General features: G+C 71.6%; 108 protein-coding genes, 3 rRNA genes and 1 pseudogene (1 of these 112 only partly in view). 26 read left to right on the forward strand and 86 right to left on the reverse strand.

Annotation, left to right across the window (positions count from 1 at the left end; all coding sequences use genetic code 11):
- From rrf to tyrS, 5 genes are all read right to left on the reverse strand, one after another.
- Window positions 1-115: ribosomal RNA gene (gene rrf / locus QMG39_RS00005) — 5S ribosomal RNA — on the reverse strand; the annotation flags it as partial.
- A 176-nt stretch (window positions 116-291) separates the two neighbouring features.
- A 23S ribosomal RNA gene (locus tag QMG39_RS00010) occupies window positions 292-3396 on the reverse strand.
- A gap of 447 nt (window positions 3397-3843) precedes the next feature.
- Window positions 3844-5369, reverse strand: a 16S ribosomal RNA gene (locus tag QMG39_RS00015).
- 187 nt (window positions 5370-5556) lie between these two features.
- Window positions 5557-7191, reverse strand: a complete 1635-nt coding sequence (locus tag QMG39_RS00020) for a CoA transferase (RefSeq protein WP_281881719.1) — start codon at window positions 7189-7191, stop codon at window positions 5557-5559.
- Window positions 7192-7228: 37 nt separating this feature from the next.
- Window positions 7229-8530 (reverse strand): tyrosine--tRNA ligase, encoded by a 1302-nt coding sequence (tyrS, locus tag QMG39_RS00025; protein WP_281881721.1) that lies wholly within the window; start codon window positions 8528-8530, stop codon window positions 7229-7231.
- Between the two features lie 127 nt (window positions 8531-8657).
- On the opposite strand from tyrS, the gene QMG39_RS00030 reads away from it, so the two are divergent.
- Both QMG39_RS00030 and QMG39_RS00035 read left to right on the forward strand, forming a co-directional pair.
- On the forward strand, window positions 8658-9287 hold the full coding sequence (locus tag QMG39_RS00030) for a DNA-binding protein (RefSeq protein WP_281881722.1): 630 nt from the start codon (window positions 8658-8660) through the stop codon (window positions 9285-9287).
- The gene (locus QMG39_RS00035; protein WP_281881723.1) at window positions 9287-9898 is read left to right on the forward strand and encodes a hypothetical protein; all 612 of its coding nucleotides are present in this window, start codon (window positions 9287-9289) and stop codon (window positions 9896-9898) included. The genes QMG39_RS00030 and QMG39_RS00035 overlap by 1 nt, the downstream gene beginning before the upstream one ends.
- Here the strand turns inward: QMG39_RS00035 and QMG39_RS00040 are convergent.
- From QMG39_RS00040 to infC, 19 genes are all read right to left on the reverse strand, one after another.
- Entirely contained in the window at window positions 9888-10319 is a 432-nt protein-coding gene (locus QMG39_RS00040; RefSeq protein WP_281881725.1) for a cupin domain-containing protein, read from the reverse strand. The two genes, QMG39_RS00035 and QMG39_RS00040, sit on opposite strands and share 11 nt — an antisense overlap.
- Window positions 10320-10375: 56 nt before the next feature.
- A complete protein-coding gene (locus tag QMG39_RS00045) occupies window positions 10376-10984 on the reverse strand; it encodes a DNA-3-methyladenine glycosylase (protein ID WP_281887093.1) in 609 nt (202 codons plus the stop codon).
- Window positions 10981-12447 carry an argininosuccinate lyase gene (gene argH, locus QMG39_RS00050; protein ID WP_281881726.1) on the reverse strand — a complete coding sequence of 489 codons (1467 nt, stop codon included), beginning with the start codon at window positions 12445-12447 and terminating at the stop codon, window positions 10981-10983. Before argH ends, QMG39_RS00045 begins: the two co-directional genes overlap by 4 nt.
- The gene (argF, locus tag QMG39_RS00055) at window positions 12447-13394 is read right to left on the reverse strand and encodes an ornithine carbamoyltransferase (protein ID WP_281881728.1); all 948 of its coding nucleotides are present in this window, start codon (window positions 13392-13394) and stop codon (window positions 12447-12449) included. Before argF ends, argH begins: the two co-directional genes overlap by 1 nt.
- A gap of 18 nt (window positions 13395-13412) precedes the next feature.
- Complete coding sequence (locus tag QMG39_RS00060; RefSeq protein ID WP_373878280.1) at window positions 13413-14588, reverse strand: acetylornithine transaminase; 1176 nt, start codon at window positions 14586-14588, stop codon at window positions 13413-13415.
- The gene (gene argB / locus QMG39_RS00065; RefSeq protein ID WP_281881730.1) at window positions 14585-15490 is read right to left on the reverse strand and encodes an acetylglutamate kinase; all 906 of its coding nucleotides are present in this window, start codon (window positions 15488-15490) and stop codon (window positions 14585-14587) included. The genes QMG39_RS00060 and argB overlap by 4 nt, the downstream gene beginning before the upstream one ends.
- Before the next feature lie 2 nt (window positions 15491-15492).
- On the reverse strand, window positions 15493-16644 hold the full coding sequence (gene argJ, locus QMG39_RS00070) for a bifunctional glutamate N-acetyltransferase/amino-acid acetyltransferase ArgJ (protein WP_281881731.1): 1152 nt from the start codon (window positions 16642-16644) through the stop codon (window positions 15493-15495).
- Entirely contained in the window at window positions 16641-17684 is a 1044-nt protein-coding gene (gene argC / locus QMG39_RS00075) for an N-acetyl-gamma-glutamyl-phosphate reductase (protein ID WP_281881732.1), read from the reverse strand. The genes argJ and argC overlap by 4 nt, the downstream gene beginning before the upstream one ends.
- A gap of 229 nt (window positions 17685-17913) precedes the next feature.
- Window positions 17914-18324: a DUF1801 domain-containing protein gene (locus tag QMG39_RS00080; protein ID WP_281881733.1), complete on the reverse strand. Its 411-nt coding sequence runs from the start codon at window positions 18322-18324 to the stop codon at window positions 17914-17916.
- Window positions 18325-18334: 10 nt separating this feature from the next.
- A complete protein-coding gene (gene pheT, locus QMG39_RS00085) occupies window positions 18335-20854 on the reverse strand; it encodes a phenylalanine--tRNA ligase subunit beta (RefSeq protein WP_281881734.1) in 2520 nt (839 codons plus the stop codon).
- Window positions 20854-21894, reverse strand: coding sequence for a phenylalanine--tRNA ligase subunit alpha (gene pheS / locus QMG39_RS00090; protein ID WP_281881735.1), 1041 nt, complete (start codon window positions 21892-21894; stop codon window positions 20854-20856). The genes pheT and pheS overlap by 1 nt, the downstream gene beginning before the upstream one ends.
- 93 nt (window positions 21895-21987) lie before the next feature.
- Window positions 21988-22941 (reverse strand): amino acid ABC transporter permease, encoded by a 954-nt coding sequence (locus tag QMG39_RS00095; protein WP_281881736.1) that lies wholly within the window; start codon window positions 22939-22941, stop codon window positions 21988-21990.
- A complete protein-coding gene (locus QMG39_RS00100; RefSeq protein ID WP_281881738.1) occupies window positions 22938-23585 on the reverse strand; it encodes an amino acid ABC transporter permease in 648 nt (215 codons plus the stop codon). Before QMG39_RS00100 ends, QMG39_RS00095 begins: the two co-directional genes overlap by 4 nt.
- A gap of 71 nt (window positions 23586-23656) precedes the next feature.
- Window positions 23657-24520: a glutamate ABC transporter substrate-binding protein gene (locus QMG39_RS00105; RefSeq protein WP_281881740.1), complete on the reverse strand. Its 864-nt coding sequence runs from the start codon at window positions 24518-24520 to the stop codon at window positions 23657-23659.
- Window positions 24521-24575: 55 nt separating this feature from the next.
- Entirely contained in the window at window positions 24576-25364 is a 789-nt protein-coding gene (locus QMG39_RS00110) for an amino acid ABC transporter ATP-binding protein (RefSeq protein ID WP_281881741.1), read from the reverse strand.
- A 116-nt stretch (window positions 25365-25480) separates the two neighbouring features.
- Complete coding sequence (locus QMG39_RS00115; RefSeq protein WP_281881743.1) at window positions 25481-26281, reverse strand: TrmH family RNA methyltransferase; 801 nt, start codon at window positions 26279-26281, stop codon at window positions 25481-25483.
- Window positions 26282-26371: 90 nt separating this feature from the next.
- Entirely contained in the window at window positions 26372-26764 is a 393-nt protein-coding gene (gene rplT / locus QMG39_RS00120) for a 50S ribosomal protein L20 (protein WP_281881745.1), read from the reverse strand.
- A gap of 29 nt (window positions 26765-26793) precedes the next feature.
- The gene (gene rpmI, locus QMG39_RS00125; RefSeq protein WP_281881746.1) at window positions 26794-26988 is read right to left on the reverse strand and encodes a 50S ribosomal protein L35; all 195 of its coding nucleotides are present in this window, start codon (window positions 26986-26988) and stop codon (window positions 26794-26796) included.
- Window positions 26989-27067: 79 nt separating this feature from the next.
- A complete protein-coding gene (gene infC, locus QMG39_RS00130) occupies window positions 27068-27655 on the reverse strand; it encodes a translation initiation factor IF-3 (protein WP_281887097.1) in 588 nt (195 codons plus the stop codon).
- A 227-nt stretch (window positions 27656-27882) separates the two neighbouring features.
- Here infC and QMG39_RS00135 point away from each other — a divergent pair, with 227 nt between their 5' ends.
- Complete coding sequence (locus QMG39_RS00135) at window positions 27883-28272, forward strand: DUF1844 domain-containing protein (RefSeq protein WP_373878281.1); 390 nt, start codon at window positions 27883-27885, stop codon at window positions 28270-28272.
- Between the two features lie 47 nt (window positions 28273-28319).
- Here QMG39_RS00135 and QMG39_RS00140 read toward each other — a convergent pair whose 3' ends face one another.
- From QMG39_RS00140 to QMG39_RS00180, 9 genes are all read right to left on the reverse strand, one after another.
- On the reverse strand, window positions 28320-29096 hold the full coding sequence (locus tag QMG39_RS00140) for a DNA-formamidopyrimidine glycosylase family protein (RefSeq protein WP_281881750.1): 777 nt from the start codon (window positions 29094-29096) through the stop codon (window positions 28320-28322).
- A gap of 42 nt (window positions 29097-29138) precedes the next feature.
- A complete protein-coding gene (locus QMG39_RS00145; RefSeq protein WP_281881752.1) occupies window positions 29139-33692 on the reverse strand; it encodes an ATP-dependent helicase in 4554 nt (1517 codons plus the stop codon).
- Between the two features lie 44 nt (window positions 33693-33736).
- The gene (locus tag QMG39_RS00150) at window positions 33737-35128 is read right to left on the reverse strand and encodes a pyridoxal phosphate-dependent decarboxylase family protein (protein WP_281881754.1); all 1392 of its coding nucleotides are present in this window, start codon (window positions 35126-35128) and stop codon (window positions 33737-33739) included.
- An 80-nt stretch (window positions 35129-35208) separates the two neighbouring features.
- Window positions 35209-36033, reverse strand: coding sequence for an SseB family protein (locus QMG39_RS00155; protein WP_281881755.1), 825 nt, complete (start codon window positions 36031-36033; stop codon window positions 35209-35211).
- A complete protein-coding gene (gene priA / locus QMG39_RS00160; RefSeq protein ID WP_281881757.1) occupies window positions 36017-36763 on the reverse strand; it encodes a bifunctional 1-(5-phosphoribosyl)-5-((5-phosphoribosylamino)methylideneamino)imidazole-4-carboxamide isomerase/phosphoribosylanthranilate isomerase PriA in 747 nt (248 codons plus the stop codon). The genes QMG39_RS00155 and priA overlap by 17 nt, the downstream gene beginning before the upstream one ends.
- Window positions 36764-36875: 112 nt before the next feature.
- Complete coding sequence (hisH, locus tag QMG39_RS00165) at window positions 36876-37511, reverse strand: imidazole glycerol phosphate synthase subunit HisH (protein ID WP_281881758.1); 636 nt, start codon at window positions 37509-37511, stop codon at window positions 36876-36878.
- Window positions 37508-38116: an imidazoleglycerol-phosphate dehydratase HisB gene (hisB, locus tag QMG39_RS00170; protein ID WP_281881760.1), complete on the reverse strand. Its 609-nt coding sequence runs from the start codon at window positions 38114-38116 to the stop codon at window positions 37508-37510. The genes hisH and hisB overlap by 4 nt, the downstream gene beginning before the upstream one ends.
- Window positions 38117-38181: 65 nt before the next feature.
- Window positions 38182-39258, reverse strand: coding sequence for a histidinol-phosphate transaminase (locus tag QMG39_RS00175; RefSeq protein ID WP_281881761.1), 1077 nt, complete (start codon window positions 39256-39258; stop codon window positions 38182-38184).
- 64 nt (window positions 39259-39322) lie between these two features.
- A complete protein-coding gene (locus QMG39_RS00180) occupies window positions 39323-39721 on the reverse strand; it encodes a LysM peptidoglycan-binding domain-containing protein (protein WP_281881762.1) in 399 nt (132 codons plus the stop codon).
- A 266-nt stretch (window positions 39722-39987) separates the two neighbouring features.
- Here QMG39_RS00180 and lexA point away from each other — a divergent pair, with 266 nt between their 5' ends.
- Window positions 39988-40689 carry a transcriptional repressor LexA gene (gene lexA, locus QMG39_RS00185; RefSeq protein WP_281881764.1) on the forward strand — a complete coding sequence of 234 codons (702 nt, stop codon included), beginning with the start codon at window positions 39988-39990 and terminating at the stop codon, window positions 40687-40689.
- Between the two features lie 114 nt (window positions 40690-40803).
- On the opposite strand, the pseudogene metE reads toward lexA, so the two are convergent.
- The 3 genes and pseudogenes from metE to hflX form a co-directional block, all read right to left on the reverse strand.
- Window positions 40804-43139 (reverse strand): annotated as a pseudogene (gene metE / locus QMG39_RS00190) (5-methyltetrahydropteroyltriglutamate--homocysteine S-methyltransferase).
- On the reverse strand, window positions 43136-44131 hold the full coding sequence (locus QMG39_RS00195) for a methylenetetrahydrofolate reductase (protein WP_281881765.1): 996 nt from the start codon (window positions 44129-44131) through the stop codon (window positions 43136-43138). The pseudogene metE and the gene QMG39_RS00195 overlap by 4 nt, the downstream one beginning before the upstream one ends.
- 221 nt (window positions 44132-44352) lie before the next feature.
- Window positions 44353-45903 carry a GTPase HflX gene (hflX, locus tag QMG39_RS00200; RefSeq protein ID WP_281881766.1) on the reverse strand — a complete coding sequence of 517 codons (1551 nt, stop codon included), beginning with the start codon at window positions 45901-45903 and terminating at the stop codon, window positions 44353-44355.
- A 41-nt stretch (window positions 45904-45944) separates the two neighbouring features.
- On the opposite strand from hflX, the gene QMG39_RS00205 reads away from it, so the two are divergent.
- Complete coding sequence (locus QMG39_RS00205; RefSeq protein WP_281881767.1) at window positions 45945-46556, forward strand: class I SAM-dependent methyltransferase; 612 nt, start codon at window positions 45945-45947, stop codon at window positions 46554-46556.
- A gap of 22 nt (window positions 46557-46578) precedes the next feature.
- Here QMG39_RS00205 and dapF read toward each other — a convergent pair whose 3' ends face one another.
- From dapF to QMG39_RS00295, 18 genes are all read right to left on the reverse strand, one after another.
- On the reverse strand, window positions 46579-47460 hold the full coding sequence (dapF, locus tag QMG39_RS00210) for a diaminopimelate epimerase (RefSeq protein ID WP_281881768.1): 882 nt from the start codon (window positions 47458-47460) through the stop codon (window positions 46579-46581).
- A 5-nt stretch (window positions 47461-47465) separates the two neighbouring features.
- Window positions 47466-48386, reverse strand: a complete 921-nt coding sequence (gene miaA, locus QMG39_RS00215; protein WP_281881769.1) for a tRNA (adenosine(37)-N6)-dimethylallyltransferase MiaA — start codon at window positions 48384-48386, stop codon at window positions 47466-47468.
- The gene (gene miaB / locus QMG39_RS00220; RefSeq protein WP_281881770.1) at window positions 48383-49942 is read right to left on the reverse strand and encodes a tRNA (N6-isopentenyl adenosine(37)-C2)-methylthiotransferase MiaB; all 1560 of its coding nucleotides are present in this window, start codon (window positions 49940-49942) and stop codon (window positions 48383-48385) included. The genes miaA and miaB overlap by 4 nt, the downstream gene beginning before the upstream one ends.
- A 37-nt stretch (window positions 49943-49979) precedes the next feature.
- On the reverse strand, window positions 49980-50858 hold the full coding sequence (locus QMG39_RS00225) for an ABC transporter permease (protein WP_281881771.1): 879 nt from the start codon (window positions 50856-50858) through the stop codon (window positions 49980-49982).
- Window positions 50855-51772, reverse strand: coding sequence for an ABC transporter ATP-binding protein (locus QMG39_RS00230; protein WP_281881772.1), 918 nt, complete (start codon window positions 51770-51772; stop codon window positions 50855-50857). Before QMG39_RS00230 ends, QMG39_RS00225 begins: the two co-directional genes overlap by 4 nt.
- Window positions 51773-51868: 96 nt before the next feature.
- Window positions 51869-52555 (reverse strand): regulatory protein RecX, encoded by a 687-nt coding sequence (locus QMG39_RS00235; RefSeq protein WP_281881773.1) that lies wholly within the window; start codon window positions 52553-52555, stop codon window positions 51869-51871.
- Window positions 52552-53625, reverse strand: a complete 1074-nt coding sequence (gene recA / locus QMG39_RS00240; RefSeq protein WP_281881774.1) for a recombinase RecA — start codon at window positions 53623-53625, stop codon at window positions 52552-52554. Before recA ends, QMG39_RS00235 begins: the two co-directional genes overlap by 4 nt.
- Window positions 53626-53896: 271 nt before the next feature.
- Window positions 53897-54121, reverse strand: a complete 225-nt coding sequence (locus tag QMG39_RS00245) for a DUF3046 domain-containing protein (RefSeq protein WP_281881775.1) — start codon at window positions 54119-54121, stop codon at window positions 53897-53899.
- Window positions 54122-54191: 70 nt separating this feature from the next.
- On the reverse strand, window positions 54192-54500 hold the full coding sequence (locus QMG39_RS00250) for a helix-turn-helix domain-containing protein (protein ID WP_281881776.1): 309 nt from the start codon (window positions 54498-54500) through the stop codon (window positions 54192-54194).
- Window positions 54501-54636: 136 nt separating this feature from the next.
- Window positions 54637-55131, reverse strand: coding sequence for a CinA family protein (locus QMG39_RS00255; RefSeq protein WP_281881779.1), 495 nt, complete (start codon window positions 55129-55131; stop codon window positions 54637-54639).
- Complete coding sequence (gene pgsA / locus QMG39_RS00260) at window positions 55124-55720, reverse strand: CDP-diacylglycerol--glycerol-3-phosphate 3-phosphatidyltransferase (protein ID WP_281881780.1); 597 nt, start codon at window positions 55718-55720, stop codon at window positions 55124-55126. Before pgsA ends, QMG39_RS00255 begins: the two co-directional genes overlap by 8 nt.
- Window positions 55721-55740: 20 nt before the next feature.
- Window positions 55741-58566, reverse strand: a complete 2826-nt coding sequence (locus QMG39_RS00265) for an FtsK/SpoIIIE family DNA translocase (protein WP_281881782.1) — start codon at window positions 58564-58566, stop codon at window positions 55741-55743.
- 95 nt (window positions 58567-58661) lie between these two features.
- A complete protein-coding gene (locus QMG39_RS00270) occupies window positions 58662-59156 on the reverse strand; it encodes a GNAT family N-acetyltransferase (protein WP_281881783.1) in 495 nt (164 codons plus the stop codon).
- Between the two features lie 78 nt (window positions 59157-59234).
- Complete coding sequence (locus tag QMG39_RS00275) at window positions 59235-60911, reverse strand: ribonuclease J (protein WP_281881784.1); 1677 nt, start codon at window positions 60909-60911, stop codon at window positions 59235-59237.
- Window positions 60912-60971: 60 nt separating this feature from the next.
- Window positions 60972-61949, reverse strand: a complete 978-nt coding sequence (dapA, locus tag QMG39_RS00280; protein ID WP_281881785.1) for a 4-hydroxy-tetrahydrodipicolinate synthase — start codon at window positions 61947-61949, stop codon at window positions 60972-60974.
- A 96-nt stretch (window positions 61950-62045) separates the two neighbouring features.
- Window positions 62046-62915, reverse strand: a complete 870-nt coding sequence (locus QMG39_RS00285; RefSeq protein ID WP_281881787.1) for a type IV toxin-antitoxin system AbiEi family antitoxin domain-containing protein — start codon at window positions 62913-62915, stop codon at window positions 62046-62048.
- 334 nt (window positions 62916-63249) lie between these two features.
- On the reverse strand, window positions 63250-63840 hold the full coding sequence (locus tag QMG39_RS00290) for a dihydrofolate reductase (RefSeq protein WP_281881788.1): 591 nt from the start codon (window positions 63838-63840) through the stop codon (window positions 63250-63252).
- Window positions 63837-64646: a thymidylate synthase gene (locus QMG39_RS00295; protein WP_281881790.1), complete on the reverse strand. Its 810-nt coding sequence runs from the start codon at window positions 64644-64646 to the stop codon at window positions 63837-63839. The genes QMG39_RS00290 and QMG39_RS00295 overlap by 4 nt, the downstream gene beginning before the upstream one ends.
- A gap of 108 nt (window positions 64647-64754) precedes the next feature.
- Here QMG39_RS00295 and QMG39_RS00300 point away from each other — a divergent pair, with 108 nt between their 5' ends.
- The 4 genes from QMG39_RS00300 (at window position 64755) to QMG39_RS00315 (ending at window position 67049) form a co-directional block, all read left to right on the forward strand.
- Entirely contained in the window at window positions 64755-65201 is a 447-nt protein-coding gene (locus QMG39_RS00300; RefSeq protein ID WP_281881791.1) for a thioredoxin family protein, read from the forward strand.
- The gene (locus QMG39_RS00305; RefSeq protein ID WP_281881792.1) at window positions 65188-65640 is read left to right on the forward strand and encodes a DUF4395 domain-containing protein; all 453 of its coding nucleotides are present in this window, start codon (window positions 65188-65190) and stop codon (window positions 65638-65640) included. Before QMG39_RS00300 ends, QMG39_RS00305 begins: the two co-directional genes overlap by 14 nt.
- A 67-nt stretch (window positions 65641-65707) precedes the next feature.
- The gene (locus QMG39_RS00310) at window positions 65708-66133 is read left to right on the forward strand and encodes an OsmC family peroxiredoxin (protein WP_281881793.1); all 426 of its coding nucleotides are present in this window, start codon (window positions 65708-65710) and stop codon (window positions 66131-66133) included.
- Window positions 66134-66137: 4 nt separating this feature from the next.
- Window positions 66138-67049, forward strand: a complete 912-nt coding sequence (locus QMG39_RS00315; protein ID WP_281881795.1) for a TIGR01777 family oxidoreductase — start codon at window positions 66138-66140, stop codon at window positions 67047-67049.
- Here the strand turns inward: QMG39_RS00315 and QMG39_RS00320 are convergent.
- Together QMG39_RS00320 and dapB are read right to left on the reverse strand one after the other, a co-directional pair.
- Entirely contained in the window at window positions 67018-67434 is a 417-nt protein-coding gene (locus QMG39_RS00320) for a hypothetical protein (RefSeq protein WP_281887099.1), read from the reverse strand. The genes QMG39_RS00315 and QMG39_RS00320 overlap by 32 nt on opposite strands.
- 35 nt (window positions 67435-67469) lie before the next feature.
- Complete coding sequence (gene dapB, locus QMG39_RS00325) at window positions 67470-68216, reverse strand: 4-hydroxy-tetrahydrodipicolinate reductase (RefSeq protein WP_281881797.1); 747 nt, start codon at window positions 68214-68216, stop codon at window positions 67470-67472.
- Between the two features lie 59 nt (window positions 68217-68275).
- On the opposite strand from dapB, the gene QMG39_RS00330 reads away from it, so the two are divergent.
- Complete coding sequence (locus QMG39_RS00330) at window positions 68276-68749, forward strand: GNAT family N-acetyltransferase (protein ID WP_281881798.1); 474 nt, start codon at window positions 68276-68278, stop codon at window positions 68747-68749.
- A gap of 141 nt (window positions 68750-68890) precedes the next feature.
- Window positions 68891-69259, forward strand: a complete 369-nt coding sequence (locus QMG39_RS00335; protein ID WP_281881799.1) for a hypothetical protein — start codon at window positions 68891-68893, stop codon at window positions 69257-69259.
- Window positions 69260-69276: 17 nt separating this feature from the next.
- Here QMG39_RS00335 and QMG39_RS00340 read toward each other — a convergent pair whose 3' ends face one another.
- From QMG39_RS00340 to QMG39_RS00350, 3 genes are read right to left on the reverse strand one after another with little or no spacing between them, the layout of a single operon-like run.
- Window positions 69277-69879, reverse strand: a complete 603-nt coding sequence (locus tag QMG39_RS00340; RefSeq protein ID WP_281881802.1) for a histidine phosphatase family protein — start codon at window positions 69877-69879, stop codon at window positions 69277-69279.
- Window positions 69880-69908: 29 nt separating this feature from the next.
- Entirely contained in the window at window positions 69909-71303 is a 1395-nt protein-coding gene (locus QMG39_RS00345) for a M16 family metallopeptidase (protein ID WP_281881804.1), read from the reverse strand.
- Between the two features lie 59 nt (window positions 71304-71362).
- Window positions 71363-72574, reverse strand: a complete 1212-nt coding sequence (locus QMG39_RS00350; RefSeq protein WP_281881805.1) for an aldo/keto reductase — start codon at window positions 72572-72574, stop codon at window positions 71363-71365.
- A gap of 157 nt (window positions 72575-72731) precedes the next feature.
- Between QMG39_RS00350 and QMG39_RS00355 the strand changes: the two genes are divergently transcribed.
- The 3 genes from QMG39_RS00355 to QMG39_RS00365 are packed head-to-tail and all read left to right on the forward strand — an operon-like array spanning window position 72732 to window position 75156.
- The gene (locus tag QMG39_RS00355; RefSeq protein ID WP_281881807.1) at window positions 72732-73394 is read left to right on the forward strand and encodes a TetR/AcrR family transcriptional regulator; all 663 of its coding nucleotides are present in this window, start codon (window positions 72732-72734) and stop codon (window positions 73392-73394) included.
- Window positions 73391-74359 carry an ABC transporter ATP-binding protein gene (locus QMG39_RS00360; protein ID WP_281881809.1) on the forward strand — a complete coding sequence of 323 codons (969 nt, stop codon included), beginning with the start codon at window positions 73391-73393 and terminating at the stop codon, window positions 74357-74359. Before QMG39_RS00355 ends, QMG39_RS00360 begins: the two co-directional genes overlap by 4 nt.
- Window positions 74356-75156 carry an ABC transporter permease subunit gene (locus QMG39_RS00365; RefSeq protein WP_281881810.1) on the forward strand — a complete coding sequence of 267 codons (801 nt, stop codon included), beginning with the start codon at window positions 74356-74358 and terminating at the stop codon, window positions 75154-75156. Before QMG39_RS00360 ends, QMG39_RS00365 begins: the two co-directional genes overlap by 4 nt.
- A gap of 34 nt (window positions 75157-75190) precedes the next feature.
- On the opposite strand, the gene QMG39_RS00370 is transcribed toward QMG39_RS00365, so the two are convergent.
- The 6 genes from QMG39_RS00370 to QMG39_RS00395 all read right to left on the reverse strand — a co-directional run bounded on the left by QMG39_RS00370 (window position 75191) and on the right by QMG39_RS00395 (window position 82281).
- Window positions 75191-76000, reverse strand: coding sequence for an HpcH/HpaI aldolase/citrate lyase family protein (locus QMG39_RS00370; protein ID WP_281881812.1), 810 nt, complete (start codon window positions 75998-76000; stop codon window positions 75191-75193).
- Entirely contained in the window at window positions 75997-76524 is a 528-nt protein-coding gene (locus tag QMG39_RS00375; RefSeq protein ID WP_281881813.1) for a MaoC family dehydratase, read from the reverse strand. Before QMG39_RS00375 ends, QMG39_RS00370 begins: the two co-directional genes overlap by 4 nt.
- 13 nt (window positions 76525-76537) lie before the next feature.
- Window positions 76538-77704 carry an acyl-CoA dehydrogenase family protein gene (locus QMG39_RS00380; RefSeq protein ID WP_281881814.1) on the reverse strand — a complete coding sequence of 389 codons (1167 nt, stop codon included), beginning with the start codon at window positions 77702-77704 and terminating at the stop codon, window positions 76538-76540.
- 14 nt (window positions 77705-77718) lie between these two features.
- Window positions 77719-79947 (reverse strand): ATP-binding protein, encoded by a 2229-nt coding sequence (locus tag QMG39_RS00385; RefSeq protein ID WP_281881815.1) that lies wholly within the window; start codon window positions 79945-79947, stop codon window positions 77719-77721.
- 5 nt (window positions 79948-79952) lie between these two features.
- Window positions 79953-81560 (reverse strand): carboxyl transferase domain-containing protein, encoded by a 1608-nt coding sequence (locus tag QMG39_RS00390; protein WP_281881817.1) that lies wholly within the window; start codon window positions 81558-81560, stop codon window positions 79953-79955.
- A gap of 148 nt (window positions 81561-81708) precedes the next feature.
- On the reverse strand, window positions 81709-82281 hold the full coding sequence (locus QMG39_RS00395) for a TetR/AcrR family transcriptional regulator (protein WP_281881819.1): 573 nt from the start codon (window positions 82279-82281) through the stop codon (window positions 81709-81711).
- A gap of 61 nt (window positions 82282-82342) precedes the next feature.
- Here QMG39_RS00395 and QMG39_RS00400 point away from each other — a divergent pair, with 61 nt between their 5' ends.
- From QMG39_RS00400 to QMG39_RS00410, 3 genes are all read left to right on the forward strand, one after another.
- Window positions 82343-83065, forward strand: coding sequence for an MBL fold metallo-hydrolase (locus QMG39_RS00400; RefSeq protein WP_281881820.1), 723 nt, complete (start codon window positions 82343-82345; stop codon window positions 83063-83065).
- A 64-nt stretch (window positions 83066-83129) separates the two neighbouring features.
- Entirely contained in the window at window positions 83130-83726 is a 597-nt protein-coding gene (locus QMG39_RS00405) for an SACE_7040 family transcriptional regulator (RefSeq protein ID WP_281881822.1), read from the forward strand.
- Window positions 83705-84118 carry a GNAT family N-acetyltransferase gene (locus QMG39_RS00410; protein WP_281881824.1) on the forward strand — a complete coding sequence of 138 codons (414 nt, stop codon included), beginning with the start codon at window positions 83705-83707 and terminating at the stop codon, window positions 84116-84118. Before QMG39_RS00405 ends, QMG39_RS00410 begins: the two co-directional genes overlap by 22 nt.
- Before the next feature lie 14 nt (window positions 84119-84132).
- Here the strand turns inward: QMG39_RS00410 and QMG39_RS00415 are convergent, their stop codons facing one another.
- The 4 genes from QMG39_RS00415 to pdhA form a co-directional block, all read right to left on the reverse strand.
- On the reverse strand, window positions 84133-84441 hold the full coding sequence (locus QMG39_RS00415; RefSeq protein WP_281881825.1) for a 4a-hydroxytetrahydrobiopterin dehydratase: 309 nt from the start codon (window positions 84439-84441) through the stop codon (window positions 84133-84135).
- A 61-nt stretch (window positions 84442-84502) separates the two neighbouring features.
- Window positions 84503-85873: a dihydrolipoamide acetyltransferase family protein gene (locus tag QMG39_RS00420; RefSeq protein ID WP_281881826.1), complete on the reverse strand. Its 1371-nt coding sequence runs from the start codon at window positions 85871-85873 to the stop codon at window positions 84503-84505.
- Window positions 85870-86880, reverse strand: a complete 1011-nt coding sequence (locus tag QMG39_RS00425) for an alpha-ketoacid dehydrogenase subunit beta (RefSeq protein ID WP_281881827.1) — start codon at window positions 86878-86880, stop codon at window positions 85870-85872. The genes QMG39_RS00420 and QMG39_RS00425 overlap by 4 nt, the downstream gene beginning before the upstream one ends.
- Window positions 86877-88037 carry a pyruvate dehydrogenase (acetyl-transferring) E1 component subunit alpha gene (pdhA, locus tag QMG39_RS00430; RefSeq protein WP_281881829.1) on the reverse strand — a complete coding sequence of 387 codons (1161 nt, stop codon included), beginning with the start codon at window positions 88035-88037 and terminating at the stop codon, window positions 86877-86879. The genes QMG39_RS00425 and pdhA overlap by 4 nt, the downstream gene beginning before the upstream one ends.
- Window positions 88038-88215: 178 nt before the next feature.
- On the opposite strand from pdhA, the gene QMG39_RS00435 reads away from it, so the two are divergent.
- The gene (locus QMG39_RS00435; protein WP_281881831.1) at window positions 88216-88680 is read left to right on the forward strand and encodes an Lrp/AsnC family transcriptional regulator; all 465 of its coding nucleotides are present in this window, start codon (window positions 88216-88218) and stop codon (window positions 88678-88680) included.
- 78 nt (window positions 88681-88758) lie between these two features.
- Here QMG39_RS00435 and QMG39_RS00440 read toward each other — a convergent pair whose 3' ends face one another.
- Window positions 88759-91032: a polyribonucleotide nucleotidyltransferase gene (locus QMG39_RS00440; RefSeq protein WP_281881832.1), complete on the reverse strand. Its 2274-nt coding sequence runs from the start codon at window positions 91030-91032 to the stop codon at window positions 88759-88761.
- A gap of 307 nt (window positions 91033-91339) precedes the next feature.
- Window positions 91340-91822 (reverse strand): hypothetical protein, encoded by a 483-nt coding sequence (locus QMG39_RS00445; RefSeq protein ID WP_281881833.1) that lies wholly within the window; start codon window positions 91820-91822, stop codon window positions 91340-91342.
- Between the two features lie 244 nt (window positions 91823-92066).
- Between QMG39_RS00445 and QMG39_RS00450 the strand changes: the two genes are divergently transcribed.
- The 3 genes from QMG39_RS00450 to QMG39_RS00460 all read left to right on the forward strand — a co-directional run bounded on the left by QMG39_RS00450 (window position 92067) and on the right by QMG39_RS00460 (window position 94322).
- On the forward strand, window positions 92067-92255 hold the full coding sequence (locus tag QMG39_RS00450; RefSeq protein WP_281881834.1) for a DUF5302 domain-containing protein: 189 nt from the start codon (window positions 92067-92069) through the stop codon (window positions 92253-92255).
- 60 nt (window positions 92256-92315) lie between these two features.
- Entirely contained in the window at window positions 92316-92951 is a 636-nt protein-coding gene (locus QMG39_RS00455; RefSeq protein WP_281881835.1) for a DedA family protein, read from the forward strand.
- A 162-nt stretch (window positions 92952-93113) separates the two neighbouring features.
- Window positions 93114-94322, forward strand: a complete 1209-nt coding sequence (locus QMG39_RS00460) for an oxygenase MpaB family protein (protein WP_281881837.1) — start codon at window positions 93114-93116, stop codon at window positions 94320-94322.
- A 52-nt stretch (window positions 94323-94374) separates the two neighbouring features.
- Here QMG39_RS00460 and QMG39_RS00465 read toward each other — a convergent pair whose 3' ends face one another.
- The 4 genes from QMG39_RS00465 to QMG39_RS00480 all read right to left on the reverse strand — a co-directional run bounded on the left by QMG39_RS00465 (window position 94375) and on the right by QMG39_RS00480 (window position 98018).
- Complete coding sequence (locus tag QMG39_RS00465; RefSeq protein ID WP_281881838.1) at window positions 94375-94998, reverse strand: FMN reductase; 624 nt, start codon at window positions 94996-94998, stop codon at window positions 94375-94377.
- Window positions 94995-96209 carry an LLM class flavin-dependent oxidoreductase gene (locus tag QMG39_RS00470; RefSeq protein WP_281881839.1) on the reverse strand — a complete coding sequence of 405 codons (1215 nt, stop codon included), beginning with the start codon at window positions 96207-96209 and terminating at the stop codon, window positions 94995-94997. The genes QMG39_RS00465 and QMG39_RS00470 overlap by 4 nt, the downstream gene beginning before the upstream one ends.
- 101 nt (window positions 96210-96310) lie before the next feature.
- Window positions 96311-97237, reverse strand: coding sequence for an NADP-dependent oxidoreductase (locus QMG39_RS00475; protein WP_281881840.1), 927 nt, complete (start codon window positions 97235-97237; stop codon window positions 96311-96313).
- A 10-nt stretch (window positions 97238-97247) separates the two neighbouring features.
- The gene (locus QMG39_RS00480; protein WP_281881842.1) at window positions 97248-98018 is read right to left on the reverse strand and encodes a fructosamine kinase family protein; all 771 of its coding nucleotides are present in this window, start codon (window positions 98016-98018) and stop codon (window positions 97248-97250) included.
- 73 nt (window positions 98019-98091) lie between these two features.
- Between QMG39_RS00480 and QMG39_RS00485 the strand changes: the two genes are divergently transcribed.
- Window positions 98092-98493, forward strand: a complete 402-nt coding sequence (locus tag QMG39_RS00485) for a thioredoxin family protein (protein ID WP_281881844.1) — start codon at window positions 98092-98094, stop codon at window positions 98491-98493.
- Here the strand turns inward: QMG39_RS00485 and QMG39_RS00490 are convergent, their stop codons facing one another.
- The 6 genes from QMG39_RS00490 to QMG39_RS00515 all read right to left on the reverse strand — a co-directional run bounded on the left by QMG39_RS00490 (window position 98494) and on the right by QMG39_RS00515 (window position 104670).
- A complete protein-coding gene (locus QMG39_RS00490) occupies window positions 98494-99108 on the reverse strand; it encodes a hypothetical protein (protein WP_281881845.1) in 615 nt (204 codons plus the stop codon).
- On the reverse strand, window positions 99105-101177 hold the full coding sequence (locus tag QMG39_RS00495) for a S9 family peptidase (RefSeq protein ID WP_281881846.1): 2073 nt from the start codon (window positions 101175-101177) through the stop codon (window positions 99105-99107). Before QMG39_RS00495 ends, QMG39_RS00490 begins: the two co-directional genes overlap by 4 nt.
- A gap of 31 nt (window positions 101178-101208) precedes the next feature.
- Window positions 101209-102126 carry an LLM class flavin-dependent oxidoreductase gene (locus tag QMG39_RS00500; RefSeq protein WP_281881848.1) on the reverse strand — a complete coding sequence of 306 codons (918 nt, stop codon included), beginning with the start codon at window positions 102124-102126 and terminating at the stop codon, window positions 101209-101211.
- 11 nt (window positions 102127-102137) lie between these two features.
- A complete protein-coding gene (locus tag QMG39_RS00505; protein ID WP_281881849.1) occupies window positions 102138-103130 on the reverse strand; it encodes an EamA family transporter in 993 nt (330 codons plus the stop codon).
- A gap of 105 nt (window positions 103131-103235) precedes the next feature.
- On the reverse strand, window positions 103236-103505 hold the full coding sequence (gene rpsO / locus QMG39_RS00510; protein WP_281881850.1) for a 30S ribosomal protein S15: 270 nt from the start codon (window positions 103503-103505) through the stop codon (window positions 103236-103238).
- A gap of 148 nt (window positions 103506-103653) precedes the next feature.
- Window positions 103654-104670: an NADPH:quinone reductase gene (locus QMG39_RS00515; RefSeq protein ID WP_281887101.1), complete on the reverse strand. Its 1017-nt coding sequence runs from the start codon at window positions 104668-104670 to the stop codon at window positions 103654-103656.
- Between the two features lie 218 nt (window positions 104671-104888).
- On the opposite strand from QMG39_RS00515, the gene QMG39_RS00520 reads away from it, so the two are divergent.
- A complete protein-coding gene (locus tag QMG39_RS00520; RefSeq protein WP_281881852.1) occupies window positions 104889-106301 on the forward strand; it encodes an HNH endonuclease signature motif containing protein in 1413 nt (470 codons plus the stop codon).
- Window positions 106302-106338: 37 nt separating this feature from the next.
- Window positions 106339-107496, forward strand: coding sequence for a hypothetical protein (locus QMG39_RS00525; protein ID WP_281881854.1), 1158 nt, complete (start codon window positions 106339-106341; stop codon window positions 107494-107496).
- A gap of 9 nt (window positions 107497-107505) precedes the next feature.
- Here QMG39_RS00525 and QMG39_RS00530 read toward each other — a convergent pair whose 3' ends face one another.
- The 3 genes from QMG39_RS00530 to QMG39_RS00540 are packed head-to-tail and all read right to left on the reverse strand — an operon-like array spanning window position 107506 to window position 109820.
- Window positions 107506-108456 carry a PstS family phosphate ABC transporter substrate-binding protein gene (locus QMG39_RS00530; RefSeq protein WP_281881855.1) on the reverse strand — a complete coding sequence of 317 codons (951 nt, stop codon included), beginning with the start codon at window positions 108454-108456 and terminating at the stop codon, window positions 107506-107508.
- A 9-nt stretch (window positions 108457-108465) separates the two neighbouring features.
- A complete protein-coding gene (locus QMG39_RS00535; protein WP_281881856.1) occupies window positions 108466-108879 on the reverse strand; it encodes an arsenate reductase ArsC in 414 nt (137 codons plus the stop codon).
- Window positions 108880-108923: 44 nt separating this feature from the next.
- Complete coding sequence (locus tag QMG39_RS00540) at window positions 108924-109820, reverse strand: metalloregulator ArsR/SmtB family transcription factor (protein ID WP_281881857.1); 897 nt, start codon at window positions 109818-109820, stop codon at window positions 108924-108926.
- 105 nt (window positions 109821-109925) lie between these two features.
- Between QMG39_RS00540 and QMG39_RS00545 the strand changes: the two genes are divergently transcribed.
- Window positions 109926-110273 carry a DUF488 domain-containing protein gene (locus QMG39_RS00545; protein ID WP_281881858.1) on the forward strand — a complete coding sequence of 116 codons (348 nt, stop codon included), beginning with the start codon at window positions 109926-109928 and terminating at the stop codon, window positions 110271-110273.
- Window positions 110274-110288: 15 nt separating this feature from the next.
- Here QMG39_RS00545 and QMG39_RS00550 read toward each other — a convergent pair whose 3' ends face one another.
- Window positions 110289-111131, reverse strand: a complete 843-nt coding sequence (locus tag QMG39_RS00550) for a CPBP family intramembrane glutamic endopeptidase (protein WP_281881859.1) — start codon at window positions 111129-111131, stop codon at window positions 110289-110291.
- A gap of 88 nt (window positions 111132-111219) precedes the next feature.
- On the opposite strand from QMG39_RS00550, the gene QMG39_RS00555 reads away from it, so the two are divergent.
- On the forward strand, window positions 111220-112296 hold the full coding sequence (locus QMG39_RS00555; protein WP_281881860.1) for a M4 family metallopeptidase: 1077 nt from the start codon (window positions 111220-111222) through the stop codon (window positions 112294-112296).
- A gap of 11 nt (window positions 112297-112307) precedes the next feature.
- Here QMG39_RS00555 and QMG39_RS00560 read toward each other — a convergent pair whose 3' ends face one another.
- Window positions 112308-112314: the end of an anti-sigma factor gene (locus tag QMG39_RS00560; RefSeq protein ID WP_281881861.1), read on the reverse strand. It continues 785 nt past the right edge of the window; 7 of the gene's 792 nt are visible here — the last part of the coding sequence; its start codon lies beyond the right edge, outside the window — the gene reads right to left on this strand; it ends in the stop codon at window positions 112308-112310.

The raw sequence follows: 112314 nt of genomic DNA on the forward strand, positions 1-112314 counted from the left end.
CCGGCGGTGTCCTACTCTCCCACAGGGTGGCCCCTGCAGTACCATCGGCGCTGCGAGTCTTAGCTTCCGGGTTCGGAATGGGTCCGGGCGTTTCCCTCGCGCTATGGCCGCCGAAACTCTAGCCACACCCGCACTGGGGTGTGTGGTCTCGGGTCCCACCCCGGGATCACCACGCATGGTGGTGACGGGTGGGTGTTGAGTTATGAAGTTCGTGTGGTGGGAACCACAGAGTGGACGCGAGTCATCTACAGGCCACACACCATGCCTTTTCAACGAGGGTGTGTGTAGTGAAGTTTCAAGTTATCGGCGTATTAGTACCAGTCAGCTGCACCCGTTACCGGGCTTCCACATCTGGCCTATCAACCCAGTCGTCTGGCTGGGCGCCTCTCCCCACAAAGTGGGATGGAAATCTCATCTCGAGGCCGGCTTCCCGCTTAGATGCTTTCAGCGGTTATCCATCCCGAACGTAGCTAATCAGCGGTGCTCCTGGCGGAACAACTGACACACCAGAGGTTCGTCCAACCCGGTCCTCTCGTACTAGGGTCAGATCCTCTCAAATTTCCTGCGCGCGCAGCGGATAGGGACCGAACTGTCTCACGACGTTCTAAACCCAGCTCGCGTACCGCTTTAATGGGCGAACAGCCCAACCCTTGGGACCTACTCCAGCCCCAGGATGCGACGAGCCGACATCGAGGTGCCAAACCATGCCGTCGATATGGACTCTTGGGCAAGATCAGCCTGTTATCCCCGAGGTACCTTTTATCCGTTGAGCGACAGCGCTTCCACAAGCCACTGCCGGATCACTAGTCCCGACTTTCGTCCCTGCTCGACCTGTCAGTCTCGCAGTCAAGCTCCCTTGTGCACTTACACTCGCCACCTGATTGCCAACCAGGTTGAGGGAACCTTTGGGCGCCTCCGTTACTCTTTGGGAGGCAACCGCCCCAGTTAAACTACCCACCAGGCACTGTCCCTGAACCGGATTACGGTCCGAAGTTAGATATCCAGAGTGACCAGAGTGGTATTTCAACAATGACTCCACGAACACTGGCGTGCCCGCTTCAAAGTCTCCCACCTATCCTACACAAGCCACACCGAACACCAATACCAAGCTGTAGTAAAGGTCACGGGGTCTTTCCGTCCTGCTGCGCGTAACGAGCATCTTTACTCGTAATGCAATTTCGCCGAGTTCGCGGTTGAGACAGCTGGGAAGTCGTTACGCCATTCGTGCAGGTCGGAACTTACCCGACAAGGAATTTCGCTACCTTAGGATGGTTATAGTTACCACCGCCGTTTACTGGGGCTTAACTTCTCAGCTTCGCTCCGAAGAGCTAACCGTTCCGCTTAACCTTCCAGCACCGGGCAGGCGTCAGTCCGTATACATCGTCTTGCGACTTGGCACGGACCTGTGTTTTTAGTAAACAGTCGCTTCCCACTGGTCTCTGCGGCCTTCAACGCTCCAGGAGCAAGTCCCTTCACGAATCCGGCCCCCCTTCTCCCGAAGTTACGGGGGCATTTTGCCGAGTTCCTTAACCACGATTCTCTCGATCTCCTCGGTATTCTCTACCTGACCACCTGAGTCGGTTTGGGGTACGGGCGGCTGGAACCTCGCGTCGATGCTTTTCTCGGCAGCATAGGATCACCGACTTTTCATCCCCATCGCGTCTCAGCCTTCATGAACGGCGGATTTACCTACCATTCGGCCTACACGCTTGGACCGGGACAACCATCGCCCGGCTCGGCTACCTTCCTGCGTCACACCTGTTAATACGCTCACCGCACCAGACTCGGGTCCCACGCTCCCCACCCCGGTGCCCCCGAAGGGACGATGGGATGGTTCGGATGGTTAGCATTGCTGGATTAGTGTGGGCGGTTCTTCGCCGGTACGGGAATATCAACCCGTTGTCCATCGACTACGCCTGTCGGCCTCGCCTTAGGTCCCGACTTACCCAGGGAAGATTAGCTTGACCCTGGAACCCTTGGTCTTCCGGAGGACGGGTTTCTCACCCGTCTTTCGCTACTCATGCCTGCATTCTCACTCGTGTGCCATCCACGGCTGGATCACTCCGCCGCTTCACCCGGCACACGACGCTCTCCTACCGATCCGCACGACTGGACCACGAAGGCCTGTCTAATATGCGAATCCCACGACTTCGGTGACGTGCTTGAGCCCCGTTACATTGTCGGCGCGGAATCACTTGACCAGTGAGCTATTACGCACTCTTTCAAGGGTGGCTGCTTCTAAGCCAACCTCCTGGTTGTCTGTGCAACTCCACATCCTTTCCCACTTAGCACGCGCTTAGGGACCTTAGTCGGTGGTCTGGGTTGTTTCCCTCTCGACGATGAAGCTTATCCCCCACCGTCTCACTGCTGCGCTCTCACTTACCGGCATTCGGAGTTTGGCTGACGTCAGTAACCTGTTGGGGCCCATCGGCCATCCAGTAGCTCTACCTCCGGCAAGAAACACGCAACGCTGCACCTAAATGCATTTCGGAGAGAACCAGCTATCACGAAGTTTGATTGGCCTTTCACCCCTATCCACAGCTCATCCCCTCCATTTTCAACTGAAGTGGGTTCGGTCCTCCACGACGTCTTACCGTCGCTTCAACCTGGCCATGGATAGATCACTTCGCTTCGGGTCTAGGACATGCGACTGAATCGCCCTATTCAGACTCGCTTTCGCTACGGCTACCCCACACGGGTTAACCTCGCCACATATCACTAACTCGCAGGCTCATTCTTCAAAAGGCACGCTGTCACCCCAACAAGGAGGCTCCAACGGTTTGTAAGCAAACGGTTTCAGGTACTATTTCACTCCCCTCCCGGGGTACTTTTCACCTTTCCCTCACGGTACTTGTCCGCTATCGGTCATCTGGGAGTATTTAGGCTTATCAGGTGGTCCTGACAGATTCACACGGGATTTCTCGGGCCCCGTGCTACTTGGGATACTCTTCCGGCCGGCCAGGCATTTCGACTACGGGACTCACACCCACTCCGGTCCGCCTTTCAATGCGGTTCGTCTATACCCGACGCGTCACCGTGACTGCCCGGCAGAACAGTCCGAAAAGTCCCACAACCCCGACCATGCAACCCCTGCCGGGTATCACACATGGCTCGGTTTAGCCTCATCCGCGTTCGCTCGCCACTACTGACGGAATCACTGTTGTTTTCTCTTCCTGTGGGTACTGAGATGTTTCACTTCCCCACGTTCCCTCTACCCGCCCTATACATTCAGGCGGGAGTCACCAGGTCACCCGAAGGGCCTGGCGGGGTTTCCCCATTCGGAAATCCTCGGATCACAGCTCGTTTATCAACTCCCCGAGGCTTATCGCAGATTACGACGTCCTTCTTCGGCTCCAGATGCCAAGGCATCCACCGTTTGCTCTTAGAAACTTGAAATCACATGAGTATGAATCGATCGCACACACCCGAAGGCGTGCGAGATTGACCAATGATCAGTCGGACACACCCCCAAAAGGGGCATGCCTTACTTGATCTTGTGAACGACCCGCAAGGCGGGTCGATCTAAGATGCTCGCGTCCACTATGTAGTTCTCAACACACGAACGGTACCCACACCACCACCAGCCCATAGCTGATGCCGAATGCGGGTCCGTGCAAGGTTCGAAGCCCCGAAAGGCCCGGTCCCTCAGGACCCAATAGCGTGCATGTGCCGGCCACCACCCGACCAACCCGTTCCCACCCCGCCGAAGCGAAGCGTACTGAGGCCGACCAGACTCGGACCGGCACCTATGTCAACGTTCCACCCATGAGCAACCAGCAGAACACATTCGGTCCTGATCTGGTGTGCCTGGAAGACCCCAAGAGGTCTCCAGATGCTCCTTAGAAAGGAGGTGATCCAGCCGCACCTTCCGGTACGGCTACCTTGTTACGACTTAGTCCTAATCACCGATCCCACCTTCGACAGCTCCCTCCACAAGGGTTGGGCCACCGGCTTCGGGTGTTACCGACTTTCATGACTTGACGGGCGGTGTGTACAAGGCCCGGGAACGTATTCACCGCAGCGTTGCTGATCTGCGATTACTAGCGACTCCGACTTCATGAGGTCGAGTTGCAGACCTCAATCCGAACTGAGACCGGCTTTTTGGGATTCGCTCCGCCTTACGACATCGCAGCCCTTTGTACCGGCCATTGTAGCATGCGTGAAGCCCAAGACATAAGGGGCATGATGATTTGACGTCATCCCCACCTTCCTCCGAGTTGACCCCGGCAGTTTCCCCTGAGTTCCCACCATGACGTGCTGGCAACAGAGGACGAGGGTTGCGCTCGTTGCGGGACTTAACCCAACATCTCACGACACGAGCTGACGACAACCATGCACCACCTGTATACGAGTGTCCAAAGAGTTCCTCATTTCTGAGGCGTTCTCGTATATGTCAAGCCTTGGTAAGGTTCTTCGCGTTGCATCGAATTAATCCGCATGCTCCGCCGCTTGTGCGGGCCCCCGTCAATTCCTTTGAGTTTTAGCCTTGCGGCCGTACTCCCCAGGCGGGGCGCTTAATGCGTTAGCTACGACACGGAAACCGTGGAAAGGTCCCCACATCTAGCGCCCAACGTTTACGGCGTGGACTACCAGGGTATCTAATCCTGTTCGCTCCCCACGCTTTCGCTCCTCAGCGTCAGTTACGGCCCAGAGACCTGCCTTCGCCATCGGTGTTCCTCCTGATATCTGCGCATTCCACCGCTACACCAGGAATTCCAGTCTCCCCTACCGCACTCGAGTCTGCCCGTACCCACTGCAGGCGCGAGGTTGAGCCTCGCGTTTTCACAGCAGACGCGACAAACCGCCTACGAGCTCTTTACGCCCAATAATTCCGGACAACGCTTGCACCCTACGTATTACCGCGGCTGCTGGCACGTAGTTAGCCGGTGCTTTTTCTGCAGGTACCGTCAAGCCGAAGCCCTTCTTCCCTACTAAAAGAGGTTTACAACCCGAAGGCCGTCATCCCTCACGCGGCGTTGCTGCATCAGGCTTGCGCCCATTGTGCAATATTCCCCACTGCTGCCTCCCGTAGGAGTCTGGGCCGTGTCTCAGTCCCAGTGTGGCCGGTCACCCTCTCAGGCCGGCTACCCGTCGACGCCTTGGTGAGCCATTACCTCACCAACAAGCTGATAGGCCGCGAGTCCATCCCAAACCGAAAAAACTTTCCACCCCACACCATGCGGTGCGAAGTCCTATCCGGTATTAGCTCCGATTTCTCGGGGTTATCCCAGAGTCCAGGGCAGGTTACTCACGTGTTACTCACCCGTTCGCCACTAATCCCCGGTGCAAGCACCGGTTCATCGTTCGACTTGCATGTGTTAAGCACGCCGCCAGCGTTCGTCCTGAGCCAGGATCAAACTCTCCAAAAAAAAATGGCGCCAACCCCACAACAGGGCCGACAAATCTGATCTCTGACCAAAGAACAACCAAAACTGGCTGTCCATCAATCCAAAGGAATCCCAACCAGTCCAAAGACCGGATCGGGGTTCAAAAAATGGCATTGAACATAGTGCACGCTATTGAGTTCTCAAGAAACGGACGCTCACGTTTCACGACTCATCCGAGTCGATCAGCCCGAGGCCTTCGTTCTTCCCGCCGGCCTCGTCTTGCGACTCGTCCGGAGGCTTCAAGCACAGCCCGAAGAACTTGCTTCGATCTGGCTTGGGAGTGTCCCGCTTGAGGTGGAAGGCCGGGCCGCTCAGGACCCTCTCGCTCTTCCGCACCTTTGGGGTGACAAGGGAATACATTACGTGCATCCCGGGGTCCCCGCAAATCACTCCCGCATCCCGGGCGTGTCGCGCGGAACCACGCGGATCCGGGTCCTCTGTCGGTCCACTCGGGCAGGTCGCTCCCCCACGCGCGCGGCGCGCTCGGCCACCCCTCTGGCAGCCCCTCGAACTCGGCCGCCGGCAGCACCGTGCGCACGCGCGGCGGCCCGGTGAACTCGACCTCCTGCCGCGCACGGGCCTCCGCGGAGAGCGGCTGCGGCGGTGACGGTTCCGCCGTACGCTGCGCCTGCAGCAGTTCAGCCGCGGTGCGTCGGAGCGATCCGCGCACCGACCAGGAGCCTCCGCCGGCTCGCTGGCGCTGGAGGGCGGTGACGGCGCCGGCAGCCAGCAGGTACCCCGTCGCGTGGTCGAGCACCTGGGCGGGAAGCGCCCCGGGACGCTCGCCGCCCTCGATCCGGCTGATGCCGCTCGCCGCCTGCACGATCGAGTCGAATCCGCGTCGCGCACGGTCGACGGGTTCGAATCCCCAGGCCGCGAGCTGCACGACCACGAGACCCGGATGCCGCGCGGCGACGTCGTCGGCATCGAGGCCCAGCCCCGCGATCGCGTCGGGCCGGTAGCCGGTGACGAGCACGTCGGCGTCGGCGAGCAGCCGCTCGAGCGTCGCACGGCCCGCGGGCGTCTGCGCATCGACCAGCGCCGAGCGCTTGCCGGCACCGGAGTCGAGGTGCTGCCACTCGGGCTCCGGAAGCCGCGGCGAGTCGATCCGCAGCACGTCTGCGCCGAACAGTGCGAGCGTGCGCGTGCAGATCGGCCCCGCGATCACGCGCGTGAGGTCGAGCACGCGTACCCCCGCGAGCGGCGCACCCGCAGCCCCGGGCAGCGGCCCGCGAGGCGCGGCATCCCCCAACCGACGCACCTCCACGAGCGGGGTCGCCGCGAGCGCGGCGTCCACGGACGGCTGTTCGGGCGCGACCGCGACGCACAAGCCGCCCGCGGCGGTCACGCGCTGCGAGGCATCCGCCGCATCGGTCTGCGCCAGCACCTCGGCGAGGTCGTCGGCCGTGGCATCCGCCCCCAACCCCAGCGCACGACGGAGCGCAGCGGCGTGATGCGGGTAGTTGCCGTGCGTGCGCACCCACCCGTCACGCGCGCGGAAGAAACCCGACATCGGCGCCCAGACGTCCGGTGGGTCGCCGTCGAGACGGAACGACTTCTCGCTCGAGACCGCGGCGGCGATGCGCGGGCCCGAGAGACGCACGCGCGGCGCGGGTCGGTCGGTGCCGGTGACGGATGCCACGGCGCCGGCCAGCGACGCGGCCGCGACCGATTCCGTGGCCAGCGCTGCGGTCGACAGGCGCGACGGCAGCGCCGGCACCGGCAGCGGGTCGACCAGGTCGAGTTCGCCGACGGGTCGCCCGAGGTCGGCCCACGCGCGGCGCAGGAACCGCAGCTCCGACATCGCACCGCCTCCCCCGCGGCGCGTCCCCGGCCCAGGCTCAGGCCAGGAACACTCCCGCCATGGTCTTCTTGCCGCGTCGCAGCACGGCCATGCCGCCGGGCAGCGTCTGCCCGTCGATGGTCGCGTGCTCGTCCTCGACGCGGGCGTTGTTGAGCGAGACCCCGCCCTGCTTGATCGCGCGTCGCGCGTCGCTCAGGCTCCCCACGAGCCCGGTGTCGACGAGGAGCTGCGCCACCGGGGCATCCGCCGCCGTCGTCGCATGCGGCAGCTCGCGCAGCGCCGCCTCGAGGGTCGCCCCGTCGAGCGCGGCGAGGTCGCCCTGCCCGAACAGCGCCTGCGATGCGGCGATCACGGCCTCCGTGGCATCCGCCCCGTGCACCAGTGTCGTGACCTCGCTCGCGAGCCGCTTCTGCGCCTCGCGGCGGAAGGGCGCGTCGGCGACGGCCTCCTCGTACTCCGCGATCTCGTCGCGAGACAGGAACGTGAAGACCTTCAGCCGCGAGACCACGTCGGCGTCGTCGGTGTTGAGCCAGAACTGGTAGAAGCGGTACGGGCTGCAGAGCGCCTGGTCGAGCCAGATGGCGTTGCCCTCGCTCTTGCCGAACTTCGTGCCGTCGGAGTTCGTGACGAGCGGCGTGCCGATCGCATGCACGCTCGCGCCCTCGGCGCGATGGATGAGGTCGGTGCCACTGGTGAGGTTGCCCCACTGGTCGCTGCCGCCGGTCTGCAGCACGCAGCCGTAGGTGCGGTAGAGCTCCAGGAAGTCCATGCCCTGCAGGATCTGGTAGCTGAACTCGGTGTAGCTGATGCCCTCGTTCGACTCGAGGCGGGCGGCGACCGCGTCCTTCTTCAGCATGGTTCCGACGCGGTAGTGCTTGCCGACCTCGCGCAGGAAGTCGATGGCCGACATCGGCGCGGTCCAGTCGAGGTTGTTGACCAGCCGCATCGCGTTCTCGCCCTCGGTCGAGAGGAAGCGCGAGACCTGGGCCTGCAGGTAGCCCACCCACTCGGCGACCGTCTCCCTGGTGTTGAGCGTGCGCTCGGCGGTCGGCCGCGGGTCGCCGATGAGGCCGGTCGAGCCGCCGACGAGCCCGAGCGGGCGATGTCCGGCGAGCTGGAGGCGGCGCATGACGATGAGCTGCACGAGGTTGCCCAGGTGCAGGCTCGGCGCGGTCGGGTCGAAGCCGCAGTAGTACGTGATCGGGTCGCCGGCGAGCAGTTCCTTCAGGGCGGCCTCGTCGGTGGAGACGTGCACGTGGCCGCGCCAGACGAGCTCCTCCCAGATGTCGTCGAAGGAGTCGTCGATGCGCTGCGAAGCGAGGATCACGGGGTCTGGCACGCAGCAAGGGTAGCAGCGGGGCCGTGGGCGACCGGTCGCCAACTCAAGCCTCCATGCTTGATCATGCTTGATCAAGCCCACAGGCTGAAGTACGCTGGATTCAGCCCGCAGACTGCAGGGAGCACGCATGTTCGTGATCACCGCCGACCAGGTCGGCAGCCGCACCCGCGACGACATCGTCGACGAGACCCGCCAGCGTATCGACGCCGCCCACGGCGACGCGCTCGCGCTGCCGGTCGGGCGCAATGCCGGCGACGAGCTGCAAGCCCTCACGGGCGACGCGGCGACCGCGCTCGCCCTGGTGCTCGAGCTCACCCGGGACGAGCGCTGGAGCGTGGGCCTGGGTACGGGAGCGGTGCGGATGCCCCTGCCCGACGACGTGCGCGAGGCGAGCGGCCCCGCATTCTACGCCGCGCGCGACGCGGTCGATCGGGCGAAGCGTCGCTGGCCGAAGGTCGCGGTCACGAGCGGGGCGGATGCCGCGGAGACGGCCGCGTCCGACGCCGAGGCGCTGCTCTCGGTCGTCGTCGCGCTGCGCGAGAAGCGGAGCGATGCGGGGTGGGAGCTGGCGGAGCTGCTCGACACGGGGATGCTGCAGGCCGACGCGGCAGAGCGCCTCGACATCTCCCCCGCCGCCGTCTCGGCCAGGGCCCGCGCCGGCGCGCTGCGACCCGACCTCGAGGCGCGGCCCGCACTCACTAGGCTGCTGCAGGAGCTCGACCGCACGGCGAGCGGTGACGACGAGGAGACCACCTGATGCTGCCCTTCCCGCTCCCGTTCGAGGTCGACCGGGTGCTGGCCGTGCTCGGCTGGTACGCGCTGCTGGCCGCGCTGGTCGTGGCCGCCGTGTTCGCGGTGCTCGCCTTCACGCGCGAGCGGCCGCGCCTGATCTGGTGGTCGGCGGTGGCGGTGGGCGTGGCGCTCATCCCGGCGGCGGCACTGCCCGGGCAGCCGGCGCTCGCGGCCTCCGTGCTGATCGTGCTGCTGGGCGGCGGCATCGCCGTGGTCGGCGGCAGCTCCGCGGCAGTGCTCGCGCTCGACACCGCGATGGGCGGGGCGGTCGAGCCCGGGCTGCACGGCGGCATCATGGTCGCACCGAAGGGTGCGCGCGGCGAGGGGCTGGTGGCGGAGCGCACCGAGGTGCTGCGCGGCGGCATCACGATCGGCGTGCTCGAGCGCGTCGGCGCGGCGGGCACGATCATCGCCGGGTTCCCCGAGGGCCTCGCCGTCGTCGTGGCCGTGAAGGGCATCGGCCGCTTCAGCGAGCTCGAGTCGAGCGAGGCGCGCGAGCGGTTCATCATCGGCACGCTCGCGAGCCTCGTCTGGGCGTGCGCGTGCGCGCTCGTCGTGCACCTCGTCATCCGCTGAGCGGGGGCTGATTCGAGGCATCCGCCCCACGGTCACCCGGGTCTCGTGACCGAGCCCGGTAGTCGGTGCTCCACGGGCCGGTCGCGGTGCCGATGAGCACGGTGTCAACGTCGGCGCCGTCGAAGTGGATCGCGTGCGCGGGCACGAACAGGAACGAGCCCTCGGGGAAGCGCTCGGTCAGCGACTGTTCGAGGACCGTGCCGTAGCCGAGTCGCAGTGCACCGGATGCCACGTGCAGGTGCGCATCCGCCGCGTGCGAGTGGGGCGCGTCGAACACGCCCGCCGGGATGAAGAACGCGTAGGTGAACATGCGGCCCGGCCCGCGATCGCCGACGAGGGTTGCCGACTTCGTGCCGTCGTCGTGAACGGTCTCCCACGGGATTCGGCCGGGATCGAAGGATCGCGCCTGCAGCTCGGGCATGGCCGGAGCGTATCCGTGGGGCGCGTGCGCGCACCGGCGGGATTCGGTCGTCGCGCCTAGTCGTGCGACTTCGGATGCCGCCGGTACGCCGACACCGTCGGGTCGTCGGGCACGCGGAACCGCCACGGGAAGCGCGCGCCGCCACCGGCGCCGGAGACACCGACGCGCAGGCCAGCGAGGTGCGCGACCGGCGCGTCGGGCAGGCGCAGCGCGAACGGCGGCGCCAGCAGGTCGGCGCCGTTCGCCGCGAGCGGCACGCCCAGGGCGGACGCCAGACGCGCCGGGCCGCGGGCCAGGTCGCGGTCGGTGCGGGCGGAGCTCCGCCGCATCCGTGCCGTCTCGAGCCCGTCGACCACCTCGCCGGCGCGCAGCAGCACCGCGGAAGCGACGCCCGGGGCGCCGCAGACGACGTTGATGCAGACGTGCATGCCGTAGGTGAAGTACGCGTAGAGGTGGCCGGCGTCGCCGAACATGACGGCGTTGCGCGGGGTGCGGCCGCGGAACGCGTGCGAGCCCGGATCGGCCTCGCCGCGGTACGCCTCGACCTCGGTCAGGCGCACCGTCACGGCGCCCTCGGGAGTCGTGTGGCTCAGCTCCGCGCCGAGCAGCAGCGGTGCGAGCTCGAGCGCGTCGACCGCGAGCGCGGCGCGGGTGGCAGGGGTCAGAGCCGCGCCTCCGGGAGGCCCGCCGCGAGCGTACGCACGCGCTCGGTGAGCGCCGTGAACTGCTTCGCGACCGACGACGGCGCGGTGCCGGCGACGCCGTCGCGGCTCGCGACCGACCCCTCGATCGTGAGCACCTCGCGCACCTCGGGCACCAGGTGCGGCGAGATGCCGGCGAGCGCGTCGTCGGGCACCTCGTGCAGGTCGAGCCCGTGCTCCTCGGCGTAGCGCACCAGGGCGCCGGTGATCTCGTGCGCGTCGCGGAACGGCACGTGCCGCTTCACGAGCCACTCGGCGACGTCGGTCGCGAGCGAGAAGCCCTGCGGCGCGAGCTCGGCCATTCGGGCGGTATCGAAGCGCAGGGTGGCGACCATGCCGGTGAACGCCGGCAGCAGCACCTCGAGCGTCTCGACCGAGTCGAACACCGGCTCCTTGTCCTCTTGCAGGTCGCGGTTGTACGCGAGCGGGAGTGCCTTGAGGGTGGCGAGGAGGCCCGTGAGGTTGCCGATGAGGCGGCCCGACTTGCCGCGCGCGAGCTCGGCGATGTCGGGGTTCTTCTTCTGCGGCATGATCGACGACCCGGTCGAGTAGCCGTCGTCGAGCGTGACGAAGCCGAACTCGCGCGTGTTCCAGAGGATGATCTCCTCAGACAGGCGCGACAGGTCGATGCCGATCATCGCGGCGATGAACGCGAACTCGGCGACGACGTCGCGGCTCGCGGTGCCGTCGATCGAGTTCTCCGAGATGCCGGCGAGACCCAGGTCCTGGGCGACGGATGCCGCGTCGAGACCGAGCGTCGATCCGGCGAGGGCGCCCGAGCCGTACGGCGAGACGTCGGCGCGCCCGTCCCAGTCGACGAGCCGGTCGAGATCGCGCGTGAGCGCCCAGGCATGGGCGAGCAGGTGGTGCGCGAGCAGCACGGGCTGGGCGTGCTGGAGGTGCGTGCGGCCGGGCATGATCGCGTCGCCGTGCGCCTCGGCCTGCGCGGCGAGCGCGTCGATGAGGTGCACGAGCTCGGTCGCGATCGCGGCGGCGTGGTCGCGCAGGTACATGCGCACGAGCGTCGCGATCTGGTCGTTGCGACTGCGGCCGGCGCGGAGCTTGCCGCCCAGCTCGGGCCCGACGATCTCGATCAGCGCGGCCTCGAGCGCGCCGTGCACGTCCTCGTCCGTCTCGGCGGCGACGACCTCGCCCGACTCGACGTCGGCCTCGAGGCGGTTCAGCCCGTCGATCATGGCCTCGAGCTCGGCCGCAGAGAGGTAGCCGGCCGCGTGCAGGGCGCGGGCGTGCGCGCGGGAGCCTGCGATGTCATAGGGCGCGAGCTGCCAGTCGAAGTGGGTCGACTTCGACAGCTTCGCGAGCTCGGGCGACGGGCCCGACGCGAACCGGCCGCCCCAGAGCGAGCCCTCGTTGGTGCCGTGCGAGTCCTCTGTGCCGTGCGAACCCTCAGTGCCGTGCCCGGCCATCACGCCGCCTCCCCGTCCACGCGGGCGTTCTGCGCGAGCAGCCACACCAGCAGCGCCTTCTGCGCGTGTAGGCGGTTCTCCGCCTCGTCCCAGATGATGCTCTGCGGGCCGTCGATCACGTCGGCGGTCACCTCGTAGCCGCGGTCGGCGGGCAGGCAATGCAGGAACACGGCGTCGGGCGCGGCGAGCGCCATGAGCTCGGCGTCGACCCGGTAGGCGCCGAAGGTCGCCACGCGGTGCGCCTTCTCCTCCTCCTTGCCCATCGACACCCAGGTGTCGGTGACCACGACGTCGGCACCCGCGGTCGCCTCGGCCGGGTCGGTGAACAGCGTGACCGATCCCCCGGTGTCGGCCGCGATCGCGTCGGCGTCGGCGACGACGGATGCCTCGGGCGAGAACTCCACCGGCGACGCGACGCGCACGTGCATGCCGGCCATCACGCACGCCAGCACGTACGACTGCGCCATGTTGCTCGCGCCGTCGCCCAGGAACGTCACCGTGAGCCCGTCGAGCGAGCCCTTGTGCTCGCGGATCGTGAGCAGGTCGGCGAGCAGCTGGCACGGGTGGAAGTCGTCGCTCAGCGCGTTCACGACCGGCACGCGCGTGCCGGCGGCCATCTCCTCGAGCCCGGCCTGCCCGTAGGTGCGCCAGACGATCGCCGAGACCATGCGCTCGAGCACGCGGGCGGTGTCGCTCGGGGTCTCCTTGCCGCCGAGCTGGCTCGACGCGGTGGAGATGATGAGCGGCGACCCGCCGAGGTCGGCGATGCCGACGGCGAACGAGACCCGGGTGCGGGTCGACGACTTGTCGAAGATGACCGCGACGGTCTGCGGGCCCTCGAGCGGCCGGTCGCGCCAGCGGTCGGCCTTCAGTTCGACGGCGAGGTCGAGGATCGCGGCCTGCTCCGCGGGGGTGATGTCGTCGTCGCGCAGGAAGTGGCGGGTCATGTCGTCCTTTCGGGAAGGTCAGAGTGCGGCGAGCGCGCGCGAGAACCGGTCGATGAACTCGTCGATCTCGGCGTCGCCGATGATGAGGGGCGGCGCGAGGCGGATGCTCGAGTCGTTCGCCGCGTTGATGATGAGGCCCTCGCGCATGGCCGCCGTCGCGAGCGCACCCGCGTGCGGCTCGGCGAGGCCGATGCCGAGCAGCAGGCCCCGGCCACGCACTTCGGTGACCAGCGGCGAGCCGATCGCGAGGATGCGCTCGGCGAGCTGCGCACCGCGCACGCGGGCGTTGCCGACGAGGTCGGCCCGCTCGATCTCGCCGAGCACGGCGTTGGCCGTCGCCGTGGCGAGCGGGTTGCCGCCGAAGGTCGAGCCGTGCATGCCGCGGGTGAACAGGTCGGATGCCTCGCCGAACGTCACGAGCGCCCCGATCGGGAACCCACCGCCGATGCCCTTCGCGACCGTGATGGCGTCGGGGGTGACGCCGTCGTGCTGGTAGCCGAACCACTCGCCGGTGCGCGCGGCGCCGGTCTGGATCTCGTCGACGACGAGCAGCGCGCCGTGTCGCGCGGTGAGCTCGCGGGCGGCGGCGAGGAACCCGTCGGGCAGGGGCAGCACGCCGGCCTCGCCCTTGATCGGCTCGACGAAGAGCGCCGCGACGGTCTCGTCGATGGACGCCTCGAGCGCGGCGATCGTCGTGTCGATGTGCTCGACGCCGCCGGGCATGGGCTCGAACGGCGCACGCATGTGCGGCTTGCCGGTCAGCGCGAGCGCGCCCATGGTGCGGCCGTGGAACGCGTCGTGCAGCGCGAGGATCTTCGTGCGACCCTGCTGCCGGTGGTTCAGGCGCGCGAGCTTGAACGCGGCCTCCATCGCCTCGGCGCCCGAGTTGCCGAACCAGACACGGCCCGACTCCACTGCACCGGCGAGGCGCACGAGCCGGTCGGCCAGTTCGAGCTCCGCCGGCGTGGAGAAGTAGTTCGACACGTGCGCGAGCGTCGCCGCCTGACGCGAGACGGCGTCGACGAACACCGGGTGGGCGTGGCCGAGCGAGTTGACCGCGATGCCCGCGAGGAAGTCGAGGTACCAGGTGCCGTCGGCGTCGCGCACGCGGCATCCGTCGCCCTCGACCAGGTGCGCGAGCGGCGTGCCGAGCGAGCGCATCATGCGCTGGTCGAAGATCTCGAGATGACTCACGACGCCACCTCCGCGGGCACGACCTCGGTGCCCACCCCGGTCTGGGTGAACACCTCGAGCAGGATCGAGTGCGGCACGCGACCGTCGATGATCGCCGCCTTCGCGACGCCGCCCTCGACGGCCTCGAGGCACGCCGTCATCTTCGGGATCATGCCCGACTCGAGCGACGGCAGCAGGTCGACGAGCTGCGGCACGTCGATGACCGACACGAGCGAGTCGCGGTCGGGCCAGTCGCGGTAGAGCCCGGCGACATCGGTGAGGATGACGAGCTTCGCCGCGCCCAGCGCGACGGCGAGCGACGCGGCGGCCGAGTCGGCGTTCACGTTGAGTGACTGGCCGGGCTCGTCGAGGTCGGGAGCGATCGACGAGACCACGGGGATGCGGCCGGCGTCGAGCTGCGCGTGCACCGACGCGGGGTCGACCGACACGACGTCGCCGACGAGCCCGAGGTCGACCTCGACGCCGTCGACCACCGCTCCCCGGCGGCGGCCGCGGAACAGCCCCGCGTCCTCCCCCGAGATGCCGGCCGCGAGCGGCCCGTGCTCGTTGATGAGCGACACGAGCTCGCGGTTCACCTGGCCGGTGAGCACCATGCGCACGACATCCATCGCCTCGGGGGTCGTGACGCGGTATCCGCCGCGGAACTCGCTGGCGATACCGAGCCGGTCGAGCATCGCCGAGATCTGCGGCCCGCCGCCGTGCACCACGACCGGGCGGATGCCTGCGTAGCGCAGGTACACCATGTCCTCGGCGAACGCGCGCTGGAGTTCGGGGCTGACCATGGCGTTGCCGCCGAACTTCACGACGATGACCTGGTCGTGGAAGCGCTGCAGCCAGGGCAGCGACTCGATCAGGGTGCGGGCCTTCTCAGCGGCATCCGCTGCGGTGTTCTCAGGATTCATGCTCAACTCGAGTAGGCGCTGTTCTCGTGGACGTAGTCGTGGGTGAGGTCGTTGGTCCAGACCGTGGCGGACGCCGGGCCCGCGTGCAACTCGACCAGCACGTGCGTGGCGCGCGGGGTGAGGTCGACGTCCTCGCGCGGAGCGTCGGGGCCGCCCGCGTGGCAGACGCGCACCCCGTTCATCGACACGTCGACGAGGTACGGGTCGAACGGGGCATCCGTCGTGCCGATCGCCGCGAGCACGCGGCCCCAGTTCGGGTCGTTGCCGAAGATCGCGGCCTTGAACAGGTTGTTGCGCGCGACCGAGCGGGCGACCGTGACCGCGTCGTCCTCGGTGACCGCGCCGCGCACCTCGATCGCGATCTCGTGGCTCGCGCCCTCGGCGTCGGCGAGCAGCTGCATCGCCAGGTCGAGGCAGACCTCGGTGAGGGCCTCGGTGAAGGCGGATGCCTCGGGCACGACGCCCGACGAGCCCGACGCCATGAGCGTGACCTGGTCGTTGGTCGACATGCAGCCGTCGGAGTCGAGCCGGTCGAAGCTCACCCGGGTGGCGGCCCGCAGGGCCTGGTCGAGGTCGGATGCCGGCAGGTCGGCGTCGGTCGTGATCACGACGAGCATCGTGGCGAGGCCCGGCGCGAGCATTCCGGCGCCCTTCGCCATGCCGCCGATCGTCCACCCGTCGCCCGTGCGCACCGCGGTCTTCGGCACGGAGTCGGTCGTCATGATCGCGCGGGCCGCGTTGTCGCCGCCGTCGGTGGTGAGGCGCGCGACCGCGGAGACGACGCCCTCCTCGAGCACCTCGCCGTCGAGCTGCTCGCCGATCAGGCCGGTCGAACAGACGAGCACGTCGCCCGCACCGATGTCGAGCGCCGACGCGACGGCCTCGGCGGTGCGGTGCGTGACCTGGAAGCCCTGGTGCCCGGTGAAGCAGTTCGCCCCGCCCGAGTTCAGCACGATCGCCCGCACCCGGCCGTCGGCGACGACCTGCTGCGACCAGATGATGGGGTTCGCCTTCGCGCGGTTGCTCGTGAAGACCGCGGCGGCCGCGGCCGACGGCCCGCGGTTGAGGATGAGCGCGAGGTCGAGCGCGCCCGTGCGCTTGATGCCGGCGGCGATGCCCGCCGCCTCGAAGCCGGCTGCTGCGGTGACGGTCACGGTGCGACTCCGTTCACGGGGAGGGCGGTGGCCTCGGCGAGGCCGAGAGCGAGGTTGGCCGACTGGATCGCGGCGCCCGCGGTGCCCTTGACGAGGTTGTCGACCGCGGCGACGACCACGACGCGGCGCGCCGCCTCGTCGACCGCGAGGCCCATCAGGGCCGTGTTGGCGCCGAGCACGTCGGCGGTGCGCGGGAACTGGCCCTCGGGCAGCAGCTGCACGAAGGTCTCCCCCGCGTAGGCGTCCTCCCAGGCCTCACGCACGCTCGAGGCGTCCGCGTCGTCGGCGAGCCGTGCCGTCGAGGTGGCGAGGATGCCGCGGGACATCGGCACGATCACCGGCGTGAAGCTGATCGTCGGGTCGGCTGCGCCCGCCCAGCGGAGCGCCTGCTGGATCTCGGGGATGTGCCGGTGCGTGCCGCCGACCGCATAGGGGTTCGCGGAGCCGAGGATCTCGCTGCCGAGCAGGTGCGTCTTCAGCGCCTTGCCGGCGCCGGACGGACCGACGGCGAGCACCGACACGATGTCGTGCGCGTCGATGACGCCGGCGCGCACGCCGGGCACGAGCGAGAGCGCGACGGTGCTCGCGTTGCACCCGGGCGCGGCGATGCGGCGCGTCTGCGCGAGGCGCTCGCGCTGCGTGCCCTGCAGGCGGGGCAGCTCGGGCACGCCGTAGGTCCACGCGCCGTGGAACTCGCCGCCGTAGAACGCGGCCCAGTCGCCCTCCTGCTCGAGGCGGTGGTCTGCGCCGCAGTCGACGACGATCGACGCGTCGCCGAGCTCGGCGGCGATCGCGCCCGACGCGCCGTGCGGCAGCGCGAGGAAGACGAGGTCGTGGCCGGCGAGCGTGTCGGCGTTGGTCTCTGCGAGCGTGAGGTGCGTGTACGCGCGCAGGTGCGGCTGCACGGCGGTGAGCGCCTGGCCGGCGTTCTGGTGCGCGGTGACGGTGCGCACCTCGAGCTCCGGATGATCTGCGATGAGCCGCAGGATCTCTCCCCCGGCGTATCCGGACGCGCCTGCCACGGCGACGGAGTACGTCATGGTCCTACCTTATGGTCTCGGCGAAATGGCCCGATGGCTGGGCCGACTGGGCTGAGCGACGGCGACCGCACGGCAGCGCTGGGCTGCGGGTGGGGTCGCCTAGCCTCGGCGGAGACCGCGGCGCCGGCGCGCGACGAGCACCCGCGATGCGCGGGTCGTGGCGGCGAGGCGAGCGGTGGACACGGATGCGACCCTACCGGTCGCGCGGGCGCTGCGGCAAACGGATGCCTCAGCCCAGCGCGCCGCCGCGCCGCCATGCCTCGGCGAAGAGCCGCTCGAGCACGTCGAGGTCGAGCTTGGCGAACCGGCCGACCCACACGCATCCGGCACCCCGCTTCGCCGGGCCCAGCTCGTCGAGCAGCTCGTCGGCACCCTCGTACTGGATGCCGTAGAGCGACATGGAGGCCGTGCGCGGCGAGAACCCGATCACGGGCATGTCGCCCTCGCGCCCGGTCGCGTAGCGGTAGTGGTACGTGCCGTACCCGACGATCGACGGCCCCCACATGACCGGCGCCTCGCCGGTCACGCGGTCGAGCATCTCGCGGAGCACCGCGGCATCCTCGCGCCGGCCCGCGGGGTGCGCGTTCGCGAGGAACTCGTCCACCGAGGCATCCGTCGGCTTCGTCACGTTCTCGGCCATGCCCGGCGCCCTACTCGCGGATCATGGCGCCGAAGCGCTCGCCCGCGAGCGCCGAGCCGGCGAGCTTCGCGACGGTCGCCTCGGCGGCGGTGAGGGTGCGGTCGGATGCCCGGAAGCGGAGCGCGAACGTGAGCGACTTGCGCCCCTCGGCCACGCCGGTGCCGCGGTAGTCGTCGACCAGGTCGAGGTGCTCGAGCAGGTCGCCCGCGCCCTCGCGCACGGCGGCGCCCACCTCGCCGGCCGGCGTCGCCACGTCGACGACGAGCGAGAGGTCCTGCGTCGCGGCCGGGTACGTCGAGAGCCCGCGGGCCTCGATCACGCCCTCGGAACTCGCGATCAGCGCGTCGAGGTCGACCTCGGCGACGCCCACCACGCGGGGCAGGTCGTATTCGAGGGCGAGCTCGGGCAGCAGCTCGCCGGCGTGGCCGACGACCTCGCCGCCCGCGAGGAGCTCCGCGGTGCGGCCGGGGTGCATGGCCTGGTGAGCGCCCTGGCGCACCTCGAGCTCGGCGCCGACCGCGTTCGCGATCGCGTGCGCGGCCTCGAGCGCGTCGGCGATGCCCGACGCGACCGGCGCGACGCCCGGCTGCTTGGCCGTGCGGTCGCCCGTGAGCAGCACGCCGACGCGACGCGGCTGCGGCGGGATGCTCGCGGCCAGGTCATCGAGGTCGCCGTCACCGGGCAGCACGCCGCCGAGCGGGATGGTCGCGGTGCCGTACTCGCGGCCGAGCTCGGGGCGGAACACCGAGCCGGTCTCGAACAGGGCGAGGTCGGTGAAGCCGCGCGAGCGGTTGCGGCGCGCGACCTCGATGAGGCCCGGCAGCAGTGACGTGCGCAGGTACGGCACGCTCGCGTCGAGCGCGTTGGCGAGCTTGACCTGGCCGATCCGGGCGCCGTCGGGCGAGCCGAAGCGCTGGTTCACCGCCTCGGTGAAGAACGGGTACGCCATGACCTCGGTGAAGCCCGACGCGGCCAGCGCGTTCGACGCGTTGCGGCGCAGGTGCTGGGCGCGCGTGAGGCCGCGCTGCGGCGGCGCGACCGGCAGCACCGACGGGATGCGGTCGTACCCGTCGATGCGGGCGACCTCCTCGGCGAGGGTCCACGTGTCGGTGAGGTCGGGGCGCCAGCTCGGCGGCGTGACGGTCCAGCCGTCGGCCGCGTCCTCGACGCTCGCGCCGATCAGCTCGAGCGCGCCGCGGATCTGCGACGGCTCGTAGTCGACGCCGATGAGGCCAGCCGTGAAGCCGGCGGGCAGGGCGATCGGCTCGGCCGAGGCATCCGCCACCAGATCGGAGCCCAGCGTGTCGGCGGTGCCGCCCGCCAGCTGCACCATGAGCTGCACCACGCGGTTGGCCGCGGCGACCGCGACGGCCGGGTCGACGCCGCGCTCGAAGCGCTTGGACGCCTCGCTCGGCAGCTTGTGCCGGCGCGCGGTGCGCGCAATCGACACCGGGTCGAAGGTTGCCGCCTCGATGAGCACGTTGGTCGTCTCGAGGCTCATCTCGGTCGTGCCGCCGCCCATGACGCCCGCAAGGCCGATCGCGCCGGACTCGTCGGTGATCAGCAGGTCCTCGGTCGAGAGCTTCCGCACCTGGCCGTCGAGCGTCTCGAGCGTCTCGCCGCCGGTCGCGCGGCGCACCGTGATGCCGCCGGCGAGCCGGTCGAGGTCGTAGCCGTGGATCGGCTGGCCGAGCTCGAACATGACGTAGTTCGTGATGTCGACGAGCAGCGAGATCGATCGGACGCCCGCGAGCGCGAGGCGCGCGCGCATCCAGGGCGGGGTCGGCAGCGTGGCATCCACCCCGCGCACCGAGCGCGTGACGAAGCCGCGCGCGCCGACGCGACCGCGGATCGGCTCGGCGTCGTCGATCACGACCGGGAAGCCGGACGCCTCGACGGGCGGCACGAGCGACGCGGGGTCGGTGAACGGCTGGCCGGTCGCGTGCGAGTACTCGCGCGCGATGCCGCGGATCGAGAACGCGTAGCCGCGGTCGGGCGTGACGTTCACCTCGACCGCCGAGTCGTCGAGCCCGAGCAGCGCGATCGCGTCGGTGCCGACCTCGGGGTCGAGACCCATGGTCACCAGGCGCAGGATGCCGTCGTGCTCGTCGCCGAGTGCGAGCTCCTTCACCGAGGCGATCATGCCGTCGGAGACGTGACCGTAGGTCTTGCGCGCGGCGATCTCGAAGTCGCCGGGCAGCACCGAACCGGGCAGGGTCACGACGACCTTGTCGCCGAGCTCGAAGTTGCGGGCGCCGCAGACGATGCCGCGCACGTCGGGGCCGCCGTCGGCCGCCTCCGAACCCTCGGGCGCGACGCGCACCTGGCACCAGCGGATGGTCTTGCCGTTCTTCTGCGGCTCCTCGACGAACTCGAGCACCTCGCCGACGACGACCGGCCCGGAGACCTCGAAGTCGTGCAGGTCCTCCTCCTCGAGGCCCACGCGCACGAGCGCGGCGTGCACGTCGTCGAGCGTCGATCCCTCGACGAGCGGGGTGAACTCGTCGATCCAGCTGAGCGGCGCGCGCATCAGACCACCATCCCGAACTGCTCGCTGAAGCGGATGTCGCCCTCGATCATGTCGCGCATGTCCTTCACGTCGTTGCGGAACATCAGGGTGCGCTCGAAGCCCATGCCGAACGCGAAGCCCGAGTACACCTCCGGGTCGATGCCGGCCGAACGCAGCACGTTCGGGTTGACCATGCCGCACCCGCCCCACTCGATCCAGCGCGCGCCGCCCTTGAAGGTCGGGTGCCAGATGTCGAACTCGGCGCTCGGCTCGGTGAACGGGAAGTAGTTCGGGCGCAGGCGGATCTTCGTGCCCTCGCCGAACATGATGCGCGCGACGTGCTCGAGCGTGCCGCGCAGGTGGGCCATCGTGATGCCCTTGTCGATCACCAGGCCCTCGAACTGGCTGAACACCGGGGTATGCGTCGCGTCGAGCTCGTCGGTGCGGTACGTGCGGCCCGGGGCGAGCACGTAGATCGGCACCTCGCGGTCGAGCATCGAGCGGATCTGCACCGGGCTCGTGTGCGTGCGCAGCACGAGGTGGCGCTCGACCGGCTCGACGAAGAACGTGTCCTGCATCGCGCGCGCCGGGTGGTCCTCGTCGAAGTTCAGCGCGTCGAAGTTGTACCACTCGTGCTCGATCTCGGGGCCCTCGGCGATCTCCCACCCCATGCCGACGAACACGTCGGCGATCTGCTCCTGCAGCAGGCTGAGCGGATGCCGCGCGCCGGGCGTGCGGCGTGCGGCGATCGCCGTCACGTCGACGGCCTCCGCCTCGAGCTGCGCGGCGGCCTCGGCCTCGACGATCTCGCCCTCACGGGCGGCGAACGCCTGGTTGACGCGGCCTCGCGCGCCGCCGACGAGCTTGCCGACGACGGCCTTCTGCTCGTTCGGCACGGAGCGCATGAGCGCGTTCAGCTTCGCGAGCGCCGACTTCTCGCCGGTGTGCTCGGTGCGGACGGCCTTCAGCGCGGCGGAGTCGTTCGCGCCGGCGATGGCCGCGAGCGCGGCATCGACCGCCTCGGCGACCGCGGATTCGGTGATCTCGGTGGGTTCGGACACGAGAGGAGAGTCTACCGGTGGGCGCGCGTGCCCACGGGAGGTGGGGCACCCGTCCGATCGCCGTTGACCGGGCGGGCACGTGTGGGGGAACTGCTACGTGCTGCCCTGTCCGACCTGCCGGGACTCGGCTCCACGCATGGCGGCATCCATCGCCGGGTTCTCCATGCTCGGGAGCACGGGTCCCCCGCGTGCGCCGCGCTTCATGAAGTTGAACCCGCCGCCGCCGCTCTCGGTGCGGCGCGACAGCCAGCGCGCGAACCACGACAGTGCGAGGTTCATGGCCAGGTAGATGACCCACGTGATGATGAACAGCGAGAACAGGTAGCGGTTGCCGAAGAAGCTGCCGAGGTTGTTGAGCGTCGTGCGGAGCAGCTCGTTGTAGCCGACGATGTACCCGAGCGAGGTGTCCTTCAGCAGCACCACGAGCTGGGCGACGATGATCGGCAGCATCTGGCGGAACGCCTGCGGGAACTCCACGAGCAGCTTCGACTGCAGCTGGCGCATGCCGAGGCTGAGGCCCGCCTCGCGCTGGCCCTTGGGCAGCGCCGCGAGACCGGCCCGGAGCGCCTCGCCGATGAGCGCGCCGTTGTAGAGCGCGAGCGCCCAGACGACGGCCCAGAACTGCCCGGTCATCGCCGCGAGCAGGATGAACAGCATCATGAGCAGCACGGGCATGCCGCGGAAGAACTCGATGAACACGGCCGTCGGAATGCGGATCCAGCGGCTCTGGGCACTGCGGAGCAGGGAGAGGACGACACCGAACACCAGGGCGAGGGCGGCGGCGACGGCCGCGGCCTGGAGCGTGGCGAGCGTGCCCTCGCCGATGAACAGCCAGACCTCGGGGTCGGAGTAGATGTCCCAGCGCGTCGGCGCGAACATTCCAGGCAGTTCGAGGCCGCCGGGACCCTCACGCGGGGCGGCGAGCACCGCGATGATCCAGCCGAGGCCGATCACGATGAGCACGCCCGCGATGAGCGAGACGAGCAGCGACGTGCGCCGGGCGCGGGGCCCGGGTGCGTCGAACAGGACTGCGGCGCCGCGGCTCATCGCTGCACCACCCACTTCCGCTCGAGCTGGGTGGCGGCGAGCCCCAGCGGCACCGTGATCAGCAGGTAGAACGTGGCGACGCCGAGCAGCACCGCGATGACCGCGTCACCCCGTGCGTTCGCGAGCTCCTTGCCGATCGTGAAGAGCTCGGCGACGAAGAACCCACCCGCGACCGACGTGTTCTTCGTCAGCGCGATGAAGACGTTGATGAGCGGCGGCACCGTCATGCGGAACGCCTGCGGCAGGATGACCAGCGTCACGGTCTGGCCGAACCCGAGGCCGACGCTGCGCGCCGCCTCCGCCTGGCCCACCGCGACGCCGTTGATGCCCGACCGCAGGGCCTCCGCGACGAACGGCGACGTGTAGACCGAGAGGCCGATCATGGCAGCGACGACGTACGGGAGCGTGGAGCCGAGGTACGGCAGCACGATCGCGCAGAAGAACAGGACGAGCGTGAGCGGGGTGTTGCGCACGATCTCGGTGTAGACCGTCGCGAACCCGCGCAGCGACGCCACCGGCGAGATGCGCATGGCCGCGATGACCGTGCCGAGCACGAGCGCGAACACGCTCGACACGGCGAGCAGCAGCAGCGTCACGCTGAACCCGTCGAGGTATCTCGGCAGGTTGTCGAAGACGGCGTCCACGCGGCTCCTCTCGTCGTGTCAGGCGGGTGTGACCCGGGCCGGGAGTTCGCCCGGCCCGGGTCACCGTCGGGTCAGTACCGGTCGACTGCCGGCGGCTCGATGAACGGCAGGATGGTGCCCGCCGTGGCGTTCCACGCCTCTTCGTAGCTGCCGTCCGCGTACGACTCCTCGAGCACGTCGTTGATCCACATGCGGAAGTCGGTGTCGTCGATCGCGAGGCCGATGCCGTAGGGCTCGTCGGTGAACGGCTCGCCCACGACCTTGAACTCGCCCTCGTTCTGGGCGGCGAGGCCCGCGAGGATCACGTTGTCGGTCGAGACCGCGACGACCTGGCCCTGGCGCAGCGGCTCGAGGCAGTTCGTGTAGGTGTCGGTGAGCACCGTCTCGGCGCCGAGCTCGTCGAGGTACTCCGCCGGGGTCGAACCGGTCACCGAGCAGACGGGCTGCCCGATGAGGTCGTCCTCGCCGGTGATGTCGTCGTTGTCGGCGTTCACGAGGATCGACTGGCCCGCCATGTAGTACGGACCGGCGAAGGAGATGACCTCCTTGCGGGCGTCGTTGATCGTGTAGGTCGCCACGACGATGTCGACCTGCCCGTTCTCGATGAACGGCTCGCGGTTCGCGGAGACCGTCTCGACCCACTCGATCGAGCCCTCGTCGATGCCGAGCTGGCCGGCGATGATCTTGCCGATCTCGACGTCGAAGCCCTCCGGGTCACCGCTCGGGCCGACGAGGCCGAACAGCGGCTGGTCGAACTTGGTGCCGATCGTGATGGTGCCGGCCTCGGAGAGCTCGGCCATCGTGGTGCCCTCCTCGAACTCGACGGTGCCGCTCGAGTCCGTGGTCTCCCCGTCGCCGCCGTCGCTCGAACAGCCGGCGAGCGCGAGTGCCGCGACCCCCGCTGCGGCGATGAGTGCGAGTCTGCTGCGCTTCATGTCCTCTTCTCCTCCTGTGTGCGTATCTCCCCCGCCGCGCGAAGGCGGCCGAGCCTCAGTGTTCCAAGATCTTCGAGAGGAAGTCCTTGGCACGGTCCGACTGCGGGTTGTCGAAGAAGTCACTCGGCGTGGCCTCCTCGACGATCTTCCCGTCGGCCATGAAGAGCACCCGGTCGGCGGCGCGCCGGGCGAATCCCATCTCGTGCGTCACGACGATCATCGTCATGCCGTCCTTCGCGAGGCCGACCATGACGTCGAGCACCTCGTTGATCATCTCGGGGTCGAGCGCGCTCGTCGGCTCGTCCATGAGCATGAGCTTCGGGCTCATCGCCAGCGAGCGGGCGATGGCCACACGCTGCTGCTGGCCACCCGAGAGCTGCGAGGGCATCTTGGATGCCTGGTTCGCGACGCCGACGCGGTCGAGGAGCTCCATGGCGCGCGCCTCGGCCTCCTTCTTCGACTTCTTCTTGACCCGGATCGGCGCGAGCGTGACGTTCTCGAGCACCGTCTTGTGGGCGAAGAGGTTGAACGACTGGAAGACCATGCCGACGTCGGCGCGCAGCTTCGCGAGCGCCGCACCCTCCTCGGGCAGCACGTCGCCGTCGATCGTGATGGTGCCCGAGTCGATGGTCTCGAGGCGGTTGATGGCACGGCAGAGCGTCGACTTGCCAGACCCGGACGGGCCGATGACGACGACGACCTCGCCGCGGTTGACCTCCGTGTTGATGTCGTTCAGCACGTGGAGGTCGCCGAAGTGCTTGTTCACCTGCTCGATCACGACGAGCGGCTCTCCGCGACCGACCTGGATGTTGGACGTCGTCGGAGTCGGCGTGGTGGGCTCCATACCCCCAACGTAGGGGACGCGCTCACGAGCGGTCTGTAGCGGCAGCGCATCGGTTACCGTTTCGTAACTCGCCGATGCGGCGTTCGACACACGCTCAGGAATGTCGCGAGGAACGCTCAGGAACGGTGGGCGAACGCGCTCTCGTACAGGCAGACGGATGCCGCGGTGGCGAGGTTCATCGACTCGGCCTGCCCGTAGATCGGCACCGTGATCGCGCGATCCGCGGCGTCGCGGTGCTCGTCGGAGAGCCCGCGCGCCTCGTTGCCGAACAGCCACGCCGTCGGCGCGTCGAGCACGCCCGCGGAGCGCGCCGCGAGCAGGTCCTCGCCGTCGATGTCGGCCGCGAGCACCTGCAGGCCCGCCCCGCGGGCACGCTGCAGCACGTCCTCGAGGTGGGCGCCGACCGCGACCGGGAGGTGGAAGATCGACCCGGTCGACGAGCGCACGACCTTGGGGTTGTAGAGGTCGACCGTGCGGCCTGAGAAGACGACGGCGTCGGCTCCCGCCGCATCCGCCGCCCTGATGATGGTGCCCGCGTTGCCGGGGTCGCGCACCTCCTCGAGGATCGCGACGAGCTTCGGCTCCGCGGCGAACACGTCCTTCGCGGCCGTCGGGAACTGGTGGCACACGGCGACGAACCCCTGCGGGGTCACCGTGTCGGCCATCGATTCGAGCACCTCCTCGGTGACGAACTCGACGTCGACGCCGGCGTCGACCGCGGTCTGGCCGATGTCGGTGTAGCGCTCCAGCGCCGTCGGGGTCGCGTAGAGCTCCACGAGCAGCTGCGGGCGGTACGTGAGGGCCTCGGCGACGGCCTGGGGCCCTTCGAGCAGGAACAGCCCCGACTCCTGGCGGGCGGGCTTCTTGGCGAGCTTCGCGACGGCGCGCACGCGCGGCGAGCGCGGGTTCTCGAGCATGCGGCCAGTCTAGGGAGCCTCTGGCGCAGACGGCGAACGGCCCGCCCCGGACGATTCCGGGACGGGCCGTTGAACTGCGTGACGCGGTGCCTACGCGGCCGAGTCGGCCTTGGGGGCCGAGGTGTCGGCGGGCAGCGCGGCCTTGGCGGCCTCGACGAGGCCGGCGAAGGTCTCCGGCTCGTGCACGGCGAGGTCGGCCAGGATGCGACGGTCCACCTCGATGCCCGCGAGGCCGAGGCCCTGGATGAAGCGGTTGTAGGTCAGGCCGTTCTGGCGCGACGCGGCGTTGATGCGCTGGATCCACAGGCGGCGGAAGTCGCCCTTGCGCGCACGGCGGTCGTTGTACGAGTAGACCAGCGAGTGCGTGACCTGCTCCTTGGCCTTGCGGTACAGGCGCGAACGCTGCCCGCGGTAGCCCTCGGCGCGCTCGAGGATGACCCGGCGCTTCTTGTGGGCGTTGACGGCCCTCTTGACTCTTGCCATTGCTCTAGTTCCTTACGGGTCTCTTCGGCTCAGCGGCCGAGCAGCTTGTTGATGACCTTGGTGTCGGCCTTGGAGGCCACCTTGTCCTGGTTCAGGCGGCGGGTGCGCACGGAGGACTTGCCCTCGAGGTTGTGGCGCATCCCGGCCTGCTGCTTCTTGATCTTGCCGCTGCCGGTGACCTTGAAGCGCTTCTTCGACCCGGAGTGGGTCTTCTGCTTGGGCATTCGTTTCTCCTTCGGTTCCCGCCCCGCGAGGGGGCGGAATGGTTCTGGCTCGCACCGGTGGGCGCGAACCGCCTGCGACCTACTCGCCCGCGTCCTCCGACGCGGGACGCTGCTTGGCCGCAGCACGCTGTGCGTTCGCCTCGGCCTTGGCCTCGGACTTGTTCTTCACGGGAGCGATGACCATGGTCATGTTGCGCCCGTCGATCGTGGGGGTGTGCTCGACGGTGCCGAACTCGGCGACGTCCTCCGCGAAGCGCTGCAGCAGGCGGACGCCCATCTCGGGACGCGACTGCTCGCGCCCGCGGAACAGGATCATCGCCTTGACCTTGTCGCCGGCCTTCAGGAAGCCGACGGCGCGCTTCATCTTGGTCTCGTAGTCGTGCTTGTCGATCTTGAGGCGGAACCGGACCTCCTTGAGGATCGTGTTCGCCTGGTTGCGCCGGGCCTCCTTGGCCTTCTGCGCAGCCTCGTACTTGAACTTGCCGTAGTCCATGATCTTGGCCACGGGCGGCTTCGAGTTCGGAGCGACCTCGACGAGGTCGAGGTCTGCTTCCTGCGCGAGTCGCAGGGCAACCTCGATCTTGACGACGCCGACCTGCTCTCCGCTGGGCCCCACGAGGCGGACCTCGGGAACGCGGATACGGTCGTTGGTACGGGGATCGCTGATGCGTGTACTCCTCTGTTTCGAGCATTTCCTGCTGCGCCAGGGAGCGGATGCCGCCTGGCGACGAAGGCGGAAATCCACGCACCGCCGCCCGTGTACTTCCACGTGCGGCACCTACGGCACCCTGTCTACTTCCCGGCCCTGAGGCCGGCAAGCGGAGTGCGATCTACCCGGTAACCTAGTGAGGCGGTCAAGCGCGGGTGGGAGAATCTCCACTTTCGTACCGGGGAATGGCCCCGGAGCCCGCAGAAGTCTACCAGAGGTTCCACGTGTCTCAGAATCCCCCGTCGGATGCCACCGTCGACGCCACCCGCGACATCGCCGAGGTGCCCGCGGTCGAGGTGATCACCACCACCGCCGTCCACCTCATGAGCGCCGCCGCCGTGAAGTGCGGGCTGGCCGACGACCCCGACGCGGAGGTCGACCTCGACGAGGCGCGCAAGCTCATCAACGCCCTCGCGGGGCTCATCACGGCAGGCGCCCCGGAGATCAGCGACATGCACGCTCGGAGCCTGCGCGACGGACTGCGCTCGCTGCAGCTGGCGTTCCGCGAGGCATCCGTCATTCCCGACCCGATCGGGCAGGGCCCCGGCGAGAAGTGGACCGGCCCGGTCAACTGACCCCGGCTGTGAGCGGGCGGATGCCGCGCAGCTGACGCCCGCCCGCGTCACGTCTGGCAGCTCGGGCACCACCAGGTCTCGCGCAGCTCGAGCTCGGTGCGCCCGTGGCGCGCGTGCCGGATCGTCGTGCCGCAGCGCCGGCACGGCTGGCCGCCGCGGCCATGCACCCAGAGGCGCATGCCGCGCCGGGTGTCGCCCGTGGTGGTGCGCGCGACGCGGTCGCGGTTGGCGCGGATCAGTCGCTCGGCGAGCGCGACGGCGGGTGCGAGGTCGACCTGGGCCACCGGGCGCCCGGGCGCGAGCCCGCGCAGGAAGCAGAGCTCGTTGACGTACTCGTTGCCGAGCCCGGCGAGGTTGCGCTGGTCGGCGAGCGCGACGATGATCTCCTGCTCGGGGTGCGACGCGAGGCGCCTGACGGCCTCGGCGGCGTCCCAGTCGTCGCCGAGCAGGTCGGGCCCGAGGTAGTCGAGCCGATCGGCCTCCTCGTCGGCCGGGAACACCTCGACGATGCCGAGGTCGAACCCGATCGCGACGGCCTCGGGCGTCGTGATGACGATTCGCGCACGGTGCGCGGGGTGCGGCCAGCGCTGCCCCGGCCGGAGCACGCGCCACTCCCCCTCCATCTTCAGGTGCGTGTGCACGACCCGGTCGCCGATGCGCATGAGCAGGTGCTTGCCGCGCGAGGCGACGCCGTGCACGGTCTCGCCGGCGAGGTCGACGGTCGCGTAGCGCGGCACGCGCACGTCGGACGAGACGACGGATGCCCCCGCCAACGTCTCGTCGAGCCGGCGCGCCGCCCGCCAGACGGTGTCACCCTCGGGCACGGCGCTCCCCCCGGGCCGCCGGATCAGCCCCGCGCACTGAACTCACCCACGAGCACTGATCCGCAGTCCCCTCGGCGTCGTGCGGAAGCCCGCCTCCTGCAGTGCGTCGCCCGCGGGCGTGCCGAGCACGTACACACCGTTCACGGTCTCGACGCGGAGTCGATCCACGGCACTGCGCTGCACGACCGCGGCCAGCGCCGTCGCGGCCCCGCGCAGCACCTCGGCGTCGTCGGTGAAGGCGATGATCGTCTTGCCGCCGCGCTCGACGTAGGCGACGAGCGCGCCGTCGACGAGGATCACCATGGCGCCGGCCTTCCGCCCGGGCCGGTGCCCGTCGACGGGCAGCTCCGGCCACGGCAGGGCCGCACCGTAGGGGTTGGCGGGGTCGGTCGCCGCGAGAACGAGGGTCGGCGCCTCGGGCGCGGTGCGGAGGCGGTCGACGGCGCCCGCGCTGCCGAACTGGGCGGCGCCGAGCCCGTCGATGAAGTACCCGCGGCGCACGCGGCCCGACTCCTCGAACCCGGCGAGGGTGCGATAGGCCAGCGCGAAGCCTCCGACGATGCCCTCGGCGACCACCGCGCCGCGCGTCACCACGCCGTGCCGGTCGAGGAGCGTCTCGCCGAGCGCATGCGCGCGTCGCGTCGCCGAGTCGTCGGCGACCGGGAGGATCGACCAGCGCCCGGCGACGTTCGGCGGGCCCGTGCGCAGCGGGCTGGCCGGCCGGCCGCTCACCCGGCCACGGCCTGCGTACGCACGCGATCGAGGGGTAGGGCGGGTCGGCGCGTGGCTCGTGCGCCCGCCCGCAAGCATCGCCCGCACGGGCGAGAAGGTGTCGTTGGTCACGAGCCCTGCCCAGGCGAGGTTCCAGATCGCCTCGGCGAGCGCCTGGTCGTCGGTGCTGCCGACCGCGTCGGCGAGCTGGCGGAAGAAGTACGCACCTCCCGTGCCGAGCGTGGCGAGCACCTCCTGCTCGAGCGCCGACGGCTCGGTGTCGACCGGCAGGGGCAGCGAGAGCGGCGCGGTGTCGGCCAGGTGCAGGGTGATCCAGCCGTCGTTGCCGGGCATGGCGCCCGCCCCGGCCCAGAGCACCTCGCCGGCCGCGGTCAGCTCGTCGAGCATGGCCGGGCTGTAGTCGGCCACCCGGCCGGGCAGCACGAGCGACTCCCACGCCGAGGCGGGCAGGCGCGCGCCCTCGAGCTGCTCGACGACCTGCAGCACGCCGTCGACGCCGCGCAGCCGGCCGCCGACGTGCTGCCAGTCGGGCAGGAACCGGGCGTAGGCGCGCTGGTCGACGGGCTCGACCTCCTTGCGCAGCGCGGCGAGCGACCGGCGCCGCAGCCGGCGCAGCACCTCGGCGTCGCACCACTCGGTGCCGGTGCCGTGCGGGCGGAACTCCCCCTCGACCACGCGCCGGTCGGCCGCGAGGCGCCGGAGCGCGGCGGTCGCGACGGCCGAGCCGATGCCGAGGCGCTCGGCCACCGACTGTGCGGTGAACGGGCCGTGGGTGCGAGCGTAGCGGCTGACCAGGTCGCCGACCGGGTCGGCCACGGCCTCGGCGAACGCGTCGGGCACGCCGGGCGGGATGGGCACCCCGAGCGCGTCGCGCAGGCGGCTCGCGTCCTCGACGACGGCCCAGCGCTCGGCACCAGCGAAGGCGACCTCTGCCACGCGCCGCGCGGCGGCGAGCGCGGCGAGCGCCTCGGGGGCATCCGTCTCGTCGTCGACCCTGGCGGCCACCTCGTCGGCCGACAGCGGCCCGAGCTCGCGGAGCAGGTCGGCGACGCCCTCGGCGCCGCGAGCCCGCCGCTCGGGGTCGAGGCGCTGCAGCTCGGCCTCGGCCTGCGCGATGACCTCGGGATCGAGCAGCTCGCGCAGCTCGACGGTGCCGAGGAGCTCGGCGAGCATGCCGGTGTCGAGCGAGAGCGCGGCCGCGCGCCGCTCGGCGAGCGGCGAGTCGCCCTCGTACATGAACGCGCCGACGTAGCCGAAGAGCAGGCTCGCGGCGAACGGGCTGGCGGTCTCGGTCTCGGTCTCGGCCACGCGGATGCGGCGGGCGGCGATGTCCTCGCTCACGGTGCGCAACGACGGGAGGTCGTAGACGTCCTGCAGGCACTCACGCACGGTCTCGAGGATGATCGGGAAGTCGCCGTAGTCGCGCGCCACCTCGAGCAGTTGCGAGGCGCGCTGACGCTGCTGCCAGAGCGGCGAGCGCCGGCCGGGGTTCAGGCGGGGCAGGAGCAGCGCGCGGGCCGCGCACTCGCGGAACCGGGAGGCGAACAGCGCCGAGCCGCCGACCTCCTCGGTCACGAGCTCGACCAGCTCGTCGGTCTCGAACACGAACAGGTCGGCCGCGGGCGGGTCGCCGCCCGTGTCGGGCATGCGGATGACGATGCCGTCGTCGCTCGCGACCGCATTGGCGTCGACGCCGTACCGCTCGCGGATGCGGGCGCCCACGGCGAGCGCCCACGGCGCGTGCACGGGCGTCCCGAACGGGGCGTGCATGACGACCCGCCAGTCGCCCAGCTCGTCGCGGAAGCGCTCGACGACGATCGTGCGGTCGGTCGGCAGGTGCCGGGTGGCGCGGCGCTGCTCGTCGAGGAACGCGACGAGGTTCGTCGTGGCGCGCGCGTCGAGCCCTGCGGCGGCGGCGCGCGCCGAGGCATCCGCCGGGCTCGCATCGGACACCTCGCGCACGAACGCGCCGATCGCCCGACCGAGCTCGGCGGGGCGCCCCAGGCCGTCGCCCTTCCAGAACGGCAGCCGGCCGGGCTGCCCGAACGCGGGGGTGACGACCACGCGGTCGTGCGTGATGTCCTGGATGCGCCAGCTCGTCGCGCCGAGCGCGAACACGTCGCCGACGCGCGACTCGTAGACCATCTCCTCGTCGAGCTCGCCGACGCGGCGGTTGGTGCCTTCCTCCCCCGCCATGAACACGCCGAACATGCCGCGGTCGGGAATGGTGCCGCCGCTCGTGACGGCGAGGCGCTGCGCGCCGGGGCGGCCGTTCAGGGTGCCGGCGTCGCGGTCCCAGACGATGCGCGGTCGCAGCTCGGCGAACCGGTCGGACGGGTAGCGGCCCGCGAGCAGGTCGAGCGTGGCCTCGTACGCCGAGCGCGGCAGCCCGGCGAACGGCGCGGAACGGCGCACGGTGTCGTACCAGTCGTCGACGTCGAGCGGGTCGAGTGCGCACGCGGCGATGGTCTGCTGGGCGAGGATGTCGAGCGGGTTCGCCGGGATCGCGAGTTCCTCGATCGCGCCGGCGACCATGCGCTCGGTCGCGACCGCGGTGTGCACGAGGTCGGCGCGGTGCTTCGGGTACAGCACGCCGCGCGAGACCTCGCCGACCTGGTGGCCGGCGCGACCCACGCGCTGCAGGCCGCTCGCGACCGACGGCGGCGACTCGACCTGCACCACCAGGTCGACCGCGCCCATGTCGATGCCGAGCTCGAGGCTCGACGTGGCGACCACGCAGCGGAGGCGGCCGGACTTCAGGTCGTCCTCGATGCCGGCGCGCTCCTCCTTGCTCACCGAGCCGTGGTGGGCGCGCGCGAGCAGCGGCTCGGCGCCCGAAGTCGCGCCCGAGGCGGCGATCATCTCGGCGGGCGGGCGGGTCGGCGGGGGCACGAAGCCGTCGGATGCCGCTGGGTCGGCCGCTCCCGCCGTCACCAGCGCCGCGCGCTCGGCGTGGATCTCGTTGAGCCTCGCGGTGAGCCGCTCGGCGAGCCGGCGCGAGTTCGCGAACACGATCGAGGAGCGGTGCGCCATCACGTCGTCGACGATCGCCTCCTCGACGTGCGGCCAGATCGTGCCCTGCTCGGCGGCGAGGTCGCCCATGTCCTCGAGCGGCACGACGACCCGCAGGTCGAACCGCTTGCCCGACGGCGGCGCGACGACGCGCACGGGCGCGGTGCCCGCGAGGAAGCGCGCGACCTCGTCGTGCGGGCGCACCGTCGCCGACAGGCCGATGCGCTGCGCCGGGCGCGCGAGCAGCGCGTCGAGCCGCTCGAGGCTCACCGCGAGGTGCGCGCCGCGCTTGGTGCCCGCCATCGCGTGGATCTCGTCGACGATCACGGTGTCGACGTCGCGCAGCGACTCGCGGGCGTTCGAGGTGAGCAGCAGGAACAGCGACTCGGGCGTCGTGATGAGGATCTCGGGCGGGGTGCGCACGAGCAGGCGCCGCTCGGCGGGGGTCGTGTCGCCCGAGCGCACGCCGACCGTGATGTCGGGCGCGGCGACGCCGAGGCGCTCCGAGGTGCGGGCGATGCCCACGAGCGGGGCGCGCAGGTTGCGCTCGACGTCGACGCCGAGCGCCTTGAGCGGGGAGATGTAGAGCACGCGGGTGCCGCGGGGCGCCGACTCAGGGGCATCCGCCTCGCCCTCGCCCTCCGGGGCCTCGCCGTGGCCGCGGACCAGCCGGTCGATCGCCCAGAGGAAGGCCGCGAGGGTCTTTCCCGAGCCGGTCGGCGCGACGATGAGCGAGTGCTCGCCCTGCGAGATCGCGTCCCACGCGCCGGCCTGGGCGTCGGTGGGCGCGCGGAAGGACTCGGTGAACCACGCGCGCGTGGCTTCCGAGAACCGATCGAGCACGGAGCCCACGCCTCCATTCAAGCCGATGCCGCCGACACCGGGCCGGGCAGCACTCACCCCGCCTCGGACGCCGCCCGTCGCACCGCCTCGATCGTCCGGTCGATCTCGGCCTCCCCCGTCGTCCAGTTGCTCACCGAGAACCGGATGACGTGCCGCCCGCGCCACACCGACGGGAACACGAACGCCTCCCCGCTCGCCATGACGTGCGCATAGGCGGCATCCGTCGCGGCGTCGTCCTCGAGCGCGACGCACACCTGCGTGTACTCGAGGTCGTTCAGCACCTGGACGCCGGGGATGGCCTCCAGGCCGGCCGCAAGCCGCGACGCACCCGCGATGAGCCGGTCCACGAGCGCCGCGACGCCGTCCCGGCCGAGCGCGGCCAGCGCGGCGTAGACCGGCACCCCGCGGGCGCGCCGGGACATCTCGGGCGCGGTGTCCATCGGATCTGGCGTCGCACCCGGGGGCGGAAGGTAGCTCGCGCGGGTGCCGAGCGAGCGCTGCATCAGGCCCGGCCGGGTGCAGAAGACGATCCCGCAGTCGTACGGCGCGTTCAGCGTCTTGTGCGCGTCGGTGCTCGCGGAGTCGACGCCCGCCAGCCCCGCGGTCAGATGGCGGGCCGACGGCGACGCCGCCGCCCACAGCCCGAACGCGCCGTCCACGTGCACCCAGGCGCCCGCCTCGTGGGCGACGGCGACGGCGCCCGCGAAGTCGTCGAACGCCCCGGAGTGGAGGTCGCCCGCCTGGAGGCACACCAGCGTCGGCGCGTCCGAGGCGGCCAGTTCGCGCTCGAGCGCCGCCACGTCGATGCGGCCCTGGTCGTCGGCCCCGACCACGACCGGCGCCCCGAGGCCGAGATAGCGCAGCGCCAGGAGCACCGAGGCGTGGCACGCGGCCCCGACCACGACCCGGACCGGTGGCGCTCCGGCGAGTCCGTCGACGGACACGTCCCAGCCGGCATCGGCGAGCACGGTGTCGCGACCGACCAGCAGGCCGGAGAAGTTCGCCATCGTCGCGCCGGTCACGAAGCCGACCTCGGTGCTGGCCGGGAATCCGAGCAGGTCGGCCACCCACTCGCCCGCGAGCTCCTCGGCGGCCGTCGTGCCGGGCATCCACGAGCGCGACAGGGCGTCCTGGTCCCACGCACCCACGAGCCAGTCCGCCGCGAGCGCCGCCGGGAGCGTGCCGCCGAACACCCAGCCGAAGAATCGGCCGGACTGGCTGAGCAGCAGCGCAGGCTCGACCGTCTCTGCCAGGTGCTCGATCACGTCGGAGGCGGCGCGGCCGTCGGCGGGCAGGTCGCGGCCGAGGGCGTCCTTCACCGCCTCGACGTCGGCCGGAGCGGCGAACGGACGGTCCTGCAGGCCGGTCAGCCATCGTCGCGCCGCACGGGAGGCCGCGTCCAGCGGCGCGTCGTACTCGATCGGGTGCTCGATGCCGTCCGCCATGCGGCCTCCTCGGGTTGACCTGCCCGAAGTCTGCCGTCTCCGCTCGACCAGCGGTAGAGGGCGCGAACGCGGCGCGACCGTCAGTCGGCGGTGACGAGCCGCACGGTCAGGCTGTCGACGCGCGTCGCGATGTCGTCGTCCGCGGCCCACCGCTGCGCGAGCCGCTGCAGCACGGCGTCGAGCTCGGCGCGCTCGAGCCCGGCGAGGAGTTCGAGGCGCACGACCACCTCGGGGCCCGCCAGGCGCGCCCCCGGGTCGCCCGGTTCGAGCGTCGTGGCGACGGCCGCCAACTCGCTCGCGATCGAGCGCGCGAAGGCGTCGGTCACGGCGTCGTCCTCGAACGCGGGACGCCACGGCTGCGACTGCGCGACCGACCACAGCGCGGGCCGACGCAGCACGAACTCGCCCGCGCTGCCGGGGTCGAGCACGACGAGCTCGGTGTCCTCGCTCGCGGCGGCGAGCGCGACCCGCACGCCGTCGGCGGGCACCGGGCGCGCCTGCGGGTTCCACGCCAACATCGCGGCGACCGAGCCGAACACGGGCAGCACGTTGCGGCCGTCGGGCCCGGCGACCGTCACGATCGCGAGCTCCTGGCTCTTCTCGATCGCCAGGCCGTGCGCGCCGACCTCCGTGCCGCCGTCGCCCAGCTGCGCCACGAGCGGGATCAGCAGGCGCGCGTCGCGGAAGGCGTCGACGACCTCGGCCTGGCCGACCTCGCCCGCACGGAAGCGGCGGATCGCCTCGGCGAGGCGTTCGGGCATCGTGCCGTCGTCGGCCGCGTGCGCGTTCGGGGTGAACGAGCGGCCGGCCCACGGCTGTCCCGCCGAATCGGCGAGGTGTCCGGGATGCACCGGCTCAGCGGCATCCGCCGCCTCGCCCCCGCCGGGCTCAGTGGCCGGCGACATCCAGCGCCTCGGCGAGCGTGAACGCGCGCGAGTAGAGCGCCTTGCCCACGATCGCGCCCTCGAGCCCGAGCGGCACGAGTTCGCGCAGTGCGGCGAGGTCGTCCAGGCTCGAGATGCCGCCCGACGCGATGACGGGGCGGCGGGTGCGCTCCATGACCTGGCGCAGCAGGTCGACGTTCGGGCCCTGCAGCGTGCCGTCCTTGGTGACGTCGGTGACGACGTAGCGTGCGCAGCCGGCCTCCTCGAGGCGGTCCATGACCTGCCAGAGATCGCCGCCCTCCTTGGTCCAGCCGCGTGCCGCGAGCGTCGTGCCGCGCACGTCCAGCCCGACCGCGACGGCCTCGCCGTACTGCGCGATGACCGACGCCGCCCACTCGGGGTTCTCGAGCGCCGCGGTGCCGAGGTTGATGCGCTTCGCGCCGATCTCGAGCGCCTTCTCGAGCGACGCGTCGTCGCGGATGCCGCCCGACAGCTCGATGTTCACGCCGCGCACCTGGCGGATGACCTTCTTCAGGATCCCGGTGTTGCTGCCGCGTCCGAAGGCCGCGTCCAGGTCGACCAGGTGGATCCACTCGGCCCCCTGCTTGGCCCAGTCCTCGGCCGCGTCGATCGGGTCGCCGTAGTTGGTCTCGGAACCCGCCTCGCCCTGCGTCAGGCGTACCGCCTTGCCGCCGGCGACGTCCACCGCCGGAAGCAGCACAAGACGCGGGGTCCTGTTGAACTCGCTCATCACTGTCCTCGTATCGTGGCCTCGCTGGAACGGGAGACCGGCACAGTCACAGCATCCTACTCGCGTGCGACGGGCCGATCGCACACGCCGTCCCCGCGCGGATCCCGGCCGCTCAGCGCAGCGTGCCGAGCCAGTTCGACAGCAGGCGGATGCCCGCGTCGGCCGACTTCTCCGGGTGGAACTGCGTCGCCGTGAGCGGTCCGTTCTCGACCGCCGCGAGGAACGGTGCGCCGTGCTCCGACCAGGTCACGCGGGGCTGCGGGAACGGCGGCTGCACGTCGAGCGTCCACTCCATCGCCGCGTACGAGTGCACGAAGTAGAACCGCTCGTCGTGGAGCCCCTCGAAGAGCACCGAGTCGTCGGGCGCGTCGATCGTGTTCCAGCCCATGTGCGGCAGCACGGATGCCGGGAGCTCGGTGACCGTACCCGGCCACTCGCCGAGCCCCTCGGTGTCGACCCCGCGCTCGATGCCGTGCTCGAACAGCACCTGCATGCCCACGCAGATGCCCATGACGGGGCGGCCGCCCGCGAGCCGGCGGTCGACGATCTCGTCGCCGCGCACGCCCTTCAGCGCCGCCATGACCGCGCTGAACGCGCCGACGCCGGGCACGAGCAGGCCGTCGGCCTCCATCGCGGCGGAGCGGTCCGCCGTGAGTTCGACGTCGGCGCCGGCGCGCTCGAGCGCCTTGACCGCCGAGTGCACGTTGCCGGTGCCGTAGTCGAGCACGACCACGCTCGGTCGGGTCACAGCGCGCCCTTCGTCGACGGGATGCCGGACACGAGCGGGTCGAGCGCCTTGGCCTGGCGGAACGCGCGCGCGAACGCCTTGAACTCGGCCTCGGCGATGTGGTGCGGGTCGCGGCCCGCGCGCACGTCGACGTGCACGGTCATCGCGGAGTGGAAGGTGATCGCCTCGAAGACGTGGCGCACCATCGACCCCGTGAAGTGGCCCCCGATGAGGTGCAGTTCGAAGCCGGCGGGCTCGCCGGTGTGCACGAGGTACGGACGCCCGGAGATGTCGACGACGGCCTGCGCGAGCGCCTCGTCGAGCGGCACGAGCGCGTCGCCGTAGCGCGAGATGCCGCGCTTGTCGCCGAGCGCCTGCTTGATGGCCGTGCCGAGCACGATGCCGACGTCCTCCACGGTGTGGTGCACGTCGATCTCGATGTCGCCGCTCGCGCGCACGCGCAGGTCGGTCAGCGAGTGCTTCGCGAACGCCGTGAGCAGGTGGTCGTAGAACGGCACCGAGGTCTCGATGTCGCTCTCCCCGGTGCCGTCGAGGTCGAGCGAGAGGTCGATGCTCGACTCGCTCGTCTCGCGCTGCACGCGGGCGGTCCGTGCGGGGGTGCTCATGCGGCCATCCTATTGCGGGTGTTGCGGGCGGTTCTCCGGGGTGCAGGCGGGCGGATGCCCCGGGCTCAGCGCCCGACGGCGGCGATCGCCTCGAGGAACGCCGTGGTCTCGGTCTCCGTGCCGGCGCTCACCCGCAGCGTGCCGGGGATGCCGACATCGCGCACGAGCACGCCGCGATCGCGCAGCGCCGCCCAGGTCGCCTGCGGATCGTCGACGCCCGCGAAGAGCACGAAGTTGCTCCACGAGCGGTACGGGCGGTAGCCGAGCCCGGCGAGCTCGGCGGAGATGCGGTCGCGCTGGCCACGGATGTCGTCGACCATCGCGAGCATCTGGGGCGCGTGCTCGACCGCGCCGATCGCCGCCGCCTGGGTGAGCGCGGAGAGGTGGTACGGCAGGCGCACGAGGCGGATCGCGTCGATCACGGCGGGGTCGGCGGCGAGGTAGCCCACGCGGGCGCCGGCGAAGGCGAACGCCTTGCTCATGGTGCGGGACACGATCAGGCGCGGCCGGCCCTCGAGCAGCGACAGCGCGCTGGGCGAGCCGGGGGGCGCGAACTCGGCGTAGGCCTCGTCGACCACCACGATGCCGCGCGCTGCGTCGGCGACGGCCCGCACGGTCTCGAGTGGGACCGGGGTGCCGGTCGGATTGTTCGGCGAGCAGAGGATCACGATGTCGGGGTCGTGTTCCTCGACCGCGCGCACGGCGGTCTCGGGCGAGAGCTCGAAGTCGGCGTCGCGGTCGGCACCGATCCACTCGACGCCCACGCCCGACGAGAGCAGCGGGTACATCGAGTACGTGGGCGTGAAGCCGAGCGCGGTGCGCCCGAACCCGCCGAACGCCTGCAGCACCTGCTGGAGCACCTCGTTCGAGCCGTTCGCCGCCCAGATGCGGTCTGGCGACAGCCCGTGGCCGAGGTAGCCCGCGAGCGCCTCGCGGAGCGCGGTGAACTCGCGGTCGGGATACCGGTTGAGGCTCAGCAGTGCCTGCGCGATGCGGGCGATGATGTCGTGCGCGACGTCCTCCGGAATGGGGTGCGTGTTCTCGTTGACGTTCAGCGCGACGGGCACGTGCAACTGCGGTGCGCCGTAGGGGATCTTGCCGCGCAGGTCGTCTCGGATCGGCAGGTCGTCGAGGGTCGTCACGCACTCATGCTACTGAGCACGCCGGTGGTGTTTCGGCGGCGCGGACCGCCGCGCTGCCGAGGGCTCAGCGGCCGGCCGGCAGCGCGAGCTGCTGCCCCGGCACGAGCTCGGCCGACTCCAGCCCGTTCAGGCTCAGGATGTCGGCGATGACCTCGCGGGGGTCGGCCTGCGGGGCGATCGACTCCGCGATCGCCCAGAGGGACTGCCCGTGCTCGACCGTGATGACCTCGAGCGGCTCGGCGGCCTCGTCGCCCGCCACCGCCGGGGATGCGGCGAGCGGGAGCAGCAGGGCGAACGCCAGCACCACGAGCACGCCGAGCGTGCCGAACACGAGTCGGCCCCGTCGCGTGAGGCGCAGGCGCGTGCGCACCCGGCTCCCGCCCGCGGGGGCATCCGTCGACTGCCCTGACGTCGTTGTGCGCGGCGAACCGAAGACCGTGCCGCTGTGGATTGCCATCGTCATCTCGCACCTCCCTGGTCGAGCTCCGCGTCGGCCTTCGGCCGGGAAGGCCGGCGCGAAGCTCTGTTCCGAATATACCTTCGATGTTTCGAACACTCAACCCTCGATCCGAGGCGATTCGCCCGGAATTCCGCGCGACACGCTCGAACATATGTTTGCCCGCACCCGACACGCCGGATACAGTTTCGAGTGTCTGGCGACAGTCGATCAGCACCCACCGACATTCGATCGACCGGCCCCGGCAGACGGACCTGTGGAGGGCGAGACACGTGGACACCGAGAACGGAACAGAGCGCAGGGCGACCCGGCGACGCAAGAGCCTCAGCGCCAAGCAGCTGCAGATCCTCGACGTGATCCAGCGGTCGGTGTCGACCCGCGGGTACCCGCCGAGCATGCGCGAGATCGGCGACGCGGTCGGGCTCTCGTCGCTGTCGAGCGTCGCCCACCAGCTCAGCCAGCTCGAGCTGAGCGGCTACCTTCGCCGCGACCCGAACCGCCCCCGCGCGCTCGAGGTGCTGATCGAGACGCCCTCGCAGACCGAGTCCGCCGACGAGACCGGCTCGGCGGGCGCATCGGGCGCACCGGCCCCGGTCGGCGACGCGGCGATGGTGCCGCTCGTCGGGCGCATCGCCGCGGGCGTGCCGATCACCGCCGACCAGCAGATCGAGGAGGTGTTCCCGCTCCCCCGCCAGCTCGTGGGCAAGGGCGAGCTGTTCATCCTCAAGGTCGTCGGCGACTCCATGATCGACGCGGCCATCTGCGACGGCGACTGGGTCGTCGTGCGTCGCCAGCAGGAGGCCGAGAACGGCGAGATCGTCGCCGCGATGCTCGACGGCGAGGCCACGGTGAAGGTCTTCCGCCAGCGCGACGGCCACACCTGGCTGCTCCCCCGCAACAGCGCCTTCGAGCCGATCATCGGCGACTACGCCGAGGTGCTCGGCAAGGTCGTCGCCGTGCTCCGCACCGTCTGAACACCGCGAGCCTGCACGTTTCGTCGTTCTCAGCGCTCGGAACGACGAAACATGCAGGCTCGCGGAGGCAGGGCGACGGATGCCCCGGGGCGGCGTGCGCCCCGGGGCATCCGATCAGGCCTGCACCGCCTGGCGGGCGCGCACCTCGCGGGTCGCGTCGATGATGTTGCGCAGCGACGCCACGGTCTCGTCGTAGCCGCGGGTCTTCAGGCCGCAGTCGGGGTTCACCCAGACCTGGCGGAGCGGCAGCGCACCGGCGGCACGCTCGAGCAGCTGGGTGACCTCGGCGACGCTCGGCACGCGCGGCGAGTGGATGTCGTAGACGCCCGGGCCGACGCCGTGGTCGAACCCGCTCGTCCGCAGGTCGTCGACGACCTCCATGCGGCTGCGCGCCGCCTCGATGCTCGTCACGTCGGCGTCGAGCGCGCGGATCGCGTCGATCACCACGCCGAACTCCGAGTAGCAGAGGTGCGTGTGCACCTGCGTGGCCGTCGCCGCGCCGCCGGTCGCGAGGCGGAACGCCCCCACCGACCAGTCGAGGTACGCGGGCTGGTCGGCGCGCTTCAGCGGCAGCAGCTCGCGCAGCGCCGGCTCGTCGACCTGGATGATGCGGATGCCCGCCTGCTCGAGGTCGGCGATCTCGTCGCGCAGTGCGAGGGCGACCTGGTTCGCGGTGTCGCCGAGCGGCTGGTCGTCGCGCACGAACGACCAGGCGAGGATCGTCACCGGGCCCGTCAGCATGCCCTTGACGGGCTTGTCGGAGAGCGACTGCGCGTACCGCGACCACGCGACGGTCATCGGCTCGGGCCGCGACACGTCGCCCCAGAGGATGGACGGGCGCGTGCAGCGGCTGCCGTACGACTGCACCCAGCCGTTCTCGGTGACCGCGAAGCCGTCGAGCAGCTCGGCGAAGTACTGCACCATGTCGTTGCGCTCGGGCTCGCCGTGCACGAGCACGTCGAGGCCGATCTCCTCCTGCAGGCGGATGACGCGCTCGATCTCCTCGCGCATGAGCGACTCGTAGCCGGCGTCGTCGAGCTCGCCGCGCGCGTGACGGGCGCGTGCGCGGCGGATGTCGCCGGTCTGCGGGAACGAGCCGATCGTCGTCGTCGGCAGTACCGGGAGGTCGAGCTCGGCCTGCGCGGCGACGCGCTCGTCGTAGTCGGCGCGGTCGGTCGCGCCGGCGCCGAGGCCCGCGAGGCGGTCGCGCACCGCGCCGTCGCGCACGCCCGGCGCACCGAGGCGGTCGGCCAGCGCGTGGGTCGCGGCCGCGAGCTCGTCGGCGACGGCGTCCGCTCCCCGGCGAGGCCGCGCGCGAGCACGGCGACCTGGGCGACCTTCTGGTCGGCGAACGCGAGCCAGGAGCGCAGCCGCGCGTCGAGCGAGGGCTCGTCGTCGACGTCGTGCGGCACGTGCAGCAGCGAGGTCGAGGTCGACACGGCGAGGTCGGCGCCGAGGCCGCGCAGGCCCTCGGCCGCGGCCAGCGCGCCGGCGAGGTCGCCGCGCCACACGTTGTGGCCGTCGACCACGCCCGCGACGAGGGTCTTGGTCGCGAGGCCGGCGAGGGTGGCCTCGTCGAGGCCGACGGGCGCCGAGCCGCGCACGAGGTCGAGGCCGATCGCCTCGACCGGGCTCGCGGCGAGCACCGGGAGTGCCGCGTCGAGCGCGCCGTAGGGCGCCGCGACGAAGATCGAGGGGCGAGCGGATGCCCCGCCGAGCGCGTCGTACGCCGTCGCGAGCGCCGCCCGCGCATCGGCCGGGTCGACGTCGATGCTCTCCGACACGAGCGCCGGCTCGTCGAACTGCACCCACTCGGCACCCGCGTCGGCCAGCCGGGCGAGGAGCTCGACGTACACGGGAAGCAGGTCGCCGAGGCGGTCGAGCGGCCGGAAGGAGGCATCCGACCCGTCCGCCGCCTTGCTGAGCAGCAGCAGCGTCACGGGGCCGACCACGACCGGCCGCGTGACGAGGCCGTTCTCGCGCGCCTCGGCGACCTCGCGCACGAGGCGGTCGTCGGCGAGACGGAAGGCGGTGTCGGCCGCGATCTCGGGCACCAGGTAGTGGTAGTTCGAGTCGAACCACTTGGTCATCTCGAGGGGCGCCTTCTCGCCCTCGCCGCGCGCGATCGTGAAGTAGGCGTCGAGGCCCACGCGGCCCGAGTCGTCCACGAGGTCCGCGAAGCGCTCGGGGATCGCGCCGACCGCGACCGCGGCGTCGAGCACCTGGTCGTAGTACGAGAACGACTCGGGGATCGACGAGTCGTCGGCGCCGAGGCCGAGCTCCTGGAGGCGCGCACGGGTCGCGGCGCGCAGCTCGGCGGCGGTGCGCTCGAGCTCGGCCTCGTCGATGCGGCCCGCCCAGAAGGACTCCACCGCGCGCTTGAGCTCGCGGCGGCGCCCGATGCGCGGGTAGCCGAGGATGGTGCCGGACGGGAAGGTCGTGCGGGTCATGCGTGCTCCGTGAGTGACGTGGGCCGGGCGGCCCGGGGTGGGTAGAGGCCGAGCTCGGCGAGCACGCCCAGCACGGCCTCGTGGCGGTTGAAGGTGTAGAGGTGGAGGCCGGGCGCGCCGCCGTCGATCACGGCGCGGGCGAGGCCTGCGGCGAACCGCATGCCGATCTCGCGCTGCGCCGCCTCGTCGGGCTCGACCTCGAGCGCGATCGCGAGGTCGTCGGGCGCCGGCACGCCGGTCAGCTCGGTGAGCCGCGCGAGCCGCCTCGGCGAGACGACCGGCATGATGCCGGGCAGGATCGGGATGGTCACGCCGCCCTCGCGTGCGAGCTCGACGAACCCGAGGTAGTCGTCGGCGTGCCAGAAGAGCTGGGTGATCGCGAGGTTCGCGCCCGCGACCTCCTTCGCGAGGAGGGCGTCGACGTCCTGCCGGCGATTGGCCGAGCGCGGATGCCCCGTGGGGAACGTGGCGACCGCGACGCGCTCGGGGCGCGGGCGGTCCTCGATGCGCCGCGCCCTGGGCGCACCCGGCACGCCGAGCTGCGCGAACGGCTCGCGCTCCTGCTGCACCCGGTGGATGAGCTGCACGAGCTCGGCCGACGACCCGAGGTCGCCGAGCCCGTCGCCCTCCTCCGCGCCCGCCGGCGGGTCGCCGCGCAGCGCGAGGAAGCTCGTGATGCCCGCGTCGAGGAATTCGCGCACCAGCCGGTTCGCCTCGGCGTGCGAGGAACCTACGCAGGTGAGGTGCGCCATGGGCTCGACCGTGGTCTGGTCGAGGATGTACCGCAGCACCGTGAGGGAGCGGTCGCGCGACGAGCCGCCCGCGCCGAACGTCACCGAGATGAACGCGGGGTCGGCCTCGGCGAGCTTGTCGATGGTGCGGCCGAGGGCGATGGCCGCCGCATCCGACCGGGGCGGGAACAGCTCGAACGACACGGGCACGCGCCGCACGGCGGCGCCGTCGTGCGTGCGCATTCGGCCGGTCTCGGACATCGGGCACCCATCGTCTCGGGGCGACGGGGCGCACGGCAGGCCGCGGACCCGACGCGTGGTCGGTGTCGCGGGCGGGTGCCGGGCTCGGCGGTCGCTCCACGCGGCGGGCTCGGCCCGTCGCAAACGATCGGGCATGACGATACGCCCGAATCCGGCGCCTGTCTGCCCCCGTGACCGAATATGACGACGGGACTCAGCGCCGGTGGGTCGGGGTTCCGGTGCTACTCGGCGACGGATGCCGCGGGGCGCACCGCGTACTGCGCGAGCTGCGCGGCGAGCTCGGGGTTGGCCAGCGCACGCACGTGCGTGCCCTCGTCGCGGTAGTCGACCTCGAGCACGCGACCGGCCTCGTGCAGCGTCGAGACGATGTCGCCGCGGTCGTACGGCACGAGCAGGTCGACCTCGACCGACGGGTCGGGGATGCGGTCGGCGATGGCCTGCAGCAGCTCGGGGATGCCCGCGCCGGTGCGCGCCGAGGCGAAGACCGCGTCGGGCTCGAGGCCGCGGAGCACGAGGCGCTCCTCGTCGTCGATCAGGTCGGACTTGTTGAAGACCACGAGCTCGGGGATCTCGCGGGCGCCGAGCTCGCCGATGACGTCGCGCACCGTGGCGAGCTGGCTCGCCGGGTCGGGGTGCGACGCGTCGACGACGTGCACGATCAGGTCGGAGTCGCCGACCTCCTCGAGCGTCGAGCGGAACGCCTCGACGAGCTGGTGCGGCAGGTTGCGCACGAAGCCGACCGTGTCGGCGATCGTGTAGAGCCGGCCGTCGGGGGTCTGGTTACGGCGCACGGTCGCGTCGAGGGTCGCGAACAGGGCGTTCTCGACGAGCACGCCCGCGCCCGTGATGCGGTTGACGAGGCTCGACTTGCCGGCGTTCGTGTACCCGGCGATCGCGACCGACGGCACCGCGTTGCGGCGGCGGTTCGCGCGCTTGGCCTCGCGGGCGGGCTTCATCGCCGCGATCTGCTTGCGCAGGCGGGACATGCGAGTGTGGATGCGACGACGGTCGAGCTCGATCTTCGTCTCACCGGGTCCGCGGGAGCCCATGCCGGCGCCCGCGCCGCCCACCTGGCCACCGGCCTGGCGGGACATGGACTCACCCCAGCCGCGCAGTCGCGGAAGGAGGTACTCGAGCTGCGCGAGCTCGACCTGCGCCTTGCCCTCGCGGCTCTTCGCGTGCTGGCTGAAGATGTCGAGGATCACGGCGGTGCGGTCGATGACCTTGACCTTCACCACGTCCTCCAGCGCACGACGCTGGCTCGGGGCGAGCTCGGTGTCGGCGATGACCGTGTCGGCACCGAGGGACTGCACGATCATGCGCAGCTCCTCGGCCTTTCCGCGGCCCAGGTAGGTGGAGGGATCGGGATGCGGCCGCCGCTGGAGCAGCCCGTCGAGCACTCGGGCGCCGGCCGTCTCGGCGAGTGCCGAGAGCTCGCGCAGCGAGTTCTCCGCGTCGCGCAGCCCGCCCTGCGGGTGCACGCCGATGAGCACCACGTTCTCGAGGCGCAGCTGCCGGTACTCGACCTCGGTGACGTCCTCGAGTTCGGTCGACAGGCCCACCACGCGCCGGAGCGCTGCGCGGTCCTCACGGTCGAACTGGTCGCCGTCGTAGGCGTCGCCGCCCGGGGCATCCGTCGCCGTCTCATGCGCCTGGAGCGCCCCGGCGCGACCGTCGAACAGGCTGAATCCGCGCGCGTGCGCATCGCCGTGGGCGAGCACTCGCTCCACGGCGTCGTCTTCGGCGGTCAGCCGTTCCTCGGTACGATCCATCCCGTTAACCCTAGTTCCTCGCTCTGCGCTACGTTCCCTCTATGGCGTCGGACCACTACTTCTCGTCGCAGCCCGCCAGCTCCGGCGCCCTCCGGCCCCTGCAGGTGCGACTCGCCGGTCGCGATGTCACGCTGACCACCGCATCCGGCATCTTCAGCCCCGACCGCATCGACCAGGGCACCCGGGTGCTGCTGGCCAACGCACCCGAGCCGCCCCCCGGCGGTGCGCTGCTCGACATCGGCTGCGGCTGGGGGCCGATCGCGCTGACGCTCGGCCTCGAGTCGCCGCACGCCGACGTCTGGGCGGTCGACGTGAACGAGCGGGCCCTCGACCTCGTGCGCCGCAACGCCGCCGCGCTCGGCCTGCCTCAGGTCAACGCGTCGCTGCCCGACGATGTTCCCGAGGGGCTGCAGTTCCGCAGCATCTGGTCGAACCCGCCCATCCGCATCGGCAAGCAGGAGCTGCACGCGCTCCTGCTGCGCTGGCTGCCGCGTCTCGAGCCGGGCGGCGACGCCTGGCTCGTCGTGCAGCGCAACCTCGGCTCGGACTCACTGCAACGCTGGTTGCAGGGGGAACTCCCCGACGACTTCGACGTGACGCGCGAGGCGATCAGCAAGGGATTCCGAGTGCTGCGGGTGCGCCGAGCGGGCTGAGCCCGACCGGGAGCGCCGCGCGCTACTCGACCGTCAGCACGCCGTCGAACACCAGCTCGGCCGGGCCCGCGAGCGCCACGTGCTCGCCGTCCTCGGCCGGGAACATGCGCACGCCGAGGATGCCGCCGGGCACCTGCACGCGCCACTCGTTCGGCGCGCCCTCGCCCGCCCAGTGGCGCACCGCGAGCGCCGCGGCGACCGCGCCCGTGCCGCAGGAGAGCGTCTCCCCCGACCCGCGCTCGTGCACGCGCATGCGGATGCGCCCGACGCCGTCGACCACGAGCGGCTCCCCCGGCACGACGAACTCGACGTTCGCGCCCGCCTCGGGCGCGGGCTCCAGCACCGGCACGAACGACAGGTCGATCGACTCGAGCTCCTCGTCGTCGGCGACCGCGACGACCACGTGCGGGTTGCCCACGTCGACGCCGAGGCCGGGGCGCGCGACCGGCAGCTCCTTGGCGCGCACGAGCGGCTCGCCGCCCTCGAGGCGCCAGCGGCCGAGGTCGGCCTGGAACCCGGTGGCGCTCGCCATCACGTCGTGCACGCCGGTGCGCGTGCCGATCGGCAGCGTGCTGCCGGGCTCGAGCACCGCGAGGCCCTGCTCGAGCAGGTAGCGGGCGAAGACGCGGATGCCGTTGCCGCACATCTCGGCGATCGAGCCGTCGGCGTTGCGGTAGTCCATGAACCACTCTGCGTCGGGCTCCTCCGCGAGCGCGGCGGCGCCCTCGTCGATCGCGCGCGACCGCACCGCGCGGATGACGCCGTCGCCGCCGACGCCGAACCGGCGTTCGCACATCGCGCGCACGCGCTCGGGCGTGAGGTCGAGCTCCCCATCGGGATCGGAGACGAGCACGAAGTCGTTGCCCGTGCCCTGGCCCTTGGTGAACGGCAGATCGAACGGCATGCCGATCAGTCTAGGGTCGCGAGGCGGCGCACCTGCGCGGCCCTGGCGTCGGCGTCGGTCGCGTCGATCACGGTCGCGTCGGCGTACCTGCGGAACCAGCCGACCTGGCGGCGGGCGTAGCGCCGCGTGAGCGCCTGGGTCTCGGCGATGGCGTCGGCCCGGGGCATCCGCTCGTGCACTTCTGCGATCGCCTGCGCGTAGCCGATCGCTCGGCTCGCGGTGACCCCGCGCTCGATGCCCCGCGGGATGAGCCCGCGCACCTCGTCGACGATCCCGTCGCGCCACATGCGCTCGACGCGCGCGTCGAGCCGGGGCACGAGCGCGTCTCGGTCGACGTGGAGGCGCACGGTCTCGTGCTGCGTCCACGGAACGGGCTCGTCGGGCAGCCGGGCGGCGGCGGGCTCGCCGGTCACCTCGATCACCTCGAGCGCGCGCACGATGCGGCGGGCGTTGTGCGGGCCCACCGCCTCGGCCGTGGGCGCGTCGAGCTCGCGCAGGCGGCGGTGCAGGGCGCCCCGGCCGTCGCGCTCGAGCTCGGCCTCGAGCCGCGCACGCACCTCGGCGTCGGTGCCGGGGAACTCGAACTCGTAGAGCACGGCCGACACGTACAGTCCGGAGCCGCCCACGAGCAGCGGCACGGCTCCGCGCTCGCGGATCGCGGAGATCGCGGCGCGCGCCTCGAGCTGGTAGGCGGCGACGGATGCCTCGTCGGTGACGTCGAGCACGTCGAGCAGGTGGTGCGGCACGCCGCGGCGCTCGTCGACCGTGAGCTTCGCGGTGCCGATGTCCATGCCGCGGTACAGCTGCATGGCGTCGGCGTTGACGATCTCGGCGGTGCCGCCGCGCGCGGCGATCGCGTCTGCGACGTCGAGCGCGAACTCGCTCTTGCCGGTGCCGGTCGCGCCGACGACCGCGATCAGGGTCACGTCGTGCGGGTCTCGTCCACCACGCGCACGGTCGGCAGGCCGAGCGAGACGGCGCCGCCGGATGCCGCGCCGGGGGCGGCCGGGACGCCGCAGCTCTCGGCCTGCGCGCGGTCCCACGCGTCGCCGGCGCGCGTGCGACGGATGCGCAGCGGCGCACCGTCGGGCGAGTCGGCGATGAGGTGGAACGGCGCGGCGTGCGTGACCGTGACGGTGACGACGTCGCCGGGGCGCGGGAGCTCGGAACCGTCCGGCACCTCGAAGTGCACGAGCCGGCTGTCTTCCGCGCGACCCGACATGCGGCGGGTCTCGGCGTCCTTCTTGCCCTCGCCGGTGGCGACGAGCAGCTCGACCTCGCGGCCGACGACTGCCTGGTTCTCCTCGAGGCTGATGCGCTCCTGCAGGGCGATGAGGCGGTCGTAGCGGTCCTGCACGACCTCCTTCGGCACCTGGTCGTCCATGGTCGCGGCGGGCGTGCCGGGACGGATGGAGTACTGGAACGTGAACGCCGACGCGAACCGCGCCGCCTCGACCACGCGCAGGGTCTCCTGGAAGTCCTCCTCGGTCTCGCCGGGGAAGCCGACGATGATGTCGGTGCTGATCGCCGCGTGCGGGATGCGCTCGCGCACCTTGTCGAGGATGCCGAGGAACCGCTCGCTGCGGTACGACCGGCGCATGGCCTTGAGGATGCGGTCGGAACCCGACTGCAGCGGCATGTGCAGCTGCGGCATGACGTTGGGCGTCTCCGCCATCGCGTCGATCACGTCGTCGGTGAACGCGGCCGGGTGGGGGCTCGTGAAGCGGATGCGCTCCAGGCCGTCGATGCGCCCGGCGGCGCGCAGCAGCTTGCCGAACGCCTGCCGGTCGCCGAACTCGACGCCGTAGGAGTTCACGTTCTGGCCGAGCAGCGTGACCTCGATGGCCCCGTCGTCGACGAGCGCCTGCACCTCGGCGAGGATGTCGCCGGGCCGGCGGTCCTTCTCCTTGCCGCGCAGCGACGGCACGATGCAGAAGGTGCAGGTGTTGTTGCAGCCGACCGAGATCGACACCCAGCCGCTGTAGCTCGAGTCGCGCTTCGTCGGCAGCGTCGACGGGAACGTCTCGAGCGCGTCGAGGATCTCGAGCTGCGCCTCGTCGTTGTGCCGGGCGCGCTCGAGCAGGCGCGGCAGCGCGCCCATGTTGTGGGTGCCGAACACCACGTCGACCCACGGCGCCTTCTCGAGGATGGTGCTCGTGTCCTTCTGGGCGAGGCAGCCGCCGACGGCGATCTGCATGCCCTCGTGCCGGCGCTTGACGCCGGCGAGGTGGCCGAGGTTGCCGTAGAGCTTGTTGTCGGCGTTCTCGCGCACCGCGCAGGTGTTGATGACGACGACGTCGGGCTCGGCGCCGTCGGCGGGTACGTAGCCGGCGGCCTCGAGCGAGCCGCTCAGGCGCTCGGAGTCGTGCACGTTCATCTGGCAGCCGAAGGTGCGCACCTCGTACGTGCGCGCGCGACCGGCGTCGTCACGTGCGGCCGGGGATGGCGCGACGAGCGTCGGCGCGGAGGACGGGGCGGTCATGATGGTCCATTGTACGAGGGGGCCCGCCGCCCACGGATCATCGGATGCGGCCCCGGATCCGCACGGCGGACAGCGCGGTGCACGCCACGGCGATGGCCACCATCACTGCCACGACGAACCCGACGGGCACCGCCCAGTCCCCGACGACCAGGTCGAGCCCGAAGAAGAGCCGTAGCGGCTCCGCCGCACCCGGGGCTCCCGCGGTCATCACCTCGAGGGTCTCGTCGGAGAACTCGCGACGCAGGAGCATGCCGGCCTGGGCGAACGGCATCGCCGAGAGGATCGACGCGACGCCCGGGGGCAGAAGGCCCATCGGCAGGTAGGCGCCCGCCACGAAGCCGAGCACCGTGCCGACGATCGTCGCCAGTGCGGAGAACGCCCCGCTCGTGTGCACGAAGCTCACGATCAGCGCCGAGAACGAGGTGAATGCGATGCAGGAGAGCACGATCACGCCGACGCTGCGCAGGAGCGCGTCCGGGGGCAGCCACGCGCCCCTGAGGAAGCCGAGGTACAGCAGCGAGATCACGAAGACGACGCCCGAGAGCACCAGGGAGATGAGCACCGCCGCGATGAGGTAGCCGAGCACGAGCTGGCCACGCTGCAGCGGCGCGACGAGGAAGTCGCGGAAGCGCCCCGACTGCCCGTCGTCGACGAGGGAGACCAGCGCGCCCAGGCCGGTGGTCACCGTGGTGATCAGCACGATGCCGGCGAACATCCAGCTGTCGACGAAGGCCTGCACCTCCTGGGTGGTCGCACCCGGGAGGTCGTCGGCCAGGTTGCCGGTCTGGAGGTTGCTGAGGAACAACGTGTAGAGGCCGAACAGGATGATCGCGCCCAGCAGCGAGAAGAACACGTTCAGCCGGTCGCGGAAGAACAGCCTGAGGTTGCGCGCGACGAGCGCGCGGACCACGTTCACCGCACCCCCGCCGTCGCTTCGCGCCCGGTGAGGGCGAGGAAGACGTCGTCCATGCTGCCGTGGCGGAACTCGAAGTCGCGCACGTGGTCGCCGTGGCGCCGCAGCAGGTCGAGCGCGACGTCGGCTCCCGAGACGCCGATCTCGACCCGGCCGACTTCGAGCGCGGGCTCCGCGCCGACGGATCGCGCGAGGCTGACGAGCAGGTCGACGTCGTCGGTCTCGACGGTGAGGATGCTGCGGCTGTGCGCCGCACGCAGCCGCTCGGGGGTGTCCTCCGCGACGATGCGACCGTCGTCGACGATGCAGACGCGATCGGCCTCCTCGGTCTCCTCGAGGTAGTGGGTGGTGAGGAAGATGGTGAAGCTCCCCCGTTCTCGAAGCTCGTGGAGCGTGTCCCAGACGATCGCGCGACTGCCGGGATCGAGGCCGGCGGTCGGCTCGTCGAGAAAGAGGATCTCCGGTTCGTGGAGGAGGGCGCGGGCGATGTCGGCGCGGCGTCGCTGGCCGCCCGACAGCTTGCCGTACCGGCGGTCGAGGAAGCTCCCGAGCCCGATGAGTGCCGCGACGTCGTCGATGCGCGCGTCGACCTCGCGCTGCGGCACCCGGGACAGCACGGCGCGAAGTCTGAGGTTCTCCCTCGTGGTCAGCAGCGGGTCCTGCAGCGAGTCCTGGAAGACCACGCCGATCGACTCGCGGACGCGCTCGCCCGACGTGACCACGTCATGGCCGAGCACGGAGACCTCGCCCTCGTCGAACGGCAGCACGGTCGTGACGCAGCCGATGGTGGTCGACTTCCCGGCGCCGTTGGTGCCGACGAACGCGAACACGCTCCCGTCGTCGACCGAGAACGAGATGTCGTCGACGGCGACGACACCGCGGTACCGCTTCGTGAGGTTCGCCACGTGGATCGACACGGTCGCCTCCGCCCTCTTCGATTCGCCACGGTATTGCGCGGACGCGCCGCGGCACAAGACCGGGCGGCGGAGTCCGTCGGGCGGAGCGCGGTCAGATCAGACGTGCGCGCCGTCGAGCGCGGCGTCCACCGCCTCGCGGACGACGTCGCCCGAGTAGCCGCGGCGCTGCAGGTAGCCGGAGAGCCGGCGCACCGCGGTCATGCGGTCGAGCGACCCCATGCGGCGGGCACGCTCTGCCGCCAGCTCGATCGCCCGCGACCGCTCGTCGTCGCCGTCGAGCGCGTCGACGGTCTCGCGCGCGAGCCCCGGCTCGATGCCTCGGCGCTGCAGCTCGGCGAGGACCGCCCCCGCGCCGTATCCCTTGCGCTCGACGAGCGACGCCGCGAGCTGGTCGGCGAACGAGCGGTCGTCGAGGTAGCCGAGCCGCTCGTAGCGATCGATCCAGGCGTCGACGTCCTCGGCCGGGACGTCCTGCTCGCGGAGCAGTCGGCGCACCTCGGCCACGCTGAGCGACGACCGCCGCAGCCGGGCGAGCACGACGCGGTCGACCCGATCGTCGTCCATCGCCGGAGTCGCCGCGAGTCGCTCCTCGACGCGCTCGCAGTCCGACATCTCCGAACCGGGAACCGCGCCCCACAGCTCGCTCCGCGACCCGGACGCAGGGACCTGCGAGGGCTCGGCGGGCGCCGCTTCCTGCCCCGGCCGCACCCACGGCAGGTAGGCGACCGGGGCGATCGCGTCGTCGTCGCGATCGCTCCGGCCGGATCTCGTCGAGCGGGTCATGCGCCCTTCTTGGCGCCGAGCTTGCCCTGGATGGACTCGACGTTGCCGACGCCGTCGCCCATCGGGATGCCCTTGGCACCGATGCCGAGCTTGCCGAGGATCTTCTGCTCGATCTCCTCGGCGATGTCGGGGTTCTTGATGAGGAAGTTGCGGGCGTTCTCCTTGCCCTGCCCGAGCTGGTCGCCGTCGTACGTGTACCAGGCGCCCGACTTCTTGACGATGGCCTGGTCCACGCCGTAGTCGATGAGGCTGCCCTCGCGGGAGATGCCGACGCCGTAGAGGATGTCGAACTCGGCCTGCTTGAACGGCGGGGCCATCTTGTTCTTCACGACCTTCACGCGGGTGCGGTTGCCGACCGCGTCGCCGCCGTCCTTCAGGGTCTCGATGCGGCGAATGTCGAGGCGGACCGACGCGTAGAACTTCAGCGCCTTGCCGCCCGCGGTCGTCTCGGGGCTGCCGAAGAACACGCCGATCTTCTCGCGGAGCTGGTTGATGAAGATGGCCGTGGTCTTGGTCTGGTTGAGGCCACCGGTGATCTTGCGGAGCGCCTGCGACATGAGCCGCGCCTGGAGGCCGACGTGCGAGTCGCCCATCTCGCCCTCGATCTCAGCGCGGGGCACGAGCGCGGCCACCGAGTCGATGACGACCAGGTCGATCGAGCCCGAGCGGATGAGCATGTCGGCGATCTCCAGCGCCTGCTCACCGGTGTCGGGCTGCGAGACGAGCAGCGAGTCGATGTCGACGCCGAGCTTCTTGGCGTAGTCGGGGTCGAGCGCGTGCTCGGCGTCGATGAACGCCGCGATGCCGCCGGCGCGCTGCACGTTCGCGATGGCGTGCAGCGTGAGGGTCGTCTTACCCGACGACTCCGGGCCGTAGATCTCGATGATGCGGCCGCGCGGGAGGCCGCCCACGCCGAGCGCGACGTCGAGTGCGATCGAGCCGGTGGGGATGATCTCGACGGGAGCGCGCTCTTCGCTGCCGAGGCGCATCACCGAGCCCTTCCCGAACTGGCGGTCGATCTGCGCGAGGGCCGTCTCGAGGGCCTTCTCGCGGTCTGCGGGTGAGGGCATGTGCTGTCTCCTTCGTCTCGGTGCTGCTGCCTGTAGGCTGTCGCTCCGCGCCCGGGCCGTGACCCGGGACACCTCGTCGACAAGGCGGTGCGGTGTGATCCGACGCCGTTCACGCTACGCACCACCCCCGACATCCGCCGGTTGCAGCGCCGTGGAGTTCCCGACGCGCGGGGCTCACCCGCCTGTTGAGGAGACTACGCCAGCGAACCGAACACGTGTTCGAGCGACACGCCGCGTGTCATGGGTGGTTCATCGAACATCCGCACACTGGTCACCGGTCGTGATCGAGTCGCCCGACGCCGTACCGACGCTGCCCCGGGACGTCCGTCGCGTCGCACAGCGCATCCCACACCACGCGCGCCGGCACGCCGTCGGACAGCGCCTGCTCGGCAGTGCGTCCGGCGAGCGTGGGCAGCACGAGGTCGGCGACGACGACGCGGCCGTAGCCGGCGCCGAACTCGTCGTCGACGGCGATGCGGAACTCGCTGAGCTTCACGGACCCTCCTGCCGGGAAACGAGAACGACCGGCCCGCGGGCCGGTCGTTCCGTACGTCGATGTGTCGTGGTCAGCGCACCATCATGTCGGCGTCGAAGCCGGCCACGAACTCGTCGGGGACCGTGTCGGGGATCGGGTCGATGCCCTCGATCACTGCCAGACGGTCGCCGACCTCGCGCATGATAGTCGAGATCGGGGTCTCGAGCGCCTCCGCCACCGAGGCGAGGATCTCGCTCGAGGCCTCCTTCTGGCCGCGCTCCACCTCGCTCAGGTAGCCGAGGGCCACGCTGGCCTTGCTCGCGACCTGACGGAGCGTCCGACCCTTCTGCAGGCGGAAGTCCCTCAGCACATCGCCGATTTCCTGACGAACCAGAACCATCGGGAACCTCCTTCTCTCTGCCCATCGGCCCGGGCGGCCGATCCGGGAACCGGTCGGCGGGCGACTGGTTCCCTTCCTACGACATTAGCGTCGCACACTGGGCTTTGCGTGTGAATGCCGTACATGTAACGGCCTGTTAACGCCGTCTATTCCGTACTTCCGCAACCGCTTCCGCGATCGCCGCATCCACCGTCGCGGTGCGGATCGCGGCCCGGTCGCCGGTCAGCGCGAGCTCGACGGCCCGCGATCCGGCGTCGGTTGCGACCCCCACGAACACTGTCCCCGGCGGCATCCCGCCCTGCGGGTCCGGCCCCGCGACTCCGGTCGTCGCCACCCCGAGGTCCGCCTCGCGGCCGTCGACCGCACACGCGCGCCGCACGCCCTCGGCGAGTCGCCGGGCCACCTCTGCGTCCACCGGTCCGCGCTCCACGAGCAGCGTGGCATCCACCCCGAGCAGGTCGTGCTTCAGCTTGGTCGCGTACGCCACGACGCCTCCGACGAAGACGGCGGATGCCCCGGGCACGTCGACGATCCGCGCGGCGAGCATGCCGCCGGTGAGCGACTCCGCGACCGCGAGCGTCATGCCCCGCGCGGCGAGCGCCTCGACGAGCGAGCGCGCGTCGTCAGGCATCCGCCCCGGTGCGCCGCAGCCTCGCCGCGTGGACCAGGTACACCGCGCCCGACCAGACCGTGAGCACGAGTGCGACGCCCATCGCGAACCAGTTCACCCAGAAGACCCAGTCGCCGAGGAGCAGCCACGTCGGCGTGAGCGCGAGCGAGATCGCGACCGCCTGCACGACGGTCTTCAGCTTGCCGCCGCTCGATGCCGGCACGACGTTGCCGCGGCGCAGCTCGACGAGGCGCCACACGGTGATGCCGACCTCGCGGACGATGATCAGCGCGGTGACCCACCACCACAGCTCGCCGAGGATCGACAGGCAGACCAGCGCGCCGCTCGTGAGGAGCTTGTCGGCGATCGGGTCGAGGATCTTGCCGAGGTCGGTGACGAGCCCGCGACTGCGCGCGATGTGGCCGTCGAGCCCGTCGGTCGAGATCGCGATGATGAAGAATGCGGCGGCGATCCAGCGGAGCGGTCCGTCGTCACCGGCATCCGCCAGCAGCATCCAGAAGAAGAACGGCGCCATCAGGATGCGCACCACGGTGATGGCGTTCGGGAGGTTCCAGTTCGCCGATCGGGTCGGGCTGTCGGCGTCGCTCATGGGGAAAGACTACCGCCCGCTCAGTCGCGGCCGGTGAGTCCCCAGGCGTCCTCGTCCGACCCGCCGTCGACCTCCTCACGACCTGCCGACATGCGCGCGACCGGGTCGCCCTCGTAGGGCTCTGCGGGGGCGGCGGATGCCGCGGGGCGATGCTCGGCCGGCTCCTCGCCGCGCAGCCTGGCCAGCACGCCCGGCAGCTGCTCGGCGGTGACGAGCACGTCGCGCGCCTTCGAGCCCTCGGACGGCCCGACGATCTCGCGCGACTCGAGCAGGTCCATGAGCCGGCCCGCCTTGGCGAAGCCCACGCGGAGCTTGCGCTGCAGCATCGACGTCGAACCGAACTGCGTGGACACCACGAGCTCGGCCGCCGCGAGCAGCACCTCGAGGTCGTCGCCGATGTCGGAGTCGATCTCTTTCTTCTCGACCGCCGCCTCGACGTCCTTGCGGTACTCGGGCCGCGCCTGGCGGGTGACGTGCTTGACGACCTTCTCGATCTCGGTCTCGCTCACCCACGCGCCCTGCACGCGCATCGACTTCGACGCGCCCATGGGCAGGAAGAGGCCGTCGCCCTGGCCGATGAGCTTGTCGGCGCCCGGCTGGTCGAGGATGACGCGCGAGTCGGTCACGCTCGTCACAGCGAACGCGAGCCGCGACGGCACGTTCGCCTTGATGAGGCCGGTGACGACGTCGACCGACGGGCGCTGCGTCGCGAGCACCAGGTGGATGCCCGACGCGCGCGCGAGCTGCGTGATGCGCACGATCGAGTCCTCGACGTCGCGCGGGGCGACCATCATGAGGTCGGCGAGCTCGTCGACGACGACCAGCAGGTACGGGTACGGCTTGAGCGTCCGCTCGCTGCCCTCGGGCAGCACGATCTGGTCGTTCACGACAGCCTTGTTGAAGTCGTCGATGTGGCGGAACCCGAACGACGCCAGGTCGTCGTACCGCATGTCCATCTCCTTCACGACCCACTGCAGCGCCTCGGCGGCCTTCTTCGGGTTCGTGATGATGGGCGTGATCAGGTGCGGCACGCCCGCGTACGGCGCGAGCTCGACGCGCTTGGGGTCGATCAGCACCATGCGCACGTCGGCGGGCTTCGCGCGCATCAGCAGGCTCGTGATCATCGAGTTCACGAAGCTCGACTTGCCCGAGCCGGTGGAGCCCGCGACCAGCAGGTGGGGCATCTTGGCGAGGTTCGCGACCACGTAGCCGCCGCCGACGTCCTTGCCCACGCCGATGGTCATCGGGTGGGTGCTGCCGGATGCGGTGGACGAGCGCAGCACGTCGCCGAGCGTGACGATCTCGCGGTCGGAGTTCGGGATCTCGACGCCGATCGCGCTCTTGCCCGGGATCGGCGAGAGGATGCGCACCTCGTTCGACGCGACCGCGTACGACAGGTTCTTCGACAGCGCGGTCACGCGCTCGACCTTGACGCCCGGCCCGAGCTCGATCTCGTACTGGGTCACGGTCGGTCCGCGCGAGAACCCGGTGACCTTCGCATCGACGCCGAACTGGTCGAGCACGTGCGTGATCGCGCGCACGACGTCGTCGTTCGCCGACGAGCGCGACTTCGCCGGGGCACCGGCAGCGAGCGTGGAGGCCGCCGGCAGGTGGTACGGATGCTCCGCCTCGGGCGCTGCCTCGGGCACCGCGTCCGGGTCGAACCCCGACTCCCCCGCCGCGGCGGCGCCGAACCCGGGGAGCACCTCGGTCGCGCCGGCCGCCCCGGTCGCACCGTCGGCCTGCAGGCCGGTCGTGGCGCCCGTGCCGCCGAACTGCTGGATCGCGGACTCTGCGCGCTGCAGGTCGCCCTCGACCGCGGCGCCGTACTCGGCACGCCCGTCGGGCGGGCCTTCGAGCGCGGAGTCGAAGCCGCCCTCGGAACGGCCGTCGCCGAACACCTCGGTCATGCCGTCGCCGCCCGCGTACTCGGGGTCCTCCTCGCGGTTGGACGAGTTGCGCCGCCACCACGGCAGCACGCCCGGCGACGACGGCTCGTCGTCATCGCCGTCGACGCCGTCGAGTTCGACCTGAGTGGACTTCTTCCTCCGGCGGGACTTCGGCTCGGACGGCTCCGCCTCGGGCTGCTCCTCGAGCGTCGCGCCGAACAGCCAGCGGTACAGCTCGCCCAGGCGCGACCCGATGCGGTTCGGCGGGGTCTTGGTAATGATCAGCACCGACAGCAGCAGGAGCAGGATGACGATGGCCGTCGCGCCGATGTCGGTCGTGAGCAGCACGAGCGGCTGGGCGAGCATCCAGCCGAGGATGCCGCCCGCGGTCGCGAGCACCTCCATGCCCTCGCTCGGGTCGGGCTGGCCGCCGAAGATGTGGCACAGCCCGGAGACGGTGAGCAGCATGAGCCACAGGCCGATGCCGATGCGCGTGTTGTCGTGCACCGAGCTGGGGTGCCGGAAGAGCCAGATGGCGAACACCAGCAGGATGACCGGGAGCGCGAACGCCACCCGGCCGAGCAGGCCGCCGAACGTCCACGCGTCGATGACCTGGGCGACCGGCTCGTTGATCAGGAACCACTCGACGACCGCACCGGCGATGGCGAGCAGCACGAGGAAGAACGGCAGGCCGTCGCGCCGGTCCTCCTTGGCGAGGGTCTCGGGGCCGAGAGCACGCGCGGCGCCGCCGGCGACGTGCGCCATGCCCATCCACGCGCGGACGAGCAGCGGATCGCGGTCGGGGTCGCGCGGGGCGCGCTTCGCGGGCGCCTTGGTGCGCGCCGTCGCCTTGGTGGCCGGCTTCGCGGCGGTCTTCTTCGTCGTTCCCCCGGACGACGAGCCGCCGCGGCCGGACCGCCCGGAGGCGCGACTCGTCGACTTGGTGCTCGTGGCCATGGGTCCACGTTACGGGTGGCGGCCGACTTCGAGCGCGAAGCGGGCGCGAGTGTTCGCGATCGGCGATCCGCGCCCGCGCGCGGCATCCGGCCCGCTCAGGTCAGCCGTCGCACCATGGTCAGGCGCGGCGGATGCACCTCGGCGACGCGGAACCCCTCGCTGCGGTAGAGCCCCTCGGCGAAGTTGCCCTGCTCGACGCTCAGGGCGATGCGCACGAAGCCCGCCGCGGCCGCCTGGCGCACGAGCTCGCGCATGAGCGCGCGCCCCACGCCGACCCCGCGCCACATCGGGCGCACGCCGATGATCAGCTCGGGCACGCCGGTGGCGACGTAGCCGTGCGCCGCGTCGTCCTTGGTGAAGATGCGGTACCAGGCCGCGCCGACCGCCTCGCCGTCGGCGTCCTCCGCCACGACGCCGACGTCGCCCGGCCGCGGCCAGCCCGACACGTAGTGCACGTGCGCGGGATCGGTCAGCACCGCGAACTTCGGCCGTGCGCGCTGCGCGTGCCAGTTGGCCGCCTCGACGACCATCTCGGCCAGGAACGGCCCGTCGGCGGGGACCGCCGGACGCAGGGTGAAGGACGCCACCATGATCGGATGCTACGCCGACGGTGTTTCGCGGCGGTTTCCGGGCGCTGACCGGGGCCTGCGCGTTCGCGCCTCCCCGGGCTACGCCTCGATCACGAGCGGAACGAGCATCGGGCGGCGGCGCAGCTTGCGGCTCACCCACCCGCCGACGGCGCGACGCACGACCTGCTGGAGCGCGTGCGTGTCACGGACGCCGTTGTGCGCCGCATCCGCCAGTGCCTTCTCGATCTTCGGCTTCACGTCGTCGAACACCTTGTCGTCCTCCGCGAAGCCGCGCGCGTGGATCTCGGGGCCGCTGATGACCCGGCCCGTCGCGGCGTCGACCACGACGATCACCGAGATGAAGCCCTCCTCGCCGAGGATGCGGCGGTCCTTCAGGTCGGCGTCGGTGATCTCGCCCACGGTCGAGCCGTCGACGTAGACGAAGCCGAGGTCGAGCTGGCCGACCTGCCGGACCTGGCCGTCCTTGAGGTCGAAGACGCTGCCGTCCTCGCCGAGGAACACGTTCTTCGCGGGCACGCCCGTGTCGATCGCGAGCGCCGCGTTCGCGGCCAGGTGGCGGTACTCGCCGTGGATCGGCAGCACGTTCCTCGGCTGCAGGATGTTGTAGCAGTAGAGGAGCTCCCCCGCGGCCGCGTGGCCCGAGACGTGCACCTTCGCGTTGGCCTTGTGCACGACGTTCGCGCCGAGCTTGGTGAGTCCGTCGATCACGCGGTAGACCGCGTTCTCGTTGCCCGGGATGAGGCTCGACGCGAGGATCACCGTGTCGCCCTCGCCGACCTCGATCTGGTGGTCGAGGTTCGCCATGCGGCTGAGCACCGCCATCGGCTCGCCCTGCGACCCGGTCGACATGTAGACGATCTTGTCGTCGGGGATGTCGCCCGACTTCTTGTAGTCGACCAGCACGCCCTCGGGCACGTGCAGGTAGCCGAGGTCGGCCGCGATCGTCATGTTGCGCACCATCGAGCGGCCGAGGAGTGCGACGCGGCGGCCGTTCGCGTGCGCGGCGTCGAGCACCTGCTGCACGCGGTGCACGTGGCTCGAGAAGCTCGCCACGATGACCCGGCGCTCGGCGCGCGAGATGACCTGGTCGAGCACGGGGCCGATCGCGCGCTCGAGCGGCGTGAAGCCCGGGACATCCGCGTTCGTGGAGTCGACGAGGAACAGGTCGACGCCCTCCTGGCCGAGGCGCGCGAACTCGCGCAGGTCGGTGAGGCGGCCGTCGAGCGGCAACTGGTCCATCTTGAAGTCGCCGGTCGCGAGCACCTTGCCCGCGCTCGTCGTGATCGCCACCGCGAGCGCATCGGGGATCGAGTGGTTCACCGCGACGAACTCGAGGTCGAACGGGCCGAGCGACTCGCGCTGGCCCTCCTTCACCGTGAGGCTGTACGGCTGGATGCGGTGCTCCTTGAGCTTCGCCTCCACGAGCGCGAGCGTGAGGCCAGAGCCGATCAGCGGGATGTCGGCGCGCAGCTTCAGGAGGTACGGCACGGCGCCGATGTGGTCCTCGTGGCCGTGCGTGAGCACGACGCCCACGATGTCGTCGAGTCGGTCGCGCACGGGCGCGAAGTCGGGCAGGATCAGGTCGACGCCGGGCTGGTGCTCCTCGGGGAAGAGCACGCCGCAGTCGACGATAAGGATCTTGCCGTCGATCTCGAAGGTGGTCATGTTGCGGCCGACCTCGCCCAGGCCGCCGACGGGGATCACGCGCAGCGTGCCGGGCTCGAGGGGTGCGGGTTCGACGATCTCGCCCTGCATGGGGCCTCCTGTGTTCGGTTGTCTGTGGTGCGGACGGCCCCTCAGGGGCATCCGTCTGTCTTATCTGGTGGTGCCGGCGATCTTCGGCAGCGCGCCGCCCGCGGCGGCGTTGCGGTCGGGCCGGAAGTGGCGGAAGTCGACACCGGGAAGATCGCGCACGAGGTCGATCTCGTCCTCGATGAGTGCAGCCTCCCACTCCTCGGGCCCGACGAGCGGCAGGCGCACGCGCGGGCTGCCGATGCGGCCGAGGCCGTGGAGGATGTACTTCGCGGCGACCGTGCCGGGCACGTGCGTCATGGTCGCGCGCACGAGCGGCTCGAGCTGGCGGTGCGCGGCGGTGGCGGTCGCGAGGTCGCCCGCGTTCACCGCGTCGACGATGGTGCGGTACGGGCCGGGCACGATGTTGGCGGTCACGCCGATGAGCCCGGTCGCGCCGATCGACAGGTGCGGCAGCACGTTCGAGTCGTCGCCCGAGAAGTACATCAGGTCGGTCTGGTTGAGCACGCGGCTCACCTCGGAGAAGTCGCCCTTGGCGTCCTTGATCGCGAGGATGTTCGGGTGCTTGGCGACGCGCAGGATCGTCTCGTACTTGATCGGGACGCCGGTGCGGCCGGGGATGTCGTAGAGGATCACGGGCAGGTCCGTGGCATCCGCCACCATGCGGAAGTGCGTGAGCACGCCCGCCTGCGTGGGCTTGTTGTAGTACGGCGTGACGATCATGATGCCGTCGGCGCCGGCCTGCTCGCTCTTCTGGTACAGCTCGATGGCGTGCGCGGTCTCGTTCGAGCCGCCGCCCGTGATGATCTTGGCGCGGCCCGCCGCGACGTCCTTGCCGACCTCGACGAGGCGGATCTTCTCGGGGTCGGTGAGGGTCGAGGTCTCGCCCGTCGTACCGGTCACGACGATGCCGTCGGCGCCGTTCGCGATCACGTGGTCCATGTGCCGTTCGACCGCGGGCCAGTCGACCTCGCCGTCGGCGGTCATCGGCGTGACGAGTGCGACGAGCACCTGTCCGAACGGGTTCTCCGGGGAAGTCACGGGGTACAGGCTATCGCTCCAACGGCCCGCGCCGCGCGCCGCGCTTCGCGTGCGAACTGAAGGACGAATCGGCCGACACGCCGCTGCCGACCACGCTCAGGCGCTGAATCTCCTGCGATCCGCACTCCCCAGGTGGAGGCCGGCGTCGACCTTGGCCAGGATCGCGGCACGAACCGACGGCCAGTCGTGCACGATCTGCGCGTAGTCGAAGCGCAGCGTGTCGAACCCGAGCGCAGCGGCGGCCGCGTCACGGACCAGGTCGCGGTGACGGTTCGACTCGCCGTCGTGGTTCTCGCGCCCGTCGGCCTCGAGGATCAGTCGGTCGCCGATGACGTGGTCCACGCGACCGACGGTCGGGATCGCCACCTGCGAGCGGATCCGCAGCCGAAACAGGCGGAGGCGGAACCGCAGCAGGGACTCGAGGCCGCTGTCGGCGTCCCAGCGGGCGTCGTCGATGAGCGGCCGCGCCCAGGCGGGCACGTGCTCGCGGAGGCGCGCGACCCCGTCCGCGTCGATCCGCTTCAACCGCATCGCCGACTCCAGACACACGAAGAACTCCTCCGGACCCGCGCACGCGAGCACCTGGCGGAGCACGTCGACGATGGACGCGACGGGTCGGAGCCCGCCGCCGGTCCAGTGCACGACGCACGCGCAATCGGAGTGCTCGCGCGAACGCCCGGTCGGGGCCATCGACACGTGCAGGCGATCGTCGTCGGTCAGCACCCAGAGCCCGAGGGCTCGGGCCGCCGACAGGCAGCCGAGCGCGCCACCGTGGCGGACGGCCTCGGCAGCGTCGGGCGCCAGGTCGGGCACGGCGTAGATCCCCTGGCGGAGCCGTACCACCGCGCCCTCGTCGACCGCGCGAGCGAGATCGCGACGACCGACGCCTGCCGCGGCGAGCTCTGCGGTGCGCGCGACGCCGCCGAGGTCGCGGCAGGTGCGCTGCACGAGGTGCGGTTCAGTCACCCGAGCAGGGTGTCGGGTAGCCGACGCCAGTGCGCGTCGGCCGCGTCTCACGCGGAGTTCGGGCGATTCGGGCGGCGGTGGAGGAGACGATGCGGGGCGACGCGGAGGAGATGTGGGCGGATGCAGGCGGCCCACGCGGCGGGTCGCCGATCGATTCCTACGTTTCGCACGAGGCGGTCAGTGACGACGCGAAGCCCGCCGGGTGAAAGGTAGGAGAAGTGGGGAGATGCGAGCGGCGGCCACGGCGTGTCGACGATCGAGTCCTACGTTTCGCGCTCGGCGGGCTCGGCCGAGCGGGGCCGGCGAGCGACGCGCGCATGCGCGGCGGGGCAGGTCAGCGGGTGAGGGTGTCGAAGCGGTAGCGGAGGGCGGAGGCGGCCTCGTGCCAGCCGGAGGCGGGGTCGGATGCGGCGAGGCGCCAGTCCGGGCCGATCGCGGGGGCGCGGGTGTCGCCGTCGATGTCGGCGTCGATGCGCGTCACCTCGAGGCGGTCGGCGAGGTCGATGGTCTGCCGGTAGAGCTCGGCGCCGCCGATGATCCAGATACGCGCCGGGGGCTCGGGCGCGGCCGTCGCCGACGCGGGTGGCGCCGCCGCGGCGGACTCGGGCGACGCGGCGGCGAGGGCGAGGGCGGCGGGCACGGATGCGGCGTGCTCGGCGCCGTCGAAGGCGGCCGCCGCGCCGCGCGAGACCACGATGTTGCGGCGCCCGGGCAGGGGCCGGAACCGCGGGGGCAGCGACTCCCAGGTTCGGCGGCCCATCACGACCGGCGCCCCGCGGGTGAGGTCCCGGAAGTGCGCGAGGTCCTCGGGGAGGTGCCACGGCATCACGCCGTCGCGGCCGATCACGCCACCACGTGCCTCGGCCCAGATCAGGCCGATCGGCGGCAGCGCGCGAGGAGCCGCCGGCTCAGGGGCATCCGTCATACCGCCACGGCGGCGCGGATCGCGGGGTGGTGCACGTAGTCGACCACCTCGAGGTCCTCGAACTCGTAGTCCGAGATCGTCGGGCGGTCGGCGGTGATGCGCAGCGTCGGGTACGGGTACGGGTCGCGCGTGAGCTGCTCGGTCACCTGCTCGACGTGGTTGTCGTAGATGTGGCAGTCGCCGCCGGTCCAGACGAAGTCGCCGACGCCGAGGCCCGTCTGCGCCGCAACGAGGTGGGTGAGCAGCGCGTAGGACGCGATGTTGAACGGCACCCCGAGGAAGAGGTCGGCGCTGCGCTGGTAGAGCTGGCACGACAGCCTGCCGTCGGCCACGTAGAACTGGAACAGCGCGTGGCAGGGCGCGAGCGCCATGTCGGGGATGTCGGCCGGGTTCCACGCCGACACGACGAGGCGGCGCGAGTCGGGCGAGATGCGGATCTGCTCGATCACCTGCGCGAGCTGGTCGATGTGCGCGCCCGACGGCGTCGGCCACGAGCGCCACTGCACGCCGTAGACGGGGCCGAGGTCGCCCGAGGCATCCGCCCACTCGTCCCAGATCGTCACGCCGTGCTCCTGCAGCCAGCGCACGTTCGAGTCGCCGCGGAGGAACCACAGCAGCTCGTACGCCACCGACTTGAAGTGCACGCGCTTGGTCGTGATGAGCGGGAAGCCCTCGGCGAGGTCGAAGCGCAGCTGGCGGCCGAACACGCTGCGCGTGCCCGTGCCGGTGCGGTCGGACTTCGGCGTCCCGCCGGCGAGCACCTCGCGCAGCAGGTCTTCGTACGGCGTTGGGATGACTGCGGCCACGCCCCGATGCTAACCCCCGCCGGCCGCGATGAGGAGGGGGCGGATGCGGCGCGTCATCCGCTGTCACACTCGGGCGCCGTTCAGGCGCACCGGCGTACATTCGAGTGCATGGACCCCCTGCTCGCTCTCGGCGCGGTGGCGACCCTCGTCGCCGGAACGTCGTTGCTCGGGCTCGTCCTGAAGCGGCGCGAGGGCCGCGCCACGGCCGCGAAGGGCGAGCGGGCGGATGCCGCCGAGCTCGACCTCGACGCGCTGCCGGCACGTGCCACGCTGCTGCAGTTCTCCTCCGAGTTCTGCGCCCGCTGCCCCGGCACCGCGCGCGCGCTCGGCGAGATCGCCGCGACCGACGGCGACCTCGCGCACGTCGAGCTGGACGTCGCGACCCACCTCGAGCTCGCGTCGCGGTTCCACGTCACCCAGACCCCCACCGTGGTCGTCCTCGACGGGGACGGCAACGCGCTGCAGCGCTTCGCCGGGGCGCCCATGCGCGCCGACGTGACGGCTGCGCTCCCCCCGTCCATCGAGCACCCGAGGACCCCCTGTGTCACGACCTGACCCGATCGATCCGCGCGGCCCGCGCTTCGGCGCCGCCATCACCTCCGTGCTGCTGCTGGTCGTGATCGTGCTCGACCTGGTCGGCGCGTCGCTCGCGGCCCTGCTGGTGCTCGCCGCGCTCGTCGCGCTCTTCGCGTGGGGCGCCTTCGCCGGCATCCGCCGTCACCCCTGGGGGCTGCTCTTCAAGCGGTTCGTGCGCCCGCGCCTCGCGCCGCCGACCGAACTGGAGGACCCGCGCCCGCCGACATTCGCGCAGGGCGTCGGGTTCGCCGTCACCACGGCCGGGCTCGTGCTCGCGCTCCTCGGCGTCGACGGCGCCGTCTGGATCGCGGCGGCGATCGCGTTCGTCGCGGCGTTCCTCAACGCGGCGTTCGACTTCTGCCTCGGCTGCCGCATGTACGCGCTGCTGGTGCGCGCCCGCATCGTCCGCGCCTCCTGAGGCAACCCCCTCCCCCGCGCGAGCGCCCGCGGCTAGGCTGGCTCCCACCGCGACGAGGAGGAGCACCATGGCAGTGACGAGCGAGGCCACCACCGTCTGGAAGGGCAGCCTGATCGAGGGATCCGGCGATGTGCACCTCGATTCGTCGGACTCCGGCACCTTCCCCGTGAACTGGGCGGCCCGCTCGGAGGGCGTGCGCGACACCACGAACCCCGAGGAACTGCTCGCGGCCGCACACTCGTCGTGCTTCTCGATGGCGCTCTCGCACGCGCTGGCCGGCGCGGGCCACCCGCCGGAGAGCCTCCAGACGACCGCAGCGGTCACGTTCGAAGCCGGTCGCGGCGTGCTCGGAAGCCACCTGCTGGTGAGCGCGCGGGTGCCGGACCTGAGCGAGGAGGAGTTCGAGGCATTCGCAGAGGACGCGAAGACGAACTGCCCGATCTCGCAGGCCCTCGCGGGCATCCCGATCACGATCGAGGCGGAGCTCGCCTGAGCTCGTGAAGGTGCTCATCGCCGGAGCATCCGGCTTCATCGGCTCATCGCTCGTCCCCCTGCTGCGTGACGAGGGGCACGACGTCGTCAAGCTCGTGCGGCGGAAGCCCCGCGCCGACGACGAACTGAGCTGGTCGCCGGGCTCCGGCATCATCGACTTCACCGTCATGGACCGCGTCGACGCGGTGATCGACTTCTCCGGCGCGAACCTGGCGCGGCTGCCGTGGACGCCCGGGTACCGCCGCGAGATCCTGGACTCGCGGATCGAGGCGACCCGCACGCTCACCGACGCGATGCGCCAGGCGCGCACGCCTCCCGCGGTCTTCCTCAACGCGTCGGCGTCGGGCGTCTACGGCGACCGGCCCGCGGAACTGCTCACGGAGGAGTCGCCTCCGGGCGACGGCTTCCTCGCCGGGGTGGTCACGCGCTGGGAGGACCAGGCTCGCCTCGCCCCCGAGGAGACCCGCACGGTCATGTTCCGCAGCGGCATCGTGATGGGCGACGGCGGGGCGATGCAGCGACTGTCGCTGCTGACGCGCTTCGGCCTCGGCGCCCGCCTCGGCACCGGCGGGCAGCACTGGCCGTGGATCAGCCTGCTCGACGAGGTGCGGGCCATCCGCCACCTGCTGGTCGAGTCGAAGCTGTCGGGGCCGGTCAACCTCGCCGGGCCGACGCCCGCGACCTGCGACCGCATCGCGCATGCGCTGGCCGAGCGGATGCGACGGCCCTACGCGTTCACTATCCCCGAACCCGTGCTGGGCACGATGCTCGGCCAGGCCGCCGACGAGATGCTGCTCGCGAGCGCGAAGGTCGTCCCGTCGCGGCTGCTGGGCGACGGGTTCGAGTTCGTGCACACGACCGCCGAAGCCGCGATCGACGCGATGCTCAGCGGGGAGCCGACGCGCGTTCCAGCGTGATCGCCCGGCGCACGGCCGCGCGGGCGCGTCGGCGGTCACCTGCGGCGTCGTAGGCGATGCCGAGCCGCAGCCAGGCGCGCCACGACTCCGGTGCGGCCTCGGTCTCGGCGCGGTAGGCGTCGAAGGCCGCCGTCGCCTCGGCCCGGTCGGGCCGGCCGCTCGGCTGGGCCGGGAACTCCGGCAGGCCGTCCTCCTCGTCGAGCCGGTCGACGAGACGCTCCGACCGCACGCCGAAGGCGAGCTCGCGCCAGAGCGCCCAGACCGCGATGACCGGCAGCACGACGAGCGCGACGCCGATGGCGATGCCGACCGGTTCGCCCGATCCGATGAACAGGACGGCGCGCCAGCCGACGAGTCCGATGTAGCCGACGAGCAGCACGGCCATGACGATGGCGCCGATGCGCGCCGTGGTGCGTGCGCTCACGCGGTCGGGAGCCCGAGGTCGAGCAGCGTCTCGAGGCCGACCTGCACGCCGCGCGCGTCGGGTGCGGCGCGCAGGGCGAGCAGGATGCCCGCCTCGTACGACGACGGGCTCTGCGTGGTGTGGGTGAGCGTGAGGGTCTCGCCGGTGGCGCCCATGATGACGTCCTGCTTGGCGAGCACGCCGTCCATGCGCAGGCTGTGCACCGGAACGCCCGCCACGAGCTGGCCGCGGGCCCGCTGGTCGGAGTGCGGCGCGGAGACCGGGCGACCGCCGAGGTGCGCGCCCCCGATCAGCTCGGCCGTGCGCACGGCGGTGCCGGAGGGCGAGTCGACCTTGCCGGCGTGATGCGCCTCGATGATCTCGATGGAGTCGAAGTACGGCGCGGCGATGGCCGCGAAGCGCGAGGCGAGCACGCTGCCGAGCGAGAAGTTCGGCATGAACAGGATGCCCGGGGCATCCTCCTCGTCGGCGAGCCGGCCGCGCACCTGGTCGATGCGCTCCCCCGACCAGCCGGAAGTGCCGACGACGGTGGCGATGCCGCGCTCGATCGCGTGGTCGACGACCCGTTCGGTCACGCCGGGGCGGGTCACGTCGAAGACGACGTCGGCGCCGTCCATCTCGTCGAGGCTCGACGATGAGTCGAGTTCCGCATGGACCTCGAGGTCCTCCGCCTGTTCGATCAGCCCGAGGGCCAGCCGGCCCATCCTGCCCGTCGCGCCCACGACCGCCACCCGACTCGTCACGCCTTCACCCTAGCAACCGACGCCCGCCGGGCGGCCCACCGGCCCTAGGCTGGGGCGCGATGGACCAGTACGTCGCCACGCCGCCCACCGATCCGGCCGCCGTGCGCCTGCTCGACGCCTACTTCGCCGAGCGCACCGCGAGCTTCCCGCCCGCGCAGGGTGCGTACGCGCCCACGTACCCCGCCGATGAGCCGTTCACGCCGCCCGCGGGCGTGTTCCTGCTGCTGCATGCCGACGGCGTCGACATCGGATGCGGCGGGGTGCGCCGCATCGCGCCGGGCGACGACGGCCTCGCGCGATACGAGGTCAAGCACCTCTGGGTCGCGCCGTCCGCCCGCGGCGGCGGCCGCGGCCGCGCGCTGCTCGTGGAGCTCGAGCGCCGCGCCGTCGAGATGGGCGCCGAGGAGCTCGTGCTCGACACCAACGCGAGCCTCGAGGCCGCCGGCTCGCTCTACCGCTCGCTCGGCTACGTCGGGATCCCGCCGTACAACGACAACCCGAACGCGACCCACTGGTTCGCCCGGCGGCCGTAGCGCGCCGTCGCTCAACGGCCCGGCCGGCGCGCCGAACGGAGGACGGATTCGGCGACGCGCCGCGTCGGCCGGCGGCATCCGCCCGAATCTCCTACGGTTCGCTCGAGCTGCCCTGGGGGCCGACGGCACTAGGCTCGGCGGGTGCCGATCGTGAAGCCGCCTCACCCCGATGCAACGCTCGAGCCGTTCGACGGCGGCGTGGGCGTGCTCACTCGCGATGGCGAGGTTCACGGTCATGTCGCAACGACGCTGAGCTGGTTCTGGTCGCCGTTCAGCCCGCTGCGGAAGCAGTGGTGGGTCTGGTACATCGTGGTCTGGAACGACGGCGCGCGGGAGCCGTCGACCGAGGACTACCCGCCGTTCCTCGCGGTCACCGAGATGCGCTCCGGCTACCTGGATGTCGAGAGCGCCGCCCTGACACGGAACGGCCGCTACGACTTCGCCTGGCTGCCGCCGACCGAGCGCGACGCGATGCTCGCACGCCTCGGCATCAGCGCGAGCGAGTTCTGACGCGAATCCGCGCCCGCTCAGATCGCCCAGGGCTCGGGCAGGCCCGTGCGCAGCTCGGGCGGCAGGTGCGCGAGGTCGTTGTGCACGAGGAGGCTCCACGGGCGGCGGGGCTTCTGCACGAGCACGGTGAGGCCGCAGTTGGCCTGGTTGACGGTGACCCAGCGCCACTCGGGGGCCTCGAGCACCTCGCGCACGAACCAGCCGATCACGAAGTTGTGCGTGATGAGCAGGTCGTGCCGGTCGCCGCGATGGGCGCGGAGGAACTCCTGGCGCGCGTCCGCCATCTGCGCCCGCCCCGCCTCGATCTCGGCCTCCGTCACCGAGCCGAAGAACGGCTCGTAGAACGACGGCATCTCGTCGACCGGGCCCGATGGCACGCAGTCGAACAGCAGCGGCGACGGCTCGGACGTCAGCGCGGGCATCCGCTCGGAGAGGATCTCGGCCGTCTCGGCCGCGCGCTCCAGCGGCGAGTGCCACGCGGCGTCGAACGGGATGCCGCCGAGCCGCTCCGCGAGCAGCTGCGCCTGCCGCCGCCCCCGAGGCGACAGGGGGCCGTCGGGCAGGCCGTGTTCGGCGTCGAGCTGCTCGCCGTGGCGGACCAGGTAGAGGTAGTGGGTCACAGGGGTTCCCTCGGTCGGATCGGGCGCGGTCAGGGGGCTTCGGATGCTGCGGGGCGGGCGCCGTCGTCGCGCACGCCGCGGAAGGTGCCGGCGTCGACGCCGCCCACGGCGGCGATCGACCACGGGCGTTCGCGCAGGTCGGCGGCGAGGTCGCGCACGTCGTCGCGCGTCACCCGCGCGATGCGGCGGAGCGCCTCGTCGAGGTCGACGAACTCGCCGTGCGTGAGCTCGGCCCGGCCGAGACGGCTCATGCGGGTGTCGGAGTCCTCGAGCGCGAGGGCCGCACCCCCGCCGAGCTGGCCGGCGGCGCGGGCGAGATCGGCCTCGGTGATGCCCTCGTCGGCGATGCGGCCGAGCTCGCCGACCACGAGCTCGGCGACGGTGCCGGCGTTCGACGGCTGGCAGGCCGCGAACGCACCGAACACGCCCGCGTCGGAGTAGCCGGGCGCGAGCGAGTGCACCGCATACGCGAGGCCACGCCGCTCGCGCACCTCCTGGAAGAGGCGCGACGACATGCCGCCGCCGTAGACGGAGTTCAGCACGTTGAGCGCGGGCCGGCGCGGGTCGGTGGCGGTGAGGCCGGGCACGCCGAGCAGCAGGTTGGCCTGCTCGATAGGGCGGTCCTCGATCGAGACGTCGGCACCGCGGGTGAGCGCGGCCTCGTCGGCGAGGCGACGAGGGGCGGGCGGATGCGGCGTGCCGAGGTCCCACCCGCCTGCGGCGAGTCCCTCGGTGACGCGGGCGACGAGCGCGTCGTGGTCGACGGCGCCGGCGGCGGTGACGACGAGCTCGTCGGGGCGGTAGCGCGCGCGGAAGTGCGTGAACACGGCATCGCGGCTCACGCGGCCGATCGAGTGGCGGGTGCCGCCGATCGGGCGCCCGAGCGGATGGGCGCCGAAGACCGCGTCGAAGAAGCGCTCGCTCGCTGCATCCGCCGGGTCGTCGCCCGCCATCGCGAGCTCCTCGAGGATCACTCCCCGCTCGTTCTCGAACTCGTCGGGGTCGAGGCGCGAGGCCGTGAGCATGTCGGCCAGCACGTCGACGGCCATGGGCAGGTCGCGGTCCTGCACCCTGGCGTAGTAGCAGGTGTACTCCTTGGCCGTCATCGCATTGTGCTCGCCGCCGACGGCGTCGAACGCCGTCGCGATGTCGAGCGCGGTGCGCGTCGCGGTGCCCTTGAACAGCAGGTGCTCGAGGAAGTGCGTGGAGCCGAAGGTGCCCGGCGCGGCGGAGTCGGGATCGTCGCGCTCGTCGCGCGAACCGACGCCGACCCAGAACCCCACGGTCGCGCTGCGGCTGCCGGGCATCGCCTCGGTCAGCACCCGCAGGCCGCTCGGGAGCACGCTTCGCCGCACGCGCGCGCCGCCTGCAGCTTCGAGGGTCAGTTCGGGCGCGTCCAAGGGGAGTTCAACGGCGCCGTTCATCCCGACCAGCCTACGTCAGGCGTGCGACGCGCGGGCCTCGCGCCCACAGCGCCGAGCGTTCAGGAACTGACGCGGTCGAGATCGAGGAGGTCGGCGCGCGTGAGCTCGAGCGAGCCGGCGGCGACCAGGTCGTCGACGTGCTCGGGCGCGGTGGCGTCGACGACCGGCGCGGCGACGACCGGGCGCGCGATGAGCCAGGCGAGGGCCACGGCCGCGGGCCGCACGCCGTGCGCGGCCGCGATGCGGTCGACGACCGCGAGCACGCGATTGCCGCGCCGCGAGAAGTACGCGCCGGCCCGCGTGCCGCGCACGTCGCGCCGCACGTCGGCCCGCCGCCGTACGACTCCGGCCAGGAACCCGCTCGCGAGCGGCGTGGTGGGCAGCATGGCCAGCCCCTGGGCCGACGCGACGAGTTCGAGGGAGCCCTCGACGTGGCTGCGGTCGAGCAGGTTGTACTTCGCCGAGATGGTCGAGAAGCGCGGCAGCCCGTTGGCGGCGAGCACGCGCGCCTGGATGAGCCGGTCGGCCGAGAAGCCGATGCCGCCGATCGCCCGCACCTTGCCGGCGAGGATGAGCGCGTCGACCGCGCCGAGGGTCTCCTCGAGCGGCACGGTCTCGTCGTGCCCGTCGAACGAGAGCAGGTCGATGCGATCGGTGCCGAGCCGCGCGAGCGAGGCGTCGACGGCCGCGGTGAGGTTGGCGGGCGCGAGTCCCGGGTTGTCGGCGTGCCGGCCGACGGTCGCGGCGAGCACGACCTGGTCGCGACAGCCGCGGGCGCGCATCCACGAGCCCACCAGGAACTCGGCACGGCCCGACGCGTCGCCGTCGGAGGTGGCGATCAGGTTGCCGCCGGAGAACAGGAAGCGATCGAGCACGAGGCCCGATGCGCGCGCGTCGAGGGTCCAGCCGAAGTCCGTCGTGCCGAGCCCGACGGGGTGGATCGGCTGTTCGGTGCCCGGCAGCGCTTCGCGCGGCGCCATGACGATGGGCCCGGAGTGCAGCGTCTCGATCGTGTGCGGTTCATCCGAGTCGTGCGCGACCGCGGCGGGCGCTGCGGTCTCGGCCGCGGCCGTCATCGACTCGGGCTGCGCCGGGTCCGGCTGCTCCATCGGCACCGTGTCCGGCTGCACCGGATCCGCGACCGGCTCCGGCTGCACGTCCGCAGCCCGCACGGCGTCCGCCTGCGCGGCGTCGTCCGGCCGCGCGGCATCCGTGTCGCGGCTCGGGCGACCCCCCGTCGCACCGTGCTCGTCCGTCGAGACCTCGGTCATGCGCTCCTCCTCCCCAGGATTGCTCCGACCCTACGTTGTCGTTTGCGGCAGAACGCGCCCGTTTCGCGCAACCGTTACGCAATTGTTTGCTGACGTTCACAGGCGCACGCAGCCGGCACGCTTGCGGGCGGCTGAACACTCGTTTAGCATGTTGAACATGCGTTCAGCGTCGGGCGACCTCACCACCGCGGCCCGCATCCGCGACCGTGCGATCGAGCTCTTCGGCTCGCGCGGATACGCCGCGACCAGCATCCGCGACATCGCCCGCGCCGCCGGCGTCAGCCCCGCGCTCGTGATCCACCACTTCGGGTCGAAGGACGAGTTGCGCGCCGCCTGCGACGACTACCTCATCGGTTCCGTCTTCGACGAGAAGGACCGCGCCCGCGGACCCCAGGTCGGCACCGCCATGCGCGAGTGGCTCGCCGACGTCGACCGCTTCCGGCCGTACGTCGACTACCTCGCGGCGATGCTGCAGGAGGGCGGGGACGCGGGCAACCAGGTGTTCGACGCGCTGCTGCACGAGACCAGGGAGATGATCGACGCGGGCGTCGCCGACGGGTCCATGCGCCCGAGCGACGACCCCGAGATGCGCGCGCTGCTGGTCGCGATGCAGGCCCTCGCCCCGCTGCTGCTGCGCGCCCAGCTCGCCCGCACGCTCGGCGCCGACGTGCACGAGACGGCGACCGCGCGCCGCATGACGCTGCCGATGCTCGACCTCTACACGAACGGCTTGTACGCCGACGACCGCATGCTCGCGGCCGCACGCGACGCGATGGCCGCCACCGCACCACCGACCACCGAGGAAGAAGGAGGGGCATGACGCCCACGACAACGGCCGCGATCGACTCGCGCGGCCTCACGAAGCACTACGGGTCGACCGTCGCGCTCGATCGCGTCGAGTTCGAGGTGCCCACCGGGCAGGTGTTCGGCGTGATCGGGCCGAACGGCGCGGGCAAGACCACGATGATGCGCCTGATGCTCGACATCATCCACCCCACCGCGGGCGAGGTGAGCGTGCTCGGCCAGGACCCGCGGCACAGCGGGCCGAAGCTCCGCAAGCGCATCGGCTTCCTGCCCGGCGAGCTGCACCTCGGCGGGCGCGGCAGCGGGCGCGACCTGCTGCGCCACTACGCGCGCATCTCGGGCGGCGTGCCGCCGGTGCGCATCGAGCAGCTCGCCGACCGGCTCGGCGTCGACCTCTCGCGCCCGGTGCGCAAGCTCTCCAAGGGCAACAAGCAGAAGGTCGGGCTGATCCAGGCGTTCATGCACGAGCCCGAGCTGCTGGTGCTCGACGAGCCCACGAGCGGCCTCGACCCGCTCGTGCAGCAGGAGTTCCTCACCATGGTGCGCGAGGCGAAGGCCGCCGGGCAGACCGTGTTCCTCAGCTCGCACGTGCTGAGCGAGGTGCAGCAGGCCGCCGACCAGGTCGCGATCCTCCGCGAGGGGCGCATCGCGACCGTCGCCACGGTGAAGCAGCTGCGCGAGAGTGCGGTCCGGCATGTCCGCGTGGTCGTCGCCGACGAGGACGCCGGTGCGCTCGCCGCGACGCTCAGCGCATCGCCGGGCATCTCCGCCATCGGCCAGTCGCAGCTGGGCCCGGCCGAGGGCGAGTCCGAGTTCACGGCGACGATCGACGCACACGTCGACGACTTCGTCAAGGCGCTCGCCCAGCACACGATCATCGACCTGGCGATCGAGGAGCCCGAACTCGAGGAGTCGGTGATGCGGTACTACGAGGCATCGGATGCCCCCGCAGCGACGACCGACGAGGAGGACGCCCGATGAACGGCACGCTCGCACTCTTCCGCCGCGTCTTCGCGGGCAGCTGGCGCGGCCTCATCGGCTGGATCGTCGGCATCAGCGGGGCCCTCCTGCTGTACCTGCCGCTCTACTCCTCGTTCGGGGCCAACGGCGAGATGGACGCCATCATCGACACGCTCCCCGACGCGCTCGTGAAGTCGATGGGCTACGACCAGCTCGGCACCGGCGCCGGATATGCGCAGGGCACCTTCTTCGGCTTGATCGGCTTCGCGCTGCTGACGATCGCGGCCGTCGGCTGGGGCACGTCGGCCATCGCCTCCGATGAGGAGAACGGCCAGCTCGAGCTGACGCTCGCGCACGCCGTGAGCCGTGGCCGTGTGCTCGTCGAGCGCACCGCGGCGATCGTGGCCAAGCTCGCGATCATCGGAGTGGTCGTGATCGGCCTCACCTGGGCCCTGAACGAACCGAGCGACCTCGGCATCGAGCCGTGGAACATCGTCGCCGGCACGGCGACCATGCTGGGCCTCGCGATGCTCTCCGCGGCCGCCTCGATCGGCGTCGGCGCCATGACCGGCAGCCGCACCTGGGCGATCGGCGCGGGCGCCGGCGTCGCCGTGGTCGGCTACGTGCTCCACGCGGTCGGCAACCAGAGCGAGGACCTCGAGTGGCTGCACAACTTCTCGCCGTACTCCTGGGCGTGGGACGTCAACCCGCTCGCCGAGGGACCCGACTGGACGGCGCTCGGACTGCTCTACGGCATCTCGCTGCTCCTGCTCATCGCCGGCTGGCTGGTGTTCCGGAAGCGCGACATCGCCACCTGATCACCGGACCCGCCTCGGTAGCGCGGCCCGTCGCTCAGCGGCGGGCCGCGCGCGCGAGCACGCGCTCGGCCTGGCGCAGCACGGGCGCGTCGATCATGCGCCCGTCGTGGGTGAACACGCCGTCACGACCGGATGCCGCGGCCAGCAGCTCGCGCGCCGCCGACAGCTCCTCGTCGGAGGGACGGTACGCCTCACGCACGACCGGCACCTGGGAGGGGTGGATGCACGCGGTCGCGGCGAATCCGCTCGCGGCCGCATCCGTCGCCTCGTCCCGCTGGCCGTCCGCGTCGGCGATGTCGAGGTGCACCGCGTCGATCGCGGCGATGTCGTGCGCGCCCGCGGCGACCAGCACGCTCGCACGGGCGAACCGCGCGACGTCGCGGTAGCCGCCGTCGGGCGTGCGGCTCGACGACCCGCCGAGCGAGCCGACGAGGTCCTCCGCACCCCACATGAGCGCGACCACGCACTCGACCGACGCCATCGCAGGCGCAGCCAGCACGCCGGCAGGCGTCTCGCAGAGCGCCACGACGCGCAGGTCGCGCAGCCGCACGAGGTCGGCGGTGCCGCTCGCCTTGGCGAGCATCACGGTGTGGAACCCGCCCGCCGCGACCGCGCGCAGGTCGTCCTCGAACGCGTCGCTGCCCGCGGGGTTGATGCGCACGATCGTGCGGTCGGGGTCGAGCCCCGAGTCCGCGACCGCCTCGCGCGCCGCGGCCTTCGCATCGGGAGCGACGGCGTCCTCGAGGTCGAGAATCACGGCGTCGGCGCGATCGGCCGCCTTCGCGTAGCGCTCGGGCCGGTCGGCCGGGCAGAACAGCAGCGCCGGACCCATCGTGAACGTCATGCGCCCGTCTCCTCCTCCGGCCGGCACTGTACGAGCACGCTCCGGCGAGCGCGGGCGACGACGTCGCCGTGCTGATTGCGACCCACGTGATCCAGTGTGACGATCCCCTGGCCCGGACGCGAGGCCGAGAGCCGCTTCTCGGCGACGGTCGTCTCGCTGTAGAGCGTGTCGCCGTGGAACAGCGGGGCGGGGAACGCGACCTCGGAGAACCCGAGGTTCGCGACGATCGTGCCCTGCGTGAGCTGCGAGACGGATGCCCCGACGAGCGTCGCGAGCGTGAACATCGAGTTCACCAGGCGCTGCCCGAACGGCTGCTCGGCCGACCACGCGGCGTCGAGGTGCAGCGCCTGCGGGTTCATCGTGAGGGTCGAGAACAGCACGTTGTCGGCCTCGGTCACGGTGCGCCCCGGGCGGTGCAGGTAGCGCACGCCCGGCTCGAACTCCTCGAACCAGAGGCCCCGCTGCACCACCTCGCGCGCGGGCGCCTCGGGCTGCGCCGGCCCAGGGGCATCCGTCTCGTTCATGCCGTTCCTCCCGCTACGCCGCCAGGCCGAGCTCCCGCGAGATGACCATGAGCTGCACCTCGGTCGTGCCCTCGCCGATCTCGAGGACCTTCGCGTCGCGGTAGTGGCGGGCCACGGCGTTCTCGTTCAGGAAGCCGTATCCGCCGAACACCTGGGTCGCCGCGCGCGCGTTCTCCATCGCCGCATCCCCCGCCACCATCTTCGCGATCGACGCCTCCATCTTGAAGGGCTTCCCGGCGACCATCTTGCGCGCCGCGTCGTGCCAGCACAACCGTGCCTGCTGCACGCGCGCCTGCATCTTGGCGATCGTGAAGGCGACGTGCTGGTGCGAGCCGATGTTGGTGCCGAACACGTTGCGCTCCTTCGCGTAGCGCACGGCCTCCTCGAGGCAGCCCTGCGCGGCGCCGGTCGCGAGCGCGGCGAACGCGATGCGGCCCTCGTCGAGCGACTGCAGGAAGTTCGCGTAGCCGCGGCCGCGCTCGCCCAGCAGGTTGCCCGCGGGCACGCGGACGCCGTCGAACGCGAGCGGGTGCGTGTCGCTCGTGTGCCAGCCGACCTTGTCGTAGCTCTCGCCGACGGTGAAGCCCGGGGTGCCGCTCGGCACGATGATGCTCGAGAGCTCCTTCTTCACGGTGCCGTCGGGGCGTTCCGTCTGGTTGGTGACGGCGGTCACCGTGACGAGGCTCGTAATCGGCGTGCCCGAGTTGGTGATGAACTGCTTCGAGCCGTCGATGACCCATTCGTCGCCGTCGAGGCGCGCGACCGTCTCGGTGGCGCCGGCGTCGGAGCCTGCGCGCGCCTCGGTGAGGCCGAAGCCGGCGAGCGCGCGGCCGGCGACGAGCTCGGGCAGCCACTGCTGCCGCTGCGCGTCGGTGCCGTAGCGGAAGATCGGCATGATGCCGAGCCCGACGCCCGCCTCGAGGGTCACGCCGATCGACTGGTCGACACGGCCGAGCGCCTCGACGGCCAGGCAGAGCTGCACGTAGTCCTTGCCGCGGCCGCCGACCTCCTCGGGGAAGGGCAGGCCGAACAGGCCGAGGTCGCCCATCTGGTGGATGATCTCGATCGGCAGGCGGCGCTCGGTGTCGTACTGGTACGCGGCGGGCGCGACGACGGTGTCGGCGAACTCCTTGACGGTCTCGTAGAGCTCGCGTTCCTCGGCGTTCAGCAGGGTGTCCATGATGCGTGTCCTCGTCATTCCTCGTGGGGGTGGGCCGCGACGGCCTGATGGGCCGCGGTCGCGGGGGTCTGTGGTTCGGGCGCGATGGGGGCGGATGCCGCCGAGGGCGGCGTCTCGGCGGTCGCCGGCGCGTCGGCCGGCTCGACGTGGGCGACGACTTGGTCGCGCCGCACCTGGTCGCCGACGGCGACCGCGAGCCGCACGACGCCCGCGATCGGCGCGCGCACGCGGTGCTCCATCTTCATGGCCTCGACGCTCAGCACGTCGGCGCCGGCCTCGACGTGGTCGCCGTCGGCGACCGCGACGGCCGAGACGGCGCCGGGCATCGGGGCGCGCAGCTCCGGCGCCGCATCCGCTCCCCCGCGCTCGACCGCGGCGAGCGCCGCCGCGAGCCGCTCCGCTCGCCCGACGTGGCGCAGCTCGGTCGCGCGCCCGTCGGCGTGCACCCAGATGGTGCCGTCGCCGCCCGCGACCGCGATCGCGCCGCCGTCGCCGCTCCCCTCCGCGTCGACCGAGTACGCAGAATGCGGAAACGCGCGCACGATTCCCGCATTTTGCGTACTCGGTGGCGCGGCCGGGATGGACGATGCGTCGACGGAGTACGCAGAATGCGGAAACGCCGCCGCGATTCGCGCAGTTTGCGTACTCGGTCGCGCGGACGAGTCGAGGGCGGGGGTGACGGGGGCGGGCACGTCGTGGGTCGCGCCGTCGTGGGTGAAGGTCAGCGTGCGGCGGCGGTCGGCGCCGACGCGCCAGCCGGAGCCGGACGACCACAGGGGCGACGCGAAGCCGCGGGCGACGGCGGCATCGCGGGAGTCCGCGTCGCGCGCGGCGACGAGGCGGGCGGCGGCTTCGAGGGCGGCCGGCGAGGGCGTGACGGGCTCGGCCTCGGGCATCCGATCGATGAGGCCGGTGTCGAGGTGGCCGGCGCGCACGGCGTCGTCGGCGAGCAGGCGGCGCAGGAACGCGATGTTCGTGTCGACGCCGAGCACGACGGTGTCGGCGAGCGCCCGGTCGAGCCGGTCGAGCGCCTCGGCGCGGTCGGCGCCGTGGGCGATCACCTTCGCGAGCATGGGGTCGTAGTGGGCGGTGACGACGGATGCCTCGTCGATGCCGCTGTCGACGCGCACGCCCGGGCCGGACGGCGCCCGGTACGCGAGCACGTCACCCGTCGACGGGAGGAACCCGCGCTCGGGCGACTCGGCGTAGACGCGCGCCTCGATCGCGTGGCCGTCGAACGCGATGTCGTCCTGCGCGAGGGCGAGCGGCTCGCCCGCGGGGATCCGCAGCTGCTGCTCGACCAGGTCGACGCCGGTCACGAGCTCGGTCACTGGGTGCTCGACCTGCAGCCGGGTGTTCATCTCGATGAAGAAGAACTCGTCGGGCGCGGCATCCGACACCAGGAACTCCACCGTGCCCGCCCCGACATAGTCGACCGATCGCGCGGCCGCGCAGGCCGCATCTCCCAGCCTGCGGCGGGTGTCGGCGTCGACCACCGGCGACGGCGCCTCCTCGATGACTTTCTGGTGGCGGCGCTGCAGCGAGCACTCGCGCTCGCCCAGGTGGATGACGTTGCCGTGGCGGTCGGCGAGCACCTGCACCTCGATGTGCCGGGGCCGCTCGAGGTAGCGCTCGAGCAGCAGCGCGTCGTCGCCGAACGCGGCCCGGGCGACGCGGCGCACGCCGGGCAGTTCGGCGCGCAGCTCGTCGACCGAGCGCACGACCTGCATGCCCTTGCCGCCGCCGCCCGCCGACGGCTTCACGAGCAGCGGGAACCCGACCTCGGGCGCGGCCGCGACGAGCGCGTCGTCGTCGAGCCCGGGCTCGGCGACGCCCGGCACCACCGGCACCCCCGAGGCCTCCACGTGCCGCTTCGCACGGATCTTGTCGCCCATCACCTCGAGCGCGCGCTCCCCCGGCCCGACGAACACGATGCCGGCGTCCGCGCACGCGCGCGCCAGGCCCGCATGCTCCGAGAGGAATCCGTAGCCCGGGTGCACGGCCTGGGCACCCGACGCGAGCGCGGCCTCGACGATGCGCTCGGGCACGAGGTAGCTCTCGGATGCGGCGGCGGGGCCGATGCGCACGGCGTCATCGGCCGCGCGCACGTGCAGCGCCGTGGCATCCGCATCGCTGTAGACGGCGACCGAGCGGATGCCGAGGCGGCGGAGCGTGCGGATGACGCGCACGGCGATCTCGCCGCGGTTGGCGACGAGCACGGTGTGGAAGGGAGCTGCGGTCATGCCGATCACATCCGGAACAGGCCGAAGCCGGGGTCGGGCAGCGGGGTGCGGCTGCAGACGTCGAGGGCGAGGCCGAGCACGGTGCGGGTGTCGCGCGGGTCGATGACGCCGTCATCCCAGAGCCGTGCGCTGGCGTAGTACGGGCTGCCCTGCGTCTCGTAGCGCTCGCGCACCGGCGCGCGGAAGGCCGCCTCGTCGGCGTCGGACCACTGCTCGCCGCGCGCCTCGAGCTGGTCGCGCTTGACCGTCGCGAGCACGGATGCCGCCTGCTCGCCGCCCATCACCGAGATGCGCGCGTTCGGCCACATCCAGAGGAACCGGGGCGAGTACGCGCGCCCGCACATCGAGTAGTTGCCGGCGCCGAACGACCCGCCGATCACGACCGTGAGCTTCGGCACCCGGGTCGTCGCGACGGCGGTGACCATCTTCGCGCCGTGCTTGGCGATGCCGCCGGCCTCGGCGTCGGTGCCGACCATGAACCCGGAGATGTTCTGCAGGAACACCAGCGGGATGCCGCGCTGGTCGCAGAGCTCGATGAAGTGCGCGCCCTTCATGGCCGATTCGCTGAACAGCACGCCGTTGTTCGCGACGATGCCGACCGGGTGGCCGTGGATACGCGCGAACCCGGTGACGAGCGTGTCACCGTACTCGCGCTTGAACTCGTGGAGGTCGCTGTCGTCGACCAGGCGCGCGATCACCTCGCGCACGTCGTAGGGCTGCTGCACGTCGACGGGCACGGCGGCCGTGAGCTCGGCCTCGTCGAGGGCGGGCGGATGCGACGGGGCGATGCCCCACGCCGGAGCGGCCGGCGGCGGCACGGTCGCGACGATGTCGCGCACGATCTGCAGGGCGTGCTCGTCGTTCTCGGCGAGGTGGTCGGCGACTCCCGAGGTGCCGGCATGCAGTTCGCCGCCGCCGAGCTCCTCGGCCGTGACGACCTCCCCGATCGCGGCCTTCACGAGCGGCGGGCCGCCGAGGAAGATCGTGCCCTGGTTCCGCACGATCACGGTCTCGTCGCTCATCGCCGGCACGTACGCGCCACCCGCGGTGCACGAGCCGAGCACGGCGGCGATCTGCGGGATGCCCGCTGCCGACATGCGCGCCTGGTTGTGGAAGATGCGCCCGAAGTGGTCGCGGTCGGGGAAGACCTCGTCCTGCATCGGCAGGAACGCGCCGCCCGAGTCGACCAGGTAGATGCAGGGCAGCCGGTTCTCGAGGGCGATCTCCTGCGCTCGCAGGTGCTTCTTCACGGTCATCGGAAAGTACGTGCCGCCCTTGACCGTCGGGTCGTTGCAGACGACCATCACGTGCCGCCCGTGCACGAGGCCGATGCCCGCGATGACACCGGCCGCGGGCGTGTCGTCGTCGTAGAGTCCGTCGGCGGCGAGCGGCGCGACCTCGAGGAACGGGCTGCCCTCGTCGAGCAGGTGGTCGACGCGGTCGCGCGGCAGGAGCTTGCCGCGGGCGACGTGGCGGTCGCGGGATGCGTCGGGGCCGCCGCGCGCGGCCCGCTCGAGCCGGGCTCGCAGGTCGTCGGCGAGCTCGGCGTGCGCGTGGGCTCGGGCCTGCGCCTGGTCGGATGCCGCGTCGAGCGTGCTCGTCAGGGTGGCCATGCCCGCCTCTCCATCGATGGCGGCGCGCGATCGCGCGCATTTCAGTTAGTGATCACTCACTGGAATTCAGGTTAGCGATCGTTAACTGAAGTGGCAAGTCGAGCGGCAGGGCGGGCAACGGATACACCGGGCGGCCGCACCGGGACAGTCAGGTGCGCCGCGCCTCCAACGCCGCACCGAGCGCATCCACGCCGAACCGCCACGCCTCCTCGACGTCGCCGCCGAGCCGGAACGCGCCGGCGCGCTGCATGCCCACGAACCCCGTCATCCAGGCGGTGATCGTGCGGGCGGCGGCGAGTTCATGATCGGGCCCGGCAAGCCGGCGCCCGAGTGCGAGCACCGCCGTACTGGCACTCGCGAGTACCTCGGGACGCGGGCGGGCGGCCTCCGGCAGTGCCCCGAAGAGCAGGCCGAACGCGACCGGGACCTCCGCAGCGTAGGCGCGAGTCGCGTCGGCCACTGCCGCAAGGGCGCCACGCGCGTCGGCCGGAGCACCCGCGAGCGCGCGGTCGAGCCGATCGCCGAGCTCGAGCGCCGTGGCCTCGAGCGCGAGCCGCAGCAGGTCGTCGCGACTCGCGACCCGCTTGTACAGCGACGGCGCCTTCACGCCGACCGCCGCAGCGACCGCCTGCATGGAGAGCCCGTCGGCCCCGCGCTGCTCGAGGATGCGGCGGGCCTCAGCGACGACCTGCTCGGTGGACGTGCGCTCGGGAGTGGGCACGACGCCTCCTTCGCTCGATGGCTATTGACAGTAGCCATCATAGCTAATTATCGTAGCCTTCATGAGACTCGCCAAGAACCTGCACCGCGTCGGCAACGACATCGTCGCGTCGTACCTCGTCGCCGACGGGCACGGCGTCACGATGATCGACACCGGCCTCGCCGGCCAGTGGGACGACCTGCTCGCCGAACTCGACGCCATGGGTCGCTCGATCGACGACCTGCGGGGCGTCGTGCTCACCCACGGCGACTCCGACCACATCGGCATGGCCGAGCGCCTGCGACGCGACCACGGCGTACCCATCCACGTGCACGAGGCGGATGCCGCGCGCGCACGCGGTACCGAGAAGCCGCCGTCCGTCTCCTGGGGTCGCATGCGCGTCGGGCCGGCCGCACGCTTCCTCGGCTACGCCATGACCCACGGCGGCCTGAAGACCGCCTACCCGGCCGAGGTGACGACCGTGACAGATGGCCAGGTGCTCGACCTGCCGGGCGCACCACGCGTGATCGGCACGCCGGGCCACTCCCCCGGCAGCATCGCGGTGCACCTGCCGACCGTCGGCGCGGTCTGCGTGGGTGACGCGCTCACCACGCGGCACGTGCTGACGGGCGCGACCGGGCCCGCGCCGGCCCCGTTCACCGACGACCCGACTCTCGCGCTCGACTCGCTCGACGCGATCGCCGCAACCGGCGCCGAGTGGGTGCTGCCGGGCCACGGCGCACCCTGGCACGGCGACGCGGCCGACGCCGTCGCCCGCGTGCGCGCAGCCGCCGTCGCGGCGTGACCGCGGGGCATCCGCTTGTCTCGCCCGCCCCTCTCGGTTAGTGTGCATTAACCGAGAGGGACCCATGACCGAGACGCTCACCGACCGCGACCGCGCGAAGGCCGACCGGCGCGACGCGCTGCTCGAGGCCGCCGCGCACCTGTTCGCCGAGCGCGGCTACGCCGGCGTGACCCTCGAGGACCTCGGCGCAGCCGTCGGCGTGCGCGGCCCGGCGGTGTACCGCCACTTCCCCGGCAAGGCGGCCGTGCTCGCCGCGGTGCTGCGCGACGCGAGCGCGGGACTGCTCGAGGGCGGGCGCGCCACCGTCGCGCGGGCGGCCGACGAGGCATCCGCCCTGCACGACCTCATCAGCTTCCACGTGGACTTCGCGCTCGCCAACGCCGACGTGATCCGCGTGCAGGATCGCGAGCTCGCGAGCCTGCCCGACGCCGACGCCCACGAGGTCAGGCGGCTGCAGCGCGAGTACGTCGAACTGTGGGTGGGCGTGCTCGCCCGCCTGAGGCCCGACCGGGCCGAACCCGAGTTGCGCATCCGGGCCCACGCGGCCTTCGGACTCATCAACTCGACCCCGCACAGCGCCCGAGCACATGGGCGGCGACCGGCGGACGACGTGGTCCGCCGCATCCTGGAGGACATGGCATGGAGCAGCCTCGCGTCGTGAGCCTGCGCGCGATCCGCGCACGCGACCTCGACGAACTCCCGCGACTCGAACCCGACCCGGCCGACGGTGCCGAGGCGACGGATGCCCGCTGGCGGCGCCTGCTCGCCGAGCCCGGCGTCGACGCGCGACTCGTGCGCGCCGACGGTGAACCCGTGGGCACGGTCGTGCGGCACGCCGGGCCGGCCGGGTCGGAGATCACGTGCCGCATCCACCCCGACCAGCAGGGACGCGGCATCGGCACCCGCGCGGTGCGGCTCTTCCTCGACACCCAGCCGCGGCCCGTGCACGCGCGCACCGCGACCGACGACCACGCCTCGATCGCGGTGCTCGAGCACACCGGATTCACGCCCGTCGCCGACGACGCGGACGGCATCGTCTTCCGCCTCGACTGAGGCGGGCGCCGCCCCTAGAGCTCGTCGCCGCGCTGCTCGAGCGCGAGTTCGTGGATGCGCTGCGCGAGCTCGACGTCGCGGCTCGTCACACCGCCGACGTCGTGCGAGCTCAGCGTGAAGGCGACCCGGCCCCAGCCGAGCTCGACGTCGGGATGGTGGTCCTGCGCGTCGGCGACGACCGCGACGGCGTCGAGCAGCCGCACCGCGCTCGCGAAGTCGGGGGTCGTGTACTCGGCGCGCAGCGCGCCCGGGCCGTGCGTGAACGCGGTCCCGGCGAGGGGGCCCTCGGTGTCGGCGGGCGAGAGGATGCGACGATCGCTCATGACCTCACCGTGCCATGCTCGCGCCGATCCGTCCATGCCCCGCCCGCCGCACCGGTGCCCATCACATCGTCAGCGCCCGCCCGGGCTGCCGCAGGATCGCGCCGACGTCGGCCAGGAACCTCGACGCCTGCGCGCCGTCGACGAGCCGGTGGTCGAACGACAGGCTGAGCGTCATCACGTCCCGCAGCGCCACTTCGCCACGGTGCTCCCACGGCATGCGGCGCACCGCCCCGGTCGCGAGGATCGCTGCCTCGCCCGGGTTCAGGATGGGCGTGCCCGCGTCGATGCCGAAGACGCCGATGTTCGTGATCGACATCGTGCCGCCCGTCAGGTCGGCGGGCGGCGTCCTGCCGTCGCGCGCCGTGGCGGCGAGGTCGCCGATCGCATCGGCCAGCTCGAGCAGCGACATGCCCTCGGCGTCGCGCACGTTCGGCACGAGCAGCCCGCGCTCGGTCGCGACCGCGATGCCGAGGTTCACGTAGTGGTGCTGCACGATCTCGTGCGCCTCGTCGTCCCACCGCGAGTTCAGCTCGGGCGTGCGCGCGAGCGCGATGCACGTCGCCTTCGCAGCCATCGCGAGCATGGTGACCCGGTGCCCCGCGGTCGCGCGGTCGTCGCGCAGCTCGTCGAGCAGCTCGGTCGACGCGGTGACGTCCACGGTCAGGAACTCGGTCGCGTGCGGCGCGGTGAAGGCGCTGCGCACCATCGCCTCGGCCGTGTGCTTGCGCACCCCGCGCACCGGCGTGCGCGTCACACGGTCGTCTGCGGGCGCCGAGGCACCGCTCGGCGCGGCCGGTGCAGGGCGAGCGGATGCCGCCTGCTCGACGTCGGCCCGGGTGATCAGCCCACGCTCCCCGGACCCGTCGAGCGCCTCGAGGTCCACGCCGAGGTCGTGCGCGAGCTTGCGCACCGGCGGCGTGGACCGGGGCCGCTCTGCGGGTCGCGGGCGCTCCAGCGTCGTGGTCGACGCGGCCGCGGCGGTCGGCTCGGCAGCCGACGCAGCCGGCACGCTCGGCACCCTCCGCGCCTTCCGCTTCGGATGGGACGCGTCCGCGGCGGCCCCGTACCCGACCAGGTTCGGCTCGCGCTTCGCGGGAGCCTCGGGTGCGGGTGCCTCGGGTTCCGCCGCGGACGCTGCTTCGGCGGCCTGCTCGTCGTCGGAGGCGGCCGGCTCCGGGGCATCCGACCCGCCGACCCGGAAGGTCATCAGGCTCGCGCCGACCTCGACGGTCTGGCCGGGCTCCGCGTGCAGCGCGGTCACCACGCCGGCGACTGGCGACGGCAGCTCGACGACAGCCTTCGCCGTCTCGACGTCGGCGACGATCTGGTTGAGCTCGACGGTGTCGCCCACGGCGACGCGCCAGTCGATCAGCTCGGACTCGGTCAGGCCCTCCCCGAGGTCGGGCAGGGCGAAATCACGTTCGGCGCTCATCCCTCGACCCCCGTCAGCGAGTTGGGCCGGCCGAGCACGCGATCGACCCCGTCGAGGATGCGGTCGAGGTCGGGCAGGTGGTGCTGCTCGAGCTTCGCCGGCGGGTACGGCACGTCGTGCCCGGTGATGCGCACCGGGGCGGCCTCGAGGAACTCGAAGCAGCGCTCGGTGATGCTGGCCGCGATCTCGGCGCCCACGCCGCCCTGCTGGCCGGCCTCGTGCGTGATGACGAGGCGCCCGGTGCGGCGCACCGACTGCTCGACGGTCGGGTAGTCGACCGGCGACAGCGAGCGCAGGTCGATGACCTCGATCGAGACGCCGTCGTCGGCCGCGGCGGCCGCGGCGTCGCGCGCGACCTGCACGAGCGCACCGTAGGTGACGAGGGTCACGTCGCCGCCGCGCTGGGCGACGGTCGCCACGCCCATGGGCGGTGCGTCGGCGAGGTCGGCGTCGACGTTCACGTCGCCCTTGGCGTGGTACCGGCGCTTGGGCTCGAAGAACAGCACCGGGTCGTCGCTCGCGATCGCCTGGCGCACCATCGTGTACGCGTCCTGAGGGTTCGAGCACGCCACGACGCGCAGGCCCGAGGTGTGCGTGAAGTACGCCTCGGGCGACTCGGAGTGGTGCTCGACCGCGCCGATGCCGCCGCCGAACGGGACGCGGATCGTCAGGGGCATCCGCACCCTGCCCTGCGTGCGCGCGTGCAGCTTCGCGACCTGCGCGACGATCTGGTCGAAGCCCGGGTAGATGAACCCGTCGAACTGGATCTCGCAGACCGGGCGGAACCCGCGGTACGCGAGGCCGACGGCGGTGCCGATGATGCCCGCCTCCGAGAGCGGGGTGTCGACCACGCGGGCCTCGCCGAAGTCGCGCTGCAGCCCGTCGGTGACGCGGAAGACGCCGCCGAGCGTGCCGATGTCCTCGCCGAGGAGCACGACGCGGTCGTCATCCTCGAGCGCGCGGCGGAGGCCGGCGTTCAGGGCCTGGCCCAGGGTGAGCGTGCTCATGCGCGGGCCCCCTCTCCCCCTGGGCCGGGTTCGTCGAACATCGCGAGGTAGCGCGCGTAGTGGTCGCGCTGGCGCTGGACGTGGCTGTTCGGCTCGGCGTACACGTGGTCGAAGATCGACAGCGGCTCGGGGTCGGGCAGGCTCACGCAGGCGGCTCGCACGGCAGCGGCGGCCGCGTCGGCCTCGCGGGCGAGGTCGGATGCCCCGTCGTCGTCGAGCGCCCCGCGGGAGCGCAGCAGCGCCTCGAGCCGGGCGATCGGGTCGCGCCCGCGCCAGGACTCGAGCTCCTCGTCGGTGCGGTATCGCTTCGGGTCGTCGGCCGTGGTGTGCGGTCCCATGCGATAGGTGACGGCCTCGATGTAGGTCGGGCCGCCGCCGGTGCGGGCGCGCTCGAGCGCGATGCGGGTCGCGGCCATGACGGCGAGCACGTCGTTGCCGTCGACGCGCATCCACGGGATGCCGAAGCCGGCGGCGCGCTGCGCGAGGTGCTGGGTCGACTGGAGGCCGACCGGCTCGGAGATCGCCCACTGGTTGTTCTGGCAGAAGAACACGACGGGCGCCTTGTAGGTCGCGGCGAACACGAGGGCCTCGCTCGCGTCGCCCTCGCTCGTGGCGCCGTCGCCGAAGTACGCGATCGCGGCCTGGTCGGTGCCGTCGCGCTGGATGCCCATGGCGTAGCCCACGGCGTGCAGCGTCTGCGCCGCGATGATGATCTGCGGGGTCGCCATGCCCAGCTCGTACGGGTCCCAGCCCGATCCGGCGACGCCGCGCCAGACCTTCAGCAGGTCCTCCGGGCGCAGTCCCCGGCACCACGCGACGGCGTGCTCGCGGTACGACGAGAACACGAAGTCGTCGTCCCGGAGCGCGTGCGCCGACCCGACCTGCGCGGCCTCCTGTCCGGCGAGCGGCGGCCACAGGCCGATCTCCCCCTGTCGCTGCAGCGCGGTCGCCTCGGCGTCGACGCGGTGGATCACGACCATGTCGCGGTAGAGCGCAAGCAGTGCGGCGTCGTCGAGGTCGGCGATCCACTGGTCGTACCCGGGAGCGGTCACGCGGGTGCCGTCGGGGTCCAGGAGCTGCACGAACTCGGATGCCGCCTGGGCGGGCCGGTCGGTTCGGAGATGCGCGTCGGTGTCGCGCCCGTCGGAAAGGGTCATCGTCGATCCCATCGTCTCGTTCGCCGGAGAACGCCTCGTGAGCGTTCCGGCGTGCCCGGCGGCTCTGCCGGGACCTGCTTCGAGGGTAGGTCGATCAGTCACTCGGCTCAAGCATTGACGGTTGTGTTGAGCATGTTGCACGGTTCTGGGACGAAAATGCGTGCTATCGTCCCGCACTATGGGACGTCTGGACGCCGTCGACCGGCAGCTCCTGACCGCGCTCGCCGCCGATCCGCGGGCGACGGTCGTCGCCCTCGCCGAGCGTCTCGGCATGTCGCGCAACACCGTGCAGGCGCGCATGGCCCGCCTCGAGCGCGAGGGCGCGTTCCTGTCGTTCGACCGCGCGATCGACCCGGAGCCGCTCGGCTACCCGCTCGAGGCGTTCATCGCCGTGCACGTGCGGCAGAAACGGCTCGCCGAGGTGGTCGACGCGATCGCGGGGATCCCCGAGGTCGTGCAGGCGCACGGGCTGAGCGGCGCCGTCGACCTGCTCGTGCGGGTGGTCTGCCGCGACGCGCACGACCTCTTCCGCATCGACGGCCTCATCCTCGCGATAGACGGCGTCGAGCGCACCGAGACCTCGCTCGCCATGGGCGAGCTCATCCCCTACCGCCTCGGCCCGCTGCTCGACCGCGCCGACTGACGGCGGACGAGGCCGCAGACGACGGATGCCCGTCCCGGATCGGGTCCGGGACGGGCATCGCGTGCGTGGTGCGGGAGATCAGCCCTCGGCGGGCGCGGCGGCGTGCTCGCCGGCCGCGTCGCGGCCGTGCGTCTCCGCCTCGTCCGCGATGACCGGGGCGAGCGAGAGCTTGCCGCGGTCGTCCACCTTGGTGATCTCGACCAGGATCTTCTGCCCGACGCCGAGCACGTCGTCGACGTTCTCGACGCGCTTGCCGCCGGCGAGCTTACGCACCTCGGAGATGTGCAGCAGGCCGTCCTTGCCGGGCAGCAGGGAGACGAACGCGCCGAAGGCGGCGATCTTCACGACGGTGCCGAGGAACTGCTCGCCGACCTCCGGGTTGGTGGGGTTGGCGATCGCGTTCACCGCGGCACGGGCGGCCTCGGCCGTGGGGCCGTCGGTCGCGCCGATGAACACGGTGCCGTCGTCCTCGATCGAGATGTCGGCGCCGGTGTCGTCCTGGATGCCGTTGATCGTCTTGCCCTTCGGGCCGATCAGCTCGCCGATCTTGTCGACCGGGATCTGCACGCTGATGACGCGCGGAGCGGTCGGCGCCATCTCGTCGGGGCCGTCGATGGCGGCGTTCAGCACCGACAGGATCGTGGTGCGCGCCTCCTTCGCCTGGGTCAGCGCGGCGGCCAGCACCGAGGCGGGGATGCCGTCGAGCTTGGTGTCGAGCTGAATGGCGGTGACGAACTCGCTGGTACCTGCGACCTTGAAGTCCATGTCGCCCAGCGCGTCCTCGGCACCGAGGATGTCGGTGAGGGCCGCGTAGCGGGTCTCACCGTCGACGGTGTCGGAGATGAGGCCCATCGCGATGCCCGCGACCGGCGCGCGCAGCGGCACGCCCGCGTTCAGCAGCGACAGCGTGGACGCGCAGACCGAGCCCATCGAGGTCGAGCCGTTCGAGCCGAGCGCCTCGGACACCTGGCGGATCGCATACGGGAACTCGTCGCGCGTCGGCAGCACCGGCACGAGCGCGCGCTCGGCGAGTGCGCCGTGCCCGATCTCGCGTCGCTTCGGCGACCCCACGCGGCCGGTCTCACCGGTCGAGTAGGGCGGGAAGTTGTAGTTGTGCATGTAGCGCTTCTTGGTGACCGGGCTCAGCGAGTCGATCTGCTGCTCGAGCTTCAGCATGTTCAGCGTGGTGACGCCCATGATCTGGGTCTCGCCGCGCTGGAAGATGGCCGAACCGTGCACGCGCGGGATGACCTGCACCTCGGCGTCGAGCGGACGGATGTCTGCCAGGCCGCGGCCGTCGATGCGCACGCCGTCGTTGAGCACGCGCGAGCGCACGACCAGCTTGGTGACCGACTTGTACGCGGCCGACACCTCACCGTTGGCCGACTCGGGCAGCTCGCCCGCCTCGACCTTGGCGGCGACGGCCTCCTTGACGCGCGCCTTGAGCGCGTCGTCGGCGTCCTGGCGCTCGACCTTGCCGGCGATCTGGTAGACGCCCTTGAGCTCGTCGTAGGCGATGCCCGCGACGACGTCGTAGGTCGACTGCTGGTACGGCGGGAACGTCGGGTAGTCGGCGGTCTCCTTGGCGGCGGTCGCGGCGACCTGCTGCTGCGCCTCGACGAGCTGCTTGATGAACGGCTTCGACGCCTCGATGCCCTCGGCGATGACCTGCTCGTTCGGCTTGACCGCGCCGGCCTGGATGAGGTCCCACGCGTTGTCGGTGGCCTCGGCCTCGATCATCATGATCGCGACGTCGGTGCCGCCCGAGGCATCCGTCACCACACGGCCCGCGACGACCATGCTGAACACGGCCTCCTCGAGCTGGGCGTGCTTCGGGAATGCGACCCACTGGCCGTCGATGAGCGCGACGCGCACACCGCCGATGGGGCCCGAGAAGGGCAGGCCCGACAGCTGCGTCGACATGGATGCCGCGTTGATGGCGAGCACGTCGTAGAGCTCGTCGGGGTCGATCGCGAGCACCGTCACGACGACCTGGACCTCGTTGCGGAGGCCGTCGACGAACGACGGGCGCAGCGGGCGGTCGATGAGGCGGCAGGTGAGGATCGCCTCGGTCGACGGGCGGCCCTCGCGGCGGAAGAACGAGCCGGGGATGCGGCCCGCGGCGTACATCCGCTCCTCGACGTCGATGGTCAGCGGGAAGAAGTCGAAGTGCTCCTTCGGCTGCTTCGACACGGACGTGGCCGACAGCAGCATGGTCTCGCCGTCGATGTAGGCGACGGCCGAACCCTGCGCCTGCTGGGCGAGTCGCCCGGTCTCGAACCGGACGGTGCGGGTGCCGAAGCGACCGTTGTCGATGACGGTCTCGGCGGCGGTGATCTCAGGACCTTCCAAGAGGTCTCTCTCCTTTGTTTCCCGTCGCACCCCGTATGGGCACGACTCCTACGCAGGAGCAGGGGAACAGGCAGGATCTCGGCGAGTCTGGATGAGTCGTCTCGCTGGCCACCAGTAGAACACCTCGGACGCGTGTCGTTCCGAAGTCCACCACAGGAGACCAGCGCACCTGCCGGAGCCTGCTCCGCGATCGCGCCGAGGATTCGTGGGAATCGCACAGCGCAACCGGAGCAAGACTAGCAGAGCACGACAATCGTGCCGAGCCCACGGGCCCGGCACGGTCATCGCCGGTGCGGCGCGCTGCGCGTCAGGAGCTGAAGGTGCCCTTCAGCGCGATGAACGCACCGCTGGTGGTGTCCTCGACGGTCACGTTCGAGTACACGACCGAGAACAGCGTGGCGGTCTGCCCGGGCGGGCAGTCGAGGGCCTGGTCGGCCGGAGTCGGCACGATCGTCAGCGAGCCGACGATCTGGCCGTTCTTCGCCGCCGGGAAGACCCCGCTCGCGGAGACGCGGCTGTCGATGGTCGTCTTCTTCGGGTCGGACGGCACGTTGTTCCCGCCGTTGACGCAGGAGTACGTCGCCGACAGGTCGGCGCTCGCCACGACGGTCTCGACCGATCCGGACTCGAGGCCGGCCTCCTTGAAGTCGACCACCAGCGACGTGCCGACGAGCGACGCGTCGGTGGCGTTCTTGATGAAGTGCGGGTTGCCCGCCACGGCCGGGGCCGCCCCGACGATGGCGAGGGCTGCGGCCGCGCCGATCGCGACCAGCGCACGACGTATGGACATGATGGATGCTCCTTCGCATGGGTGAATCGGTTGCAGTGCAACTGCAGCCGGAGTCCCACGCGCGTCGTGCGAGCCCGTTCGGGTGTTGCATGCGTGCGCGGCCATCCGGCCACGCTCACCTTCGCCACGGTACGCGGGCGCGCGGTGGTTCGGCAGTGTTTCTGAGCTTTCCTCATATTTGTTGGCGGGTTCCCCGAGTCCCGGCGCCGTCCTCGCAGTCGGGGCACGGGCGTACGATGAGCGCATGGGTTCCGACGACGAGACTCCACAGGGCGCGAGCGACGAGACGAAGCGCAAGTTTCGTGAGGCGCTCGATCGCAAGAAGCAGCAGGCGCAGGGGCGCGGCGAGGCGCACCTCGATGGCGAGTCGGCCGTGCACGACGCCCACGGCCCCGTGACGCACCAGCGCGAGTTCCGGCGCAAGAGCGGCTGATCCGACCCGATCCGGGCGCACGGTCGTCTGCCGTTCACCTCGACGTGAGAGAACGGCGCGGTGGATGCCGCGTGGATCGACGGCCTCACGGGCTCGCCGTGGCTGCTTCCGGCGCTGTTCGCGCTCGTCGTGGGCGACGCCTTCCTGGTCGTGCTGCCCAGCGAGACCGCAGTGGTCGCGCTCGGCGCGCTGGCCGCGTCCAGCGGATCGCCATCGCTGCTCCTGATCGTGCCGGTCGCCGCGGCCGGGGCGGTCACGGGTGACCTCCTCTGCTACCTGATCGGCCGCAGGATCGGGCTCGACCGGTGGCGCTGGCAGCGCGAGGGCCGGGTGGGACACGCCATCGAGCGCGTGCGCAGGACGGTCAACCTGCGCACCGCGGTGCTCGTGTTCACAGCGCGGTACGTGCCGTTCGCGCGCATCGCGGTCAACCTCGCCGCCGGCGCCGGCCGCGTGCCCCTGCGCCGCTACCTGCCACTGTCCGCCGCGGCCGGCCTCGCCTGGGCGATCTACAACGTGGCCGTGGGCGGCCTCGTCGGCAGCACCCTCCGGGAGGACCCGCTGCTCGCGGTGGCGATCTCGGTCCCCGTCGCTATCGCGCTCGGGCTCGCGGTCGACCGCGTCGTCGCGGCGCTCGACGCCCGGCGCGAACGTGGCCGACAGGTGAACGACGAGACGCCAGACCATCACGCCTGAACCATCGCGGCAATCCCATCAGATCAGGGGTTGTGGAGTCCATCGTCCGGCCATATGTTAACGACCAATCACATATGTCCAAGGATGGGCTGCGGTGGTGGTGCGCGATCGACGCCGATCGTGCGGACGGGGTCCATCCTCTTCTCGGAAGCAGGTGGCCTCGTGCCCGAATTGAACAGACGTTCCGTCCTCACCCTCGGAGCCGCACTCGGCTTCGCGGGCGCAGCAGTCCCCGGCGCAGCCTGGGCGTGGCCCTCGACAGGCTCCGTCGCCGGCAGCGGATCCGGCCTCGACCCGCAGCAGGTCTGGGACCCGCAGATCGACCAGATCATGGCGTCCATCGTCGACAACGGCCAGGTCGCCCAGGTGAACGACGCGATGCGCAACTGGGTGCACAACTGGCAGCCGGTGCCGAGCGCCCTGCCGACGGACCTGAAGAACTACTTCCAGGAGTCGACGAAGCTGCCCGACTGGGTCGACTGGTGGAAGCTCCGCCGAGCAGGCGACTTCCACCGCCGGATGGACAGCTACCTGTTCTTCATCTACGGGGTCGGCGGCGGCATCATGAGCACCGTCATCCCGCGCGAGGCCAAGTCGGTGTACTGGTCGAAGGGCGGCGCCGACATGCAGGACCGCGCGGCGAAGACGTTCGCCTTCGGCTACGACCTGACCGACAAGGATGCGTTCGAGTGGTCGGGCGAGTTCAAGGTGACCGCGAACAAGACCCGCATCGTGCACGCCGCGGTGCGCCACCTGCTGCCGCAGTCGCCGCACTGGCAGGCGGTCGCCGACGAGCAGATCCCGATCAGCAACGGCGACATCCTGGTCACGTTCCACAGCACCGGCACGTTCGCGCACAAGATGCTGAAGCAGTGGGACGTGCCGATGTCGGACTACGACGAGGCGTCGTTCCTGCACGCGTGGCAGGTCGCGCTGCACTACCTCGGCGTGCAGGACGAGTACATCCCGGCGACGTGGGACGAGGCGCATGCGCAGGCCGACGCGACGCTCACGCCGATCCTCGGCTGGACGCCGGAGGGGCAGGACCTCGCCGAGGTGCTGCTCGGCCTCACCGCGCAGGTCGACCTCGGCGTCACCCGCGGGTTCCTCAACGAATTCGTGCGCTACATGCTCGGCGACGAGATCGGCGACTGGCTCGGACTCTTCCGCGACGAGACGTCGAAGAAGATCATCGAGGAGGGCTGGCCGCTGTACATCAAGTTCCGCGAGAGCCTGATCCCGGTCATGCCGACCAACTTCATGCTGTTCGACAAGTTCGTGAAGGGCCTCGCGATGGCGTTCCTCAACAAGGGCTCGTCGACCCAGACGACGCCGATCGAGGTGCCCGACACCAACCGTCCGTCGTACTGACCCGGTGACACTGCGTGATCCCGGCGCCGCGCTCGCGGCGCCGGGATCACTGCTACTCCCCCGCCAGCCCGCCCAGCAGGTGCCCCACCGGCCGGTCGAGCGCGAACGGGTCGTTCACGAGCCCGCTTCGGTCGGTGCGTGCGACGAGTTCGGCGAACTCGCCGGCGGCGCGCCCGACGCGGTCGGGCAGCGGGCGCACGCCGTCGCCGTCGCCCCAGTCGCTGGTCGCGGCGAAGACGCCCGTGGTCACGGGCACCGCGTGCAGGTAGGTGAACAGCGGGCGGATCGCGTAGTCGATCGCGAGCGAGTGCCGCGGGGTCCCGCCCGTCGCGCCGAGCAGCACCGGCAGACCCGTGAGCGCCTGCGGGTCGATCACGTCGATGAACGACTTGAAGAGCCCCGAGTAGCTCGTCGTGAAGATCGGCGTCACCGCGATCAGCCCGTCGGCGGTCGCGACCGCGTCGAGCGCAGCCTGCAGCTTCGGCGGCGCGAAGCCCATGAGCAGGTGGTTCGTGATGTCGTGCGCGAGGTCGCGCAGCTCGAACACCTGCACCTCGACGTCGGCGCCGCGCTCGCGGAGCATGGCGACCGCGTCGGCCGTCAGCCGGTCGGCGAGCTGTCGGGTCGAGCTCGGGGTCGACAGCCCCGCCGAGACGACGACGATGCGCGTGGTCATCGTGCATCCCCTCGCGTGGCCGCGAGCCCGAAGGCCGAGCCGGTCGGTGCCGCGGGGGCGGCGTCCTGGTACGGCGAGCCGAGCGTGAGGTTGTCGCCGCGGTTGGCGTTCGGCACGGCCTGGCGCGGAGCGGCGTCCCCGTACTTCGCGCGCACCAGCGACGCGTGCGTCGGGGCATCCGGAACCTCTGCCGGCCGGTCCTTCGCGAACTCGCGGCGCAGCACCGGCACGACCTCCTCGCCGAGCAGGTCGAGCTGCTCGAGCACGGTCTTCAGCGGCAGGCCGGCGTGGTCGACGAGCCAGAGTTGCCGCTGGTAGTCGCCGACGTAGTCGCGGAACCCGAGCGTGCGGTCGATGACCTGCTGCGGGCTGCCGACGGTGAGCGGCGTCTGCGAGCTGAACTCCTCGAGGCTCGGGCCGTGGCCGTAGACCGGCGCGTTGTCGAAGTAGGGGCGGAACTCGTCCACCGCGTCCTGCGAGTTCCTGCGCATGAACACCTGGCCGCCGAGGCCGACGATCGCCTGCGCGGCGGTGCCGTGACCGTGGTGCTCGAACCGCTGGCGGTACAGCTGCACCATGCGCTGCGTGTGGTACGCGGGCCAGAAGATGTGGTTCGCGAAGAAGCCGTCGCCGTAGCTCGCGGCCTGCTCGGCGATCTCGGGGGTGCGGATCGAGCCGTGCCAGACGAACGGCGGCACGCCGTCGAGCGGACGCGGGGTCGAGGTGAAGCCCTGCAGCGGCGTGCGGAACTTCCCCTCCCAGTCGACGACGTCCTCGCGCCAGAGGCGGCGCAGCAGCTCGTACGACTCCATGGCGATGGGCAGGCCCTGGCGGATGTCCTTCCCGAACCACGGGTAGACCGGCCCGGTGTTGCCGCGGCCGAGCATGAGGTCGGCGCGGCCGCCCGACACGTGCTGCAGCATCGCGTAGTCCTCGGCGAGCTTGACGGGGTCGTTCGTGGTGATGAGCGTGGTCGCGGTCGACAGCTGCAGCGTCGAGGTGGCGCCCGCGATCGCGGCGAGCGTCGTGGTGGGCGAGCTCGACCAGAACGGCGGGTTGTGGTGCTCGCCGAGCGCGAAGACGTCCAGGCCCACCTCCTCCGCGTGCTTCGCGATGGTGAGCGTCGCCTGGATCCGCTCGGCCTCGGACGGGGTGCGTCCGGTCGTCGGGTCCTGGGTGATGTCGGAGACGGTGAAGATTCCGAATTGCATGGCGGCCTCCTGGCCCTCGTTCCTCGTGGGATCCATTCTATGCATGTGCATGTAAATGAGTGAACGGATGCCCCGCCGGGGCTATTCCCGCGTTCGCAGGGCTACTCGGTGACCAGCACGACCTTGCCGCGCAGGTGACCGGCGCGCAGGTGCCGATAGGCCTCGACGACGCGCTCGATCGGATACACCGAGTCGACCGGGAACACGAGGGAGCCGTCGGCGACGAGGGCGGCGACGTCGGCGAGGTCGTCGTCGAGCGCGCTCGCCCCGCCGGCCGTGGTGGCACCGATCTCGGCCGCGAACGGACGGTCGGCGATCGTGTTGATCCGCGCGGGGTCGACGCCGAGCTCGAGCCCGGCCTCCATCGTCGAACGGCCGTGGTTGTCCAGCACCGCGTCGACGCCGGCCGGTGCGATCGCGCGGATGCGCTCGACCATCCCGTCGCCGTACGCGACCGGCACCACGCCGATCGAGCGGAGGAACTCGTGGTTGTCGTCGCTCGCGGTGCCGATCGCGGTCGCGCCGTGACGCGCGACCAGCTGCGCGACCAGCACGCCGACGCCACCGGCCGCCGCGCTCACCAGCACGGTCTCGCCCGGCTGCGGGGCGACCTGGCGCACGCTCGCCGCCGCGGTGCGCGCGGCGATCTGCAGCGACCCCGCCTGCTCCCAGGTGAGCGCCTCGGGCTTGGCCACGAGCGCGTCCGCGGCCACGATCGCGAAGTCGGCCTGCGCATGGAACCGGCGCCCGCCCAGCACCTCGTCGTCGACGCGCCACTCGGCGACCCCCGGCCCGACCGCGTCGACCAGCCCGGCGAGGTCGTTGCCGTTGCCGGTCGGCAGCCCGCCCTCGCCGTTGAACGCCTGCCACGACCCCTCGCGCTCGATGATCTTCCAGTCGACCGGGTTCAGCCCCGCCGCCCGGACCCGCACCCGGACCTCGCCCGGACCCGGCTCGGGCCTGGGCACCTCCCGCACGACCAGGTCCTCGACGGATCCACGACGCTCGATCAGCACGGCACGGGGCATGCGGTCCTCCTCATCGTCCCGCGGCGAGTCGCAGCACCCGCCGCGCGGCATCGGCCAGGGCGACGCCGTAGGAGCGGCCGTGGCCGGCCGCGTGCACGGCGAGCGGATGCAGCTGATGCAGCGGCACCCGCGCGCGCCGGCCCGCCCGGGGCGGCGCGACCTCATCGTAACCGGCGAGCACCGCGTCCAGGCCGGGGCAGCCGAACAGGTCGAGCATCGCGAGGTCGGTCTCGCCGTGCCCGCCGTGCGCGGCCGGGTCGATCACCACGACGCCGTTCGGCGAGTAGAGCACGTTGCCGTTCCAGAGGTCGCCGTGGATGCGCGCCGGCGGCAGGTCGTCGTCGAACGCGCCGTCGGCGACGACGTCGCACGCGCGCCGCACGAGGTCGGCCTCGGCCGACGCGAGGTTGCCCGCGTCCACCGCCACGCCGACGAATGGCAGGACCCGCGCCTTGGCATAGAACGCTCCCCACGAGGTCGAGGTCGTGCGCGGCATCTCCCGGCGACCGATGTAGAGCGGTCCGGTCCAGCCGGCGGGCGGCGCGCCGAACGTCTCGGCACCGGCCGCGTGCGTCTCGGCGAGCGCACGCCCGAACGCCCGAGCCGCCTCCGCATCGGGCCGCGCGATCGCGATGCGCTCCAGCTCGATGCGGCCCGGGCCGACGTCGACCACCCGCGGCGTCGCCACGCCGCCCGCGTCGGCGAGCCAGGCGAGACCGGCCGCCTCGGCCTCGAAGAACCCCTCAGGGGCATCCGCCCGCTCCTTGCGCACCACCTGCATGACAGCCAGTCTCCCAACCGGCATGGGGACGGCACGCAGGTACCGTCCAGCCGGCTCACCTAGGCTGGAACCCATGGCTACCGTCGCGCTGACCCTGGACACCTTCGAGAAGACGATCCTCGAGGGCGGCACCGTCTTCGTCGACTTCTGGGCCAGCTGGTGCGGACCCTGCCTCCAGTTCGGCCCGAACTACGAGGCCGCGTCGGAGGACAACCCCGACCTGACCTTCGCGAAGGTCGACACCGAGGACCAGCAGCAGCTCGCGGCCGCGATGGGCATCACGTCGATCCCGACGATCATGGCGTTCAAGGACGGAATCGGCGTCTTCTCCCAGGCCGGTGCGCTCCCCCGCCCCGTGCTCGACGACCTCATCTCGCAGGTGCGCGACCTCGACATGGACCAGGTCCGGCAGCAGCTCGCCGAGCAGGAACTCGCGAACGAGTCGGAGCTGCAGGGCGCGCGCAGCGAGGGCTGATCAGGCCTCTTCGGCCGCGACCGCCTCGAGCCCGCTGAGGTCGAGCTCGACCCGGTAGGGACGCTCCGCCCCGACGATCGTCGCGGGCACCCGCACGTACGCGCCGTGCTCGCCCAGCCGGTCGAGCACCTCGCGCCACCGGTCGTCCGCCGCCTCGTGCAGGAATCCGGCCAGGTGCGGCCTGTTCCCGCCCACGAGCTGCACCCCGATGCGATAGCGCCGCGACATCCAGCGGCTCGCACGCGGCACGAGCACCGCGTGCTGCTCCATGCCGCCGTGGATGCGCGCCAGGTCGATGGTCGACTGGTGCCGCTGCGCGTCGAGCACCGGCACGACGCCGCTCACGGCGCGGGGCTTCCCCGGCGCGTCGATCACCCGCACGCCGTCGAGCGTGCGCAGGTCGCCCCAGCGATCGGGATTGCGCGTCGAGCGGCCGTCGCGCACGAGGGTGGCGACGAGCCACGCCGCCGCGGCCGTGACGGCGACGAGGAGCGGCCAGAAGGCGAACGGCGCGTTCTCGGGCCGGACGAGGCTGATCGCCACCGCGAGCGCGAGCACGACGAGGTACGGCAGCGGCTCCCACTGGCCGAGCGGCTTGTTCCGGGGCGCGGTCATCCGAGCAGCTCCGGGCGCTGCCAGTCGTTGCCGTGCACGTGCTGGTCGAGGAACGCGAAGATCGTCTCGTACCAGATCACGGCGTTCTGCGGCTTCAGGATCCAGTGGTTCTCGTCGGGGAAGTACAGGTAGCGGTGCACGGTCGTGCCGTCCTCCGCGGCGTGCGCGGCGGCGAGATCGGACCAGAGCCGGAGCCCCTCGCCGATCGGCACGCGGTAGTCCTTGTCGCCGTGGATCACGAGCAGCGGCGTGCGGATGCTCGCCACGTGCCGGTTCGGGGAGTGCGCCTCCATCGCCTCGGGCGTGAAGATGCGACTCCAGTACGCGGTCATGTCGGTCGTGCCGGCGAACTGGTCGAGCGCCCAGAGGCTCGCGTGCGTGACGATGGCGCGGAACCGGTCGGTGTGCCCGGCGACCCAGTTCGCCATGTACCCGCCGAAGGAGCCGCCCATCGCGGCGGTGCGGGTCTCGTCGATGTCGGGCCTGGCCTCGACGGCATCGGTGATCGACATGAGGTCGGTGTACGGCTCGTCGCCCCAGGCGTTCCAGCCGCGGCCGACGAAGTCGAGCCCGTAGCCGGTCGACAGGCCCGGGTCGGGCAGGAGCACGGCGTAGCCGCGGGCGGCGGCGAGCAGCGGGTTCCAGCGCCAGCTCCACGCGTTGAAGCTCGCGACCGGGCCGCCGTGGATCCAGAGCAGCAGCGGTGCGGGTTCGCTGTCGGACGCCTGCTCGGGCAGCACGAGCCAGCCGCGCACGCGGGTGCCGTCGGCCGCCGTGGTCTCGACGTCCTCGATGCGGGCGGATGCCTCGGTAGCCGGCGCCGGGCTCGCGAGCGGCGTCACGGTGCCGTCGGCGCCGATGCGCACCGGGTGGGGTGCGATGACCCAGGTCGAGCGCAGCGCGACGAGATCGTCCGAGCCGGGCACGACGCGCACGTCGGCGTACGCGAAGTCGTCGCGCGTGAGCTGCTCCGGGGCCGAGCCGTCGAGCGGGATGCGGAAGACCGGTGCGCGGCCGTCGGAGTCGGCGGTCGCGATGAGCGACGCGTCGTCGGCGGCGAAGGCGAGCGACGTGGCCCAGCGGTCCCAGCCGGTGGCGATGCGGCGCGCGCCGGTGCCGTCGAGCGCGCTGACCCAGATCTCGACGTCGGTCGGACCGGCGGGCGACGCCTTCGCCTGGCGCACGTGCACGAGGGTCGTGCCGTCGTGGCTGATCACCGGGGCGGCGGCGTCGATGCCGGGCAGGTCGACGAGCGTGCGGCGCTCGCCCGTCGCGGCGTCGATCGCGACGAGGACGCGGCGGCCCTCCTGCGGGCCGGGCACCCGGAGGGAGGCGACCACGGTCGCTCCGTCGGGCGTCACGGCGGTACCGGCGGAGTCGGCCTCGCGGCCGGGGCGCGGCGTCAGGTCGAACGGGCGCGGCAGCGACGCCGGGTACGGGGCGGGCGCGTCGTCGTCGGAGTCGTCGCCCGGGGCATCCGTCGTCGGCAGTTCGTCGGCCAGGTCGCCGAGGTCGAGGCTCAGCAGGTGGGGCTCGGCGGGCCCGAGGTCGTGGTCCCAGAACCGCACCGGGTACGAGTCGTGCAGGATCGCGGCGACCTTGGCCTTCTTCCGGCGACCGCGCAGGGCGGCCTCGGCCTCGAGGTCGTCGGGAGTGCGCAGCAGTTCGGCGTTGATCACGACACGATCGGATGCCTCGGAGACGGCGCCGATGCCCGAGACGCCGCCCGCGAGCCGGGTGATCGGCCGGGCGTCGCCGCCCGCGGCGGGCAGCAGCCAGAGCTGCGCGGCCTCGTCGTCGCCGTCGGCCTCGGCGTCGGGGCGCGCGGAGACGAAGAGCAGGTCGCCGGCGGCCGTGAACCATGCGCCGGCCTCGCCCTTCGCCGAGCGGGTCAGGCGCGTCGGGGAGCCGGTGCCGTCGCCGGGCACGCTCCAGAGGGCCTTCTCGTACGAGGTGCCGTCCTTGGAGAGGGTCGCGACGGTGAGCACCGCGCGGCCGCCGTCGGGTGAGAGGGCGAGTGCCTCGACTCTCGGGATGCGGATGTAGTCGTCGAGCGAGTCGAAGGGCATGCGGTACACGTTAGCCGCGATCGGCGGCCGCTCAGTCCGCGCGGATCGCGTCGAGCCGGGACGCCACCTCGTCGAGCACCCGCTCGTCGCCGGTGTGGATGCCGGAGGTGCGCGGCCAGTGCGTGATCACGTCGGTGAACCCGCGCTCGCGGGCGAGGCCGACGGCCTCCTCGAACGCGTCGACGCTGCGCATGGCGTACGACTCGTCGCGGTCGAGGCTGAGGTGGCGCTCGATGCTGCGCGGGTCACGGCCGGCCGCCTCGCAGGCGTCGTCGAGGCGCACCGAGAGGTCGCCGACGGCGCGCCACCACTCCGCGTCGCCCGCGCCGACGTACGGCCCGGTCGTGACCCAGCCCTGCCCGTGCTGCACGGCGATGCGCAGGGCGCGGGGCCCGTTCGCGGCCATGATGAACGGCATTCGGGGCCGCTGGGCCGGCTCGCCGACCATGCGGGCCTCTCGCGCGGTGTACCAGGGGCCGTCGTGAGAGATGCCGCCGGAGGCATCCGCCTGCCCCTCGCCCTGCTCCCCCTCGAAGCGCAGCAACTCGTCGAGCGTCGCCGTGAAGTCGGCGAACCGGTCGACGCGCTCGCGCGGGGTGAGCTCGGGCTGCCCCATCACGTGCGCGTCGAAGCCCGTGCCGCCCGAGCCGAGGCCGAGCAGCACGCGGCCGCCGGAGACCTGGTCGAGTGTCGCGACGTCCTTCGCGAACGGCACCGGGTGGCGGTAGTTCGGGCTCGCGACGAACGTGCCGAGGCGGATGCGCTCGGTGACCATCGCCGCGGCGGTGAGCGTCGGGATGGTCGCGTGCCAGCGCTCCCCCGCGAGCGAGCGCCAGGAGAGGTGGTCGTAGGTCCACGCGTGGTCGAAGCCGCGCTCCTCGGCGCCGCGCCAGTAGCGGGCCGCCTCCGGCCAGTCGAACTGCGGGAGGATGACGATGCCGACGCGCATGGTGATCGAGTCTAAGCGCCGTCGCGGGGCGGCTCGACCGTCGCGTCGCTCGGCAGCGGCACCGGCTCGGCACCCGGCACCTCGTCGAGCCCGCTGCGGTCGTCGCGCTCGAGGCGCACGAGCACGATGCCCGCGAGGATCAGCACGCCTCCGAGCAGCTGCAGGGGCGTGATGACCTCGCCGAGCACCCACCACGCGACGATCGCGGCGAAGATGACCTCGGAGAGCCCGAGGAACGACGCGAGGCGCGTGCCGAGCATGCGGATCGCGGTGATGCCGGCCGCGTAGGCGAACGCGGTCGAGACGAGGCCGACGACGAGCACGGGCACCCACCACGGGGCGGTGCCGCCGAGGAAGGCGACGCCGTCGACGAACGCGAACTCGAACGGGAGGATGCCGGTGAGGCCCACCAGCCCGAGCACGAGGGCGCCGACCACGAAGCCGGATGCCGCGAGCGCGAGCGGCGGCACCGCTGCATCCGCCCGGTCGCCCAGCACGTAGTACACGCACATGCCGACCATCGCGAGGCCCGCGAGCAGCAGACCGATCGGGTCGAGGTCGCCGCCGCCCGGACCGATGACGAGCACGAGGCCCGCGATCGCGACGACCGAGCCGGCGATGACCACGCCCTGGGGTGCGCGGCGGAGGCGGACCCAGGCGAGCAGCACGAGCGCGACCGGCGCGAGGTACTCGATGAGCAGGCCGAGGCTCACGGGGATGCGCTCGATCGCCGCGTAGAACGCGACCTGGGTGAGCACGACGCCGAGGATCGCGAAGGCGAGCACGGTGCGCCAGGCGGCCAGGAGCGGACGGATGCTCCAGCGCATGGCCGCGAGTCCGGGGATCGCGAGGGCGACGGCCGCGACCACGATGCGCGCGAAGACCGCCGCGCCGGGCGACCAGCCGGCCTCGAGCAGCGGCTTGACGACGGCGCCGCCCGCGCCGAACGCGAGGCCGGCGGCGAGGCCGACGACGATGCCGGCGAATCCGCGTGATGCGCGCACGGTGCTCCTACTGGTGGGTGCGGTGGTCGTGGTTCCTGGGAGACGACGACGGCCCCCGCCGAAGGGCGGAGGCCGTCGTGAAGAAGTTCGCGGTGTCGTCGACGACTAGCGGCGCAGCCCGAGACGCCCGATGAGCGCACGGTAGCGGTCGATGTCGACGTCGGCGAGGTAGCCGAGCAGACGACGACGCTGACCGACCAGGAGGAGCAGGCCACGACGCGAGTGGTGGTCGTGCTTGTGCTCCTTGAGGTGCTCGGTGAGGTCCTTGATGCGGGTGCTGAGGATCGCGATCTGGACCTCGGGGGATCCAGTGTCACCGGGGTGGGTCGCGTACTCGTCGATGATCGCCTTCTTGGTCTCTGCATCCAGTGCCATAGAGGGATCCCCTTCCTACTCGTTGCGCGGTGCTCCGGGCCGGATGCCCGAGCGCTCTTTGTCCGCGGCCGTCATGACGGCAACCTGAAGAGTCTACCAGAGGCGGATGGTGGCGGCGAACGGGCGGGGCGCTCGGCTCGGGCCGGTGTCAGAGTTCGGCGACGTGGATGAGGACCTTTCCGATCGCGGCGTGCTCGACGGCGTCGTGGGCTGCGGCGGTCTGTGCGAGCGGGTAGTCGTGCAGCGGCAGGCCCGCCGCTGCACCGACGGGCAGCGCGCCATCGCGCACGGCGGCGGCGACGTCCTCGGCGGCGGCATCCAACGCGGCCTGGCCGACGGTGTAGAGCAGGAGCCCCTGGACTCGGACGTTCTTCGCGAAGCTCGGGCGGATCGGCATCGTGAAGCCCGAGCCACCGTCGTCGGCGTAGTACGCGACCGACGCGTGGTTGGCGACGATCTCGGCATCCAGTCCGGCATTCACGGCGAGGGAGACCTCGACGATCTGGTCGACCCCGTCGGGGGCGATCTCGCGGATGCGCGACGCGACGTGCTCCGTCGTGTACTCGATCGTGTGATCGGCGCCGGCGGCGGTCGCGAGTGCCGCCTTCTCGGGCGAGCTGACCGTCGCGATGACGAGTGCTCCCGCCCAGCGCGCGAGCTGGATGGCGGCGTGCCCCACCGCGCCGGCGCCACCCGCAACGAGCACCACGCGGCCCGTGAGCGCCCCCGGCGCAAGTCGTGCTGGGCCGAACTCGTGCACCGTCAACGCCCGGTGCGCCGTCATCGCGGGAACGCCGAGGCTCGCCCCGACCTCGAAGCTCGCCTCGTCGGGCAGGGGCACGACGCGTGCCGCGGGAACGACCGTGTACTCCTGGGCCGTGCCGGTCGGGCGCCCGTGCGCCGCCATGTAGATCCACACGCGGTCCCCGACCGCGAGGCCGGCGACGTCGGCGCCGACGGCATCCACCACGCCCGCGCCGTCCTGGTTCGGCACGATCTCGCCGGGCACGGTCGGGTTGCTCGCGCGCGCCTTCCAGTCCGTCGGGTTGACGCCCGACACGGCGATGCGCACGCGCACCTCCCCCGCGGCGGGGACGGGCAGCGGGCGCTCGACGAGTGAGAGCACGGAGGAGTCACCGGGACGGGAGTAGACGATCGCCTGCATGTTCACGTCGAACGCGGGGAGCGCGGGCGGCATTCCGGGTGAGGGTTCTGCCCGACCCGTCCTCGGGCGGATGCGGCATGGGTGGGCGTGCCTCGCACCTGCTGAAACCACCCTGTGGAGAACCGAATTCAGCCGCACGAACCCTTGATCAGCTTGGGTTTGCCACGGTAGACTCGAACATACGTTCGAACCTCGCCTTCGACCTGGGAGCACAGCCCGTGGCGCTCACCGCGATCCCCGACACACGCACGGCACTCGACGCCGAGCTGTCCGCGATCGCCGAACTCGACCGCTCGATCCGTGGGGCGCAGGCGGAGCAGCTGCGGCGCGTCGAGCGCGCCCGGCGGCTGGCCTCCGAGGTCGAGGGCGTGGATGAGCTGAGCACGTTCACGCAGCGGGAGTTCGCGACCCGGGCGTTCATCGCCGAGCTCGCCACCTCGCTCACCGTGCACGAGCGCACGGCGGGGCGCATGGTCGGCGACGCGGAGCAGCTCACGCGCCGTTTCACGGCCACGCTGCAGACGCTCGCGGACGGGTCGATGTGCCTCGGGCGGGTGCGGACGGTGCTCGAGTTCGCGAGCCAGCTGCCGGTCGAGGCGCAGCCCGAGTTCGAACGCGAGGCACTCGCGCGTGGGGCCGGCGACACGCCGTCGGCGTTCCGTCGTCGCGCCAGGCGGCTGCGCGAGCGGATGCACCCGATCGAGGCGGTCGAGCGGCACGAGGTCGCCCGCGCCGAACGCAGCGTCGTGCTCGATCCCGCGCCCGACGGCAGGGCGTGGCTGAGCATCCACCTCGAGGCCGAGCGCGGCATCGCGATCATGTCGCGGCTCGACGCCTTCGCCGACGTGCCGGGGTCGGATGGCGAGGGGGTCGACACGCGCACGCCGATGCAGCGTAAGACGGATGCCGCGGCCGACCTGCTCCTCGGCGGATGGCTGCACGACGCACCCGCCACCTCACCGCTCGCGCCGCCCACCTCGCCGCTCGGCGCGGTCACGCCGAAGGTGTACGTGACCGTCCCCGTCATGACCCTCCTCGGGGCGAGCGACGAGCCCGCCGAACTCGACGGGTACGGCCCGATCGACGCCGACACCGCCCGTCGCCTCGCCGCACACGCGCCGTCGTTCCAGCGCATCCTCACCCACCCCGAGACCGGCGCCTACCTCTCCTACGGGCGCACCACCTACCGCGTGCCCGCCGACCTGACCGGGTACCTGAGGGTGCGCGACGGCGGCTGCCGCTTCCCCGGCTGCTCCCGCCGCGCCGGGCGCTGCGACCTCGACCACACCACCGACTGGGCACACGGCGCCCACACCAGCCACCAGAACCTCGCGCACCTCTGCCGGAAACACCACCGCCTGAAGCACCAGACCGCGTGGCACGTCACCCAAGACACCGGCGGCGAACTCCGCTGGACCTCCCCCGCGGGACGCGAGTACGTCACCGGCCCGGAGTCGCCCTTCCGCGAGAAGCCACCACCCGAGGCATCCGCACGAGCCGTCGCACTCGGCTGCTCCGCCACCGACGCTGACCACCCCGACACCGACACCGACACCGACACCGACACCGACACGGATGCCAACCCCGAACCACCCTGGGCGGCCGGTCGCACCGTGGCGCCCGCGGCGTAGCCGCATCGATCGGACCGCGCTCGCTACGATCGACCGCGTGAGGGAGCCCGACATCCGCCCGCTGCTCGAGCCCGTGAGCGCCGAGGCGATGCAGGAGGCGTACGCACACGCGCCCGAGTCGACACTCGGCGAGACGCTGCGCGGACCACGCGCGAGGCGCATCGTCCCGCTCGCGATCATCGGGCTCATCGCCGTGCTCGTGCTCGGCGGCCTCGTGTCGCAGCTCGTCGAGGGCGCGCTCGGCCAGCGGGCGCAGGGCGTCGTGGTGTTCCTCATCCTCGCCGCGCTCATCACGGTCGGGTGGCTCTCCTGGCTGCAGCTGCAGCACGCGCGCCGCGAGCGCTACGCGCGGCTGGCCTCGTTCGCCCGCGCGAACGGGTTCGACTACGAGCCGACGCGGCCGGGCCGGCGGCACGAGGGGGTCGTATTCCACGTCGGTTCGTCGCGACGCGACGAGGACGTGTTCCACTTCCTGCCCGACGAGCCCGGCCAGCGCGAGGTCGAGGTCGGCACGCACGTGTACGAGGAGAAGTCCTCGAGTCGCCGCGACGCGACCGAGCACCGCTGGGGCTACCTCGCGGTGCGCCTCGACCGGCGACTCCCCCACCTGCTGCTCGACGCGACCCGCAACGACGGCGCGTTCGGCGTCTCGAACCTGCCGATCGGGTTCGCGAAGGACCAGCGGCTCTCGCTCGAGGGCGACTTCGACCGCCACTTCGCCCTCTACTGCCCGCGCGAGTACGAGACCGACGCGCTCTACGTCTTCACGCCCGACGTGATGGGGCTGCTGATCGACGAGACCGGCGCCTACGACGTCGAGGTCGTCGACGACTGGCTCTACGTGTACTCGGTGACGCCGTTCGCCCTGCTCGAGCCCGAGACGTGGCGGCGGCTGCACCGCATCCGTACGGTCGTGGGCGAGCGCCTGGCGCGCCGCTCCACCCGGTACGCCGACGATCGAGCGACCGCGCCGATCGAGACGCAGGTGACGGATGCCCGGGGGCCGGCCCTCGACCCCGGCGAGCCGCCGCCCGCGGCATCCGCCCTCACCTCGCGTCTCGCCCATGACCGCATCGCGCCCGGCGGAGCCCGCCTGCGCCGCCGCCGTGTGCTGACCACGTCGACGGTCGGCGTGGCGGCCGGTGCGATCGGGCTCTACTGGCTGTTCGGCATGTTCGATCGACTGGTCGGCTGACCCGTCGGATCAGCCGGTGACGCTCGCGAGCTCCTCCGCGGCCAGCTCGGTCTGCTCGTCGGTGAGGGGCACGATCGAGGCGCGCTCGGCGATCTCGTCGGCGTTGTCGACGTAGAAGTCGACGAACGCCTCGACCTGGGGCTCCTCGGCGTAGGACGCGTTGTTCACGTAGATGAACAGCGGCCGGCCGAGCGGCGCGTACGAGCCGTCCTGCACGGTCTCGACCGTCGGCGCCACGCAGCCGTCGCCCGAGTCGACCTCGAGCGCCGTGACCAGGTCGGGATTCTCCTCGACGTAGCTCAGGCCGAAGTACCCCATGCCGCCGTCCTCGGCGGTGACGCCGGCGACGATCACGTCGTCGTCCTCCGAGGCGCCGTAGTCGGTGCGCGTCGCGCCCTCCTCGCCGTTGATCGCCTCGGTGAAGTAGTCGAACGTGCCCGAGTCGCCACCGGGGCCGTGCAGCACGAGCGGCTCGTCCGGGAACTCCGGGTCGACCTGGTTCCAGCTCGTGACCTCGCCCTCGGCCTCGGGCGCCCAGATCGTCTGGAGCTGCTCGACCGTGATGCACTGGATCCAGTCGTTCGCCGGGTTCACCACGACCGACAGCCCGTCGTTCGCGATGACGATCTCGGTGTACTCGACACCGGCCTCGGCGCACGCGTCGATCTCGTCCTCGGAGATCGGACGCGACGCGTTCGAGAGGTCGGTCTCCCCCCGGCAGAACGAGCGGAACCCACCGCCCGTGCCCGTGATCGAGACCGTGACGACGACCTCGGGCTCGACCGCCTCGAACTCGATCGCGGCGGCCTTGGTGAGCGGGCCGACCGTCGAGGAGCCGTCGGTGACGACGGTTCCCGCGAGGTCGGCCGCGCTCCCGGACTCCTGCCCGCTGCATCCGCTCAGCACGAATGCCGCCGTCAGCGCGATCGCGGCCGTGGCGATCCCCACTGTGGTGCGCATGTCACGTGCTCAGTTCTGGCCGACCGGGAGCAGCTCGGAGATGAGCACCTCGATGCGGCGGCGGATCTCGTCGCGGATCGGGCGGACCGACTCGATGCCCTGGCCGGCCGGGTCGTCGAGCTCCCAGTCCTCGTAGCGCTTGCCCGGGAAGATCGGGCACGCGTCGCCGCAGCCCATCGTGATCACCACGTCCGACTCCTTCACGGCATCGACCGTGAGCACCTTGGGCGTGTTGCCCGCGATGTCGATGCCCTCCTCGGCCATCGCCTCGACCGCGACCGGGTTGATCGCATCCTTCGGCGCGGAGCCCGCCGAGAGCACCTCGACGCGGTCGCCGCCGAGGGCACGCAGGTACCCCGCGGCCATCTGCGAGCGGCCCGCGTTGTGGACGCAGACGAACAGGACGGTGGGCGTGTCGGACATGGTGGTCTCGCTTTCTCTCGGTACGAAAAAGCATAGACGGTCATCTATGAAATGTGAAGTTCGTCCAACAGCCTGCGCACGCGCGTCTCGATGTCGTCGCGGATGCCGCGCACCTCGGCGAGCGGACGACCCACGGGGTCGTCGAGCTCCCAGTCGAGGTAGCGGCGGCCGGGGAACACGGGGCACGCGTCGCCGCAGCCCATCGTGATCACGACGTCGGCCGCCTTCACGGCCTCGTCGGTGAGCGGCTTCGGGAACTCGCCGCCGAGCGGCACGCCGATCTCGTCGAGCGCGGCGACGACCGTGCCGCGCACCTCGGCCGCCGGGTCCGAGCCCGCGGTGCGCACGGTGACGCGATCGCCCGCGAGCTGGTGGAGGATCGCCGCGGCCATCTGCGAGCGCCCCGCGTTCTCGACGCAGACGAACAGCACCTCGGGCGTCGCCGCATCGGCGCCCCGGTCGCGGGCCAGCGCATCCAGTCGCGAGGCCGTGAAGGCCGCCGTGCGCGAGGAGAGGCGTGCTGCCGGACCGGTCGAGGCGAGCAGCCGGTAGCTGTCGGCGACGTAGTGGGCGACGGTCTCGCGACTGAACACCCCGCGGAAGCGCACGGCCAGGTCGCGCGAGATGCGGTCGAGGTCGGGCGGCGTCGCGGGCTCCGCAGGAGCACCGAGCAGCGCGTCGATACGGTCGACCCACTCGGGCTCGATCGAGTACCAGGCGCGCCGACCCTCGGGCTCGCGGCGCACGATGCCCTCCTCGAGCAGCGCGCGCATGTGGTGGCTCACGGTCGGCTGCGACACGCCGAGCGCCTCGGCGAGGCGGCCGACGAGCTCGCGCCCGCCGTCGGCGTCGCGGATGAGCCGCAGGATGCGCACGCGCGTGGGGTCGGCGAGCACCGTCAGCGACCCGTCGACCCCCGGGGCATCCGTCGCGCCATGCATAGACGGGAGTCTATACAGGTCGCCCGCCGGTCGCCCGAGGACACGAATCGGCGGCAGTCGCGCGGAAATCGACCCGAAACGGTTCAATTGGAGGATGATCGAGGTATGGACGTCAGGCTGAAGCGGGTCTACGACGATCCCGAACCCGAAGACGGGGTGCGCATCCTCGTCGACCGACTGTGGCCGCGCGGCATGACCCAGGACCGGGCCGTGCTCGACTCGTGGACGAAGGATGTCGCGCCCTCCCCCGCGCTGCGGGCGGAATGGCACGCGCACCTCGACCGCTGGGACGAGTTCGCCGCGCAGTATCGCGAGGAGCTCGCGACGAACTCGGCGGCCGAGTACCTGCGCAACTACGTGCGGACGCACCCGCACGTCACCCTGCTCTACGGTGCGAAGGATCGCGAGCACAACCACGCGGTCGTGCTGGCCGAGTACCTCACCGCCGCCTGATCGACCCGCCCAGCGCTACGGCGCGAGCAGGAAGATCGGCGGCACGCCGAGGTGCGCGTACACGATCACGAGGAACACCACGAGGTCGAACAGCAGGTGCACCGTGATGACGTAGGTCAGCGACTTCGTGAGCCGGAACGTCCAGCCCTGCAGCAGCGCGAACGGGATCGTCAGCAGCGGCCCCCACGCCTGGTAGCCGAGCTCCCAGAGGAACGACACGAACACGATCGCCTGCAGGCAGTTCGCCAGCCAGTCGGGGAAGTGCCGGCGCAGCAGCGCGAAGCAGGTCACGATGAAGAACAGCTCGTCCCAGATGCCGACCGCGTTCACGCCGACGAACAGGCGCGCGATCTCGTCGGGTTGGGTGACCGTCGGCCAGTTCGTGTAGACGCCCGAGGTGATGAAGTAGAACGGCAGGATCAGCCAACCGAGCAGCACCACGAGGCCCAGGTACGACCACTGCACCGGGGTCCAGCGGTGCCCCGTGCGCCACGGGAAGCGGATGACGCGGTCGCCGAACACGAACCGAGAGATGACGTACGGCACGGCGACCGCGAGCCCGAGCACCGTGCCCATGAGCGCCATGTTCGCGTAGCTGATGTCGGCCTCGAGCGAGATCGTCGAGATGATCACCTGCCCCAGTGCGATCAGCCCGAGGTCGCGCAGGAGCGCGTGCTCGCCGGTCGCGCGCTCGACCACCCACGCCGCGACGAGGCCCACCGCGAGCGTGGCGTAGCCGGCCCAGGCGACCTGCACGCCGAACAGCAGCACGGCCGCGCCGCACACGACGAGGGCGGGCAGCAGCGCCCAGGTGCGGGCGGTGCGCGTCACGGGCGGGGCGGCGGGTGCGGCGGTCACCGATTCAGGATCGCACACGGGCGCCCGCGACGGCCCGAGGTCGGCGCGTTCGAGGAGCCCCGTCGGCGGCGCGTGCGAGCATCGAGCCATGACGACACCGATGCCTCGAGCCTGGATCGTGCCTCCCTACCTCCTGGCCCGCATCGCCGTGCAGCCGCAGTTCGAGCACGCGGCCGTGGCCGCACGGCGCACGCTCGACCGCGACGCGCCGTTCCGCGAGTTCCGCTGCACCGACGAGCGACCGCCGAGCCCGCCGCACGAGGGACTGCTCGCCGAGGCGCCGGCTCACCCGGCGGGCACGCCGTTCCGCCGCATCTCCGACGCGGGCGGCCGGGAGGTGCTGCCCGGGCGGCTCGTGCGCAGCGAGGGCGAGCCCGACACGGGCGACGAGGCGGTGACCGAGGCCTACGACGGCCTGGGCGACATGTTCGGGTTCCTGTTCGAGGCGTACGGTCGCGACTCGATCGACGGGGCGGGCCTGCCGCTCGACGCCACGGTGCACTACGGGCGCGACTACGACAACGCGTTCTGGGACGGCGAGCGCATGGTCTTCGGCGACGGCGACGGGGAGGTGTTCCGGGGGTTCACCAACTCGCTCTCGGTCATCGGCCACGAGCTCGCCCACGGCGTGACCGAGCGCACCGCGAACCTGCGCTACCAGGACCAGTCGGGCGCGCTGAACGAGCACGTCTCCGACGTCTTCGGTGCGCTGCTCGAGCAGTACGTGCGCCGCCAGGAGGCGCGCGACGCGAGCTGGCTGATCGGCGAGGGCCTGTTCACCGACCAGGTCGAGGGCGTCGCGATCCGCTCGATGATCGCGCCCGGCACCGCGTACGACGACGACGTACTGGGCCGCGACCCGCAGCCCGCCCACTTCCGGGACTTCATCGTGACCGACGACGACAACGGCGGGGTGCACCTCAACTCGGGCATCCCGAACCGCGCGTTCGTGGTCGCCGCGCTGCGGCTGGGCGGCCCGGCGTGGGAGCGCGCCGGGCGGGTCTGGTACGACACGCTCACGAGCGACCGGATCGGCCGGGACACCGACTTCGCCGGGTTCGCGGCGGCCACGCTCGACACGGCGCGCGCCCGGTACGGCGACACCTCGGCCGAGGTGCTCGCCGTCGCCGAGGGCTGGGGCGAGGTCGGCGTGCTCGCCGACTGAGCCCGCCGCGGCTACGCG

The sequence above is a fragment of the Agromyces rhizosphaerae genome, from assembly GCF_027925245.1.
GTDB classification, from domain to species: Bacteria; Actinomycetota; Actinomycetes; order Actinomycetales; family Microbacteriaceae; genus Agromyces; species Agromyces rhizosphaerae.

What these genes read in the sequence shown, in the direction of transcription:
- QMG39_RS00020 (WP_281881719.1), bottom strand. Translation starts at nt 7,191, where the DNA reads ATGTCGGAGCTGCGGTTCCTGCGCCGCGCGTGGGCCGACCTCGGGCGA.
- QMG39_RS00030 (WP_281881722.1), top strand. Translation starts at nt 8,658, where the DNA reads ATGTTCGTGATCACCGCCGACCAGGTCGGCAGCCGCACCCGCGACGAC.
- QMG39_RS00035 (WP_281881723.1), top strand. Translation starts at nt 9,287, where the DNA reads ATGCTGCCCTTCCCGCTCCCGTTCGAGGTCGACCGGGTGCTGGCCGTG.
- QMG39_RS00040 (WP_281881725.1), bottom strand. Translation starts at nt 10,319, where the DNA reads ATGCCCGAGCTGCAGGCGCGATCCTTCGATCCCGGCCGAATCCCGTGG.
- argH (WP_281881726.1), bottom strand. Translation starts at nt 12,447, where the DNA reads ATGGCCGGGCACGGCACTGAGGGTTCGCACGGCACAGAGGACTCGCAC.
- argF (WP_281881728.1), bottom strand. Translation starts at nt 13,394, where the DNA reads ATGACCCGCCACTTCCTGCGCGACGACGACATCACCCCCGCGGAGCAG.
- argB (WP_281881730.1), bottom strand. Translation starts at nt 15,490, where the DNA reads ATGAATCCTGAGAACACCGCAGCGGATGCCGCTGAGAAGGCCCGCACC.
- argC (WP_281881732.1), bottom strand. Translation starts at nt 17,684, where the DNA reads ATGACGTACTCCGTCGCCGTGGCAGGCGCGTCCGGATACGCCGGGGGA.
- QMG39_RS00080 (WP_281881733.1), bottom strand. Translation starts at nt 18,324, where the DNA reads ATGGCCGAGAACGTGACGAAGCCGACGGATGCCTCGGTGGACGAGTTC.
- pheT (WP_281881734.1), bottom strand. Translation starts at nt 20,854, where the DNA reads ATGCGCGCGCCGCTCAGCTGGATCGACGAGTTCACCCCGCTCGTCGAG.
- QMG39_RS00095 (WP_281881736.1), bottom strand. Translation starts at nt 22,941, where the DNA reads ATGAGCCGCGGCGCCGCAGTCCTGTTCGACGCACCCGGGCCCCGCGCC.
- QMG39_RS00105 (WP_281881740.1), bottom strand. Translation starts at nt 24,520, where the DNA reads ATGAAGCGCAGCAGACTCGCACTCATCGCCGCAGCGGGGGTCGCGGCA.
- QMG39_RS00110 (WP_281881741.1), bottom strand. Translation starts at nt 25,364, where the DNA reads ATGGAGCCCACCACGCCGACTCCGACGACGTCCAACATCCAGGTCGGT.
- QMG39_RS00115 (WP_281881743.1), bottom strand. Translation starts at nt 26,281, where the DNA reads ATGCTCGAGAACCCGCGCTCGCCGCGCGTGCGCGCCGTCGCGAAGCTC.
- rplT (WP_281881745.1), bottom strand. Translation starts at nt 26,764, where the DNA reads ATGGCAAGAGTCAAGAGGGCCGTCAACGCCCACAAGAAGCGCCGGGTC.
- rpmI (WP_281881746.1), bottom strand. Translation starts at nt 26,988, where the DNA reads ATGCCCAAGCAGAAGACCCACTCCGGGTCGAAGAAGCGCTTCAAGGTC.
- QMG39_RS00135 (WP_373878281.1), top strand. Translation starts at nt 27,883, where the DNA reads ATGGCCCCGGAGCCCGCAGAAGTCTACCAGAGGTTCCACGTGTCTCAG.
- QMG39_RS00150 (WP_281881754.1), bottom strand. Translation starts at nt 35,128, where the DNA reads ATGGCGGACGGCATCGAGCACCCGATCGAGTACGACGCGCCGCTGGAC.
- QMG39_RS00155 (WP_281881755.1), bottom strand. Translation starts at nt 36,033, where the DNA reads ATGTCGCCGGCCACTGAGCCCGGCGGGGGCGAGGCGGCGGATGCCGCT.
- priA (WP_281881757.1), bottom strand. Translation starts at nt 36,763, where the DNA reads ATGAGCGAGTTCAACAGGACCCCGCGTCTTGTGCTGCTTCCGGCGGTG.
- hisB (WP_281881760.1), bottom strand. Translation starts at nt 38,116, where the DNA reads ATGAGCACCCCCGCACGGACCGCCCGCGTGCAGCGCGAGACGAGCGAG.
- QMG39_RS00180 (WP_281881762.1), bottom strand. Translation starts at nt 39,721, where the DNA reads ATGACGATGGCAATCCACAGCGGCACGGTCTTCGGTTCGCCGCGCACA.
- QMG39_RS00195 (WP_281881765.1), bottom strand. Translation starts at nt 44,131, where the DNA reads ATGTCCGAGACCGGCCGAATGCGCACGCACGACGGCGCCGCCGTGCGG.
- hflX (WP_281881766.1), bottom strand. Translation starts at nt 45,903, where the DNA reads ATGGATCGTACCGAGGAACGGCTGACCGCCGAAGACGACGCCGTGGAG.
- QMG39_RS00205 (WP_281881767.1), top strand. Translation starts at nt 45,945, where the DNA reads ATGGCGTCGGACCACTACTTCTCGTCGCAGCCCGCCAGCTCCGGCGCC.
- dapF (WP_281881768.1), bottom strand. Translation starts at nt 47,460, where the DNA reads ATGCCGTTCGATCTGCCGTTCACCAAGGGCCAGGGCACGGGCAACGAC.
- miaB (WP_281881770.1), bottom strand. Translation starts at nt 49,942, where the DNA reads ATGACCGCCCCGTCCTCCGCGCCGACGCTCGTCGCGCCATCCCCGGCC.
- QMG39_RS00235 (WP_281881773.1), bottom strand. Translation starts at nt 52,555, where the DNA reads ATGACCCGCTCGACGAGATCCGGCCGGAGCGATCGCGACGACGACGCG.
- recA (WP_281881774.1), bottom strand. Translation starts at nt 53,625, where the DNA reads ATGCCCTCACCCGCAGACCGCGAGAAGGCCCTCGAGACGGCCCTCGCG.
- QMG39_RS00250 (WP_281881776.1), bottom strand. Translation starts at nt 54,500, where the DNA reads ATGGTTCTGGTTCGTCAGGAAATCGGCGATGTGCTGAGGGACTTCCGC.
- QMG39_RS00255 (WP_281881779.1), bottom strand. Translation starts at nt 55,131, where the DNA reads ATGCCTGACGACGCGCGCTCGCTCGTCGAGGCGCTCGCCGCGCGGGGC.
- pgsA (WP_281881780.1), bottom strand. Translation starts at nt 55,720, where the DNA reads ATGAGCGACGCCGACAGCCCGACCCGATCGGCGAACTGGAACCTCCCG.
- QMG39_RS00265 (WP_281881782.1), bottom strand. Translation starts at nt 58,566, where the DNA reads ATGGCCACGAGCACCAAGTCGACGAGTCGCGCCTCCGGGCGGTCCGGC.
- QMG39_RS00270 (WP_281881783.1), bottom strand. Translation starts at nt 59,156, where the DNA reads ATGGTGGCGTCCTTCACCCTGCGTCCGGCGGTCCCCGCCGACGGGCCG.
- QMG39_RS00275 (WP_281881784.1), bottom strand. Translation starts at nt 60,911, where the DNA reads ATGCAGGGCGAGATCGTCGAACCCGCACCCCTCGAGCCCGGCACGCTG.
- QMG39_RS00290 (WP_281881788.1), bottom strand. Translation starts at nt 63,840, where the DNA reads ATGACGGATGCCCCTGAGCCGGCGGCTCCTCGCGCGCTGCCGCCGATC.
- QMG39_RS00300 (WP_281881791.1), top strand. Translation starts at nt 64,755, where the DNA reads ATGGACCCCCTGCTCGCTCTCGGCGCGGTGGCGACCCTCGTCGCCGGA.
- QMG39_RS00310 (WP_281881793.1), top strand. Translation starts at nt 65,708, where the DNA reads ATGGCAGTGACGAGCGAGGCCACCACCGTCTGGAAGGGCAGCCTGATC.
- QMG39_RS00320 (WP_281887099.1), bottom strand. Translation starts at nt 67,434, where the DNA reads ATGGCCGTGCTGCTCGTCGGCTACATCGGACTCGTCGGCTGGCGCGCC.
- QMG39_RS00330 (WP_281881798.1), top strand. Translation starts at nt 68,276, where the DNA reads ATGGACCAGTACGTCGCCACGCCGCCCACCGATCCGGCCGCCGTGCGC.
- QMG39_RS00345 (WP_281881804.1), bottom strand. Translation starts at nt 71,303, where the DNA reads ATGAACGGCGCCGTTGAACTCCCCTTGGACGCGCCCGAACTGACCCTC.
- QMG39_RS00350 (WP_281881805.1), bottom strand. Translation starts at nt 72,574, where the DNA reads ATGACCGAGGTCTCGACGGACGAGCACGGTGCGACGGGGGGTCGCCCG.
- QMG39_RS00355 (WP_281881807.1), top strand. Translation starts at nt 72,732, where the DNA reads ATGCGTTCAGCGTCGGGCGACCTCACCACCGCGGCCCGCATCCGCGAC.
- QMG39_RS00360 (WP_281881809.1), top strand. Translation starts at nt 73,391, where the DNA reads ATGACGCCCACGACAACGGCCGCGATCGACTCGCGCGGCCTCACGAAG.
- QMG39_RS00365 (WP_281881810.1), top strand. Translation starts at nt 74,356, where the DNA reads ATGAACGGCACGCTCGCACTCTTCCGCCGCGTCTTCGCGGGCAGCTGG.
- QMG39_RS00370 (WP_281881812.1), bottom strand. Translation starts at nt 76,000, where the DNA reads ATGACGTTCACGATGGGTCCGGCGCTGCTGTTCTGCCCGGCCGACCGG.
- QMG39_RS00375 (WP_281881813.1), bottom strand. Translation starts at nt 76,524, where the DNA reads ATGAACGAGACGGATGCCCCTGGGCCGGCGCAGCCCGAGGCGCCCGCG.
- QMG39_RS00380 (WP_281881814.1), bottom strand. Translation starts at nt 77,704, where the DNA reads ATGGACACCCTGCTGAACGCCGAGGAACGCGAGCTCTACGAGACCGTC.
- QMG39_RS00385 (WP_281881815.1), bottom strand. Translation starts at nt 79,947, where the DNA reads ATGACCGCAGCTCCCTTCCACACCGTGCTCGTCGCCAACCGCGGCGAG.
- QMG39_RS00390 (WP_281881817.1), bottom strand. Translation starts at nt 81,560, where the DNA reads ATGGCCACCCTGACGAGCACGCTCGACGCGGCATCCGACCAGGCGCAG.
- QMG39_RS00400 (WP_281881820.1), top strand. Translation starts at nt 82,343, where the DNA reads ATGAGACTCGCCAAGAACCTGCACCGCGTCGGCAACGACATCGTCGCG.
- QMG39_RS00405 (WP_281881822.1), top strand. Translation starts at nt 83,130, where the DNA reads ATGACCGAGACGCTCACCGACCGCGACCGCGCGAAGGCCGACCGGCGC.
- QMG39_RS00410 (WP_281881824.1), top strand. Translation starts at nt 83,705, where the DNA reads ATGGAGCAGCCTCGCGTCGTGAGCCTGCGCGCGATCCGCGCACGCGAC.
- QMG39_RS00415 (WP_281881825.1), bottom strand. Translation starts at nt 84,441, where the DNA reads ATGAGCGATCGTCGCATCCTCTCGCCCGCCGACACCGAGGGCCCCCTC.
- QMG39_RS00420 (WP_281881826.1), bottom strand. Translation starts at nt 85,873, where the DNA reads ATGAGCGCCGAACGTGATTTCGCCCTGCCCGACCTCGGGGAGGGCCTG.
- QMG39_RS00425 (WP_281881827.1), bottom strand. Translation starts at nt 86,880, where the DNA reads ATGAGCACGCTCACCCTGGGCCAGGCCCTGAACGCCGGCCTCCGCCGC.
- pdhA (WP_281881829.1), bottom strand. Translation starts at nt 88,037, where the DNA reads ATGACCCTTTCCGACGGGCGCGACACCGACGCGCATCTCCGAACCGAC.
- QMG39_RS00435 (WP_281881831.1), top strand. Translation starts at nt 88,216, where the DNA reads ATGGGACGTCTGGACGCCGTCGACCGGCAGCTCCTGACCGCGCTCGCC.
- QMG39_RS00445 (WP_281881833.1), bottom strand. Translation starts at nt 91,822, where the DNA reads ATGTCCATACGTCGTGCGCTGGTCGCGATCGGCGCGGCCGCAGCCCTC.
- QMG39_RS00450 (WP_281881834.1), top strand. Translation starts at nt 92,067, where the DNA reads ATGGGTTCCGACGACGAGACTCCACAGGGCGCGAGCGACGAGACGAAG.
- QMG39_RS00465 (WP_281881838.1), bottom strand. Translation starts at nt 94,998, where the DNA reads ATGACCACGCGCATCGTCGTCGTCTCGGCGGGGCTGTCGACCCCGAGC.
- QMG39_RS00470 (WP_281881839.1), bottom strand. Translation starts at nt 96,209, where the DNA reads ATGCAATTCGGAATCTTCACCGTCTCCGACATCACCCAGGACCCGACG.
- QMG39_RS00475 (WP_281881840.1), bottom strand. Translation starts at nt 97,237, where the DNA reads ATGCCCCGTGCCGTGCTGATCGAGCGTCGTGGATCCGTCGAGGACCTG.
- QMG39_RS00480 (WP_281881842.1), bottom strand. Translation starts at nt 98,018, where the DNA reads ATGCAGGTGGTGCGCAAGGAGCGGGCGGATGCCCCTGAGGGGTTCTTC.
- QMG39_RS00485 (WP_281881844.1), top strand. Translation starts at nt 98,092, where the DNA reads ATGGCTACCGTCGCGCTGACCCTGGACACCTTCGAGAAGACGATCCTC.
- QMG39_RS00490 (WP_281881845.1), bottom strand. Translation starts at nt 99,108, where the DNA reads ATGACCGCGCCCCGGAACAAGCCGCTCGGCCAGTGGGAGCCGCTGCCG.
- QMG39_RS00495 (WP_281881846.1), bottom strand. Translation starts at nt 101,177, where the DNA reads ATGCCCTTCGACTCGCTCGACGACTACATCCGCATCCCGAGAGTCGAG.
- QMG39_RS00500 (WP_281881848.1), bottom strand. Translation starts at nt 102,126, where the DNA reads ATGCGCGTCGGCATCGTCATCCTCCCGCAGTTCGACTGGCCGGAGGCG.
- rpsO (WP_281881850.1), bottom strand. Translation starts at nt 103,505, where the DNA reads ATGGCACTGGATGCAGAGACCAAGAAGGCGATCATCGACGAGTACGCG.
- QMG39_RS00515 (WP_281887101.1), bottom strand. Translation starts at nt 104,670, where the DNA reads ATGCAGGCGATCGTCTACTCCCGTCCCGGTGACTCCTCCGTGCTCTCA.
- QMG39_RS00530 (WP_281881855.1), bottom strand. Translation starts at nt 108,456, where the DNA reads ATGCGCACCACAGTGGGGATCGCCACGGCCGCGATCGCGCTGACGGCG.
- QMG39_RS00535 (WP_281881856.1), bottom strand. Translation starts at nt 108,879, where the DNA reads ATGTCCGACACGCCCACCGTCCTGTTCGTCTGCGTCCACAACGCGGGC.
- QMG39_RS00540 (WP_281881857.1), bottom strand. Translation starts at nt 109,820, where the DNA reads ATGCATGGCGCGACGGATGCCCCGGGGGTCGACGGGTCGCTGACGGTG.
- QMG39_RS00545 (WP_281881858.1), top strand. Translation starts at nt 109,926, where the DNA reads ATGGACGTCAGGCTGAAGCGGGTCTACGACGATCCCGAACCCGAAGAC.
- QMG39_RS00555 (WP_281881860.1), top strand. Translation starts at nt 111,220, where the DNA reads ATGACGACACCGATGCCTCGAGCCTGGATCGTGCCTCCCTACCTCCTG.